The 101,192-nt window shown below is 64.9% G+C and carries 85 protein-coding genes, 1 tRNA gene, 1 pseudogene and 1 riboswitch (1 of these 88 cut by a window edge); of the genes and pseudogenes, 54 read left to right on the top strand and 33 right to left on the bottom strand.

Annotated features, from left to right (window positions below; all coding sequences use genetic code 11):
* The 6 genes and pseudogenes from BBA01S_RS47850 to BBA01S_RS40225 form a co-directional block, all read left to right on the top strand.
* A pseudogene (locus BBA01S_RS47850) lies at positions 1–389 on the top strand (SH3 domain-containing protein); the annotation flags it as partial.
* Positions 390–1,069: 680 nt separating this feature from the next.
* Positions 1,070–1,489 carry a hypothetical protein gene (locus BBA01S_RS40235; protein WP_042296078.1) on the top strand — a complete coding sequence of 140 codons (420 nt, stop codon included), beginning with the start codon at positions 1,070–1,072 and terminating at the stop codon, positions 1,487–1,489.
* A gap of 288 nt (positions 1,490–1,777) precedes the next feature.
* Positions 1,778–2,476: a response regulator transcription factor gene (locus tag BBA01S_RS05970; RefSeq protein WP_027815632.1), complete on the top strand. Its 699-nt coding sequence runs from the start codon at positions 1,778–1,780 to the stop codon at positions 2,474–2,476.
* Positions 2,477–2,481: 5 nt separating this feature from the next.
* Positions 2,482–3,870 (top strand): FecR domain-containing protein, encoded by a 1,389-nt coding sequence (locus BBA01S_RS40230; protein WP_245641431.1) that lies wholly within the window; start codon positions 2,482–2,484, stop codon positions 3,868–3,870.
* A 9-nt stretch (positions 3,871–3,879) separates the two neighbouring features.
* Entirely contained in the window at positions 3,880–6,336 is a 2,457-nt protein-coding gene (locus BBA01S_RS05960; RefSeq protein WP_052391685.1) for a CHASE2 domain-containing protein, read from the top strand.
* A 73-nt stretch (positions 6,337–6,409) separates the two neighbouring features.
* Positions 6,410–7,033: a DUF4136 domain-containing protein gene (locus BBA01S_RS40225; RefSeq protein WP_052391684.1), complete on the top strand. Its 624-nt coding sequence runs from the start codon at positions 6,410–6,412 to the stop codon at positions 7,031–7,033.
* 5 nt (positions 7,034–7,038) lie between these two features.
* On the opposite strand, the gene bluB is transcribed toward BBA01S_RS40225, so the two are convergent.
* Genes bluB through BBA01S_RS48010 form a run of 4 tightly spaced genes read right to left on the bottom strand, consistent with a single transcriptional unit; the run spans position 7,039 to position 10,061 of the window.
* Positions 7,039–7,716 (bottom strand): 5,6-dimethylbenzimidazole synthase, encoded by a 678-nt coding sequence (gene bluB, locus BBA01S_RS05950; RefSeq protein WP_027815630.1) that lies wholly within the window; start codon positions 7,714–7,716, stop codon positions 7,039–7,041.
* Positions 7,700–9,019 (bottom strand): cobyrinate a,c-diamide synthase, encoded by a 1,320-nt coding sequence (locus BBA01S_RS05945; RefSeq protein WP_027815629.1) that lies wholly within the window; start codon positions 9,017–9,019, stop codon positions 7,700–7,702. Before BBA01S_RS05945 ends, bluB begins: the two co-directional genes overlap by 17 nt.
* Before the next feature lie 4 nt (positions 9,020–9,023).
* Positions 9,024–9,626 (bottom strand): cob(I)yrinic acid a,c-diamide adenosyltransferase, encoded by a 603-nt coding sequence (cobO, locus tag BBA01S_RS05940; protein WP_027815628.1) that lies wholly within the window; start codon positions 9,624–9,626, stop codon positions 9,024–9,026.
* Between the two features lie 27 nt (positions 9,627–9,653).
* Positions 9,654–10,061: a cobalamin biosynthesis protein gene (locus tag BBA01S_RS48010; RefSeq protein WP_027815627.1), complete on the bottom strand. Its 408-nt coding sequence runs from the start codon at positions 10,059–10,061 to the stop codon at positions 9,654–9,656.
* A 260-nt stretch (positions 10,062–10,321) separates the two neighbouring features.
* Positions 10,322–10,592, top strand: a riboswitch (cobalamin riboswitch).
* Positions 10,593–10,819: 227 nt separating this feature from the next.
* Here BBA01S_RS48010 and cobW point away from each other — a divergent pair.
* The 4 genes from cobW (at position 10,820) to BBA01S_RS05915 (ending at position 17,502) form a co-directional block, all read left to right on the top strand.
* Complete coding sequence (gene cobW, locus BBA01S_RS05930) at positions 10,820–11,902, top strand: cobalamin biosynthesis protein CobW (protein WP_281176942.1); 1,083 nt, start codon at positions 10,820–10,822, stop codon at positions 11,900–11,902.
* A gap of 48 nt (positions 11,903–11,950) precedes the next feature.
* Positions 11,951–15,742: a cobaltochelatase subunit CobN gene (cobN, locus tag BBA01S_RS05925; protein ID WP_027815625.1), complete on the top strand. Its 3,792-nt coding sequence runs from the start codon at positions 11,951–11,953 to the stop codon at positions 15,740–15,742.
* Between the two features lie 30 nt (positions 15,743–15,772).
* A complete protein-coding gene (locus BBA01S_RS05920; RefSeq protein WP_027815624.1) occupies positions 15,773–16,819 on the top strand; it encodes an ATP-binding protein in 1,047 nt (348 codons plus the stop codon).
* A 77-nt stretch (positions 16,820–16,896) separates the two neighbouring features.
* Positions 16,897–17,502 (top strand): vWA domain-containing protein, encoded by a 606-nt coding sequence (locus BBA01S_RS05915; RefSeq protein ID WP_027815623.1) that lies wholly within the window; start codon positions 16,897–16,899, stop codon positions 17,500–17,502.
* Between the two features lie 14 nt (positions 17,503–17,516).
* On the opposite strand, the gene BBA01S_RS05910 is transcribed toward BBA01S_RS05915, so the two are convergent.
* The 8 genes from BBA01S_RS05910 to cobG all read right to left on the bottom strand — a co-directional run bounded on the left by BBA01S_RS05910 (position 17,517) and on the right by cobG (position 25,524).
* Positions 17,517–18,473 carry a flagellar brake protein gene (locus BBA01S_RS05910; RefSeq protein ID WP_027815622.1) on the bottom strand — a complete coding sequence of 319 codons (957 nt, stop codon included), beginning with the start codon at positions 18,471–18,473 and terminating at the stop codon, positions 17,517–17,519.
* A gap of 498 nt (positions 18,474–18,971) precedes the next feature.
* Positions 18,972–19,358, bottom strand: a complete 387-nt coding sequence (locus BBA01S_RS05905) for a DUF1493 family protein (protein WP_027815621.1) — start codon at positions 19,356–19,358, stop codon at positions 18,972–18,974.
* Positions 19,330–19,836 (bottom strand): STM2901 family protein, encoded by a 507-nt coding sequence (locus BBA01S_RS46705; RefSeq protein ID WP_156965874.1) that lies wholly within the window; start codon positions 19,834–19,836, stop codon positions 19,330–19,332. Before BBA01S_RS46705 ends, BBA01S_RS05905 begins: the two co-directional genes overlap by 29 nt.
* Positions 19,837–19,847: 11 nt before the next feature.
* A complete protein-coding gene (locus BBA01S_RS05900; protein WP_027815620.1) occupies positions 19,848–20,321 on the bottom strand; it encodes an Hcp family type VI secretion system effector in 474 nt (157 codons plus the stop codon).
* Between the two features lie 742 nt (positions 20,322–21,063).
* Positions 21,064–22,785 (bottom strand): precorrin-3B C(17)-methyltransferase, encoded by a 1,722-nt coding sequence (gene cobJ, locus BBA01S_RS05890; RefSeq protein WP_042296072.1) that lies wholly within the window; start codon positions 22,783–22,785, stop codon positions 21,064–21,066.
* Positions 22,773–23,504, bottom strand: coding sequence for a precorrin-2 C(20)-methyltransferase (locus BBA01S_RS05885; protein ID WP_027815618.1), 732 nt, complete (start codon positions 23,502–23,504; stop codon positions 22,773–22,775). Before BBA01S_RS05885 ends, cobJ begins: the two co-directional genes overlap by 13 nt.
* Positions 23,505–24,131, bottom strand: a complete 627-nt coding sequence (locus BBA01S_RS05880) for a precorrin-8X methylmutase (protein WP_027815617.1) — start codon at positions 24,129–24,131, stop codon at positions 23,505–23,507. It abuts the gene before it with no gap.
* A complete protein-coding gene (gene cobG / locus BBA01S_RS05875) occupies positions 24,124–25,524 on the bottom strand; it encodes a precorrin-3B synthase (protein WP_027815616.1) in 1,401 nt (466 codons plus the stop codon). The genes BBA01S_RS05880 and cobG overlap by 8 nt, the downstream gene beginning before the upstream one ends.
* A 244-nt stretch (positions 25,525–25,768) precedes the next feature.
* Here cobG and BBA01S_RS05870 point away from each other — a divergent pair, with 244 nt between their 5' ends.
* The 5 genes from BBA01S_RS05870 to BBA01S_RS40215 all read left to right on the top strand — a co-directional run bounded on the left by BBA01S_RS05870 (position 25,769) and on the right by BBA01S_RS40215 (position 31,002).
* Positions 25,769–27,004, top strand: coding sequence for a bifunctional cobalt-precorrin-7 (C(5))-methyltransferase/cobalt-precorrin-6B (C(15))-methyltransferase (locus BBA01S_RS05870; RefSeq protein WP_027815615.1), 1,236 nt, complete (start codon positions 25,769–25,771; stop codon positions 27,002–27,004).
* Complete coding sequence (locus BBA01S_RS05865; protein WP_027815614.1) at positions 27,001–27,735, top strand: cobalt-precorrin-6A reductase; 735 nt, start codon at positions 27,001–27,003, stop codon at positions 27,733–27,735. Before BBA01S_RS05870 ends, BBA01S_RS05865 begins: the two co-directional genes overlap by 4 nt.
* 14 nt (positions 27,736–27,749) lie before the next feature.
* On the top strand, positions 27,750–28,481 hold the full coding sequence (cobM, locus tag BBA01S_RS05860) for a precorrin-4 C(11)-methyltransferase (RefSeq protein ID WP_027815613.1): 732 nt from the start codon (positions 27,750–27,752) through the stop codon (positions 28,479–28,481).
* 12 nt (positions 28,482–28,493) lie between these two features.
* Positions 28,494–29,333: a DUF5672 family protein gene (locus tag BBA01S_RS40220; protein ID WP_052391683.1), complete on the top strand. Its 840-nt coding sequence runs from the start codon at positions 28,494–28,496 to the stop codon at positions 29,331–29,333.
* A gap of 202 nt (positions 29,334–29,535) precedes the next feature.
* Positions 29,536–31,002 carry a class I SAM-dependent methyltransferase gene (locus BBA01S_RS40215; protein WP_042296069.1) on the top strand — a complete coding sequence of 489 codons (1,467 nt, stop codon included), beginning with the start codon at positions 29,536–29,538 and terminating at the stop codon, positions 31,000–31,002.
* A 57-nt stretch (positions 31,003–31,059) separates the two neighbouring features.
* Here the strand turns inward: BBA01S_RS40215 and BBA01S_RS05845 are convergent, their stop codons facing one another.
* Positions 31,060–32,535, bottom strand: a complete 1,476-nt coding sequence (locus BBA01S_RS05845) for a sodium:solute symporter family protein (protein WP_027815612.1) — start codon at positions 32,533–32,535, stop codon at positions 31,060–31,062.
* On the bottom strand, positions 32,532–32,747 hold the full coding sequence (locus BBA01S_RS05840; protein WP_027815611.1) for a DUF3311 domain-containing protein: 216 nt from the start codon (positions 32,745–32,747) through the stop codon (positions 32,532–32,534). Before BBA01S_RS05840 ends, BBA01S_RS05845 begins: the two co-directional genes overlap by 4 nt.
* A 295-nt stretch (positions 32,748–33,042) precedes the next feature.
* Between BBA01S_RS05840 and BBA01S_RS05835 the strand changes: the two genes are divergently transcribed.
* Entirely contained in the window at positions 33,043–33,723 is a 681-nt protein-coding gene (locus BBA01S_RS05835) for a MarC family protein (RefSeq protein ID WP_027815610.1), read from the top strand.
* 55 nt (positions 33,724–33,778) lie between these two features.
* Entirely contained in the window at positions 33,779–34,612 is an 834-nt protein-coding gene (locus BBA01S_RS05830; RefSeq protein WP_027815609.1) for a class II glutamine amidotransferase, read from the top strand.
* A 46-nt stretch (positions 34,613–34,658) separates the two neighbouring features.
* Here the strand turns inward: BBA01S_RS05830 and BBA01S_RS40210 are convergent, their stop codons facing one another.
* The 3 genes from BBA01S_RS40210 to treF form a co-directional block, all read right to left on the bottom strand.
* The gene (locus BBA01S_RS40210; RefSeq protein ID WP_084161880.1) at positions 34,659–36,635 is read right to left on the bottom strand and encodes a hybrid sensor histidine kinase/response regulator; all 1,977 of its coding nucleotides are present in this window, start codon (positions 36,633–36,635) and stop codon (positions 34,659–34,661) included.
* Positions 36,636–36,723: 88 nt separating this feature from the next.
* Positions 36,724–37,710, bottom strand: a complete 987-nt coding sequence (locus BBA01S_RS40205; protein ID WP_042296064.1) for a glycosyltransferase family 2 protein — start codon at positions 37,708–37,710, stop codon at positions 36,724–36,726.
* A gap of 315 nt (positions 37,711–38,025) precedes the next feature.
* A complete protein-coding gene (gene treF / locus BBA01S_RS40200) occupies positions 38,026–39,774 on the bottom strand; it encodes an alpha,alpha-trehalase TreF (protein WP_084161877.1) in 1,749 nt (582 codons plus the stop codon).
* A 309-nt stretch (positions 39,775–40,083) separates the two neighbouring features.
* Between treF and BBA01S_RS05810 the strand changes: the two genes are divergently transcribed.
* Positions 40,084–41,256: a 4-hydroxybenzoate 3-monooxygenase gene (locus tag BBA01S_RS05810; protein WP_027815608.1), complete on the top strand. Its 1,173-nt coding sequence runs from the start codon at positions 40,084–40,086 to the stop codon at positions 41,254–41,256.
* 97 nt (positions 41,257–41,353) lie between these two features.
* Here the strand turns inward: BBA01S_RS05810 and BBA01S_RS05805 are convergent, their stop codons facing one another.
* The 4 genes from BBA01S_RS05805 to BBA01S_RS46700 all read right to left on the bottom strand — a co-directional run bounded on the left by BBA01S_RS05805 (position 41,354) and on the right by BBA01S_RS46700 (position 44,594).
* Complete coding sequence (locus BBA01S_RS05805) at positions 41,354–42,850, bottom strand: DASS family sodium-coupled anion symporter (protein WP_027815607.1); 1,497 nt, start codon at positions 42,848–42,850, stop codon at positions 41,354–41,356.
* 280 nt (positions 42,851–43,130) lie between these two features.
* Complete coding sequence (locus BBA01S_RS05800) at positions 43,131–43,472, bottom strand: hypothetical protein (RefSeq protein WP_027815606.1); 342 nt, start codon at positions 43,470–43,472, stop codon at positions 43,131–43,133.
* A 210-nt stretch (positions 43,473–43,682) separates the two neighbouring features.
* The gene (locus BBA01S_RS05795) at positions 43,683–44,360 is read right to left on the bottom strand and encodes a DJ-1/PfpI family protein (RefSeq protein ID WP_027815605.1); all 678 of its coding nucleotides are present in this window, start codon (positions 44,358–44,360) and stop codon (positions 43,683–43,685) included.
* A 69-nt stretch (positions 44,361–44,429) separates the two neighbouring features.
* Positions 44,430–44,594, bottom strand: a complete 165-nt coding sequence (locus BBA01S_RS46700) for a hypothetical protein (RefSeq protein ID WP_156965873.1) — start codon at positions 44,592–44,594, stop codon at positions 44,430–44,432.
* Here BBA01S_RS46700 and pdxR point away from each other — a divergent pair.
* The 3 genes from pdxR to BBA01S_RS05780 all read left to right on the top strand — a co-directional run bounded on the left by pdxR (position 44,583) and on the right by BBA01S_RS05780 (position 47,987).
* Positions 44,583–46,091 (top strand): MocR-like pyridoxine biosynthesis transcription factor PdxR, encoded by a 1,509-nt coding sequence (gene pdxR, locus BBA01S_RS05790; RefSeq protein ID WP_027815604.1) that lies wholly within the window; start codon positions 44,583–44,585, stop codon positions 46,089–46,091. The two genes, BBA01S_RS46700 and pdxR, sit on opposite strands and share 12 nt — an antisense overlap.
* 280 nt (positions 46,092–46,371) lie before the next feature.
* Positions 46,372–46,836 carry an HU family DNA-binding protein gene (locus BBA01S_RS05785; RefSeq protein ID WP_027815603.1) on the top strand — a complete coding sequence of 155 codons (465 nt, stop codon included), beginning with the start codon at positions 46,372–46,374 and terminating at the stop codon, positions 46,834–46,836.
* A 251-nt stretch (positions 46,837–47,087) separates the two neighbouring features.
* On the top strand, positions 47,088–47,987 hold the full coding sequence (locus tag BBA01S_RS05780) for a LysR substrate-binding domain-containing protein (protein WP_027815602.1): 900 nt from the start codon (positions 47,088–47,090) through the stop codon (positions 47,985–47,987).
* A 153-nt stretch (positions 47,988–48,140) separates the two neighbouring features.
* Here BBA01S_RS05780 and BBA01S_RS05775 read toward each other — a convergent pair whose 3' ends face one another.
* A complete protein-coding gene (locus BBA01S_RS05775; protein ID WP_027815601.1) occupies positions 48,141–49,328 on the bottom strand; it encodes a porin in 1,188 nt (395 codons plus the stop codon).
* 352 nt (positions 49,329–49,680) lie between these two features.
* Entirely contained in the window at positions 49,681–51,141 is a 1,461-nt protein-coding gene (locus tag BBA01S_RS05770; protein ID WP_027815600.1) for a YihY/virulence factor BrkB family protein, read from the bottom strand.
* Between the two features lie 198 nt (positions 51,142–51,339).
* Here BBA01S_RS05770 and fdnG point away from each other — a divergent pair, with 198 nt between their 5' ends.
* The 10 genes from fdnG to BBA01S_RS40180 all read left to right on the top strand — a co-directional run bounded on the left by fdnG (position 51,340) and on the right by BBA01S_RS40180 (position 64,450).
* Positions 51,340–54,411, top strand: a complete 3,072-nt coding sequence (gene fdnG / locus BBA01S_RS05760) for a formate dehydrogenase-N subunit alpha (protein ID WP_084161863.1) — start codon at positions 51,340–51,342, stop codon at positions 54,409–54,411.
* An 8-nt stretch (positions 54,412–54,419) separates the two neighbouring features.
* Entirely contained in the window at positions 54,420–55,415 is a 996-nt protein-coding gene (gene fdxH / locus BBA01S_RS40195; protein ID WP_084161860.1) for a formate dehydrogenase subunit beta, read from the top strand.
* Positions 55,402–56,028 (top strand): formate dehydrogenase subunit gamma, encoded by a 627-nt coding sequence (locus BBA01S_RS05750; protein ID WP_027815597.1) that lies wholly within the window; start codon positions 55,402–55,404, stop codon positions 56,026–56,028. Before fdxH ends, BBA01S_RS05750 begins: the two co-directional genes overlap by 14 nt.
* 88 nt (positions 56,029–56,116) lie before the next feature.
* The gene (gene fdhE / locus BBA01S_RS05745; protein ID WP_042296187.1) at positions 56,117–57,052 is read left to right on the top strand and encodes a formate dehydrogenase accessory protein FdhE; all 936 of its coding nucleotides are present in this window, start codon (positions 56,117–56,119) and stop codon (positions 57,050–57,052) included.
* Between the two features lie 10 nt (positions 57,053–57,062).
* The gene (gene selA / locus BBA01S_RS05740; protein WP_042296061.1) at positions 57,063–58,517 is read left to right on the top strand and encodes an L-seryl-tRNA(Sec) selenium transferase; all 1,455 of its coding nucleotides are present in this window, start codon (positions 57,063–57,065) and stop codon (positions 58,515–58,517) included.
* The gene (gene selB / locus BBA01S_RS05735) at positions 58,514–60,433 is read left to right on the top strand and encodes a selenocysteine-specific translation elongation factor (RefSeq protein WP_027815594.1); all 1,920 of its coding nucleotides are present in this window, start codon (positions 58,514–58,516) and stop codon (positions 60,431–60,433) included. Before selA ends, selB begins: the two co-directional genes overlap by 4 nt.
* 76 nt (positions 60,434–60,509) lie before the next feature.
* Positions 60,510–60,605: transfer RNA gene (locus tag BBA01S_RS46695), tRNA-Sec, on the top strand.
* 111 nt (positions 60,606–60,716) lie between these two features.
* The gene (locus BBA01S_RS40190; protein WP_052391681.1) at positions 60,717–61,412 is read left to right on the top strand and encodes a DUF3304 domain-containing protein; all 696 of its coding nucleotides are present in this window, start codon (positions 60,717–60,719) and stop codon (positions 61,410–61,412) included.
* A gap of 258 nt (positions 61,413–61,670) precedes the next feature.
* Entirely contained in the window at positions 61,671–62,513 is an 843-nt protein-coding gene (locus BBA01S_RS45110; protein ID WP_167336002.1) for a pentapeptide repeat-containing protein, read from the top strand.
* Between the two features lie 194 nt (positions 62,514–62,707).
* Positions 62,708–64,450, top strand: a complete 1,743-nt coding sequence (locus BBA01S_RS40180; RefSeq protein WP_042296058.1) for a Na/Pi cotransporter family protein — start codon at positions 62,708–62,710, stop codon at positions 64,448–64,450.
* 87 nt (positions 64,451–64,537) lie between these two features.
* Here BBA01S_RS40180 and BBA01S_RS40175 read toward each other — a convergent pair whose 3' ends face one another.
* A complete protein-coding gene (locus BBA01S_RS40175) occupies positions 64,538–65,188 on the bottom strand; it encodes a TetR/AcrR family transcriptional regulator (RefSeq protein ID WP_042296055.1) in 651 nt (216 codons plus the stop codon).
* Positions 65,189–65,388: 200 nt separating this feature from the next.
* Between BBA01S_RS40175 and BBA01S_RS05710 the strand changes: the two genes are divergently transcribed.
* The 13 genes from BBA01S_RS05710 (at position 65,389) to BBA01S_RS05650 (ending at position 81,721) form a co-directional block, all read left to right on the top strand.
* Positions 65,389–66,780 (top strand): aspartate aminotransferase family protein, encoded by a 1,392-nt coding sequence (locus BBA01S_RS05710; protein ID WP_027815593.1) that lies wholly within the window; start codon positions 65,389–65,391, stop codon positions 66,778–66,780.
* A 78-nt stretch (positions 66,781–66,858) separates the two neighbouring features.
* Complete coding sequence (locus tag BBA01S_RS05705; protein ID WP_027815592.1) at positions 66,859–68,442, top strand: amidohydrolase; 1,584 nt, start codon at positions 66,859–66,861, stop codon at positions 68,440–68,442.
* A gap of 42 nt (positions 68,443–68,484) precedes the next feature.
* Positions 68,485–69,495 (top strand): CobW family GTP-binding protein, encoded by a 1,011-nt coding sequence (locus BBA01S_RS05700; protein ID WP_027815591.1) that lies wholly within the window; start codon positions 68,485–68,487, stop codon positions 69,493–69,495.
* A 322-nt stretch (positions 69,496–69,817) separates the two neighbouring features.
* Entirely contained in the window at positions 69,818–70,762 is a 945-nt protein-coding gene (locus tag BBA01S_RS05695) for a dihydrodipicolinate synthase family protein (RefSeq protein ID WP_027815590.1), read from the top strand.
* A 335-nt stretch (positions 70,763–71,097) separates the two neighbouring features.
* The gene (locus BBA01S_RS05690) at positions 71,098–72,249 is read left to right on the top strand and encodes a branched-chain amino acid ABC transporter substrate-binding protein (RefSeq protein ID WP_027815589.1); all 1,152 of its coding nucleotides are present in this window, start codon (positions 71,098–71,100) and stop codon (positions 72,247–72,249) included.
* Positions 72,250–72,338: 89 nt separating this feature from the next.
* Complete coding sequence (locus tag BBA01S_RS05685) at positions 72,339–73,343, top strand: 4-hydroxyproline epimerase (protein ID WP_027815588.1); 1,005 nt, start codon at positions 72,339–72,341, stop codon at positions 73,341–73,343.
* Complete coding sequence (locus BBA01S_RS05680; protein WP_042296052.1) at positions 73,325–74,506, top strand: NAD(P)/FAD-dependent oxidoreductase; 1,182 nt, start codon at positions 73,325–73,327, stop codon at positions 74,504–74,506. Before BBA01S_RS05685 ends, BBA01S_RS05680 begins: the two co-directional genes overlap by 19 nt.
* The gene (locus BBA01S_RS05675; protein ID WP_027815586.1) at positions 74,499–74,765 is read left to right on the top strand and encodes a (2Fe-2S)-binding protein; all 267 of its coding nucleotides are present in this window, start codon (positions 74,499–74,501) and stop codon (positions 74,763–74,765) included. The genes BBA01S_RS05680 and BBA01S_RS05675 overlap by 8 nt, the downstream gene beginning before the upstream one ends.
* Complete coding sequence (locus BBA01S_RS05670; RefSeq protein ID WP_027815585.1) at positions 74,762–76,030, top strand: FAD-dependent oxidoreductase; 1,269 nt, start codon at positions 74,762–74,764, stop codon at positions 76,028–76,030. The genes BBA01S_RS05675 and BBA01S_RS05670 overlap by 4 nt, the downstream gene beginning before the upstream one ends.
* A gap of 108 nt (positions 76,031–76,138) precedes the next feature.
* Positions 76,139–76,915 (top strand): AraC family transcriptional regulator, encoded by a 777-nt coding sequence (locus BBA01S_RS05665; RefSeq protein WP_027815584.1) that lies wholly within the window; start codon positions 76,139–76,141, stop codon positions 76,913–76,915.
* A 479-nt stretch (positions 76,916–77,394) separates the two neighbouring features.
* A complete protein-coding gene (locus BBA01S_RS05660; RefSeq protein ID WP_027815583.1) occupies positions 77,395–79,032 on the top strand; it encodes an APC family permease in 1,638 nt (545 codons plus the stop codon).
* Between the two features lie 81 nt (positions 79,033–79,113).
* The gene (locus tag BBA01S_RS05655) at positions 79,114–80,706 is read left to right on the top strand and encodes an aldehyde dehydrogenase (NADP(+)) (protein ID WP_027815582.1); all 1,593 of its coding nucleotides are present in this window, start codon (positions 79,114–79,116) and stop codon (positions 80,704–80,706) included.
* Complete coding sequence (locus tag BBA01S_RS05650) at positions 80,699–81,721, top strand: Ldh family oxidoreductase (protein ID WP_027815581.1); 1,023 nt, start codon at positions 80,699–80,701, stop codon at positions 81,719–81,721. Before BBA01S_RS05655 ends, BBA01S_RS05650 begins: the two co-directional genes overlap by 8 nt.
* Before the next feature lie 340 nt (positions 81,722–82,061).
* On the opposite strand, the gene BBA01S_RS05645 is transcribed toward BBA01S_RS05650, so the two are convergent.
* Positions 82,062–83,084 (bottom strand): hypothetical protein, encoded by a 1,023-nt coding sequence (locus BBA01S_RS05645; RefSeq protein ID WP_027815580.1) that lies wholly within the window; start codon positions 83,082–83,084, stop codon positions 82,062–82,064.
* Positions 83,085–83,218: 134 nt separating this feature from the next.
* A complete protein-coding gene (locus tag BBA01S_RS05640; RefSeq protein ID WP_027815579.1) occupies positions 83,219–84,262 on the bottom strand; it encodes a LacI family DNA-binding transcriptional regulator in 1,044 nt (347 codons plus the stop codon).
* Between the two features lie 447 nt (positions 84,263–84,709).
* On the opposite strand from BBA01S_RS05640, the gene BBA01S_RS05635 reads away from it, so the two are divergent.
* Positions 84,710–87,220, top strand: coding sequence for a response regulator (locus tag BBA01S_RS05635; RefSeq protein WP_245641430.1), 2,511 nt, complete (start codon positions 84,710–84,712; stop codon positions 87,218–87,220).
* A gap of 93 nt (positions 87,221–87,313) precedes the next feature.
* Here BBA01S_RS05635 and BBA01S_RS40170 read toward each other — a convergent pair whose 3' ends face one another.
* The 3 genes from BBA01S_RS40170 to BBA01S_RS05620 all read right to left on the bottom strand — a co-directional run bounded on the left by BBA01S_RS40170 (position 87,314) and on the right by BBA01S_RS05620 (position 90,166).
* Positions 87,314–87,847 carry a hypothetical protein gene (locus tag BBA01S_RS40170; RefSeq protein WP_042296047.1) on the bottom strand — a complete coding sequence of 178 codons (534 nt, stop codon included), beginning with the start codon at positions 87,845–87,847 and terminating at the stop codon, positions 87,314–87,316.
* A 42-nt stretch (positions 87,848–87,889) separates the two neighbouring features.
* Entirely contained in the window at positions 87,890–88,951 is a 1,062-nt protein-coding gene (locus tag BBA01S_RS05625) for an extracellular catalytic domain type 2 short-chain-length polyhydroxyalkanoate depolymerase (RefSeq protein ID WP_027815577.1), read from the bottom strand.
* A gap of 294 nt (positions 88,952–89,245) precedes the next feature.
* Entirely contained in the window at positions 89,246–90,166 is a 921-nt protein-coding gene (locus tag BBA01S_RS05620) for a LysR substrate-binding domain-containing protein (protein ID WP_027815576.1), read from the bottom strand.
* 157 nt (positions 90,167–90,323) lie between these two features.
* Between BBA01S_RS05620 and BBA01S_RS05615 the strand changes: the two genes are divergently transcribed.
* The 5 genes from BBA01S_RS05615 to BBA01S_RS40165 all read left to right on the top strand — a co-directional run bounded on the left by BBA01S_RS05615 (position 90,324) and on the right by BBA01S_RS40165 (position 93,110).
* Positions 90,324–90,971: a LysE family translocator gene (locus BBA01S_RS05615; protein ID WP_027815575.1), complete on the top strand. Its 648-nt coding sequence runs from the start codon at positions 90,324–90,326 to the stop codon at positions 90,969–90,971.
* A 122-nt stretch (positions 90,972–91,093) separates the two neighbouring features.
* Positions 91,094–91,687, top strand: coding sequence for an RNA polymerase sigma factor (locus BBA01S_RS05610; protein ID WP_027815574.1), 594 nt, complete (start codon positions 91,094–91,096; stop codon positions 91,685–91,687).
* Between the two features lie 12 nt (positions 91,688–91,699).
* The gene (locus BBA01S_RS05605) at positions 91,700–92,014 is read left to right on the top strand and encodes a hypothetical protein (protein WP_027815573.1); all 315 of its coding nucleotides are present in this window, start codon (positions 91,700–91,702) and stop codon (positions 92,012–92,014) included.
* Positions 92,011–92,307 (top strand): 4Fe-4S dicluster domain-containing protein, encoded by a 297-nt coding sequence (locus tag BBA01S_RS05600; protein WP_027815572.1) that lies wholly within the window; start codon positions 92,011–92,013, stop codon positions 92,305–92,307. Before BBA01S_RS05605 ends, BBA01S_RS05600 begins: the two co-directional genes overlap by 4 nt.
* 122 nt (positions 92,308–92,429) lie before the next feature.
* The gene (locus tag BBA01S_RS40165) at positions 92,430–93,110 is read left to right on the top strand and encodes a DUF2325 domain-containing protein (protein ID WP_042296043.1); all 681 of its coding nucleotides are present in this window, start codon (positions 92,430–92,432) and stop codon (positions 93,108–93,110) included.
* A 4-nt stretch (positions 93,111–93,114) separates the two neighbouring features.
* On the opposite strand, the gene BBA01S_RS05590 is transcribed toward BBA01S_RS40165, so the two are convergent.
* The 4 genes from BBA01S_RS05590 to BBA01S_RS05575 all read right to left on the bottom strand — a co-directional run bounded on the left by BBA01S_RS05590 (position 93,115) and on the right by BBA01S_RS05575 (position 96,660).
* Complete coding sequence (locus BBA01S_RS05590) at positions 93,115–94,425, bottom strand: Nramp family divalent metal transporter (protein ID WP_027815571.1); 1,311 nt, start codon at positions 94,423–94,425, stop codon at positions 93,115–93,117.
* Positions 94,426–94,521: 96 nt separating this feature from the next.
* A complete protein-coding gene (locus BBA01S_RS05585) occupies positions 94,522–95,145 on the bottom strand; it encodes a superoxide dismutase (protein WP_027815570.1) in 624 nt (207 codons plus the stop codon).
* A gap of 57 nt (positions 95,146–95,202) precedes the next feature.
* Complete coding sequence (locus tag BBA01S_RS05580) at positions 95,203–95,691, bottom strand: DUF2753 family protein (protein WP_156965872.1); 489 nt, start codon at positions 95,689–95,691, stop codon at positions 95,203–95,205.
* 207 nt (positions 95,692–95,898) lie between these two features.
* Entirely contained in the window at positions 95,899–96,660 is a 762-nt protein-coding gene (locus BBA01S_RS05575; protein ID WP_027815568.1) for a cation transporter, read from the bottom strand.
* Between the two features lie 384 nt (positions 96,661–97,044).
* Here BBA01S_RS05575 and BBA01S_RS40160 point away from each other — a divergent pair, with 384 nt between their 5' ends.
* The 4 genes from BBA01S_RS40160 to BBA01S_RS05555 form a co-directional block, all read left to right on the top strand.
* Positions 97,045–97,503 (top strand): DUF3331 domain-containing protein, encoded by a 459-nt coding sequence (locus BBA01S_RS40160; RefSeq protein ID WP_245641429.1) that lies wholly within the window; start codon positions 97,045–97,047, stop codon positions 97,501–97,503.
* A gap of 246 nt (positions 97,504–97,749) precedes the next feature.
* Complete coding sequence (locus BBA01S_RS05565; protein ID WP_027815567.1) at positions 97,750–98,418, top strand: response regulator transcription factor; 669 nt, start codon at positions 97,750–97,752, stop codon at positions 98,416–98,418.
* 217 nt (positions 98,419–98,635) lie between these two features.
* On the top strand, positions 98,636–100,870 hold the full coding sequence (locus tag BBA01S_RS05560) for a PAS domain-containing protein (protein ID WP_245641428.1): 2,235 nt from the start codon (positions 98,636–98,638) through the stop codon (positions 100,868–100,870).
* Between the two features lie 180 nt (positions 100,871–101,050).
* Positions 101,051–101,192: the 5' portion of a response regulator transcription factor gene (locus tag BBA01S_RS05555; RefSeq protein WP_027815565.1), read on the top strand. It continues 218 nt past the right edge of the window; only the first 142 of its 360 coding nucleotides appear in the window; its start codon is at positions 101,051–101,053; its stop codon lies off the right edge, out of view.

Here is a 101,192-nt window from a genome sequence, read left to right as displayed (position 1 = left end):
TGCCGGGCCGTCCGCCCGCGCCGCAGGCCGGTGGGGCGCGTGGGCCGGGGGCGCCGGTCAACAATGGCGCACCGCCGCCCGGAGCGGGCCGTCCGCCCGCGCCGGGCAACGGTGAGCCGCCACAGGGCCGTGCGCCGATGAACGGCGGCGAGCGCGTGGATGCGCCACGCCCACCCGCCATGAATGCGCCGCGGCCACCGATGCCGCAGCAAAACAACGCGCCGCGCCCTGCGGCGGCGCCTCCCCAGATGCAGGGTGGTGGCCGACCGGCAGGGCCGGGCGGGCCGCCAATGGAACATGGCCGCGAAGGGCCGCCGCAAGGCGGAGGGGGACATGCGCCCAGCCAGGGCGGAGGCGGAAATCACGACGACCGGCGACAGCCGAACTGATTTCCCGCTGTTTCAGCCGTTCACGACGGGCGCTCTGACAGAGCGCCCGTTTTTATCTTGTTTACGATAAACCACGAGCCACTGCCTCTCCGTTCCGCTTTCTTCCTAATTAGTAAGGATTCCGATGATGTTCGCCTGCCTGCGTCATCGCGCCGCTTCTCGTCTGAAGGATTTAACAATCCCTGACAGTAGATTCGGACGCAATTGGCGACAATAGTCCATCGCGGCTCCAGAAACACCTGGGCCGCAGCATGCAGCGCGCATCTCGCGCACGCCGCATAACGTATATGGGCTACGGGGGCTGGCGCGGTCGGGACACGGCGGCGCGCCGGTGGCGAGGCAGCCAGAGCGGGTTCGAACCCGCCGTATAACGCTGGACAACAGCGCCTGGCAGTAGGAGTGGCGATGGCGTCGGGAACGCCAGTTTGAGATCGGTTGCAGTCCGCAGACGAGGCGTCGGGCGGTGATGCCAGTCTGCACGCGACGCGCCGTGAAGGCGGCGACTGCGCCGGTGGCCCGAGTCCGGGGGAAGGGCCGCCGGAGACCACGCAGCGCAGCCCGTGCTGTCGCCACTCGTTTTTCATTCACAAGTCCGACCAGCCAGATCCGCGCGCCAGGCTTCGCTCACGAAGCGGCGCGGCGATCCTGTGGCCGGGCCTGGCGGCAACACGAGGTGGGTCATGTTTTTCCGTTCCGGCAGCATCCGTTTTCCTCCCGGCTCGCGCGTGAGCGACACGAGCCGCAGCCACAACCTCGATCGAATCGAACTGGATCTGGTGCGCGACCGTCACGCGCGCGCGGCCATGGAGGCCTATGCGGACTCCTGCGAGGCAGAACTGCCGTGGCTCAGCGAAGTCTTGCGCCAGTCGCGCTTCGGGCGTTCGGAGAAGTTGACGCAGTGCTCGTCGACGGTGCTGCGCGCGTTCGTGCTCGCGCAGTCGCGTGCCGCTGTGCAAGCCGATTACGCCCATGCCGCCTGGGAGCACGTGCGCGTGCAGCTGGTCGCGGTGCTCGCGGGGTTGCCGCAGGCGGGCGCGCAGGGGGCTGGGACAGGCGGTAGTGCGGATCCCGCTGACGGGACGCCGACAAGGCAACGGTAAGGGCCGGCCACCAGCAGGCCACCAGCAGGCGAGCGGCCACCAGGCCCCGGCGGCTCGGCATGGGAGCGATTTCGACTACCATGAGCGAAATCCGGGTTCCGATCTCGATGGATGGGTGGCTGGGCGGCCGGTGTTTCGCTGGTTCTCCCATTTGTTTCAAGACGCGGCGAGAGTAGCGGATTGGGCGCGCGGCAGGGGCTGCGCGGCAAGAGATTGGGTAGGGAGTCCGGGCGGCAGCACTGCCGGCCTGGCCCGAGAAGATGAATAACGAACTGGGTGCAGGGCACTATGAGAATCGCAGTACTCGATGACGATGCGGCGCAAACCGATTTCGTCTGTCAAACGCTGGCCGCCGCGGGCCATGTCTGTCACGCGTTCGCCAAGGGCGGCGATCTCGTCAAGCAGCTCAGGCGGCAGACGTTCGACCTGCTCGTGCTCGACTGGAACGTCCCCGACATGGCTGGCGACGAAGTCCTGCACTGGGTGCGCCAGAGCCTCTCCACGCGCCTGCCGGTGCTGTTCATGACGAGCCGCAGCCGCGAAGTCGATATCGCACTGATGCTCAACAGCGGCGCCGACGATTACGTGGTCAAGCCGGTGTCCGCGCCTGTGCTGCTCGCGCGCGTCGGCTCGCTGCTGCGCCGCGCCTATCAGCTCCATGCGCCGGCGCAGAAGGAAGTGTTCGGCGACTACGAATTCGACCTGAAGTCGCGCCAGGCGTCGGTGGGCGGCAAGGCGGTCGCGCTCACGCAGAAGGAGTTCGAACTTGCGCTGCTGCTGTTCCAGCACCTGAGCCGCCCGCTCTCGCGTGCGCACATCCTCGACGTCATCTGGAAGCAGTCGGACGACATTCCGTCGCGCACCATGGACACGCACGTGTCGATGCTGCGATCGAAGCTCGGGCTGCGTCCCGAAAACGGCTATCGCCTCACGCCGATCTATGGCTACGGCTACCGGCTCGAACGTATCGAAGGGGACGCGGCTTGAGCGGCGTGCGTTCGACATTCGTATGTGCGCTGGCGCTCGGCCTGCTGTCCACCGCGCACGCTCATCAGCTCGCCCACCAGCCCACCCACGCAGCCAGCAAGTCGCCGGAAACCACGATCTACGTCACGCGTTCCGGCGATTCGCTCTACGACATCGCGCAGCGCTATTTGCGCGATCCCGCCGACTGGACTCAGCTTGCGCGCCTGAACCGCGTGAGCGCGCCGCGCCGCCTGAAGCCGGGCACGGCGCTGCGCGTGCCCGTCGCGCTGCTGCGCCAGGACGGTTTGAGCGCGCGCGTGATCGCGACGTCGGGGCCCGCGAGCCACACCTTCGGCAGCGGCCCGCAGTTGCCGTTGATCGTCGGCGCGAACCTGGTCGAAGGCGAGCATGTCCAGACCGGCGACAACGGCTTCGCCACGCTTGAAATGTCCGACGGCTCGCATCTGGTGATTCCGCCGGGCACCGCGCTCGATCTCGCCACGCTGCGCCAGACGGCGCTCACAGGCTCGACCGATCGCATCGTCAACCTCCAGCACGGCGAGGTGAACACCGAGGTCACGCACGCCACGAAGAAGGACGATCGCTTCCAGATCCGCTCGCCATCGGTGGTCGCGGGCGTGCGCGGCACGAGCTTTCGCGTGAATTACGACGGCGACAAAGGCTCGACGGCGGTCGAAGTGCTAGAAGGCGCGGTGGGCGTCGATGCCGCGCCGCCAGGGCAGACGGCGTCCGTCGCGCCTGCGCCCGGCATGCCGCTGGCGGCTTCGACGCAACTCGTCGCGGCCCGGCACGGCAGCCTCACGCTCGCGGGCCGCGCGGTCGGCACGCCGGTGCCGCTGCTCGACGCGCCGGAGCTGCGCAATCCCGCGAAGATCCAGGACGACGCCGTGGTTGCCTTCGATCTCGCGCCCATCACGCTTGCCCATGGCTACCGTGTGCAGGTCGGCCGCGACGCGGGCCTGCTCGATCTGATCCGCGATTTGCGCACCGATAACGCGCATGTCGACGTCGGCTCGCTCGACGACGGGACTTACTTCGTGCGCCTGACGGCCATCGACGAAAACGGCCTCGAAGGCATGCCGTCCACCTATGCGTTCGAACGCCGCCGCGTGTCTCTGGACGCCACGGCGGGCCGCGTCGAAAACTCGCGCGACTACGCGTTCCGCTGGTTCGTCAACCGCGGCGCGGGCGACACGCGTTTTCGCTTCGTGCTGGCGGCATCGCCGGACCTGGGCACGCCGCTCGTCGATCGCACCGACATCAAGGACGGCCAGGTGGTCGTGCGCGACCTGCCCAAGGGCGTGTACTACTGGAGCGTGATCGCCGAGCAGTTCGAAGGCGGGCGCTACTACCAGAAGGCCAGCCCGGTTCAGTCGTTCCGGCTTGACTGGTAAGGCGCGCGCATGAGCGTCGGCGCGCGCACGAGCCTGCGACCGGGTCGTCCAGGGCGGTCGGGCAGCCCCGTACGCCGGCGCTTCCTGTTCGAGTGGCTGGGCGTGGCGTGTGCGGGCGTCGCCATCGTCCTGCTGAGCGTGCTCACGCACTGGACGCTCAGCGCCGACTCGCTGGTCTACGACCGCTTCCTGGCCGCGCGCGAGCGGCCCGTGTCGCCCGACATCGTGGTCGTGGAAATCGACAACGCGAGCGTCGCGGCGCTGGGCCGCTGGCCGTGGCCGCGCAGCGTCCACGCGCAGCTTGTCGACCAACTGGTGAAGGCGGGCGCGTCGGCCGTCGTCTACGACGTGCTCTTCACCGAACCCTCGCCCGACGACGCGCGCTTTGGCGCCGCGTTGCGCGAGCGTCCCGCGTTCCTGCCCGTGCTCCTGTCTCCCGCCGATGAAGCCGCCGATGGCCGCCGCCAGGTCGTGAAGCCGGTCGCGCCGCTTGCCGACGCCGCCGCGAGCCTCGGCCACATCAATCTCGAAGTCGATGGCGACGGCATCGTGCGCAGCGTCGCGCTGTTCGAAGGCGATGCGCAGCAGCGCTGGCCGCAACTGATGGAGCCGCTCTGGCGCGCCGCGCGGGACGGCCGGATCACGCTGGCGAGCACGCCTTATCCGCCCACCGCTGCACTCAGGCGCGCCGACGCAAAGGTGCTGCGCGCGGACGAATCCGGCAGCGAAGCGCGCTTTCTGCTGCCGTTCAGCCGTACGACGCAGTCGTACAAGAAGGTTTCGTTCGCGCAGGTGCTCGAAGGCCGGGCGCCGCGCGATCTGTTGCGTGGCCGCGTGGCGCTGGTCGGCGTGACGGCTTCCGGACTTTACGACCGCTTCGCCACGCCGCTTTCGGGCACGCTCGGGCCGATGCCGGGCGTCGATATCCACGCGCTCGTGCTCGACACGCTGCTTTCCGGCTCGGCGATCGAACCGGCTTCGCGCCTCGTCGTCGTGCTGGCATCGATGCTGCCGCTAGCCTTGCTGCTGGCCGGCTTCCTGGTGCTTTCGCCGCTGCGCTCGCTGTTGCTGCTGCCGTTTCTCGCGCTCGTCACGCTGGTGGCCAGCGCCGCGCTGCTGTACTTTGCGCGCCTCTGGCTTGCGCCCGTGCCCGCGCTGCTCGCGCTTGCGCTGGTGTATCCGCTGTGGGGCTGGCGGCGTCTCGAAATGACGATGGCGTATCTGCGCAAGGAGCTCAAACAGCTCGCCGACGAACCCTATCTGTTGCCCGAAGCGCCCGCGCCCGCGCGCGAATTCGGCGGCGATGTGCTGGCCCAGCAGATGGCGCTGATGGCGCAGGCCGCGCAGCGCCTGCAGGACATGCGGCGCTTTGTGTGGGACAGCCTCGATTCCGTTCCCGAGCCCTTGCTCGTGACCGACCTGCAAGGCGTCGTGCTGATTGCCAACCACGCGGCGCGCGCGTACTTCACGAGCATGAACATCGGCATGGCGGAGGGGCGACGCATGAAGGACGTGTTCGGCGACCTCGCGCTCGTCAAGCCGATCGACCCGAATCCGGACACGTTTGCGTTCGCGCATGCGCACTGGCCCGCGCCGCTCGATCCGGCGCTGGGCGACTATGCGCAACTGATGGAGCGCGGCGTCGAAGTGCGCGCACGCGACGGCAGCGACTACCTGCTGCGTTACGCGAACTGCACCAATGCGCAGGGGCAGGGCGTGGGCTGGATCGCGGGTCTTGTTGACGTGACGGCGCTGCATGACGCCGAGCGCCAGCGCGAGGACGCGCTGCGCCTGCTTTCGCACGACATGCGCTCGCCGCAGGCGTCGATCGTCGCGCTGGTCGAGACCGAGCGCGAGCGCGGCACGCTGGCGGCCGGGCCCGTGCGCGAGGTGATGGATCGCATCGAGCGCTATGCGCGCCGCTCGCTCACGCTTGCCGACGACTTCGTGCAACTCGCGCGCGCCGAATCGCAGGCCTATGCGCTGGAACCGACCAGCCTCACGGAACTCGCCATCGACGCAAGCGATGAAGTCTGGCCGCAGGCCAGCGCCAAGCACATCCAGGTCGAGACCGCCTTCGATGGCGAGGAGATGGGCTGGATCAACGCCGACCGTTCGCTGATGACCCGCGCGCTCGTCAACCTTCTTAACAATGCGGTGAAATACAGCCCACCCAATACCAGAATTATCTGTAGTATCGCTGTCGTGGAGGGTTCGGCCCCGCGCGTGATCTGCTCGATCCGCGATCAGGGCTACGGCATTCCGCTTGAGGATCAGGCCAAGCTGTTCGAGCCGTTCCGCCGGTTTCACGCAGGGCAGCGGCCCGAGGTGAGCGGCGCGGGGCTCGGCATGGCGTTCGTGAAGACGGTGGTGACGCGCCATGGCGGCGACGTCCACGTCGAGAGCATGCCCGACGAGGGCACGACGGTGACCATGTCGCTGCCCGCGCTGGAAGCGCCCGATTGAGGGCTGCGGGCGTTGCCTGACTCTGCCTGAGCGTTGCCGGAACCCGCTGGCGAAGATTCTGATGGAGTAAGCAGTGAAGTTCCTGTTGACGATCTGCACCGTGTCGATGGTGGCCGTGCTGGCTGGCTGTGCCAGTGCGAGCACCGATGTGCAGGCGAGTGGCGACCTCCCTCCGGCGGGCCTGAAGGGCACGGTATCGACCTACCGTTTTGCCCGCACGCCCGCGCAGGCCGATGCGGGCGACAACCTGCCTTACGAAGCCATGCTGCGCGAAGGCCTCGCGCAACGCGGTTTCCAGCAAGGCGCGGCCGACGCCGCCCGCTATCTCGTCTCGGCGGCATGGGCTTCACGTCCCGCCGATATCACCGTCGCCACGGGCGATTGCAAGGGGGGCTGCGTGCCTGCCGAAGGGCCGTCGCTGCCGTGGTTCGGCCGTCGATATGTGCATACGCTCACGCTGCGCTTTTTCGCGCTGCCCGACGGTCACGAAGCCTACAAGGTGAGCGCGGAAAAACGCGACCGCAACGCCGACGCGCAGCAGGCGCTGCCCTATCTGGTCGCGGGCGCGCTGGCGAAGATGCCTTACGCGGGCGCGCCGCAATGGCGCGTGAAGATGAAAGACGCGGCGCCCGCGAGCGCCCAGGGCGGCACGCCGGCGATGCCCGAAGTCACCTCGGTCACGCCGCTCGCGCAATAGCGGTGTCAGCCTTGCGGCTCTGACTCGTCTTTCGAGCCGCACGATTGCGGCCAGCGGTTCTCATAAACGCATTCGCCCAGATCCTTGCGTTCGGCCCAATGCTCCATTTCGAGCATCGGCTTCGGATAAAACTCCGCCACGTGGCCGACGCACAGGATCGCCACCGGCTTGGCGCCCGGCGGCATGCCCAGCAGCGCGTGCACTTCGTCGACATCGAAGATCGACACCCAGCCCATGCCCAGGCCTTCGGCGCGCGCCGCGAGCCACATGTTCTGGATCGCGCATGCCACCGAGGCGAGATCCATTTCCGGCAGCGTGCGGCGGCCGAAAATATGCGCCTCGCGACGATCCATCAGCGCGACGACCAGCAGTTCGCCGCATTCGCGCATGCCTTCCACCTTGAGCTTCATGAACTCGTCGCGACGCTGGCCTAGCGCGTCGGCGGTCGCGAGGCGTTCGCGCTCGACGGCTTGCTGAAGCTGCTCGCGCACGGCGGCGTCGGTGATGCGCACGATGCGCCACGGCTGCATGAAGCCCACGCTCGGCGCGTGATGGGCCGCGTCGAGCAGCCGCGCGAGCACCGCCGGATCGACGGGGCCGGGTGCGAAGTGACGCATGTCGCGTCGCTCGTAGATCGCGCGGTAAACCGCCGCGCGTTCGGCTTCGTCAAAGGGTTGTGCCATGGAAGAGGGCGGCCGCGAAGGCCGGATTGGAAGGCCAGTAGGCGTGCATATAGGTCGCGGTGATCGCGCCGTGGCGATAGAGCGCTTCGCCGTCCGCTGCGGTCTGGGCGTGGCGCGAGCGCAATGTGGGCGCAAGCGGTGTGCTCACGCGCGAGTAGTGGAACGTGTGGCCGGTGAGCGTGCCGTGCGCGCCGTCGAGCCGCTGCATGCCGAGCGCCGCGAAGCGCTTTTGCATGACGGCCTCGCCGGGCAGCAGGCCGAGCATGGGCGTGCGTGTGCCGTCCACGGTCGTGAGCGCGTCCAGCAGATAGAGCATGCCGCCGCATTCGGCGACGAGGGGCTTGCCGGCTTCGGCATGTGCACGCAGCGAGCTTGCGCTGCGCGCGTTCGCGGCGAGCGTTGCCGCGTGCAGTTCGGGATAGCCGCCGGGCAGATAGACGGCGTGTGCGTCGGCGGGCGCGGCTTCGTCGGCGAGCGGGGAAAAGAAGCTCACCCGCGCACCGAGCGCTTCGAGCAGCGCGAGGTTGGCCGGATAGACAAACGAGAACGCGGCGTCGCGCGCGACAGCGATGTGCTGGCCGTCGAGCAAACGCGGCTGCACGGTTTCGCCTTCCGGCGCATCGAACGTCACCGCAGGCGGCAGTTCGGCCAGCGCGGTCTGCGCGAGCGCATCGGCGGCGCGTTCGATGCGTGCGTCGAGATCGGCGATTTCACTGGCCTGGTGCAGGCCCAGATGCCGGTCGGGCAGCGAAAACTGCGCATCGCTCGCCACATGGCCGAGCCAGCGGATATCGGCGGGCAAGCCTTCCTGCAGCATCTGTGCGTGGCGCGGCGAGCCCACGCGATTGGCGAGCACGCCATGAAACGGCACGTCGGCGCGATAGCGCGCGAGGCCGAACGCCAGCGCGCCGAAGGTCTGCGCCATCGAATTCGCGCCGATCACGGCGGCCACCGGCACGCCGAATGTCGTGGCCAGGTCGGCGCTGCTCGGCGTGCCGTCGAACAGACCCATCACGCCTTCGATCAGGATCAAGTCCGCTTCGGCCGCCGCCTGCGCGAGCAGCGCGCGGCAGCCCGCTTCTCCCACCATCCAGAGATCGAGCGACATGACCGGCGCACCGCTCGCGCGCGCGAGGATCATCGGATCGAGAAAATCCGGGCCGGTCTTGAACACGCGCACGCGTCGCCCCTCGCGCCGATGCAGGCGCGCAAGCCCGGCCGTGAGCGTGGTCTTGCCCTGGCCCGAGGCGGGCGCGCTGATGAACAGCGCCGGGCACGCGAGCTTCGCGCTCATCGTGTTCATCGCGTCAAAACTCCACGCCCTTTTGCGCTTTCACGCCTTGCTCGCGGTACGGATGCTTCACGAGGCGCATTTCGGTGACGAGATCGGCGGCTTCGATCAGCGCGTCGGGCGCGTGACGGCCCGTCACCACGACGTGCTGCATCGGCCCGCGCGCGGTGAGCACGGCCAGCACTTCATCGAGCGGCAGGTATTCGTACTTGAGCACGGTGTTCAGCTCGTCGAGGATCACCATGCCGTACTCGCCGCTCTCGATCATGCGCTTCGCCTCGTCCCAGCCCTTGCGCGCGGTGGCGACGTCGGCGTCGCGGTTCTGCGTGTTCCAGGTGTAGCCGTCGCCCATCGTCACGAAGTCGCAATGCGCGACGCTCGCGAGGAAGTCGCGCTCGGACGTGTGCAGCGCGCCCTTGATGAACTGCACCACGCCGAGCTTCATGCCGTGGCCGAGCACGCGCACGGCCATGCCGAACGCCGCCGTGCTCTTGCCCTTGCCGTTGCCGGTGTTGACGATCAGGAGGCCCTTTTCGTGGGTCGCGGCGGCCTGCTTTTTCTCGTGGCCTTCGCGGCGGCGTTGGGTCATGCGCTGGTGCGATTCGAGGTCGGTTTTCATCGTCGCGGATCAGTCCTGGGTACTGGGTTAGTTGTCGGTGAGAGGCGCCGTGAACGCGGCGAATGCTGCGAGCGCCACGGTCACGCCGTCGAGCGCGAGCTTGGCGCGCACGAGCGGGCCGCCGTCGGCTGCGAGGCGCGCGCACGGTTCGCACACGCCCGCCACGCCAAAGCGTGCTTGCGCCGCTGCGCTGGGCGCGGAAAGCAGGGCATCGGCATCGGATTCGATTGCGGCGACCTGCTCGCGCGTGAAGGTGCGCAGCGGCAGCGCATGCGCGGCGCAGAACGCGAGCAGCGCGGGTTCGGCGGCTTTGGCGTCGAGCGTGGCGAGCACTTTCACCATGGCAAGCGGCCATGCGCCGAGCCGCGCCTGCACCGCCGCCTCGATCTGCGCGAGCGTCACGCTGCTGCGGCAGCCTATGCCGAGTGCGAGCACGAGCGCCGCAGCGTGCGGGAGCGCATTGTCCGCCGGGGCGGGGGCATCGGGCAAGGGCGCGGCGGCTTGGGATCGATTCACGTGGATACGGCCTGTGACGGGTGACGAGCGATTGCCGGCGCGCGGTTGAAGCTGCGCCGTTGGCTGCCATTGACCGCCGGGAATGCGCGCTACGATAGCACACGCTTGCGCGCCCCTATCGTCGCTCCAGCGCCAGTCCCGGGCCGCTTCGTCCGGTTGACGCATGGGTGGGCCGCGCCTACACTCGCACGCACTCTGGTGCTCGCGTGCGCGATCGTTCTGCACGCGGTTAAACGGGAATCAGGGAGCTATCGCATCGGCCATCGGCATCGGCCATCGACGCGACAGCCTGCCTGAACTGCACCCGCAACGGTACACGAACGCACCGGCCGCAAGCCGATGCACGCCGCTTCAAGCAACGCCACTGCGCAGGTGGGCCGCGAGGCCCCGCGTGGGAAGGCGAAGCGGCGCTTCGTCAGTCCGGATACCGGCCAGATACGCGGGACGCGCGCTGCGGGGATGCGGCGCACCGTCCATGAATTCCCTGTGTCCGCCGGGCGAGCCCGCGACGCGTCATTACCAGGTTTCGCCCGCTGCCACGCTGTACCGTGTCAGGTCTGCCGACCGGCAGACTGCGCTGTGCACTGCACGGGCAGCGGAACCACGACGACGCGCGCGAGCCGACTGGCGCGACGCATTCCACCTGCGGCCACCGCGCCGAAGGAGCACCCATGCAAATGCGCAAGATCCCCGTCACCATCGTCACCGGCTTTCTGGGCAGCGGTAAAACCACGTTGCTGCGCCATATCCTCCAGCACGCGGGCGGCCTGCGCGTCGCGGTCATCGTCAATGAGTTCGGCGAACTCGGCATCGATGGCGAAATCCTGCGTGGTTGCGGCATCGGCTGCGACGAGAACGGCAACGAAACGGCGGGCCAGCTTTATGAGCTGGCCAACGGCTGCCTGTGCTGCACGGTGCAGGAGGAGTTCTTCCCGGTGATGGAGCAACTGCTCGAACGCCGCGGCGACATCGACCACGTGCTGATCGAGACTTCGGGTCTCGCGCTGCCCAAGCCGCTCGTGCAGGCCTTCAACTGGCCGTCGATCCGCAATGCGTTCACGGTCGATGCGGTCGTGACCGTGGTCGACGGCCCCGCCGCCGCGAGCGGCCAGTTCGCGGCCAATCCGCAGGCCGTGGACGCGCAGCGCAAGGCCGATCCGAACCTCGACCACGAATCGCCGCTGCATGAGCTGTTCGAAGACCAGTTGAGCGCGGCCGATCTCGTGATCCTCAACAAGACCGACCTGATCGACGAAGCAGGCCAGGACGCGCTGATCGCCGAACTGCGCGAAGAACTGCCGCCGCAAGTGAAGATCGTGCGCGCGCAGCACGGCCAGCTCGACCTGCATACGCTGCTGGGCCTCGAAGCGGCGTCGGAGGAAAGCATCCATCTGCGCCACGACCACCACGGTTCCGCCGACGACGCCGACCACCATCACGACGAGTTCGATTCGGTCGTGGTCGAAGGCCGCGTGGCGTCGCGCGAAGCGGCGATCGAGGTGCTTCAGGGTCTCGTCGACAAGCACACGATCTACCGCGCGAAAGGCTTCGCCGCGCTACCGGGCGCGCCGATGCGCCTCGTGATCCAGGGCGTGGGCCGCCGCTTCGACAGCTATTTCGACCGCCGCTGGAACGCGCAGGAAAGCGCGGCGCTGGCGGACGGCACGCTTGCGAGCCGCTTCGTGCTGATCGGCGAAGACCTCGACGCGGCGGTGCTGCAAGCCGCGTTCGACGCGGCGCTCGCGGCCGTTGCGCAATAAGCGCGCGCTCGTTCTTTACTTCTTCAAGCTTGCACTGACGGAACCGCCATGCATCTTTTGCGCACCACACCGGGCGGTTTCGTCGACGATACGCAGGGCGTCATCCGCATCGACCAGCAGCCCGCCGACATCGTCGTGCTGAGTTCCGCCGATACGACGCTCGCCCTGCTCGCGAGCATCGTGCCGCGCCTGCCCGCCGGTTTCCCGAGCGTGCGGCTCGCCAACGTGACGTACCTGCGCCAGCCTGCTTCGGTGGACTTTTACGTCGACGACGTGCTGCAGCACGCGAAGGTCGTCGTGGTCGATCACCTGGGCGGCGAAGCCTACTGGCCGTACGGCATCGAACAGGTCACGACGCTGGCGCAACAGCGCGGCCAGTTGCTCGCGATGTTTTCCGGCGACCTGCAGGAAGATCCCAATCTGATCGCGAGGAGCCGCGCGGAACCGGAATTCTGCCGGTTGCTCTGGCGTTATCTGCGCGAAGGCGGCGCGGCCAATGCCGAAGGTTTCCTGCGCGCGCTCGCGTGGCAGGCGTTCGGCTTTGGCGCGGAACCGGCGCCGCCGGTCGTGCTGCCCGCCGCGTCGCTCTACCATCCGGCGCGCGACGTCGCGACCGTCGAGGACTGGCGCGCGCGCTGGCAACCGGGCGCGCCCGTTGTCGCGATCCTGTTTTACAAGGCGCATTTGCAGGCTGCCAACACGGCCGCCTTCGACGCGCTGATCGACGCGCTGCTGGCGCGCGGGCTGAACCCGCTGCCGCTCGCGATCACCTCGCTCAAGGACGCGATCAGCCGCGACGTGCTCGACCGTATGGCCGCCGAACACGACATCGCGCTCGTGCTCAACACCACGGCGTTCGCGGCGTCGTCGCTCGACGATCCGGAGCCGCTCGCGCTCGCGGGCGACGCGCCCGTGCTCCAGGTCATCCTGAGCGGCGGCAACCGCGACGACTGGGTCAAGGACAACCACGGCCTGAATTCGCGCGACATCGCCATGCATATCGCGCTGCCCGAAGTCGATGGCCGCGTCATCACGCGTGCGATCAGCTTCAAGGGCCTTGCGTACCACTGCAAGGACACCCAGGTCGATGTCGTGCGCTATCAACCCGACGCTGAACGCGTGGCCTTCGTGGCCGAACTCGCGCGGCGCTGGTGCCGCCTGCGCACGCTGCCGAACGCGGAGAAAAAACTCGCACTCGTGTTGGCCAACTATCCGATGAGCGAAGGGCGCATCGGCAACGGCGTGGGGCTGGATACGCCCGCGTCGGTGGTCAACATCCTGCGCATGCTGGGCGACGAGGGCTATCGCGTGGGCGATTTGCCCGAGGACGGCGAAGCGCTCATGCACACGCTTACGCAGGGCGTGACCAACGATCCGGACACGCGTGCACTGCGGCCTGCGTGGCAGAGTCTTTCGCTCGACGATTACCGCGCGCGTTTCGCGCAACTGCCGGTTGAAGCGCAGAACGCGCTGATCGCGCGCTGGGGCGCGCCGGAGCAGGATCCGACCGTGCGCCGCGGCCGCTTCATGATCGCGGGCTGGCGCTGCGGGCAGATTTTCGTCGGCATTCAGCCGTCGCGCTCGCGCGGCGACGACAGCTACGCGAACTATCACGACGCCGATCTCGTGCCGCCGCACGCCTATCTGGCGTTCTATTTCTGGCTGCGCGAGCACTTCGGCATCGATGCGATTGCGCACGTCGGCAAGCACGGCAACCTGGAATGGCTGCCGGGCAAGAGCGTGGCGCTTGCCGATACCTGCTGGCCCGACATGGCGCTCGGCCCGCTGCCGCATCTGTATCCGTTCATCGTCAACGATCCGGGCGAGGGCAGCCAGGCCAAGCGCCGCGCCCAGGCCGTGATCGTCGATCACCTCATGCCTCCGCTCACGCGCGCCGAAAACTACGGGCCGTTGCAGGATCTTGAGCGTCAGGTCGATGAGTATTACGAAGCATTGATGGTCGACCCGCGCCGCGCGAAGCTGCTGCGCAAGACGATTCTCGCGACCATCATCGAGCACAAGCTGCACGAGGAACTGAGCGTCGCCGCGCCGCAGGACCAGGAGGGCGAAGACGAACTGCTCACGCGCGCCGATGCTTACTTGTGCGAACTGAAAGAGGCGCAGATCCGCGACGGCCTGCATACCTTCGGCGAATCGCCGCAAGGCACGCAGCGGCGCGATACGCTGCTCGCGCTCGGGCGTTATGCGTGCGGCGACGGGCAGGGCGCGAACGCGGGCCTGATCGACGCGCTGGCGCGCGACTTCGACATCGATCATCTGCTCGATGCGGCGAGCGTCGACTGGGCTGCGCCGTGGACTGGCGCGCGTCCCGCGTTGCTCGTGGAAGCCATCGATGGGCCGTGGCGGCATGCGGGCGACACGCGCGAGCGCCTGGAAGCACTGGCGGCGACGCTGCTCGCGCGTGCGTGCGAAGCGGCGCAAGCGTTCGATGAAATTGCTGCGACGCTGCCGCACGCGGCGCGCGTCATCGCGCGTTTGCGCGACGACGTGCTGCCGCGACTCGACGCTTGCGGGCATGAAGAACTGCGCCAGTTGCGGCGCGGTTTCGAAGGCCGCTTCGTGCCGCCTGGCCCGAGCGGTTCGCCCTCGCGCGGCCGTCCCGATGTACTGCCCACGGGCCGCAATTTCTACTCGGTCGATACGCGCGCCGTGCCGACGCAGGCCGCGTGGTCGCTTGGCCTGAAATCGGCGCAACAGCTGATCGAGCGGCATTTGCAGGAGCATGGCGACTATCCGCGCGCCATTGGGCTATCGGTGTGGGGCACGGCGACCATGCGCACCGGCGGCGACGATATCGCCCAGGCGCTCGCGCTGATCGGCGCGCGTCCCAAGTGGGCGGCGGGCAGCCAGCGCGTGATCGACTTCGAGATCATGCCGGTGGAGGCGCTCGATCGTCCGCGTATCGACGTCACGCTGCGCGTGTCGGGCTTCTTCCGCGACGCGTTCCCGAACGTGATGCACCTGTTCGACGCCGCGGTGCAGGCCGTCGCCGAACTCGACGAGCCCGAGCATCTGAACCCGCTGCGCGCGCGCATCCAGCGCGAACGCGACGCCCTGGTCGCGGACGGCATGGAAGCGGGCGAAGCGCGCCGCCGCGCGGGCTGGCGCGTCTTCAGCGCGAAGCCGGGCGCGTATGGCGCGGGCCTGCAGTCGATGATCGATCACCGGCAATGGCAGACCGACGCCGATCTCGCGCTCGCGTACCAGGCGTGGGGCGGCTATGCGTATGCACAGAAGAGCGGCGGCGACGAGGCGCGCGACGCGTTCCGCAAGCGCCTCGCGTCCATCGACGTGATCCTGCAGAACCAGGACAACCGCGAACACGACCTGCTCGACTCGAACGACTACTACCAGTTCCAGGGCGGCATGGCGGCGGCGGCGCGGCACTTCTCGCAGGCGCAGCCCACGCTCTATCACGCCGATCACAGCAACCCCGCTGCGCCGCGCATCCGGCCGCTGCACGAGGAGATCGCGCGCGTGATCCGCTCGCGCGTGGTGAACCCGAAGTGGATCGACGGCGTGAAGCGCCACGGCTACAAGGGCGCGGCCGAAATGGCGGCGACGGTCGATTACCTGTTCGGCTATGACGCGACGGCGCGCGTGGTGGGCGATCATCAATACGCGCTGGTCGCCGATGCCTACGTGCACGACGACGACACGCGCGCCTTCATGGAGCGCCACAATCCGCACGCCCTGCACGCGATCTGCGAACGCTTGATCGAAGCGATGCAGCGCGGCCTCTGGCAGGAACCCGGCGAGCATCGCGCGCAGATCGAACAGCGCCTGCTCGAAGCGGGCGAACGCGTTGAAGGCCGATGAAAGAAGGCCAATGAACCAAGGATCATGAACATGAACGTCGCGGCGACGCGTCCGGCTTTTCCCTTTACCGCGCTGGTCGGCCAGGCGCTGTTGCAGCGCGCGCTGCTGCTCGCGGCCATCGACCCGGCCATTGGCGGCGTGCTCGTGAGCGGGCCGCGCGGCACCGCGAAATCGACGGCGGCGCGCGCGCTGGCCGCGCTGCTGCCCGATGGCGCATTCGTCACGCTGCCGCTCGGCGCGAGCGAGGAGAAGCTGATCGGCACGCTCGATCTCGAAGCCGCGCTGCGCGAGAGCGCGGTGCGTTTCGCACCGGGCCTGCTCGCGCGCGCGCACGATGGCGTGCTGTACGTCGATGAAGTGAACCTGCTGCCCGATGCGCTCGTCGATGCGTTGCTCGACACGGCGGCGAGCGGCGTCAACACGGTCGAGCGCGATGGCGTCTCGCATACGCATGACGCGCGTTTCGTGCTGGTCGGCACGATGAACCCGGAAGAAGGGGAGTTGCGCCCGCAACTATTGGATCGTTTCGGGCTGATGGTCGAACTCGACAATCGCTACGACACGGCCGAGCGCCAGCGCATCGTCAAGGCAAGGCTGGCGTTCGACGCCAATCCGCAGGCGTTCTGCGCGGCGCACGAAGCGGCGCAGCGCGAACTGGCGGCGCGGATTGCGGCGGCGCGCGTGGCGCTGGGATCGCTGGCGTGGAGCGACGCCGTGCATGAACGCGCGGCGCAGTTGTGCGTGGAAGCGGCCGTGGACGGCATGCGCGCCGATCTCGTGATGCTGCGTGCGGCGCGTGCCCTGGCGGCGTTCGACGGCGCGGCGCAGGTCGCGCCGGAGCACGTCGATCAGGTCGCCGATGCCGTGCTCGTGCATCGCCGTCGCGCGTTGCCGGATCAGCCGCCCGCTGGCGGTTCCGAGTCTCAGTCGCCGCAACAGCCGCAAAAACCGCAACGTCAGCAACAAAGCGAAAACCAGCAGTCCGAATCAAATGCCGATTGGGGCGAAATGCCGCCCGAGCCGGTTGCCGCGAAGGCGGTCAAGAGCGTCATTCCGCTGCCCGCAAAAAAACGCTGAGCCGTCGCGCAGGGGCCGCCGCCCAGGCGCAGGGCGGCGCACGACGGCTTGAAGGCCCGGGGCCGACGCGCGCACGCATCGCGCGCGACCCGGCGTCGGGCGCTCGCCTTGCGTGGCCCGCCACGCTCGCCGCCAAACGCGGCACGGCGCTGCGCGCCGACCATCTGCGCTACGCACAGCGCAAAACCGGCACGGGCGCACTGCATTGCTTCGTGCTCGACTGCTCGGCGTCGATGCTGGCGCATGGGCAGCTCGCGCTGGCCAAAGGCCTGCTGATTGCGCTATTCGATCGCGCGCGCGCCGAACGCGTGCAAGTGGCGTTGATCTGCTTTGGCGGCGCGCGCGCCGAATTGCGCTTTGGCCCCGCGGTGCCGCGCTGGTGGAACGAACGCTGGCTCGAACCGATTGGCGGGGGCGGCGGCACGCCGCTCGAAGCGGGTATAACGCGCGCCTCGCAACTGCTCGACGCCGCGACGCGCCGCGACCCGGCGCGCGAGCGCCATCTCTGGCTTTTCAGCGACGGCCGCACGACGCAATGGCCTGCGCGTCCGCGCCACGCGGATCACGTCACCGTGGTCGATTGCGAGGCCGCGAACGTGCGCCTTGGGCGCTGTCACTTGCTGGCGCAGGCGTGGCAAGGCGAGTGCCTCGACGCGCACGCACTGCTCGCCCCGGCGCAGTAGTTGTTCTTGCTGGTTTAACGCGCCGCGCCTGTCCAGTACATCACGTCGTCCTGGCGGTCGAACACATAGACCTTCATCGCCATCTGATCGGCGGGCGAGAGGCTGTCGAGTTCGAGGCCGAGCGTGCTCAGCGGCTCCGGGCCGTCTTCCTGATGCACGTTGCGCACGATGGCGCTGGTTTCGATGCTGGAGTCCAGCTCGCCGGACTTCAGCCGGAACGCCACGCGCAGCCTTTCGCCGACCTTGGCGAGGGCCCACGGCGCGGCAATCGACAGCCCCAGTGCGCTGACGCCGCGTGCGAGCGCGACGCCCTGGTAACCTTCGGTTTCCTCGCCGATGCCATAGCGCACCGGGAACTGCGCGCGCACGCGGATCGACTTGCGCTCGCGCAGCATGCGGATATTGGCGGGCTTCGAGAGCACGAGGTAGCTCAGCGGAGACTGGTACATCGCGTGGATCGTGCAGACGAAGCGATAGACGGCGTGGCTCGCGATGGCGACGATTTCGACGTTTTCGCCGGGGGTGATGTCGATGGGGCGGCGGTCGACGTAAGGGAGCGTGACGAAGATCGCTTCGTTGGGCGCGACGCCGATCAGCTTGCACGGATGCATTGGCGCGCCGCTTGCGCCCTGTTGCGGGCGTAGGCCCATGAGGGCGCCGATCGTGAGGTGCAGGTCGCGGACGGTTAGCGCGGGGTCGGGTTCTGGCTGTTTGTTGGGCGCGCTGGCAGGGGGCTCGCGGTCGCCGCGCTGCGGGGCGAAGTGGCGGAACAGGAAGTCGCGTTCCATTTCGCCGACTAGCGTGGCGCCGGTGTCCAGTAGCAGGGTGCCGTCGGCGTCGACGAGCGGCCAGGCAAGGGGCTGGCCGAGGGCGATGTCGGTAGGGGTCAGGGACGTGGGGGCTGCTTGAGTTGCCTGGTCGGCCTGTTCTGCCTGATCTGCTGCCTGAGGGGCTTCGGTGCTGTCGGTCATCGGCGCGCGTCCTGCGAGTGATCGGTTCACTGTGTTTACGGCGTCGCCTTTTGAAGGTTTAGGGTTTGGGTGTGTGGTTATGCTTGGCGCATGGATGTTGGCGTTTCCTTGATTTCGTGTCGGTCTGCAAGCGTTGCCCCGCACAGGGGAAATTACGAAAAACGATGCTGTATCGCTGGAAGCCTTCTCAGGGAAGGGTTTGCGCGAAGCGAACGTGTGTGAGAACAACATTTTTATTCGCGTTCAGGACAATCGGCGGACAAATCAGGCGGGATTCTGGCAAGGTGGGCAAATGTATCGCAGCGGTACATTTCGGCACTTCGGCAAACTAGAAGCGACTTATAGCTTAGAGCGCGACCGGGAAACTACGCTCCAAACGTAATTTCCGGCCCTGCGATGGCATCGTGATCCTTCCACTCTTCCACGGGCACCACCCGACCCGCGCGAACGGCACAGCGGGCCAGATTTCAAGCGGGCGGACAGAAAAGCCGGTCTCGGTCACTCTTGCGCGGGAGGGTCTTCCATTTCCCTCAATCGTTGGCTGTCCCATATGCCCAAGTCGATTGCGTGCTGAAGCATTCTCACTGTTAATTGCTCGCGCACATATTCAGGGACTTTTAGAATTTTCCGCATATACCACTTCCCGAAGAAGGGAATCGGAAAGCCGGAACCTTCCATTTCAAAGTATCTATGAAAATCATAGTCACCCCTGGAAATTGAAAAGTGATTAAAAAAATTATTCATAAATTTATCGGCGTCATCGCCAGTCGAACCGTAATTGTCTTCAATTACATCGGTCGCGAGGATTTTCTTATTCTCAGATAAGCCAATTTCATTTTTTATGAATTTCCCCAAATCATCCGAAGCTTCCCGTTGTTGCGTCATTAACTCTATCCTTTTCGTCGACAATCTGATTGTACCGATGCAGCGTCATGAAAGTAATTTTTATAACGTCGTACATTGTGAGTGTGGCACCAATCCACGGTATCCAGCGCCCAATAAAAGCACCGAGATTTCGTGTCCAACGAAAAAATTTTGCGCCTTTATTAAAGGATGAATTAGTTATCGTAGGAAAGATGGCTTTCTTGAAATTAATATCAAGAACTACACGCAAAACAAGGGATGCTATCGAAGTGCCCTTCGTCGCACCACCTGGCTTACCTCTTGTGGGAATGAACGGACGTCCTGCCACAATCAAGACAATAGCAACAATACCATCGTAATCATTGATTCCGTAGTGTTTGCAAATCTCTTCAATAAATATGCAAAATAATAATTTATCCGCGTCGAATAGTTCTCCTTGATAATTATAGGTTTCCTCTTCTGGTGGATCATTACTTATGAGGCGTTCGTAGTCGTTCATCGCGTAGCGCCTCACTGGGCGGAGTTTTGCTTTACGTCGATAAGAGTCGTTATCGTGCCTTGGCTACCGCCTATCGCGTTTTGCACAAGGTACTCTTGCTTCATCCGTGCGAACGACAGTCGCACATGTTCCAGCGCCAAACCACTTCCCGCCGCTGGTTCAACATGCGTGATTACCACGTCATACAGCGTAATTCGGAAATATTCGAGCGGTAAGCCTCCGGCCTTACGCATGGTCAGCACTGCTTGAGCTATGTGTTGGCCTCGGAATGCATAACCGGCCAGATTAGGACTTGCACGGTCAATTTGATGGGTGAAGCTTAAGTCCTCCACGCTTGCTTTTGCCGCTCCGCCACCTGACCCACTATGGATGCTGGACTTTTGTGTGACAGCCCATCCCCAGTGAAGAACTTCGATTTCGTCAGGATGGGTAGCGTCCAGCGACTCGCCAGCAATGCCGTCAATCTTGATAAAAATATCCGCCATTCCGATTCCCATTGGAGAAATTGAAGATTTCGAGCGTACCTCCGATTTTTTTGAAATTACAGGAATTGACCGGATTTCTGATTGATGTCATACGTCCTATTGGCGCGGCGCAATGCGTTGATGACGCGGTAACAGGTCGCGGGCCTTGCGCCCGCCTTCAGGAGTTCCGAACGCCACTTTTTTCAGTGCCTCATGCTGTGATGACGGCAAGGTCACGGTCGAGACGATGCGCGAAGCCGGACTTCGCCCGATTCGTTTCGGCGTTCCGTGTGCCCGACTGGCCGCGCGTCGAGGATGGATATCGCAGCGATCGGTGAGGAAGGCGCCGAGCGTCGTCGCGCTGACTTTCTTCTCTGCGGCGGTGCGGGCTTCGGACTCCGCAAGTCGCGCCGCCAGCGCGTCGCCTTACTTGTCGGTCAGCGCGGTGTGCGCTTTCGCGGTGTCGCGTGCCGCGCCGGTTTCTCCATTGGGCCAGCTACCGGCCATGACGCGTTTGGCTTGCCGGTCGGGCCAGGATAGCGGTAGGTGTAAATGATGCGCATCCTGCCGACACACGGACGGTGAAATGGAGCGCGAGCGAACAGAACGACGCACCATAACAATAGGCTATTGATTTTTAATAATTGCTCTATTTCTATGCTACGTCGTTACACGCCATGAACAAGAATAATTACCCGCACAGGGGCAACGCTAGCAGACCGACACGATCCCAAGGAAATGCACAAAAGCCCCAGGCAAACGGTCAGCCACGCTCCCCATACCACCGCGGCGTATAGACCCACTCCAGAAGCCCAGCAGCACCACCATCACCAATTTCCCGCCCAAACCCTCTAGTAGCCGACGACCCCACAATAACCATCGTGCGCATATCGACATCAGAAGACTGCAAAGCCCCAAGCGTAGTGGCCCGCAGCGTCTCCCCAGGCCGCCCCACATCGCGCCCGAGCACGACACGCGTTTCCGGCGCCCGCACGGCCCGCACGATCTCCAGCGCACGATCGAGCTGCCACGGCCTTGCCCGCGAAATCGGGTTATAGAAAGCCATCACAAGATCAGCCAGCGCAGCATGATGCAGTCGCTTCTCGATGACAGCCCAAGGCTTGAGATTGTCCGAAAGCGACAGCATGCAAAAATCGTGACCCAGCGGCGCCCCAGCCTGTGCAGCGGTAGCCAATGCCGCCGACACCCCCGGCACGATCTGCAGATCGACCCGCCGCCAAAGCGGATCTTGCGCCCCTTCGAGCGCTTCGAGCACCGCCGCCGCCATTGCAAACACGCCCGGATCGCCCGACGACACCACAGCAACCCGCCGCCCCTCGCTAGCCAGCTCGAACGCATGACGGGCGCGCTGCAGCTCCTCGCGATTATCGGTGGCATGGCGCACCTGACCCGGACGCAGCGGCCCAGCCATCTCCACATAGGTCGCGTAACCGACGATATCGGTGGCGTCGTCGAGCGCGGCGCGCGCCATCGGCGTGAGCAGATCGGCGCGGCCAGGGCCGAGTCCCAGCACCGTGAGACGACCGCGCGCGCGTCCCAGCGCGCCAACGTCCAGCGGTTCGAGCGCAACGCCCAGCGTAATGCCATGTTCGGCATCGATACGCCGATGCGGTTCCGGCAGCTTCAGCGCATCGAACAGATCGCCGTCGACAAAACGCAACGGCACGCCCAGCGCCTCAGCCGCCTGCTCGAACGCTGCATCGCCCATGCGCGCAACGGGCGCCACCAGGGCAGCAAGCGCCTGCTCAGCGACGCCGTTCGCCTTCAACGCATCACGCACGTACTCGGCAAGCAACGCCGGTGAATCAGTTGCGCACGCAACAACCGAACGAGGATGAATCACCAGATGCGCGGGATTGCCGTCCCACGCCTGCGGACTCACGCGAATCGCGTGGCTGGCCGCCGCGTCGCGCGGCAGGTCGACGTTGTCGAGCCAGGGCGCATCGCCATCAATACGCGTCGTGTCGCCCGCAAGCAGATCCGACACGAAGCGCTTGCCCTGCGCGAGACTCGACAGCGCATAGCCTTCTGGCGGATTCAACAGGCAAGTGCCAAACCGCAATTCGCCGCTCGTGGTGATCGCTGGCGCAATGCCAAGCGCCGCGCCAATCTCGCGCGCCATCACATTGACGCCCGTGAGGCCGCCGAGCAGCGGCACGACCGCGCTGCCATCCTCAGCGAGCGCGAGCACGGGCGGCTCGATGCCTTTGTTGGCCAGCAGCGGCGCGAGGCAGCGGATCACGATGCCCGCTGCGCACAGCGCGATCAGCGGCGTGCCACGCCGATAGAGTTCGCGCAGATGGTCGCCGAGTTCGCTGAACGCCACATCGCCTTGCGCGCGTTCCTGCAAGGCATGAATCTGCGCACCCGCATAGAGCGCTTTCACGCGCTGCGCGGTGGCAAGCGCACCAGGCCCCAGCACGATGAGGGCGGGCGGCTGCAGCGCGGGGTTCAGCGTTGCCATTTTTCCCCCGGCACGACCAGCAGCGAAAAATACGGCGAGGCCATCGGGTCGACGTCGTCGAGCGGCACGATGCGCTGGTTCGACATCGTTGCGCGCTCAACATACAGCGCGCGATCGGCGAGTCCCAGGTCGGTCAGCACGCGGCGCACTTTTTCGAAGTTGCGGCCCAGTTTCATGATGACGGCGGCGTCCGCGTCGGCCAGGCGGCGGCGCAGTTCGTCCTCGGGCAGCACGCCCGAAAGCACCGCGAGGCTCTGGTTGCGATAGACGAGCGGCACGCCCAGCACCGCGACGCCGCCCAGCATCGAGCACACGCCCGGCACGACTTCGGCTTCGTAGCGCGCGGCCAGGCGGTCGTGCAGGTACATGTACGAGCCGTAAAAGAACGGGTCGCCTTCGCAGATCACGGCCACGTCGCGGCCCGCGTCCAGGTGCGCAGCAACGGTCTCGGCCGCGCCGTCGTAGAAGTCCGCGATGATCGCTTCGTACGAGAGCGGCGGCTCCAGCGCCTCGGTGGTCACCGGGTAGACGAGCGGCAGTTGTTCCTGCTGCGCTTCCAGATGGTCTTCGATGATGCCGAACGCGTTGCCTTTCTTGCCCTTGGCGACGAAGTACGCGACCACGGGCGCGGCCTTGATGAGGCGCAGCGCCTTGAGCGTGAGCAGTTCAGGGTCGCCGGGGCCGACGCCGATGCCGTGCAGTCGTCCTTTGATGGACATTTATTCGATCTCCGAAGCAAGTGCGTTGACGGCGGCGGCGGCCATCGCGCTGCCGCCGCGGCGGCCCTGCACGACGACGAAGGGCACGCCCAGCGCGGCGCTCGCGAGCAGCGCCTTCGATTCGGCGGCGCCCACGAAGCCAACCGGCATGCCGAGGATCAGCGCGGGACGCGGCGCGCCGGCCGCGATCATGTCGATGAGGTGAAAGAGGGCGGTCGGCGCGTTGCCGATGGCGACGACGCTGCCTTCAAGGTGCTCGCGCCACAGTTCGAGCGCAGCCGCCGAGCGCGTATTGCCGAGTTCGCGCGCCAATGCCGGCACGGCGGGATCGTCGAGCGTGCAGATGACCGCGTTGTCGGCGGGCAGGCGCGCGCGCGTCACGCCGAAGGCGACCATCTTCGCGTCGCAGAGAATCGGCGCGCCACTGGCAAGCGCCGCACGGCCCGCCGCGCCCGCGCCTGGCGAAAAGGCCAGGTCGGCTGCGACGTCGACCATGCCGCAGGCGTGGATCACGCGCACGGCGAGTTTTTCGAGGTCGGCGGGAATGTGCGAGAGATCGGCTTCGGCGCGGATCGTCGCGAAGGATTCGCGATAGATCGCCTGGCCGTCGCGGATGTAGTCAGACATCAGAAGTGCTCCGGGGCCGCTGCGCGGGCAATTGCTTGAGCAGTTGAGCAGCGGCTTCGATCGTCAGGTGGCGCGCGACGCAGTGGCCGAATGGGGCCGTGTCCGCATCGCGCACAAGGTTGTTTTCAGTGCCGTGTCCGTACAGGTCGTACGCGCCGGGCGCGACCGCAAGCAGCGTGAACGGCGCGCGATGGGCAGCGGCGCAGGAGCGCTCGCAGCCGCTCAGGTGAACGTGTACGTGCGGCGGCAGGTTGGCGGCCAGACGCAGGGCGTCGGCCTTGGTATCGGCACGGCTCTTTGCGCAGCCCGCCGACCCCGTGCACGCGATCGTGCGCGCGAGCGGGTGAGCGGCATCGGCGATCAGGCCGAGCGTTTGCAGGCTTTCTAGCACGTCCTGCGCGACGCCGTTATCGATATTCGGCAGGATCGCGCCTTGCCACGGCGTGATGCGCAGCGTGCCGTCGCCGTGCGTTTGCGCGAGCGTGGCGAGCGCGTGCAGCGTGGCGGCATCGAGGCGCGCAAGCGGCGGCTGGCAGCCGATGTAGCTCGTATTGCTGTTCAGTGCGTGCACGCCGAGCCTGAGCGCGAGATCGACGTGAGGACGATGCCAGTCGTGCGTGCGGGCGATGGGCGGCAACGCGTGCTCTTGCGCTTTTTCAAGCACGGCTTGTGCGCCGTGCGTGGCGACGACGTCGCGCATGCGCGTTTGGCCGGGCTGCGCGAGATCGAGGAAGGCGTGCAGCAGCGCCTGAATCAGCGTCAGCGCATCCGTCGCTGCGATCGAACCGATCGCGCCGTCGGCGGGGCAGCCCGCGAGGCCGAACATGAAGCACTCGCCGCTGTCTGAAGACGCCGCGGCCAGCCAGATATCGTGAGGATGATCGAGCGCCGCGAGCCGCTCGCCGCCATCGATCAGCAGCGCGAACTTGGGCGAAAGCGCCGCGAAACGCGGCTCGTCCTGCAGCATCGCGACGATGGGCGCGGCAAGCGCCGTGGTGTCGACGAGCGCCGCGCCATCGTGGCCCGCGAGCGGACTGAGCATGAGATTGCGCAGTTCATCGGCGGCGCACAGATCGGCGCTTGCGTTTGCGGAAATCGACGGGCCAAGGCCCGCTTCGACGAGCGCCGCCGTCAGCGCCGCTTCGCTGCCCGCGCGAATGCCGCGGACTTGCAGGTTCGCGCGGTTCGTCAGCTCCAGCGTGCCGCTGGCATGGTCGAGCGCGGCGGCGGCAATGGCGTGCGCCTGGGTGGCGAGCAGCAGGCCGCCGGGCAGTCGCACGCGGCACAGGCCGCCGTCACGCGCCGCGACGACGCGTACGAGCCCCGGGCACGCCGAACGGCGGGCCGCGGCCCATGCAGCAGGGGACGAAGCGTGCTTCGAGTCGTGATTCAAGGGGCACTCGTGTAGGGAGTCGCGCGGTCGCTGGGCCCGGCCGGCGCGGCGGCTGGGTCGCGTCGCTCATGCGCGAGCGCTGGCGGCTTCGGCAAACGGCATGAAAGGTACGAATAAGTGACGAATGTGCAGGAAATTCGCGGTTTTCAGGCCCGTCCGGCGCCGGCGGAAGCGGTATTATGCCCGTTTTCCAGCGCGATCCGCGAATCCAGACGGGCCGCGCGCAACGCATGACGGAGCACGGATGCAGGGCAGGCGAGCGTGGCTGACGGTGATCGGCATAGGCGAGGACGGAGTGGCGGGACTGGGGCGCGAGGCGCGCCGCGCGCTGTTCGACGCGGCGGTCGTGACGGGCGGCGCGCGCCATCTGGCGATGCTGCCCGCGCGCGTGCAGGCGCGCCGTGAGCCGTGGCCGCAGCCGTTCAGCGTCGATCCCTTGCTCGCGTTGCGCGATACGCAGGCCCGTGTCTGCGTGCTCGCGAGCGGCGACCCGATGTTTTTCGGCGTCGGCGTGACGCTCGCGCGCCAGCTTGCGCCCGAGGAACTGCGCGTGCTGCCCGCGCCATCGTCGCTGTCGCTCGCGGCGGCGCGGCTGGGCTGGGCCTTGCAGGATGCGGCGGCGGTATCGCTGGTGGGCCGCCCGCTCGATGCGCTGCGGCGGCATCTGTTCGCGCGTTCGCGCGTGCTGGCATTGAGCGCCGATGGACGTACGCCCCAGGCCATCGCGGCCTTGCTCGCCGAACAGGGCTTTGGCGCGACGCGTCTGACCGTGTTCGAGCATCTGGGCGGCGCGCAGGAGCGGCGCATCGACGGCCGCGCCGATGCGTGGCATCAGGGCGAGATCGTCGACGAAGTCGCGGCGCTCAATCTGGTGGCGTTCGAATGTGCGGTCGCCGCTGAAGCGCCCGCGCGCCCCTGGACGCTCACGCCGGGGCTGCCCGACGACGCGTACCGGCACGACGGCCAGCTCACCAAGCGCGACGTGCGTGCGCTCACGCTCGCGCGCCTCGCACCGACGCCGGGCGCGTTGCTCTGGGACGTGGGCGCGGGCAGCGGCTCGATCGGCATCGAATGGATGCGTGCGCATGCGGCTTGCCGCGCGATCGCGATTGAGTCGAACGGCGAGCGCCAGCGCTTCATCGAGCACAACCGCGACGCATTGGGCGTGCCCGCGCTGCAACTCGTGGCGGGGCGCGCGCCGGACGCGCTCGCAGGGCTCGCCGCGCCCGACGCGGTGTTCATCGGCGGCGGCGTGACGGTGCCGGGTGTGCTCGAAACCTGCTGGGAACGGCTCAAGCCGGGCGGAAGGCTGGTGGCGAATGCGGTGACGGTACAAAGCGAAGCCGCGCTCGTGACGTGGCGCGCGCAGCATGGCGGCACGCTCACGCGCATCGGCATCGGCGAGGCCGAACCGCTCGGTCGCTTCGATACGTGGCGTCAGGCGCTGCCCGTTACGATCTATGAAGCGATCAAGCCATGAGCGCGCGCGTCTTGCTGCTGGGCGGCACGGGCGACGCGTTGCGAATCGCACGTGCGCTCGGCCCTGAACACGTTTATAGCCTTGCGGGCCTCGGGCGCGTGCCCGCCGACCTGCACTGCGCGGTGCGCGTAGGGGGCTTCGGCGGCGCTGAGGGGCTGGCGCGCTATCTTGCCGATGAGCGTATCGCGCTGGTGCTCGACGCCACGCATCCCTACGCGGCGCAGATCAGCGCGAACGCGGCGAGCGCGTGCGAGCAGACGAAGCGGCCTTACTGGGCGCTGCGCCGCGCGCCCTGGCAGCCGCAGCCCGGCGACGACTGGCGCAAGGTGGACGAATGGGCGGGCGTGATCGCCGCAATCAAGCCCTTTTCACGCGTGCTTTTCACGCTGGGCCGCGAACCCCTCGCGCATCTGGGCGAAGTGCCCGGGCATCAGCACTGGACGGTGCGCTGTCTCGATGCACACCCCGGGCACGCCCGCGCGCAGGTGATCGACGCGCGCGGCCCTTTCACACCCGAGGGCGAGCGCGCGCTGTTCGAAGCCGGGCGTTACGACGTGATCGTCAGCAAGAACAGCGGCGGCGCGGCCACCGAAGCGAAGCTGCTGGTCGCGCGCGAAATGGGCCTGCCCGTGGTCGTGATGCAGCGGCCATCGCTGCCGCCCGCGCAACGCGAGTTTGCTTCGGTGCAGGACGTGCTGGATGCGCTCGCCGCGCTTGCCGCACACAATTAACGGAATATCGACGCATGACTGTTTTCTTTATCGGCGCGGGGCCAGGCGACCCCGAACTGATCACCGTGAAAGGCCAGCGGCTAGTGCGGACTTGCCCCGTCATCCTCTATGCCGGCTCGCTCGTGCCGCCCGCCGTGCTCGAAGGCCATCGCGCGCAACAGGTCGTGGACACCGCGCCGCTCACGCTCGACGAGATCGTCGCATTGCTGGAAAACGCGCATCGGCATGGCCATGACGTCGCACGCGTGCATTCGGGCGACCCTTCGCTTTATGGCGCGATTGGCGAGCAGATCCGCCGTTTGCGTGAGCTTGGGATTCCTTATGAAGTCGTGCCGGGCGTGACGGCGACGGCTGCGTGCGCTGCGGCGCTGGGCAATGAGCTGACGTTGCCGGGCATTTCGCAGACGCTGATTCTGACGCGCTTTGCGACCAAAACGTCGATGCCCGAAGGCGAGGCGTTGGGCGACCTCGCCCGCCATCGCGCCACGATGGCGATTCACCTGGGCGTGCGGCATATTGCGCGCATCGTCGAGGAATTGCGCCCACACTATGGCGACGATTGTCCCGTGGCGGTGATCTATCGGGCGAGCTGGCCCGACGAGGAACGCGTCACGGGGACGCTCGCCGATATCGCGCAAAAGGTGCAGGCAACCGATATCGAGCGCACGGCGTTGATCCTGGTTGGGCGTGTGCTGGGCGCGGACGGGTTCGCGGATTCGACGTTGTATGGGGTAGGGAAGCGCTAGGGGGATTGGGCGATGTCGCAACTCGATCTGCACGACGTCACGCTCTGTGCCGTCGATACCGTCAATCCCGCTCTCGCGGCGCGCGCGCTCGATCTATCGCTGTCGCAGTGTCACTTCGGCGCTGCGATGCTGCTTACGCACGTAGACGTGCCTACGCGGGCTCGCCTCGAAAAAATCGCGCCATTGCGCTCGCTGGCCGAGTATTCCCACTTCATGCTCAAGCGCCTGGCCGATCATATCGCCACGCCCTGGGTACTGGTCGTTCAGTGGGACGGCTACCTACTGGACGTGTCCAGATGGAGCGAGCGCTTCTATCAGTACGACTATATTGGCGCGCGCTGGCCGGGCGCGAGCAGCGGGCAAGACGTGGGAAACGGCGGTTTTTCGCTGCGCTCCGCGAAATTGCTCAAGGCGCTCGCGAGCGAGCAGTTCGTCATTGACTCCGACGTTGGCGAAGACGTCCTGATCGGCGACACCTGGCGTGCGGCGCTTGAAACCGGTCACGGTATCCGCTTTGCCCCTGCGGACGTCGCGGATGAATTCGCATACGAATACGCGGTGCCGCGCCAGCCGACGTTCGGCTTTCACGGCTTCTTCAATATGTGGCGGCACGTCGAAGACAGCACGATGCTGGAGATTTTCGACGGGCTGGACATTCAGACGCTGGCCTCGCCCAGAGGCGTGGCCTTGTTGAAGATTTACTGCGACCTGCGCAAGTTCGGCTGCATTCGCGCGATGTATCGACGCTACCGGGCGCATATGAGCGTGGCGGACGTCGCGCACGCATTTACGCGAAATGGCTTGAGCGACGAGGCGGCGCGAGAGTATGTGAACATCTGCGAGCGCAGCTAGCGCCGGGCGCTTTCAATGACGCATCACAACGGCATGCGCAATTCTGTGCTGCCGAGCGAGATTCGAACTTATCCGAATTTTTTGAGACCTGTGGATGACTATCATCACTCACGTAATGAGTCCTGGCTCAAGGCTGTACGACGTGAGTGCGTGATTAGCTGCGGAGGACAGCCTTGGGGCCTTTCGATCAAACGGTCAGAACATGTCCCAATCGTCCCAATCGTCCATCCATCTTTGCATCATCCAGCCAGGCGGCAGCACCGCGGCTTTAGGCTTTCTCGATCAGGCGCGTTTCTTTCGCTATCAGTTCAGGCGTCTGGGCGCTGAAGTGACAATTGGCAAGAACCGCTTGCGCCACGATGCGATTAATTTCGTCTTTGGCGCGCACACCGGGTTCGATCCCAGCCTGACGCGCCGATACCGTTGTGTCCTGGTGAACCTGGAACAACTGGGCGAACACGGCGCTCAGGTTTCGCCCGATTATTTGCGCTTGCTGGCTGCCATGCCGGTGGTCGATTACGACGAGCGCAATGCCAGCGCCTACGGCGCGAGTGGCCGGGTTCCCATCGTTTCGTTCGCGCACGCCCCTTATCTGGCCACCGACGATCTTCAGCCCATCGAGAAGCGGCCCACCGATATTCTGTTTTTCGGCAGCATGAACGAGCGGCGACTGCATCTTCTGCAACAAATCGAAGCCGCTGGCTGCACGGTCAGCCTGCTGCCATTCGGCATCTTCGGCCCGGAGCGCGATGAGGAAATACGCCGCGCCAAAGCGGTTTTCAACTGTCATTTCTACGACAGCGCCCGTTTCGAGCAGGCGCGGGTATTCCACTGCCTCTCACTCGGCACGCCCGTCATCAGCGAACGCACGGCTGGCACAATGGCTGCGCCGCAGTTCGAAGACAGTGTGTTCTGGGTGAACACCGACACCATTCGCGCCTTTTTCCAGAGCGAATTTCGCGCCCCGTCATTTGCCGACGCCGCTCGTGCGCGCCTCGATGCGTTTTCCACACACGACGTCATCGATCAATACGCCGCGGCGCTCGACTACGCGCAACGTCAATTCGTATCCCGAAGCGTCGAAGCCGCGCCGTGGCGACCGGAACGCATTCATATCGGCTCGGGCAAGGACTACATGCCGGGTTGGCTCAATCTGGACATTCTTCCGCGCGCCGAACCCGATGTACTACTGGATCTGGCCGCGCCGCTTACGCTGCCAAAGCGGCTCGATAGCGCGCTGGCCGGCCCGGTTGAACTGCGCGCGGATTCGGTCGATTTCATCTACGCGAACAATGTGCTGGAGCACATCGGCGATCTGACGCAGCTTATGACCAACTGCCTGCGTCTGCTGAAAACGGACGGCCAGATGTTGATCGAGGTGCCTTACGAAAAGGCGCCCAGCGCCTGGCAAGATCCCACGCACGTACGTGCATTCAATGAGAATTCGTGGATCTACTACGCGCAGTGGTTCTGGTATCTCGGGTGGTTCGAAGCGCGCTTCAATATCGTCGAACAGCATTATCTCGACGCCAGTCTCGCGGCGACCAGCGTCGATCGCGCGCACTTCATGCGCGTGCGTTTGCAGAAAGTGGCCACGACGGCCCAGGAGCGCACGACGGCACGTGCGGTGCGTCCGGACTTTGGCGGCATTCCGGAAGACGCGCTCTAAACGAAACGGGGCCGACATCGTCGGCCCCGCCAGTTCAAGTCAGCAACCTTACGTCACTCAATGGGCGCCCGCATGTTCATGATCGGCGTGCGTATGCGGCTGCGTCAGCACGCTCACCGTCGCCAGCACAACGATATTCACGCCCAGCGCAAGAAAGCCGATATTGATGTCCTTGAGCGCATCGGGCGCGAAAGGAATCAATTGCGCGACGCTGACATGCATGACCGTGGTCAGCACGACCACCAGCACGCCGGACAGAATCCCGCAGAACGCGCCTTGTTTTGTCACGCGATTGCGTGCCGATAGACTGCAAACCAGCGCCGGGAACAACTGCGTGACGAAGTTATAACCCATCAGCAACAGCGCCACGATGGTCTCGCCGCCGTTGAGCGTGAAGCCCACCGCCACCAGCGCGATGACTGGCACGAACCAGCGTGCGAGCCTCGCCACGCGTGCATCGTCGGCCTGTTTCACCATCGCGCCGCGATACACGTCATTGGCGATCAGCGTCGATGCCGTGGTCAGGATCATCGATCCCGGCACGAGTGCGGTCAGCACGCCCGCCGCGCCAATCACGCCCACGAACCACGGGTCGAACGTCTGCAAGGAAAGGCGGAACAGCGACAAATCGATATTGCCGCCCTTGAGTCCCGGCACCTTCAGCACCGCCGCAAATCCGCAGAAAAACACGAACAGCAGGATCAACTGATAGAGCGGCAAGATCGCGGCATTGCGGCGGAAAATGCGCTCGTCCTTCGCGGTATAGACCGAGCCGAACGTATGCGGCCACATGAAAAAGCCCAGCGCCGTGAGCAGCACGGTGGACTGGAACCAGGTCACGCTCTGGCCTTTGGCGGGGAAGGTCAGGAAGCCGGGCTTCGCGGCGTCGATGGCGCGGAACATTTCCGCGAGGCTGCCGTAGTGATGAACCGGCAGATAAATGCCCAGAAACACGGCGATGGCAAGAATCATCGTGTCCTTCACCACCGAGTTCCACGCGCAGCCGCGCACGCCCGAAAAGATCACGTAAGCCGTCACCACGGCCGCGCCAATCCAGATCGCCGCCGTCGACGAGATCGCGCCATAGGAGGCCGTCGTCACGATGATGCCGAGGCCCTTCAGTTGCAGCACCAGGTACGGCACGAGCGCGAGCACGCCCACGCATGCAACCAGCACGCCCAGCGCGGGACTGTTGTACTTGCGCGCGAAAAAATGCGGCTGCGACATCAGCCGGTGCTGCTTGGCGTAGCGCCAGACCGGCGGCAGCATCCAGTACGAGAGGACGTACGCAAGCGTGCCGTAACAGAGGATGTAGTAGACCGGCGCGCCCTTGCCATACGCAAAACCGCTGCCGCCGAGGAACGTAAAGGTCGTATAGATCTCGCCCGCCATCAGCAGGAACACGAACGCGGTGCCGAAGCTGCGCCCGCCCACCGACCATTGTTCGAGACTCATGTCGTGCCCGCGTCGCGCACGTATGCCCAGATAGAGCGCGACGACCGTGATCGCCGCAATGATGACGAGTGCGCTCATGGTCGCACCTCGGCTGGCGCATCGGCGCCGGTGCGGTTGACGGGATCGAGTCGATAGACGATGGCCATGATCGCCGACGTCAGCACGACCCACATGACGATCCACGCCAGCACGAGCGGCATGCCGAGTATCAGCGGTTCGGTGCGGTTGACGAACGGCACGCCCAGCAGAATGCCGATAAAGGGTAGCGCTGCGAGCAACCTCAGTGACATGGCAACTCCTTTTTGTAAAAGGGGAACGTCGCGACCGGGTTCGAACGATTCACTCTATGCCCGTGAACGCACCCCGTAAAGCTGCCAAAAATCCCGAGTGAAGCCGGTTTTTGATGGTGCGCTGCGTCACGCGCAAGCAGGTTCCATGCGCGCGCAGCGCATTCACAGGGCACGCCGCGGGCCGATCCAGTTACACTTCACGCACCCTGGCCGCGCGGGTCAATGCGCCCCTCGCGACACCGCAGCATGCGATAACAAACCTGGTTAGTACCGTCCCGTTTTTCGGATCGAATTCATGATCGAAAGCCTGATTTCAGACATCCTGTTCGGTTTCACCGGACTTATCAGCATCATCAATCCCATCGGCATTGCGTTTGTCTTTCTCGACCGCACGGCGACGCTCACCGACGAGGAGCGCCGCCTGCTCGCCAAGCGCGTCGCCACCAACGCGGGCCTGGTGCTGCTCGTGGCGTTCTTCGTGGGCACGCCGATCCTGCATTTCTTCGGCATTTCGATGGAAGCGCTGCGTATCGGCGGCGGCCTCGCGGTGGCCGTGAGCGGCTGGCAGATGCTCAACGCGCCGGAACCGGAACCGCCCGCAGCCAGCGATCCGGCCGTCAAGCCCGTGAGTGCCTGGTCGGCGAGCGGCAAGGCTTTCTTTCCGCTGACGGTGCCGCTCACGACCGGCCCCGGCTCGATCGCCACGGCCATCGCGCTGAACGCCAATCGCACGCACAAGCTTTCGGCGTGGTTGCTGTCGAGCATCGCGTCGGTGGCGATTTCGCTGCTGGTCATGCTGGTGATCTATTACGTCTACAGCCGCGCCGCGCGTCTTGCGCACTATCTGGGCGTGGAGGGCACGCGCGTCGCCATGCGCGTGTCGTCGTTCCTGTTGTTGTGTATCGGTGTGCAGATTATCCTGACCGGCCTGACCGGTTTCCTCACGCCGATTGCCGGGCTGCATGCGGCAAATTGAGTGAGGCCTGGCGCGGCAGCGAGGGCGGCCGCCGATTCGATCGATGGAGGCAACGATGTGCCGCTGGCTTGCTTACACGGGTAATCCGATTTCGCTCGAAACCGTGCTGTTTCGCGCGCGCCATTCGCTGATCGACCAGAGCCTGCATTCGAAGCTCGGTGCGACCACGACCAACGGCGATGGCTTTGGCCTTGGCTGGTATCAGCACCCGCACGATATTCCGTATCGCTATCGCAGCGTGCATCCCGCGTGGAACGACCGCAACCTGCGCGAACTGGCGCGCGCGGTGCACGCGCCAATGTTCGTCGCGCACGTGCGCGCGGCCACGCATACGCCGGTGCAGGAGACGAACTGCCATCCGTTCCGGCACCGGCGCTGGATGTTCGCGCACAACGGGCTGATCCAGAACTTTCCACTCGTGCGGCGCGAACTGCTGCTCGCGATCGAGCCGGGGCGTTTCAATGCGCTCGAAGGGTCGACCGATTCGGAGGCGATGTTCTATCTGGCGATGACCTTCGGGCTCGAAGTCGATCCGGTGCCCGCGCTCGAACGCATGGCCGGTTTTATCGAGGCCACCGCGCAAAAGCACGGCATCGAACCGGCGCTCAACATGACGATCTTCGCGAGCGACGGCGAGCAGATCGTGGCCGTGCGCTATTCGAGCGAGCACAACTCGCGCTCGCTCTTTCACAGCACGTCGTTCAAGCACCTGCGGGAGCTTTATCCCGACGATCCGCGCATCGCGGCCGTTGGGGAGGACGCCTATTTGCTGGTGTCGGAACCCATCGTCGATCTGCCCGAAGCCTGGGCCGAAGTGCCTGAATCCACCGCGATCGTGGTGCGTGGCGCGCAGATCGAATATCGCGATTTCAAGCCGGTCGCGCCTTGATGACGCAGATGCCGAATTGGCCGCATTAGCCGCATTAGCCGCGCAATCAGCGTTGCGAGCCTGGCCACGCCACGCGTGCTGCGCGCCGGGCGGCGGCGCGCGCGAGCACTTCGTCGAAGAGCCGCACATCCACCGGCTTGACGAGGTGCATTTCAAAGCCCGCCGCACGCGTGAGTTCGATATCGGCGGCCTGGCCGAAACCCGTCATCGCGGCAAACACCGTATGCGCGAGCGCTTCCAGCGTGCGCAAATCGCGCAGCGCCGCGTAACCGTCGATTTCCGGCATGGCGATGTCGATGAGCGCCGCGTCGGGCGGGAAGCGCTCGGCCCACTCGCGCGCCTGGGCGGCGCTGTACGCCACGCGCACGTCGTGGCCCTTCAGTTCGAGCAGCATGGCGAGGCTGTCGGCGGAATCGCGGTTGTCGTCCACCACGAGCACCCGCAGCGGCAGCGATTCGTCGTGCGTGAGCACGGGCTGGCCGACCGTGCTGATGAGCCCTTCCACCGCCAGGTCCACGTGCGCCGCGTTGCCGGTGCGTTCGAGCGGCAGGCGGATCGTGAAGGTGCTGCCCGCGCCCAGCCCGTCGCTGGTCGCCGAAATCGTGCCGCCGTGCAGCTCCACCAGTGAGCGGCACAGCATCAGGCCGATACCGAGGCCGTTTTCGCTCGGGCCGGGCATCGAACGATCCTGGCTGAAGAGGCCGAAAATCGATTCGAAGGTTTCGGGCCGCAGGCCGCGTCCCTGGTCGCGCACCTGGATCTGCACGCCGCGCCCGGCCACCTGAACTTCGACGGCGATACAGGTCTGGTCTGGCGAAAACTTCGAGGCGTTGTGCAGCAGGTTCTGCAACACCTGCATGAGGCGCGTGTGGTCGCCCGTCATCGGCAACGGCGCCGCGGGCAGGATCGTTTCCACGCGCTGGCCGCGCGCGGCGGTAAACGGCTGCGCGGCCTCAAGCGCGTCCTGCACCACTTCGCGCAGATCGAGCGGCGCCTCGCGCAACTCGATCTTGCCGGAGGTGATGCGGCCCACGTCGAGCAGGTCGTCGACGAGACGCGTGAGATGGACGATCTGGCGGTCGATCAGGTCGCGCGCGCGCTCGACTTCGGGGCTTTGCGCGGTCATCAGGCGCATCGTGGCGACGGCGTTGCGCACCGGCGCGAGCGGATTGCGCAGTTCGTGCGCGAGCATGGCGAGGAACTGCTTCATCTGCTCGCTCGAATGCTCAAGTTCGTCGGTGCGGCGGCTTTCCGTCATGTCGCGCGTGACCTTGGCGAAACCGGTCAGGCGGCCGTGCGCGTCGTGGATCGCCGTGAGCGTGACGTTGGCCCAGAACATCGAGCCGTCCTTTCGCACGCGCCAGCCTTCGTTGACGCAGCGGCCCAGGTCGGCGGCGCGTTTCAGTTCGCGCTCGGGCGCGCCGGCCGCGATGTCGTCGGGCGGATAGAACACCGAGAAATGCTGGCCGATGATTTCGGCGGGCCGGTAACCCTTGAGGTTGGTCGCGCCGCTGTTCCAGCTCACCACGCGGCCTTGTGCGTCCAGCATGAAGATCGCGTAATCGCTCACGCTTTCCACCAGCAGGCGGAAGCGCTCCTCGGACAGACGCAGCGCCTCGACCTGGCGGCGCTCCGCCGTGAGGTCGCGCGTGATCTTGGCGAATCCCGCGAGCGAACCGTCGCGCTCGCGCAGCGCGGTGATGACGACATTGGCCCAGAACATCGAGCCGTCCTTGCGCAGACGCCAGCCTTCGTCCATGAAGCGGCCGTGCAGCGCGGCCTGCTCCAGTTCGTGTTCGGGCCAGCGCCGGGCGTTGGCTTCGTCGGTATAGAAGCGGGAAAAATGCTGGCCGATGATCTCGTGCGCTTCGTAGCCCTTGATGCGCGCGGCGCCCCGGTTCCAGCTCACCACATGGCCGCGTGGGTCGAGCAGGAAAATCGCGTAGTCCTCGATGGGCTGCACGAGCGCTTCGAAGCGACGCCCGCTATGGCCGTCGGAGGACAGTCCGGCATCGGGTTGCATCGCGGAGTCGGACGTGGTCATAGTCCTTTCTAATCGGTAATGAAGAGCCGGCCGGGCGCTCGCGCTGCGCCGCGTACCGCGCGGCAGCTTACCACGCGCTCTGGCCGGCGCGGTCGTACTTTTCGGCCATGGCGGGGATGCCGGCGCGCACCTGGCGCTCGGCGCGGCGCACCTGGCGCGTGAGCAGCACGACGTGTGCCGGGGCGACGCGGCGATGGCGCAGCGTCCAGAACGCGCCGCGCAGCAGCGCAAAACCGGCCGGGCCGAGCGAGCGCTGGCGCGCAAACACGGCGAGCGCGTGTCCCGTGACGGCTAGCGCGTCGCGCACCGGCAGACGCATCCACGCGACCCACGCCGAATTGCGCGCGTGCGTGCAGTGCTGCGCGCGCGTGAGGAAGCGGTAGAGCGGTTCGCGGTGCGCGAGCGTCGATTCGCAATAGACGATCGAATGCCCGGCGGCGAGCACGTCGAGCGCCGCGAGTTCCTCCGCGCCGCCGTGCGACAGGCGTTCCTCGTAGCCGCCCAGCGCGCGGAACACGGCCGTGCGCAACACGCAGGCGCCCGCCATGTAGCTCGCCAGCGCGGGGCCGGGCAGGTCGTCCTCGCCGGGGGAGGTGGCGTTGAGCATCAGGCAGGCGGGATGGATCTCGCGCTCGTCGTGGCCGACTACGCGCGCGTTGAGCACGGCCACCTGCGGATTGTCGTCGAGCCATTGCATCGCGTGGGTCAGCGCCCCGGGCGCGAACCAGGTGCTGTCGTCGCAGCAGGCCACGTATTCGGTGGGCGCGAGGGCGACGGCGCGGTTAAAGCCCGTCATGCCGCGGTCGCCCAGGCCCTGGACGATGCGCACCTGCGGAAACAGCGAGGCGAGCAGGCTGATGGTGGAATCGGTCGAGCCGTTGTCGGCGACGATCACATAAGGGTGTTCGGGTAGCGCCGTGAGTCGCGCAACGGTGTCGACGATCTGGCGCACGTGATTGCGCGTGAGCACCACGACGGTGATGCGGGAGCCCGATGGGGGAGTCGGGGCACTGGGGGCGCCGGAGGCGCCAGGAGCGGGAGCGGAGGCGTTCATCGCGGTTCCATCTTCCATCGCGTTGCGGGCGGCGCTAGCCGGCGGCCAGCAGACAGATCGCTCTGCGGGGCAGGTTTTCAGGATACGCCGATGCGGGTCGGCTTGCACCCCGCCAGAACGGCGCTTGAGGCGTGTTGGTGGCGTGCTTGTCGCGAATTCGTCTTGCATCGGCACGATCGATGCTGCGTTGCGCAAACCCCGCGCGAACGCAGCGCGAGGCGTGGCGGACGCGCTTCGGATTGCTTCACGTTCCCCGGTTTCGCGCATCGCCCATGCCCGCGCAGTCAACTTTGCTAACGTGCCCGCAGTGCGCAATCAGTGCGCGGGCACCGCCGGTTTCGGCACATTCGACGCCCGCGCCGCCGACGTGTTTTCCGAATGCGGATACATCGTGAGCAGCACGCGCAGCACGCCATTCGTCCAGCCGAAGCCATCCTGCAACGGATACTCGCCGCCGCCCGCCGACGAAGCCTTTGCCGCCGCCGCGCTCACGTCGTATTTCTCGACGAGCTTGTGCGTGCGCTGGTAATAGACGAGATTCGTCGCGATCCAGCGCGTGGCGATGGTCTGCGCGAGCGCGTTTTCGCCATAGCGGCGCAGGCCCGTCACGGCGAGATATTGCAGCGGCGCCCAGCCGTTCGGCTCATCCCATTGCTGGCCGCTTTCCACCTGGGTGGTCGCGAGCCCCCCCGGTCGAAGCAGTCCGGCGCGCACCGCGCCCGCGACCTGATGCGCCTGCGCGCGCGTGGCGACACCCGTGTAGAGCGGATAAACCGTCGCCGCCGTGAGCCGGTGCGTGAGCGTGCGGTGCACGAAGTCGTAGTCGCTGAAGGCGTGAATCTGCGGATCCCACAGCACGCGGCCGATGGCGGCGGCGCGTTGCTGGGCGCGCTCGTTCATCTGCTGCGCCTCGCTCGCGTCGCCCTGCAGGCCATAGCCTTTCGCCAGCGCGCGTTCTAGATCGACGAGCAGCGCATTCAGGTCGACGGGCGCGAGCGAGGTGATATCGATGGTCGCAAGCGTGCGGTTGTCGGCCAGCCAGCGCGAGCTGAAATCCCAGCCCGTTTCGCCGCCCGCGCGCAGGTTGCGCCACAGTTCGGGCGCGCCGCGTTGCGGGGCGGCTTGCGCGGTCAGCACGTCCTCGCGATAGGACTCGTCGCGCGGCGTGTCGCGCGCGTCCCAGTAGCGGTTGAGCAGCGTGCCGTCGTCGAGGCGCACGACGTGGCGCGTGGCCTCGCCGGGTTTGAGCGTATCGGCGCCCGCCATCCAGTAGTCGTATTCCTTGCGCAACTCGGGCAGATAGCGCACGTAGGTCGCGTCACCGTCGCGGCGCGCGACGAGCGCCACCATCTGCGCGAAAAACGGCGGCTGCGAACGGCTCAGGTAATAGCTGCGATTGCCGTTCGGGATGTGGCCGTAGCGATCGATCAGGGCAGCGAAATTATCGAGTTCGTCGCGCGTGAGATCGTGACGCCCGCTCGCTTCGAGGCCGAGCATGATGAAGTACGAATCCCAGTAGTAAATCTCGTTGAAACGGCCGCCCGGCACGACGTAGGGCTTAGGCAGCGGCAGCAGCGACGAGTAGGGCTGCTGCGCGCTGTCCGGATTGCGGCGCAGCACGTCCCAGAGCGTGTCGATGTGGCTCACGACGTCCTGATTCGGATCGGAAACGTAGTGATCTTCGCTCTGTTTCTGATCGGAAAAATGCTGCGCGACGAACTCGCGCAGCGCCGCCTTGCGCGCGTCCGGATCGGTGATGCCCGCGTTGCGCGAGCTCCAGATTTCGTATTCGGCGACGATTTTCGTAGGGGCTTCGTTGGGCACCATGTCGGCGAACGTTTTGCTGTCGGGGAAGACCTGGCCAAGTTCGACGTCGCGATAGAGCTGGCCGAATAGTTCCGAAGGCGGCCGGGGTGCGTTTTGTAAATCCTGCTGGGGAGCGGTGATTTCGGCGGCTTGGGCGGCCTGGGCGGCAGGCGCGGACGCGCCGGTCTGGGCGAACGTCGCAGGCGCCGCGCAGGCGAGCGGCAGCGCGGCGATCAGGGTGGCGGTACAGCGGCGCATGCGCGACAGCGCAGGGAACGGGCGGAAATGAGGCAAATCGGGCGGCGTGGATGACGGCATCGGCGTGGCTCGCGGTGATTGTTGGGTGGAAGGGCGCTTGCCGGCGCGCGACCGTGTCGCCGGCAAAAAACGCTGTGGCGCAGCAATTTTTGTTCCGCCCCTGAGCGTGTCGATTACTCCAAAGCGATCGGGTGGCCGCGTCATCACTATCCATAATTGGGATAGTACCTATTCTCCATATCGCGTTGCGCGATACCGCAGGCCGCAGCGAAACTTGCGCAAAATCAACACGCAAATGGAGACACCATCATGCGCACCCAGGTTGGCATCATCGGCGCGGGGCCTGCGGGCCTGCTTCTTTCCCATCTTCTGCATCTGCGCGGCATCGATTCGGTCGTGCTCGAAATGCGCAGCCGCGAGCAGATCGAATCGACGATCCGCGCGGGCGTGCTCGAACAGGGCACCATGGATACGCTCACTGAAGCCGGCGTCGGCGCGCGCATGAAGGCCGAAGGCGCGCTGCATCACGGCTTCGAGCTGGCGTTCGAAGGCAAGCGCCGCCGCATCGATCTCACCGAACTCACGGGCAAGGCCATCACGGTCTACGCCCAGCACGAAGTGCTCAAGGATCTCGTCGCGGCGCGCGTGGCCGCCGACGGCAAGCTGTTCTTCAGCGTCAAGAACACCTCGATTCACGGCATCGACACCGATGCGCCCTCGATCCGCTTCGAGCACGAAGGCGAGCAGCACACGCTGCATTGCGACTATGTGATCGGCTGTGACGGCTCGCAGGGCGTCTCGCGCGCCGCCATCCCGGCCGCGCTGCGCCAGGACTACGAGCGCGTGTTCCCGTTCGGCTGGTTCGGCATCCTGGTGGAAGCGCCGCCTTCCTCGGACGAACTGATCTACGCGCGCCACGATCGCGGCTTCGCGCTGGTGAGCACGCGCTCGCCCAATGTGCAGCGCATGTATTTCCAGTGCGATCCGAAGGACACCGTCGATAACTGGTCGGACGACCGCATCTGGGCCGAGATGCACGCCCGCGTCGATTCGGAAGAAGGCCACAAGGTGGTCGAAGGCAAGATCTTCCAGAAGAACATCGTCGGCATGCGCAGCTTTGTGTCGACGACGATGCAGCACGGGCGTCTGTTCCTCGCGGGCGATGCGGCGCATATCGTGCCGCCGACGGGCGCGAAGGGCCTCAACCTGGCCGTCGCCGACGTCCGCGTGCTGACCGCCGCGCTGGTGGCGTTCTACAAGGAGAGCCGCACCGACCTGCTCGACAGCTACAGCGAAACCGCGCTGCGCCGCATCTGGCGCGCCGAGCACTTCTCGTACTGGATGACGCGCATGATGCACCGCCTGGACGACGCGACGCCGTTCGAGCAGCGCCTGCAGGTCGCCGAGCTGGAGCACGTGACGACTTCGCGCGCGGCGGCGATGGCGATGGCCGAGAACTACGTGGGCGCGGTGGCGGTGTAAGCCGGGCTGACATGCACAAGTAGTACGCAGCAGCGGTACATACAGAAGGGGCGCAAAAAAGCGCCCCTTTTTTCATGGCCTGCGAGCGCCTGCGCGTTCAGACCCAGCCGAGCCAGCGCCACCACGTCGCGGCAAACAGCAGCAGCAACAGGTAGCCGATCACGCTCAACACCAGCCCCACGCGCGCGAACTGCTTCGCGGTGAAGGTGTCGGTGGCGAGGCACACCATGTTCTGCGGCGCGTTGATCGGCAGGATGAAGCCGAAGCTCATCGTAAAGCCGAGCAGCATGGCGATGCCCAGGCGATTGAAGTCGCCCGACATCGACTGCAGCACCGCGATCAGGATGGGCAGCATGGCCGAAGTAAGCGCCGTGGCGCTCGCGAAGCCCAGGTGGATCACGACCAGAAACGCCGCCAGAATCGCGAACGCCATGAACGGGCCGGCCGTATCCAGCCCGGTGTGATGCGCGACCAGGTCGCCGAGCCACTGGCCCGCCTTCGTCGTCAGCAGCGCAGTACCGAGGCTGATGCCCACGCCGAACACGATCACCGTGCCCCAGGGAATGCGGCTTTGCACCGTCTTCCAGTCCATCACGCCAAAGCGCGGCAACAGCAGCAGCACGAGGCCCACGTAGGTGACCGAGGTGGTGTCGAAGGGATGCAGCTTGCCTTCGGTGGCCCAGAAGCACAGCAGGCCGATCGAGACGCCCAGCAGGCGTTTTTGCGGCCCCGTCATGGGCCCAAGGTCACGCAGCGATTTTTCGACGGCTTCCTTGCCGCCCGCGATGGCGTCGGTTTCGGGCGGCAGCATCTTGAGCACCAGCACGAGCAGGATCGCCGACATCACGAGCGCCCACGGCGCGCCAGCGATCAGCCAGTCGAGCCACGTCACGCGCGCGCCCAGCATCTTGTCCATGAAGCCCACGGTCAGCAGGTTCTGCGCGGCGGCGGTCTGGATGCCGACGTTCCAGATGCTGGTCGCCTCCGCCACCACGATCATGATGCCGGCGGCGATATTCGAGCGCTTGTCCACGCCGAACGCCGAGATCACGCCGACCATGATCGGCACCACGCAGGCGCTGCGCGCGGTGGCGCTGGGCACCACGAGCGAGAGCACGATGGTCACCGCGACCGCGCCGATCAGGATGCGCCGCGTGGTCGTGCCGATCAGCGAAAGCGTGACGAGCGCGATGCGTTTGTCGAGGCCGGTCACGGTCATCGCCGCCGAGATGAACAGCGCGCCCGCCACCAGCGCCAGCGCGGAATTCGAAAAGCCCGCGAGCGCCATGCTGATCGCTTTCGAGGTGCCGTAGAGCTGCGAGGGGTCGTCGATGGTGGGCGCGGTGCCCACGAGAAACGCCATCAGCGACGTGATGATGATGGCGCTTGCTTCGTAGGAGACGGCTTCGGTGAGCCACACGACCACGGCGAAGGCGAGGATCGCCAGCATGCGCTGTCCGGCCACGGGCAGGCTGGCGGGCAGCGGCAGCAGCAACACGACGATGAGCGCGATCGCGCCTGCGATCAGGCCAAGCGGAAGGCCCGGCTTTTTCTGCGCCTGTGCGGCGCTTGCCTGCGGTTTCGCTGCATTCATGCGTTGCGCTCCCTGTAGACCGGCACGTTGCGCATCGTCCCATAACGAATCGGGGCGTGCGTTGCAGGTGCCCTGTAATGAAGCGGCAATGCAGCGACGATGACGCGACGCGCGGGAACGGCTGGCGGCGGGAGTGTGCGAAGAGTGTGCGAGGGGCGAGAGGTGTGCTGCGGGGATCGTGACAGGGCCGGCAACGCCGGCCCTCATGCTGCGCTACTGCGTGTGCGGCTCAGTGCATGACTCGACGCATGACTTCGGCACATCTGGAACGACTGCGAACTTACTGGCTGGCGCCCTTGGCAGCAGCTTTCTTTTCTGCGTCCTGGAGGTTCTGCGGGTAGTTCGGATCGTTGTTCGCGGGCTTGTAGCCTGCGTCTTCGAGCTTCTTCAGTTCGGCGTTGTTCTTGGCGCGCGCGGCCTTACGTTCGGCCTTGCGCTGGGCGCGGGCCTGCTTCTTCGCGGCGGCCTTCTGCTCCTTAGCGGTCGGTGCCGATGCCATAGCCATCGCCGGTGCCGTGGCGGCCGGTGCGCTGGCATCCTGGGCAAAGGCGGGCGCGGCGGTGCCGAGCAGGAATGCGGCAGTAGCCGCGGCGAGAGTCAGCTTGCTGGTAATGGAACGCATTGATACCCCTCTTGGTTGGTGTGTGCTGCTGGATTCAGGGTTTGTGCTGCAGGCAAGGCGAGAAGCACTCCAAACGCGGCGCGGCCTGAAACCATGAGTGCAATGAATACCGCGCCCGGCGCTCAATGTATACGATCCTTGAAAAACCCGGTAGCAAGAGCCGACCCTAACAACTGGCAACCAACGGCGAACCAACCGCGTCGCGCATTCTCAGCGCTTTTGCGTCACGCGCTCGACGATCTGCGTGCGTCTGGCCAGCGCCGCCGCGTTCAGTTGACGCACGCGTTCCACCACGGCGGGCGGCGCGCTGTCCGGACTGCCCGCGTCGAAAGGCGGTGCAGGCGCGTATTCGAGTTCGAGCTGCAGCGCCTGCGCAGCCTCGTCGCCGATCAGTTCGGCTGCGAGCGTGAGCGCGAAATCGATACCCGCCGTAATGCCGCCGCCCGTGATCAGCGAGCCGTCGCGCACGACGCGCTCCTTGACCGCGATGGCGCCGAACGGTTCGAGCAACGCGTGGAACGCCCAGTGCGTCGTCGCACGCCGTCCTTGCAGCAGGCCCGCCGCACCCAGCACGAGCGCGCCGGTGCAGACCGAACTCACATAGCGCGCGCTCGGCGCCTGGCGCCGCACGAACGCGAGCGTGGCCTCGTCTTCGAGCAGCGGGCCGACGCCGCTGCCGCCCGGCACGCAGAGCACGTCGAGTTGCGGGCAATCGTCGAACACGGTATCGGGCGTGAGCAGCATGCCGGTCGCCGACATGAGCGGCTCGCGTGTCTTCCAGACGAGCCGCACGTTCGTATCCGGCATGGAGGCGAACACGTCGTACGGGCCGCAAAGGTCGAGTGGCTGCACCTGGGGGAAAAGCAGAAAGCCGATCTGGAGCGTCATGGAAGCGCCTTGAGGTGACGGTGATGTGAAGAGGAGCGAGGGGGCGAGCCGCTGGCGGCCCGTTCATCGTCACTCTACGTGCGGGCCTGCACGCGCGAGCGCCAAAAAACGCGCAAAAACTGCCAGCGCCGCGCGCGTTTGTGCCAGCATCCGGCAAGGCGCCGTGACGGGCTCATTGGCGCGTTCACTGGCACGCTCATCAACACGCTTTGTCATTTCCACATGGATCTTCATGTCACCGTATCCGGCCAGCGCGACCTCGCCGGACAGATCTATCGCCAGTTGCGCGAACGCATCGTCGACGGGCGGCTGGCGGGCGGTACGCGTTTGCCGTCCACGCGCGAGCTTGCACAACAGCTCAGTGTGTCGCGCAAGACCACCCTCGACGTGTTCGAGCGGCTGCTCGCCGAAGGCTATCTGATCGCGCGGCGCGGCTCGGGCACCTTCGTCGCCGACACGCTGGAGCGTCTGCCCGCGCGTGCGCCGGGGCATCCGAATGCGCAGATCCGCGCGGCGCAGGAAGGCAGCCGCGCCCTGCCGGACGGAGTCGACCGATATGATCCACACGATCAGCGCGACGGCAACGCGCCGCCGTGGTGGCAAACGCAACCCGAGGCGCTCGCGCTGCCGCGTCCCGATCCGCGCCTTGCCTGCGATTTCGCGGGCGGCGTCACGGACAAATCGCGCTTTCCCTTCGACGTCTGGCGGCGCTGCATCACCGACGCGCTGCGTGTGCAGGCGCGCGGCACCGGCGCCTATCGCGATCCCGCGGGCGAAGAGAAGCTGCGGCTGGCGGTCTCGCGCTACCTCGCCTTCAACCGCGCCGTGGCCAGCAACTGGGACGACGTGATCGTCACGCAGGGCGCGCAGCAGGCGCTTGCGCTGCTCGCGCGCGTGCTGTTGCGGCCCGGCGACATCATCGCCGTCGAAGATCCGGGTTATCCGCCTGCGCGCGAAGCGTTCGCGTCGTGCGGCGCGCACGTCGTGCCGGTGCCCGTCGACGACGACGGCCTCATCGTCGACAAGCTGCCGAAGCGCGCTCGCGTGATCTACGTGACGCCTTCGCATCAGTTTCCGCTGGGCATGCCGATGAGTCTCGCACGTCGCGTGGCGCTGCTCGAATGGGCCCAGACGCACGGCGCACTCGTGATCGAAGACGACTACGACTGCGAGTTCCGCTTCGAAGGGCGTTCGCTCGAACCGCTCAAGAGTCTCGATAACGCCGGTCTCGTGGCCTACGTCGGCACGTTTTCGAAGACCATGTTTCCCGAGTTAAGAGTTGGCTACATGGTGCCGCCCGCCGCGCTCAAGGGCGCGCTTATGCGCTCGCGCCAGACGGCGGACTGTCATGGCTGCGTGCTCACGCAGACCGCGCTCGCCGATTTCATGCTCAACGGCCACTTCGCACGGCACCTGCGACGCATGCACCAGACCTACGCCGCACGCCGCGAAACGCTGCTCAAGCATCTGCGCGGGCCGCTTGCTGCATGGCTCGAACCCGTGATGCCGAACACCGCGGGCCTGCACCTGGCCGCGCGACTTGCCGCAAGCGCGGACGAAACCGCGCTGCTTGCCGCGGCGCGTGCGGCGTCGGTCGGCCTGCATGCGCTCGCGCCGTTTCATCTGGAAACACCTTTGCAACAAGGCTTTCTGTTTGGCTACGGCGCAGTCGAAGTCGAGCAGATCGACGCCGCGTTGACCTCGCTCGCCGCGCATCTCCTGCGTGCGTGACGCGCGCCCGAACGCGAAAAACGCCATACGTGTGGCGTTTTCGCAGCATCGCGGACGCGTCGCGCTGGCGCTGTGTGCATGCCCGCGTGTCTGGCGGGAGCACGTTTACCCCTGTAAACAGGCGTCATAATGCGTTCGGGAGGCGGCTTGAAACAAAAAATTTGCATCGGCGATGCAAAAGAATGACGCAAAACGCTTGCACGCTTGTAGAATCCGCCGATGAAGCATTTGCATCCCGCTGTGCTTCGTCGATTCACTGACCAACACTGGTAGGAGAAACATGCCGACTTCCGCAAAGAAAGTGGCCAAAAAGGCAGCTGCCCCGGCCAAGAAGGTTGTTGCTAAAAAGGCCGCAGCGCCCGCCAAGACGGCAGCCGCAAAGACGCCCGCAGCTAAGAAGGTCGCCGTGAAGGCGTCCGGCGCACCGTCGCCGATCAAGGACACCTTCACGAAGGCCTCGCTGGCTGCTCACGTCGCTGAGCGCGCTGGTGTCGAGCCGAAGGCAACGAAGGCTGTGCTCGCCGCACTGGAAGACACGATCCTGGGTTCGGTTCACAAGAAGGGCGCTGGCGAATTCACGCTGTCGGGCCTTCTGAAGATCGTCGTTCAGGCTGTGCCGGCGAAGAAGAAGCGCTTCGGCAAAGACCCGTTCACGGGTGCAGAGCGCTGGTTCCCGGCCAAGCCGGCTAGCGTTCGCGTCAAGGCACGCGCGCTGAAGAAGCTGAAGGACGCAGCAGCAGGCTAAGCGCCTCGCGCCGTGGCCCCGGTGGCCGCGGCTTGCGTCAGTACCCAGGAAATCCCCGTTGGCTATGCGCCCACGGGGATTTTTATTTGTCCGCGAAAAGCGAGCGGGTGCAGAGCTTTGCCATGTCCATGCGCAGATGTTATGGGACAAAGTCCTGTAGTATCAGGCAGAAAATAACGATTATTTGACAGATTGAATCTTCACTTGAAGTTGGTGCGACGGAGATTCATAAAAATCCATGTCTAAATGTTATGACTGCTTCTGAACTCAGTATCCGCCAGGTCGAAGCATTTCGCGCCTTGATGCAGGCGCGCACGGTCACGCTTGCCGCGCACGCGCTTGGCGTGTCGCAACCTGCGGTGAGCCGTTTGCTGGCCGATTTCGAGTCGAGTGTGGGGCTCGCGCTGTTCGAACGCAGGCAAGGTCGCTTATGGCCGACGTCGCAGGCGCACGCGCTGCATGCCGAAGTCGAGCGCGCGTTCAGTGGCTTCGATCGCGTCGTACAGGCCGCCGCGCAGATCCGCGAGCAACGTCGCGGCGCGATTTGCGTCGCGGCAGCGGCCGGGTTCGCTGCGGATTTCCTGCCGCGCGTGGCAGCGGCATTCGCGCATGAACATGCGGGCGTGGACGTCACGTTGCTCACGCTCGAACCGGCGCTGGCGCTCGAACGCGTCGCCGCGCAGCGCTGCGACCTGGCGATCGTGAACGAGGTCGCGCCGCCGCCGGGCGTGCGGCTCGAACGCCTGGGCCAATGGCCGATGCGCGCTATCTTGCCGCGTGGTCATGCTCTCGCGCGTAAGCGTGTCCTGCACGCGACGGACTGCGAAGGCGAGGCGTTCGTCTCGTTCGAGTCGGGCACGCCTGCGCGTCTGCGCATCGATCGCCTGTTTGCCGAATGCGCGGTGACGCGCGCGACCGGCGTCGAGGCGGATCTCGCGCAGGCGGTCGTGACGCTGGTGGAGGCGGGCATGGGGATCGCGCTGGTCGATCCGGTGACGGCGGCGGCGTTGGGCACCCGCGTCGCCGTGAAGCGTTTCGAGCCGTCGCTTGAGGTGCCGGTGAACATTGCGCGCAGCGTGCAGCAGGACGGCGCGCCATTGGCCGATGCTTTCGTCCGGCATGCGGCGGCGGCGCTTGCCCGGCTCAAGTGAGCCGTCCGGGTCAAACACCACTCAATCGATAAAACGCACGGCCAATAAAAAACCAGCCCTGGCTCGCACCGAAGGCTGGTTTGGGGCAGCGTGTGATTTCTAGCTGCGAGGTCTCGTCGCGTGGCCGGGCTTGCGCCCGGCTCATGCCGTCGATCAGAACTTGTGGCGGATGCCCAGGCTGACGATCTCTTGCGAGCTCGATGCCGAGTTGTAGCCGTACGAACCGATCGAAGCCGTTGCGTTCACGCCCGGCGTGCCCGGCTGCGTGCCGTTGGCGTGCTGGTAAGCCGCCACAGCGTAGAAGTCCGTGCGCTTCGACAGGTTGTAGTCCGCACCCAGCGAAACCTGGTGGTACGAGCTCGACGTGTCGCCTGCAGCGTGCGTGTAGATGTAGCCCAGGCCCAGCAGCAGTGCCGGGTTCAGCTGGTAGCCCAGGAACGCGCCGCCGACGTTGTAACGCTCGGTCGTCTGGAACGTCGAGTAGCCGTCCGGCTTGACTTGCACGTTGCTGTAACGCAGGCCCAGCGTGAACGGGCCAGCGACGTATTGGCCAGCAACCGAAGCGATGCCAACCGACTTCGCCGAAGCGAATGCGTTGGTGATGACGCTGCCGTCCTGGAACACGTTGTCCGACGTTGCCGTCGATGCCCAGCCGCCGTTCGTCGTCGCGCGGTTAGCCGGGTTCGACGAGTTGTCCATGCGGAAGTAGCCAGCTGCGGCGTTGAACGAGCCGATGCCGTACGTTGCCGCTGCGCCCCAGCTTTGACCCGAACCGGTCGAGCCAGCGACGCCGCCCAGTGCGTACATGCCTTCGAACTGGAAGCCGTCCAGAACCGGCGACGTGTACTTGATGGCGCTGTTGGTACGCGAGCTGTTGTCGTTATTGTCGATGTCGCCCGGCGTTGCGAACTGGCTACCGAAGTAGTTGTCGCCCGTCAGCGGCTGAACCAGGTCGACCAGCGGGTCGTACTGGCGGCCGAGCGTGACCGTACCGAATTGATCATGCGTCAGGCCAACGAATGCCTGGCGGCCGAACAGGGCGCTGTTGCCGTTGTAGCTGCCCATCTTGCCGTTGTTGATGTTGAAGCCGTTTTCCAACTGGAAAATCGCCTTCAGGCCGCCGCCCAGATCTTCCGTGCCCTTGAGGCCGAAGCGGTTACCCGACAGGTTGCCGCCGGCGAGCTGGTACAGATTCTTGTTTGCGCCTGCGACTTCGGTGTTGTGAACCCACTGGATCGATTCATCGATCACGCCGTACAGGGTGACGCTGCTCTGGGCATGTGCCACGCCGGTGACGGCCAGCAGGGCCAGCGAGAGGGTCGAGAGTGCGACTCGTTTCATCCAGAATTCTCCACGCAGATGTTTGATTTAGTTGTTGCTGTTGCGCAAAGGAGAATAACGCAGGGGTGCAAATGTCTATAACTGAAAAAAATTCAGTGTCGCGAAAAGCTGACACACACGTGTAAGGCCTTGAAATACGGGCGATTCCGCGATTCTTCCGAATCCTGAAATATCGGATTGCTGACTCTGCATTATTGTCGTTTTCGCTACAAGTCGCGAAAAGTGCAACTTCGATTTGTAAGGTGCACGGGTAAACGTGGAGCAACCAGGGGTGTGCCCTGGTTGCGCCTCGAAACCGTAGCAGTGCTCTGTATATAGAGGGCGCGCAGGAGGGGGCGCGCCGTGGCCGCGCTCAGGATTTATTGCGCGAGCTGGCGTGACGGCGGCTGGTGGTGGCGGTCACGGCGATGGCGGCGCTTGCGACGAGCAGAACCGAACTCCATGGGTGGCGCTTGAGGTAGCGGTCGGCGGCCGCCACGGTGCGACCCGCCGACACGAGCGTGAGCGCGGCGGCATAGGTGGCGCTGTCCTCGATGCGCACGACCGAGCGGCGGATCTGCAAGCCGCCGTTGCCGCTGCGGGCGAACTCGCCGCCCGTCGCACGCGCCTGGCCGATGGCGCGCAGGGGGGCGTGGGCGTCGTCTGCCGCGAGATCGGCGGCGAGGTTGGCAGCGCGGTTGCCAGCCAGGTCTGGCTCAGTGCCCGCGCCCGTGGCTTTCAGGGCCGCCGCTTCGGCGGCGACCGCGGCCGCGTAGGGCGGCAGCGTGCCGTTACCCAGCACGCCGTCCGCTTCAGTGGCGTTGTTGATCGGAACAGCGTCGGCTTTCGGCGCTCTGGCGGCGGCTTCGCGCAGCGGCGCAATCGTCGAGGCGGCCAGCACCGAGGCCAGCTTGGCGCGGCTGCCGGGCGGCGGCTCGTCGAGCCAGCCCCACGCGCCGCGCGGATCGTGCAGGCGTCCGCGCGCGGCGGAGAACTCCGCGCCCAGCAGCAGCACCGCCGCCGAGAAGTACAGCCACATCAGCAGCACCGCGAGCGAGCCCGCCGCGCCGAACGCCGTCGCCATGCCCGCATGCGCCAGATAAAGCGCGAACAGCTTCTTGCCCACCGAGAACAGCACGGCGGCGACGATCCCGCCCACCATCGCGTCGCGCCATTGCACCAGCGCATCGGGCAAAAAGCGCAGCAGCGCGGCGAACGCGACCGCGAGCACCATCAGCCCGACGATGAACTGCACAATGTTGCCGATGAACAGATAGGTGGACGCGCCCAGCAGCCACTGCCCGACGAAGGTAATGACGGCGTCCAGCACGAGCGAAACGATCAGCAGAAAGGCGACGCCCAGCACGAGGCCGAACGAGATCAGCCGCACCCGCACGAGCGCGATCACCGATGACGCGCGCGGGCCGTCCGGCGGCCACACCATATTGAGCGCGGAATTGAGCGACGAGAACGTTGCGGACGCCCCGACCACCAGCAGCACGAGCGAGATCACGGCGGCCAGGCCGCCCGCGCCGCCCGCGCGGTGGGCGTTCTGCACGATGGTGGTGATGCCCGCGGCGGCGTCGTTGCCCAGTACGTTATGCACCTGACGAAACAGTTCGCCGCGCGCGGCATCGGCGCCGAAGAACCAGCCGGCCACGGCGATCACCATGACCAGCGTGGGCGCGAGCGAAAACGCCGAATAAAAAGCGATGCTGGCGGCCAGCGACGGGCAGCGGTCGGCGATGAACTGCCGGCACGCGTCGACCACCCAGGAGGCCTCCTTGCGCGCGGCCGATTCGATCTGTCTGGAGGAAATCGTCGTCATGGTTATGCGTCCCGCGTCGGAGCGTGTTCGAGCGATGATGCAGCCAAGCCCGCAACCGATCTTGCACTGCACCTTTCGTTCGACTATAGCAATCCGGATACCCGGTTGCGCGGCGCGCGCCGGGGCGGCGCAACTCATGCGATCCGGTTCCCAAAACGTCTTATACTGAAATCACCCACAACCAGAAAGCCGAGGACGCACATCATGCTGCAGATGTCCCGGCGTCAGTTCCTCAAGGTCACGGCAACGTCGCTGGCGGGATCCAGCCTCGCGTTGATGGGCTTCGCGCCCGACAACGCGCTTGCCGAAGTCCGACAATACAAACTGGCGCGCACCACTGAAACCCGCAATACCTGTCCGTACTGCTCGGTCGGTTGCGGGATCCTCATGTACGGTCTCGGCGATGGTGCGAAGAATGCCACCGCGAGCATCATCCACATCGAAGGCGACCCCGATCACCCCGTCAATCGGGGCACGCTCTGTCCCAAGGGCGCGAGCCTGATCGATTTCATTCATAGTCCGAATCGCCTGAAGTATCCGGAATACCGGGCGGCGGGATCGAACGAGTGGAAACGCATTTCGTGGGACGAGGCGCTCGACCGCATCGCGAAGCTGCTCAAGGAAGATCGCGACGCGAATTTCGTCGATAAAACCGCCGACGGCAAAACGGTCAATCGCTGGCTGACCACCGGCATGCTGGCCGCTTCGGCGGGCAGCAACGAAGTCGGTTATCTCACGCATAAAGTGGCCCGTTCGTGGGGCATGCTCGCATTCGATAACCAGGCGCGTGTCTGACACGGCCCGACGGTGGCAGGTCTTGCCCCGACGTTTGGCCGTGGTGCGATGACGAACCATTGGGTCGACATTCGCAATGCGGACGTGATTCTGGTGATGGGCGGCAATGCGGCCGAGGCGCATCCGTGCGGCTTCAAGTGGGTCACGGAGGCGAAGGCGCACCGCAAGGCGCGGCTCATCGTGGTGGATCCGCGCTTCACGCGCACGGCATCGGTGGCGGACTTCTACGCACCGATCCGCACCGGCACGGACATCGCGTTCCTGGGCGCCGTCATCAACTGGCTGCTCACGAACGACAAGATCCAGCACGAGTACGTGAAGAACTACACGGACTTCTCGTTCATCGTGCGCGACGACTACGCGTTCAACGACGGCATCTATTCGGGCTATAACGCCGAAAAACACGCGTATCCGGACAAGTCGTCGTGGAACTACGAGCTGGGCGACGATGGCTTCGTGAAGACCGACGACACGCTGCAGAATCCGCGCTGCGTGTATCAGTTGCTCAAGCAACATTACTCGCGCTATACGCCCGAGATGGTGGAGAAAGTGTGCGGCACGCCAAAGGACAAATTCCTCAAGGTGTGCGAAATGATGGCGAGCACGGCGGTGCCGGGCCGCGCGGGCACGATCCTCTATGCGCTTGGCTGGACGCATCACTCGATCGGCGCGCAGATGATCCGCACGGGCGCGATGGTGCAATTGCTGCTCGGCAATATCGGCATTGCGGGCGGCGGCATGAACGCATTGCGCGGCCACTCCAACATTCAGGGGCTCACCGACCTTGGCCTGATGTCGAACCTGCTGCCCGGCTACATGACGCTGCCGGTCGAGGCCGAACAGGACTACGGCGAGTACATCAAGAAGCGCGCGCAACAGCCGCTGCGGCCCAACCAGCTCAGTTACTGGCAGCATTACGGCGCGTTCTTCGTGAGCTTCATGAAGTCGTGGTGGGGCGAGAACGCCACCCAGGAGAACAACTGGGGCTACGACTGGCTGCCCAAGCTCGACAAGCCCTACGACCTGCTGCAGACCATCGAGCTGATGAACCAGGGCAAGATGACGGGCTATATCTGCCAGGGCTTCAACGTGATCGCTTCCGCACCGGACAAGGCGAAAACGCTTTCGGCGCTCAGCAAGCTCAAGTGGCTTGCGATCATGGATCCGCTCGCCACCGAAACATCGGAGTTCTGGAAGAAGTACGGCGACTATAACGACGTCGATACGGCCTCGATCCAGACCGAGGTGTTCCGCTTGCCGACCACCTGCTTCGCGGAAGAAAACGGCTCGCTCGTGAGTTCCAGCCGTGTGCTGCAGTGGCACTGGCAGGGCGCGCAGCCGCCGTTCGAGGCGCGCAGCGACCTGGAAATCATGTCGGGGCTGTTCCTGCGCATTCGCGCCGCCTACCAGAAAGACGGCGGCAAGGTGCCCGATCCGATCCTCAAGCTGGACTGGCCGTATTCGGATCCGGAAAGCCCGACGCCCGAGGAAATCGCCAGGGAATACAACGGAAAGGCGCTCGCCGATCAGACCGATCCCAAGGACGCCACCAAGGTGCTCGTGAAGAAGGGCGAGCAACTGGCGGGGTTCGCGCAACTGAAGGACGACGGCACGACGTCGAGCGGCTGCTGGATCTTTTGCGGCGCGTGGACGCAGGCGGGCAACCAGATGGGCCGGCGCGACAACTCCGACCCGACCGGCATCGGCCAGACGCTGAACTGGGCCTGGGCATGGCCGGTGAACCGGCGCGTGCTTTACAACCGTGCGTCGTGTGACACCGCGGGCAAGCCGTTCGATCCCACGCGCAAGCTGATCGGCTGGAACGGCGCGGCGTGGACGGGCGCGGACGTGCCGGACTACAAGGTCGACGAAGCCCCCGATCTCGGCATGGGGCCGTTCATCATGAACCCCGAAGGCGTGGCGCGTTTCTTCGCCCGCGACGGCATGAACGAAGGGCCGTTTCCTGAGCATTACGAACCATTTGAAAACCCGCTCGGCTATAACCCGTTCCATCCCAACAATCCGCAGGCCACGTCCAACCCGGCGGCGCGCGTGTTCCCGGACGACCGCAAGACCTTTGGCACCGCGCAGAATTTCCCGCACGTGGCCACCACGTATCGCCTCACGGAGCATTTCCACTTCTGGACAAAGCACGCACGCCTGAACTCGATCATCCAGCCGCAGCAGTTCGTCGAAATCGGCGAAGAGTTGGCGCAGGAGGTCGGCGTGGTCGATGGCGGGCGCGTGAAGGTGTCGAGCAATCGCGGCTACCTGATCGCCGTCGCCGTCGTCACGAAACGCATCAAGGCGCTCACGATCGAGGGCAAGAAGGTGCATACCGTGGGCGTGCCGCTGCACTGGGGCTTCACAGGTCTGACGAAACCCGGCTACCTGACGAATTCGCTGACGCCGCCTGTTGGTGACGGCAATTCGCAGACACCCGAGTTCAAGTCGTTCCTCGTGAAAGTGGAAAAGGCATAGGGGGGAACATGGCATTTCAGTCGCTGGACATCAAACGCCTGTCCGCCACCACGACGCCGCCGCCAGGCGTGCGCGAGCCGGTGACGGGCACGGTCGCGAAGCTTATCGACGTCACCAAGTGCATCGGGTGCAAGGCGTGCCAGACCGCGTGCATGGAGTGGAACGACCTGCGCGACGAGGTGGGCATCAATACGGGCGTGTACGACAACCCGCGCGATCTCACCGAGCACTCGTGGACGGTGATGCGTTACACGGAGTACGAGAACCCGGATGGCAACCTCGAATGGCTGATCCGCAAGGACGGCTGCATGCATTGCGAGGATCCGGGCTGCCTCAAGGCGTGCCCGTCGCCGGGTGCGATCGTGCAGTACACCAACGGCATCGTGGATTTTCACGAGGAAAACTGCATCGGCTGTGGGTATTGCATCACGGGCTGTCCGTTCAATATTCCGCGCCTGTCGAAGACGGAACATCGCGTTTATAAATGCACGCTTTGTTCCGACCGCGTGGGTGTGGGGCAGGAGCCGGCGTGCGTGAAGACGTGTCCGACGGGGGCGATCGTATTCGGCACCAAGGAAGACATGAAAGTGCACGCGGCGGAGCGCATCGTCGACCTCAAGGAGCGCGGCTTCGAGAACGCCGGGCTATACGATCCGCCGGGCGTGGGCGGCACGCATGTGATGTACGTGCTGCACCACGCGGACAAGCCGTCGCTCTATCACGGCCTGCCCGATAACCCGCGCATCAGCCCGCTCGTGCGCCTGTGGAAGGGCGTCGCCAAGCCGCTCGCGCTTGCGGGCATTGCGCTCGCGGCGGTGGCGGGCTTCTTCCACTACACGCGCATCGGCCCCAACGAAACGCATGCCGAGGACGAAGAAGCCGCAATCGACGAAGCGCGGCGCATCCGTTCGCAGCGCGACGGCATTGGCGGAATTGGCGGCATTGGTGGTACTGGTGGTACAGGCGGCATCCCTCCCGAGGAGCGCAACGATGAGCGACCATGAACCGCACCTGATCCAGCGTTATACGGCCAACGAACGCAGCAATCACTGGATCACGGCCATTACCTTCGTGCTGCTCGCACTGTCCGGGCTGGCGATGTTCCACCCGGCCATGTTCTGGCTGTCCGCGTTGTTTGGCGGCGGGCAGTGGACGCGTATCCTGCATCCGTTCATCGGCATCGTGATGTTCGTCTCGTTCATGATCCTCGCGCTGCGTTTCTGGCATCACAACTATCTGGACAAAGCCGACGTGCAATGGCTCAAGCAGATGGACGACGTGCTCAATAATCGCGAGGACAAACTGCCGGAAATCGGCAAATACAATGCGGGACAGAAGCTGTTATTCTTCACGCTGGTGGTTTGCCTCGTGCTGCTGCTGGTGAGCGGCATCGTGATCTGGCGGCGTTACTTTTCGTTCTACTTCCCGATCACGGTCATCCGTCTTGCCGCCGTCGTGCATGCAGCCGCGGCCTTCGTGCTGATCGCAAGCATCGTCGTGCATATCTACGCGGCGATCTGGGTGAAGGGATCGATTGGCGCCATGACGCGCGGCTACGTCACCTGGGGCTGGGCGCGCAAGCATCATCCGCGCTGGTTCCGCGAGAGCATCAAGTAGCAACGTTCCTTAAGCGACACGTTGCAGGCAGGCCGCCTCGCCCGCAAGGGCGCGGCGGCTTTTTGCTGGCTGGACGGAGACTTTGGCCGTGACGCAACAACGCATACTCGACCCCGAACAGATTCAGACGCAGGATCCCTCTGCCATTCCGCGCATCCGCTTGCCCGAGCGCCTGACGCTCTTCAAGGAGCGCGCCGCGCGCCTGCGCAAGCTCGCAGACCGCAATCCGATTGGCGGCTATATGCGCCTCATGGCCGCGCTCGTGGACGCGCAGCAACAGGCGCTCGAACATCTCGACGCGCAAATGCCGTCGGCCGAGGCCATCGCGCACGCACAGCGTCATTCCATGCCGATCCTGCCCGCGCTGGGCGCCGGTCGCGATGAGCAATGGCGCACGGTGCTGCGCCGCCTGGCCGACCGTGTGGAAGCCGCTGGCGCCGTGACGCCCGCGCTTGCAAGCGTGCTCGACGATTTGCGCGCGATGAGCGATGCGCAACTCGACGCCCAGGCCGATGCGTTGCTCGCGCAACGATATGCCGAAGTCGCGCCTGCCACCGCGCCGTTCGTCATGGCCGCGCTGCAGACGGTGTGGACGGATCTCGCCAGCCGGCTCGACGTGAAGGACGTGCCCTATGTCGATGCGCCCGGCGTGTGCCCCGTTTGCGGTGTGCCGCCGGTGGCCAGCATCGTGCGCGTGGGCGGCGCGTTCCAGGGCTACCGCTACACGCAATGCAGCCTGTGCGCGACCGAACATCACGTGGTGCGCGTCAAGTGCACGAATTGCGATTCGACCAAAGGCATCGCGTATCACGGCATCGAGGGCAGCGACGGCGCATTGAAAGCTGAATCGTGCGACGAATGCCATACGTATCGCAAGATCGGCTACCAGGACAAGGATCTCGAATTCGAGCCGCTTGCGGACGACCTCGCGAGCCTCACGCTCGATCTGTTGATGAGCGAAGCGGGCTACCGGCGCGCGAGCGCCAATCCGCTGCTGTATCCCGAAGCCCCGGCCGACCAGTGAGGCGAGCCTGATGAGCGAAACCGTGGAGCAGGGCGCGCAGCCCGCGCTGAATGTGCTGCTGTCGCATATGCCCGCCGTGGAGCGCGTGATCGCGTCCGTCGAGGCACAACCGCTGGTCGCGCAATATGGACGCACGCAAGTGCTCGCGGCGATTCGTGCAACGCTCGACGGATGGCGGCGCGATGTGCAGGCGGGCGCGACTGCTTTCGGCGCCGATGGGGATGCGTTTTCAATCGGGCGCGTGATTGCCGATGTCAACGACGCGTTGAGCGCGCGGGCGCAAGGCAGGTTGCGTGCGGTGTTCAACCTGACCGGCACGGTGCTGCATACGAACCTGGGCCGCGCACTGTTGCCCGACGAAGCGGTGCGCGCCGTCGTGCAGGCGCTGACACAGCCCGCCAACCTCGAATTCGATCTGGCCTCCGGCAAGCGCGGCGACCGCGACGACCTGATCGACGAACTCATCTGCGAGCTGACCGGCGCGCAAGCCGCGACCGTCGTGAACAACAACGCGGCGGCGGTGCTGCTCACGCTTTCCGCGCTCGCGGCGCGCAAGGACGTGATCGTCTCGCGCGGCGAACTGGTGGAAATCGGCGGCGCGTTCCGCATTCCCGACATCATGAGCCGAGCAGGCGCGCGCCTGCGCGAGATCGGCACGACCAACCGGACACATCTTAAGGATTACGAAGCGGCGATCAGCGCGCGCACGGCGCTGCTGATGAAGGTGCATTGCAGCAACTACGCGATTAGCGGCTTTACGAAGAGCGTCGAACTCGACGAACTCGCACCGCTTGCACGCAGCCATGGCTTGCCAGTGGCGGTCGACCTGGGCAGTGGCACGCTGACCGACCTCACGCAGTGGGGCCTGCCCGCCGAACCCACCGTGCGCGCCACCGTGGAAGCGGGCGCGGATATCGTCACTTTCAGCGGCGACAAATTGCTGGGCGGCCCGCAAGCCGGGCTGATTGTCGGTAGCAAGGAATTGATCGCGAAGATCAAGAAGCACCCGCTCAAGCGCGCGCTGCGCGTGGGCAAGCTCACGCTCGCGGCGCTGGAGCCGGTGCTCAGGCTCTATCAGGCGCCGGAATTCCTGCGCGAGCGGCTGACCACGCTGCGTCTGCTCACGCGTCCCGCCGCGGAAATGCACGAAGCCGCGACGCGCGCGCTGCCCGCATGGCAACGTGCGCTGGGCGAAAGCTACGACGTGAGCATCGAGCCGATGTTCAGCCAGATCGGCAGCGGCGCATTGCCGGTGGACGTGCTGCCGAGCAGCGGCCTGGTGGTGCGCCATCGTGGCAAAGGCGGCAGCGGCCGCGCACTGCTCAAGCTCGAACGCGCCTTGCGGGCGCTGCCGCGCCCCGTGATCGGCCGTATCGCCGACGATGCCTTGCGCCTCGATCTGCGTTGCCTCGAAGCGGCGGACGAAGCGGCCTTCATCGCGCAACTCGCGGAGCTGCGCCTGTGATCGTAGGCACCGCGGGGCATATCGACCACGGCAAGACCACGCTCGTGCGCGCGCTCACCGGCGTGGACACCGATCGCCTCAAGGAAGAGAAGGCGCGCGGCATATCGATCGAACTGGGCTACGCCTACGCGCCGCTTGAGAACGGCGACGTGCTGGGATTCATCGACGTGCCGGGCCACGAAAAGCTCGTGCATACGATGGCGGCGGGCGCGTGCGGCATCGACTTCGCGCTGCTCGTGATTGCCGCCGACGATGGCGTGATGCCGCAAACGCGCGAGCACCTCGCGATCCTGCAATTGCTGGGCGTGCAGCACGGGGCGATCGCGCTGACCAAGGTGGATCGCGTGGATGCCGCGAGGCTCGCGCAGGTTCGAGCGGAAATCGCTGCATGGCTCGCGCCGACCTCGCTTGCCGATGCGCCAGTCTTCGAAACGAATGCCAGCGTGCAGGGCGATCGAGGCGTCGCGCAGCTCGATGCGTATCTGCGCGAGCGCGCGACGCACGCGCAGTCGCGCCGCGACGACGGCCTGTTTCGCCTCGCCGTGGATCGCGTATTCACGTTGACGGGGCAAGGCACCATCGTGACCGGTACCGTGTTTGCGGGCCGCGTGCACACAGGTGACGCGCTGCTGCTTGCGCCCGCTGGCGAAGCGGTTCGCGTGCGCAGCATTCATGCGCAGAATCGCGCAGCCGAAACAGGGTACGCGGGGCAACGTTGCGCGCTCAACCTTTCGGGTGTCGACAGGGATCGCATCGCACGCGGCGACTGGATTGTCGATGAGCGGCTGGCGCAGCCAGCGACGCGTCTCGATGTCGAACTGCAACTGCTTGCCGATGCGGATATTACCTTGCAGCACTGGTCGCCCTTGCACGTGCATCTGGGCACGACGCATCGCGTCGCGAACGTCGCGCTGCTTGAAGGCGACACGCTAGGGGCGGGCGCGCAGGCACGCGTGCAGCTTGTGTTCGACGCGCCTTTGCACGCGCTGCCGGGCGACCGTTTCATTGTGCGCAACGCACAGGCGAGCCGGACTGTGGGCGGCGGTCGCGTGCTGGATCCGTTTGGGCCGGCGCGCAGGCGGCGCACGCCGGAACGACGGGCGTGGCTCGATGCGCTACGGGCGTGGCTCGACGAAGGGCGTTACGATGCGCTGATCGCCGAGGCGCCGCGTGGGCTTGAGCGCAGCACGCTGATGCAGTTGACTGGCTACGACTTCACGACGCTCGCGCTGCCTGCCGATGCCGTCGTTATCGCGCCGCAAGGTCGTGCCGAAGACATGACGCTGCTCGCGCGCGAACATTGGGAGCGTCTTGCCACGCGTATCGCCGACGTGCTGGGCGACTTCCACGCGCGCACGCCCGACGAACAGGGCCCGGACGCGGCGCGCTTGCGGCGCATGGCGGCGCCGCTCGCAAGCGACACGGTCTGGCGCGCGGCTGTTGACGCGCTGGTCGAAGAAGGCCGCATCGCGCGCAGCGGGCCGTGGCTGCATCTGCCATCGCATGCGGTATCGCTCGATGCTGCGGAGGAGGCGCTGGCGGCGCGGCTGATGCCGCTGATCGCGCAGGGGCGCTACGATCCGCCCTGGGTGCGCGACCTCGCACGCGAGACGCAGCAGCCGGAAGAGAAGGTGCGCGCGTTGCTGCGCAAGCTGGCGCGTCTGGGGCGTCTGTATCAGGTCGTGCGCGATCTGTTCTATGACTGCGAGATCGTGTATGAACTCGCGCGCCTGGTTGCGCGGATCGCCGGGAGTGAGGCGGCGGGTGTGGGGGCTGCGGCGTTTCGCGATGCGTCGGGCCTGGGCCGCAAGCGAGCAATCCAGATTCTGGAGTTCTTTGATCGCGTTGGATATACTCGGTTTCACCGCGACCTTCATCTGTTGAGAGCCGACAGCCGCATGCGCGACTGGCTGTGAAGGGATGATGACAATCTATGCGTGCGCATCGAAGTCATGCGTCATGCAGCGGTTTTTAAGGCGTTTTCTGCCCAGAGGAAGGCAATCGCATCCGGTGGTGCGGCTGGACTTCAAATCCAGTTGGGGACGTCAGCCGTTCCCGGGACAGTTCGACTCTGTCTGCTTTCCGCCAGTTTCTTCAAATGCGGGCTACAGGCGCGCACGCCTTTGTGGTTGATGCGTCAGATCACACCGACTCAATACCGGTAAGAAAATAGTCCGGGGAAGCAAGCTGATTCATTTCATGAAGAATGTTCTGGTGCGCTACGGTGCGCGGGAAGCAAGCGTGTCAGTGCGATTACTGGCCATGCTCGCGTTGGGGCTGCTGCTGGCGGCCTGTCATCAGGATATGGCGCAGACGGATGCTGCGAACTCATCGGTGCCCGTCGCTAATGCCGTCGAAAATCCGGCGTCAGTGAGCGGATTGAATTACGCGTCGTATGGCGTTGCGTCTTTCTCCATAACGGACGCCGAAGGACGAAGCGGGGGCGGCCCGAATCTCGCACCGGTCAGCAAGACCGGCGAACCGAGCGGAGGCGGTTCCGATATGTGCTGCGTTTATGTCCCGCAGAAGTGGCACGACGGCATGACGGTGCATGTTAGTTGGAGGCGAGACACCCATCCCTACGATGACGACCGCAGCGGCGACCAATGGCTCGAAGCAACAGCAAAAATCCCGCCCTATGGGCCGAAACAATATAACTTCATCGTGCAGTTTCTCGATGACGACCGCGTTCGCGTCCGCGTTGACGACGGCAGCCCTTTGGAGAAGCCGGCCCCGAATGACCCGTATATCGCTTCCGGCGTGCTCGACGCGCAGGCGAATGCGCAAATGCAGGCATTGCGCGAACGTGATAAAGCTGCCGCTGCCCATGATCGACAGTTGCAGGAAAATGTCGATAAGGCAGAAAAGATGTCCGGGAAGGAGACAGATAAATGAGCGTAATTCAATGGCCAAAGCGGATGCCGGAAGCGAGTCGTCTTGGGGGAAGCGAAGGACGCTTGGGGGAGGGGCTTCCGGAAATCTGCCTCCCAAAATGGATTGCCCAAAGATGCTTCATATCAGTCTCTTTTCGACGGCACGAATAATCCCGCAGAGACCGGCAATTGAGCTGTCGCAGGCATTGGCGTTCGGATCACGAGCTCGCTACGATGCTCCTCTGGAAAGCTAATCGGGAAAGGCGGATTGGGAATGGGCATGCTGATCAACGACGTCGAGCTGGAGGTATTGCGAGAGCGCTGGTTTGAAGGCAAGTACCGAACCGTACAGGAAGCGCTCGAACACATCGTGCCACAGGCCGAATGGATGGATCTATGCAACGTCATCGACCATCCGGCCAGCAAACGGCTGGCAAACGACCTGCGGGGCGTGCAACTGCGCGCAAAGAATTTGAAGAACCTGGATCTTGGCGACAGCTTTCTCGATTTTGCGGTGTTCGATCGCAGCAGGTTCGACGGCGCGCAGTTCCAGTGGTCGATCATGAATGGTGCGTCGTTTCGCGAATGCACGTTGCGCCTGACGCAGATGATCGTCGTTTTCGGCGAGGCCATCGACTTTCGTGGTGCGACGTTCGAGCGAGCCTATATCGACCATGCGCAGATTGAAAAATCGAACTTCTCGACGGCCGTGATGCAGGGGGGCACCCTGAGCAATTCGAACGTGAAGGACTGCGATTTCTCTGGCATGCAGTTCGCGAATGGGAAGTTCGAATCGAACGACGCGCGTCGCGGAAATTTTTCGGCAGCCCGTTTCGTCGACTGCAATCTTTCGCAATCGCTGCTCAACGAGGCGCGCCTCGTCGGGACGTCGTTCGACAATTGCGATCTGAGTGGCGTCGACTTCCGGGGCGCGAATCTGGAAGGCGTGGAATTTCGCGCCAGCACGTTCTGGAGCGTGCCTGCCGATACTCTAATGGACAGAACCCGGTTCGACGATACTCCAGCGGCACGTCGCGCGATCGAACGCAGCACGGCGGCGGGCAAGGAGGGCATCGAATGGTGCGCCGTCGCGGACGAACACGGGGCCGACATGGTGAACTGACTTCGCCTGAGTTGCGGCGTTCAAGCAGAGGCAGCAGCCGGTCGGCGTGCTCGCGGTGGAGATGCAGAGGTTCGTCATTCGCCCGATTCTCTCGCGGATAAAGATGCGTGAGCCCGCAACGGCGCGACGCGCGCAGGAAACGGTACCATGCGCGTAGAATCGTTCCGTCCCACTCGAAAGCGAGGGTTATCGCCATGCCGCCTGATGCGCATCTGAGCCTGGTCGAGGTGACGGGTTTGCTGGTTGGCGGCCTCGCCCTGTTCCTGTTCGGGTTGGATCTCATGACGGGGGCGCTCAAGACGATTGCCGGCGCGCGCCTGCAATCGCTGCTCGGTTCGCTCACCGCCAACCGCTTTCGGGGCCTGCTTGCGGGCGCGGGCATCACGGCACTGCTCAATTCGTCGACCATTACAACGGTGCTGCTGGTGGGTTTCGTTTCCGCGCGGCTCATGACGTTGCGGCAGTCCGTTCCGATGATCATGGGCGCCAATATCGGCTCGACGCTCACCGCACAGATCATCGCGTTCAATATCTCCGCACTCGTGCCGTTCATGCTCGGCGGCGGCTTCCTGCTCTACGGTTTTGCCAGGCGCGAAACGCTGCGCGAGCTGGGCGGCGCGCTGCTCGGCCTCGGCCTCCTGTTCCTCGGTATCGAGATGATGGGCGACGCTACGCGGCCCCTGCGCGACTACCAGCCGTTCATCGACGCGATGCAGGACATGCGCAATCCGCTCCTTGGTATTGCGATCGGCGCGGTGTTCACGGCCATCGTGCAAAGCTCGGCGGCCACGCTGGCAATCGTGATCGCGCTTGGCAGCCAGGGCCTGATTCCGCTCGAATCGGGCATAGCGCTGATACTCGGGGCCAACGTGGGCACTTGTGGCACGGCGCTGCTCGCCTCGATTGGCAAATCGGCGGAGGCGGCTCAGGTCGGCATCGTTCACTTGCTCTTTAATGTGTTCGGGGTGCTGTTCTTCGCCTTCGTGATTCCCCAGTTCGCCGATTTCGTACGCATGATTTCGCCTTCCGCGCCCGAGCTGAGCGGTGCTGCGCGCCTCGCGGCGGAAACGCCGCGCCAGGCCGCTAACGCGCACACGGTGTTCAGCGTGTTCAGCACCTTCGTATTGATAGGGTTCGCCGGGCCCATTGCCAAGCTTGCCGAACGCCTGGCCCCGGCGCGCCGCGACGCGTGGCAGGACGCGGGCGTGCCGCGGTACCTCGATGAAACGCTGGTCGAAATGCCTGCGCTCGCCATTGCCCGCGTGCAGCTCGAACTGGCTTCGCTCGGCAAGCTCGTTCAGCTTCTGGTCGAGCATAGTGCTGCGCTGCTGGCCGAAAGCTCTACGCAGGCGCTTTCCACGGTGACGAACGAGGACAAGGCGGCGGACTCGCTTGCCACCGCCATACTCACCTATATCGGCAAGCTCTCCGATGCGGTGCACAGCGACGACGAAGGTCGGCAACTGGTGGATCTCGCGCGTATCGCGACGTGCCTCGACGCTATCCGCGACGTCGCCACGACGAGCATGCTCGCGCTGAGCCAGAGGCGTGCCGCGCAAAGCGCGGACGTGAGCGTGTTGATGAACAACGCCGAACTGTTGCAATTCGGCCGGTCGGTGATCGAGTACTTTGCGCTTGCCATGCAGACGATCACGCAGCCCCAGGCGGACGTCGTGACGCGTATCGTCAACGCCAAGCCGATAATCGAAGCGCAGTCTGACGCAGCCCGGCAGCGCATCATGTCTGTGCTGCAATTGCGCAACGAGGGCGCGGCGTTCGTTTTCCGCTTCGCGAACGACGTGATCGAACAGCTCAACGAAGTGGCGCGACTGTCGCGCGCCATCGCCAAGGCCACGCGGTGGCTGCATGATGTGAAGATGCTTCAGCATGAAGCTGCTGAGGCCGAGGTCGGGCATGAGGCGGAAACTCGGGCGTGAAGACCGCGCGCGCAACTGCGCGCGTCGATGCCCGCCTGGTTGTTGAAAGTCGAGTCACCGCTAGAGAACGTCTATCCCCACGCGAACCTACCGCGCACGCACCGCCTTCCTCGCACGCGTGCCGCCCACCTTTGCAGGCTCGGCAATGCCCTCGCACAGGAGCGTGAACGCCTGGCGCATGTACTCGCCATGCGCCTCCATGTCCGGCTCGTCCTGCGCTGCCAGTCGCACGAACGCGATGTTGGCCCAGTCGTTGACGACGCGCGCGACGAACACCAGATCCAGATCCTTACGCAACAAGCCGCGCTCGCGGAAGTGCACGAGCAAGCTTTGCGACCCCTCGACGACCGCGTCGTTCCACGCGCGGAAGACCTCGTCGGCGTCGCCGTTCAGCCAGAGCGGGATGATCTCGCGCCAGAGCGAGGCGGGGATCGCCTTGATCTGGTTGCCCGTGATCGTCATTTCCAGGTCGCAGAGCGCATCGACGGGATCCGTGTAGTCGCGCACGCGTTCGCTGGTTTCCTGGATCGCGCGATAGTCCGGCTCCTGGAGCAGGGCGAGCAGCACGCCTTGCTTGCTGCCGAAATAATTCACCACCGTCGGAGGCGACACGCCCGCCGCGTTGGCAATGCTTTCGACCGTCGTGGCGGCGAAGCCGTTCGACTTGAATACCGACAGGGCCGCCTCGGCGATCAATGCCCGGCGTTCCTGCTTTTGTCTTTCTCGTAGACCGCTCATCGGTCCCTCTGCGAAGTTTCCCGAAACGTAAGGATAAGGGAGCCAATTGACCCGAACAAATATTTATTTGACAAAAATATTTTGCCAGGAAAAACTTGTCGGCAACCAAAGGAGACAAACGTGCGGCCCGCGGCCGGCACTGCGATCTGCACGCACCTTGCGCCCTTCGCGCCCTCAACCACGATTCATCAGGATGACCTATGAACGCTCCCCAGCCTGGCCTTCGTACGACCCTTGAATTCCAGCGCGCCGATGCGGCGCATCACATCCATGCATTCGTCGACCAGAAGGCGCTCAACGCCGAAGGCCCGCGCGTGATGGTGCGCGGCGAAGGCAGTCATCTTTGGGATTCCGAAGGAAATCGCTATCTCGACGGCATGTCCGGCCTGTGGTGCACGAACGTGGGCTATGGCCGCCCCGAACTGATCGACGCCGCCACGCGCCAGATGAAAGAACTGTCGTACTACAACATGTTCTTCCACACGACGCATCCGTCGGTGATCGAGTTGTCAGAGCGGCTGTTCGAACTGATCGGCGAGCCGTTCAGCCACGTCGTCTACACGAACTCGGGCTCGGAATCGAACGAGGTGCTGATCCGCACCGTGCGCCGCTTCTGGGACGTGGTCGGCAAGCCGACGAAGAAGGTGCTGATTGGCCGCGTGAACGGCTATCACGGCTCGACCGTGGGCAGTGCGTCGCTGGGCGGCATGGCCTTCATGCACGAGATGGGCGACCTGCCGATCCCGAATATCACCCACGTCGACGAGCCGTACTGGTTCGCCAACGGCGGCGAGCTGACACCGGAAGCGTTTGGCCTGCAGGCGGCGCAGTCGCTCGAACGCAAGATCCTGGAGCTGGGCGCGGACAACGTCGGCGCATTCGTGGCCGAGCCGTTCCAGGGCGCGGGCGGCATGATCTTCCCGCCGCCGGGCTACTGGCAGGAAATCGAGCGCATCTGCCGCAAGTACGACGTGCTGCTGTGCGCCGATGAAGTCATCGGCGGCTTTGGCCGCACCGGCGAATGGTTCGCGCATCGCTACTTCGGCTTCACGCCTGACCTCGTGTGTGTCGCGAAGGGGCTGACGTCGGGCTATGTGCCGATGGGCGGCCTCATCATGAGCCGCCGCATCGGCGAGGCGCTGGTCGAAAAGGGCGGCGTGTTCGCGCACGGGCTGACCTATTCGGGCCACCCGGTCGCGGCGGCCGTGGCGCTGGCGAACCTCGATGTGCTGCAGAACGAGCACCTGGTCGAGCGCACGAAAACCGATACGGGCCCGTACCTGCAGAAGCTGCTGCACGAAACGTTCGCAGACCATCCGTTGATCGGCGAAATCCAGGGCGGCGGCGCGGTGGCGGCGATCCAGTTCGTCAAGGACAAAAGCACGCGCGAGCGCTACGCCAACGAAGCCGATCTCACCTGGCACAGCCGGTCGGTGGCGTTCGAGCTGGGCGCCATCGTGCGCTCGACGAACGGCCGGTTGATCGTTGCGCCGCCGCTGGTGATGTCGCACGCAGAGATCGACGAGCTTGTGGGCAAGATGCGCAAGGCGGTCGATGCCACGGCGCAATGGATCGCCCAGGAAGGCTTCTAAGAGGCCACCAGGCAGCACCGATGAAGACAGCCGCATGGCCCGCGCGCCATGCCCAGAAACCTTGCAGTTGGGCGTCAAATGTCAGACACGATCTATCACAACGCCAGGGTGTACACGGTCAACGAAGACCAGCCGTGGGCCGAAGCGATTCACGTTCGGGACGGCAAGATCCTCGCGATCGGCAGCAGCGAGGCGCTGCTCAACGCTGGTGGCGCGGCGCAAACGGTCGACCTCGCGGGGCGCATGGTCATGCCCGGCATTCACGACGCCCACACGCACCTGATCTGGGCCGCGCAACGCCAGCTGGAGCAGTCGTGCCAGCTCGACGATCCCCAGACGCTGGACGAGCTGGCGGCGCAATTGCGCGCTTACTGGCAAAAGCGCACCGCGCATGGGCGCGGCGGCTGGCTGTTCGGCAGCGTCTACAACCCGCTCGTGCTCACCGCCGAGGTGCTGACGCGGCAGTGGCTGGACGAGGTCATCCCCGGCGTTCCCATCGTCATTCACGACTTCTCGTACCACAACGTCATGGCGAATAGCCTGGCGATGGCGGCAGCGGGCATCGACCGCGATACGCCCAGCACGCCGCGCGGCACGGTCGTCAAGGACCCAGTGAGCGGCGAGCCGACGGGTTTGCTGCGCGAGCAGGCGTGGGCGCCGCTCTACATGGTCGCGCCAGCCGCCACCGCAGAGGAGAACGCGCTCGCGCTGCGCAAGGCCGCGAGCATCTGCAACGAATACGGCATTACGTCGGCGCAGGAAGCGTCCGCCAACCGGCCGTTTCTGGCGGCGGCGAAATACCTCGACGATTCTGGCGGCCTGCACCTGAACCTGACATGCCATATTCCCTGGGGCTCGCTGTTTCTCGCGCAATGCGAGCGCGACGAACAGGAGCGCGTGATCGCGGAGCGCGCCCGCTACGCGGGCCAGCGCGTCGACGTCGATGCGATCAAGGTCGCGCTGGACGGCACGTCGATGGCGCCGACCTTCAGCCACGTCCCGCTCGATCCGCAGACCGATGTGCCGATCACGTACAACCTGCTATTGGACTCCGACGAACTGACCACGAAGATCGGGGAATGGACGGCGCAAGGCATGATCGTCAAGTCGCACTGCACGGGCTTCGGGTCGGTGCGAATTGGTTTGGACAACTATGAACGTGCGGGAAGCGTCGCGCGCAAACCCGGGCAGATGCACGACATCGCCCATGCCCATTACGTGTCGGAGGCCGACCGTGGGCGCTTCGCGAAGCTCGGCGTGATCGCCGAGATGTCCCCGGCGATCTGGCACATTCCGGAGTACCAGCAGGCGCTTGGCAAGGCCTACGATTTTCGCACCCTGCACGAATGCGGCGCGACAATGACGGTCGGGTCGGACTGGCTGCTGCCGCCCACGCCGAATCTCTTTCCCGCGCTGGCAGGCATGCTGGAACACGGCGATGAAAGCGTGCCGTTGTCGGTGGGCGTGCGCATGCTCACGCTCAACAGCGCAGTGGCGGTTGGCCGCGATGCACAGCGGGGCAGTCTCGAAGCCGGCAAGGACGCGACGTTCATCGTGCTCGACCGGAATATCTTCGAGTCGTCGCCGCAGCAGATCGCAGGCACACAAGTGCTGACCACAGTGCTTCAGGGACAGCACGTTTTCGAACGCGCGCAGGCCTGATCCTCGCTCGCTGTACAACGGGCCCGTTCAGGAGTCGATGACATGTTTGCCAATCGCGTTCCCGTCACGCTGCTGACGGGCTTTCTGGGCAGCGGCAAGACCACCTTGCTCAGCCGCCTGCTGGCCGACCCGCGCATGCAGCGCACCGCCGTCATCATCAACGAGATCGGCGAGATCGGGCTCGATCATCTGCTGGTCGGGCGGCCGGACGACGACACGTTTTTGCTCAAGAGCGGCTGCGTGTGTTGCAGCATGAAAACCGACCTGTCCGAAACGCTCAAGTCGTTGCGACGGCGTGCCGCGAGCGGTGAATTGCCGGCATTCGAGCGTGTCGTCGTCGAAACCACCGGACTCGCCGATCCCGTGCCCATGCTGCGTCATCTGCTGGCGGACGAGTCGCTGAATGCGGCGTTCCGGTTGCAGACGGTGATTTCCACGGTCGATAGCGTGATGCCGCTCGATGCAACGCGCGACCGGCCCGAGCGCCATCGCCAGATCAGCGTCGCCGACAAGCTCATCGTCACCAAGACCGACCTGTCCGGCCGCTTCGAAGAAGTGAGGCAGACGCTGGCCGATGCGAATCCGGGCGCACAGATTCTCGATTCGCAAGACCTGGATGCGGTCATGGCGGCGCTGTTCGATCACGAGCGCTACGCAGTGGTGCGTCATCTGCCCGATGTTTCCTGGGAACGGCCGGCGAAAGGATTCGGGCGCGAGCGTCATGTGCAGCACGACTGCGTTGCAACGCTCGCATTGCGCGTCGAGCAGCCCGTTTCATGGCCCGATGTGACGTCGTTCCTTCAGCAGCTTGCACGCAGACATGGCGAAAAGCTGCTGCGCACGAAGGGCATTCTCAACGTGAAGGAATCGCACAAGCCCATCGTGATTCACGGTGTCCAGCATTATCTATATCCCGAGACCTTCCTCGACGCCATGCCCGGAGACGATAGCGCGTCGCGCATTGTCTTTATCTACGAAGGGGCGATCGAGGCGGAAATCCGCGACCTGTTCGAGCGCATCGTCGTGCGATCCGCCGTCTCGATGCCCGTATAGCCGCGGATAGTTCAATAAGCAATAAACCTGTCCGCAGCATCGCTGGTCATCGAAAAACCAGGGAAGATGCTGTTGCTTTTTTATTTTGTCGGGTGCAGGGCGCCACGCACCCCAACGTTCCAATCCTGAACGTAAAAAAACGCTATGCGGAAATCGTCATCGCAGCCGGGCTACGGGAACAAGACGGCTGCGCGCGTGTTGCCTACGATTGTCGCCATGAACACAGTCACTGCAATCGACCGCCCTGCGGGCGGACGAAGTGTTCTGCGCGAAACCATCCAATAAGCGGCTTCCAAATCATTCAGGATCCAAAGGAAACATCATGAGCAACAACATCTTCACGGGTACGATTCCGGCCCTCATGACGCCGTGTACGGCAGACCGTACGCCGGACTACGATGCACTCGTGCGCAAGGGGCGCGAGCTGATCGACCTCGGCATGTCGGCGGTGGTGTATTGCGGCTCGATGGGCGACTGGCCGCTGCTGACCGAAGCGCAGCGCCAGGAAGGCGTGGCGCGCCTCGTGGCCGCCGGCATCCCGACCATCGTCGGCACCGGCGCGGTCAATTCGAAGGAGGCGGTTTCCCATGCTGCGCACGCGGCGAAAGTCGGCGCACACGGCCTGATGGTGATTCCGCGCGTGCTGTCGCGCGGCGCGTCGCCGGCTGCGCAAAAGGCGCACTTTTCAGCGATCCTGGAAGCGGCTCCGGCACTGCCCGCCGTGATTTACAACAGCCCGTACTACGGCTTCGCCACGCGCGCCGATCTGTTCTTCGAACTGCGCGCCAAATACCCGAACCTGATCGGCTTCAAGGAGTTCGGCGGCGCGGCGGATATGCGTTACGCGGCCGAGCACATCACCAGCCAGGACGAGAGCGTCACGCTGATGGCGGGCGTCGATACGCAGGTCTTCCACGGCTTCGTGAATTGCGGCGCAACGGGCGCGATCACCGGCATCGGCAATGCGCTGCCGCGCGAAGTGCTGCAACTGGTCGACCTCTGCCGCAAGGCCGCGAAGGGCGACGTCACGGCGCGTCGCCAGGCACGCGAGCTGGAAGCGGCGCTGGCCGTGCTGTCGTCGTTCGACGAAGGCACCGACCTGGTGCTGTACTACAAGTACCTGATGGTGCTGAACGGCGACAAGGAATACACGCTGCATTTCAACGAAACCGACGTGCTGAGCGAAGCACAACGCCGTTACGCGCAAACGCAATATGAATTGTTCCGCAACTGGTACGCAGGCTGGTCGAAAGAAGTGAATGCCTGAGTTGCAAACATCGATGTAAGCAGCTTCGGCATTGCAGTACGAGAAAGCGCCCCACGTGGGCGCTTTTTGTTTGCCGGGAATATTAAGGAACTGCTGATCGCGCGGAAACGCGATTTCCTACGTGTATTCCCGAATATCGCGCGAACCCGCCGCCGCGACTATGCCGATTTCTGCATTGCCGCTGTCGATTTCCCGCAAGACTGGGCCATTTTTGGAATCTTATATTGCTCCAGCCAGTTACCGGTTACGCCGGAATGCGAGAGGCGATCAAGTGTCCGCAATGGCGCAAAGCGGGCGGGCACCGGGGTCATTCATTATTGAGGAGCACGAGAAAAATGCAATTTCAGAGGACGGCCATCTCCAGCGCGTTAGTCATGGGCCTCGCCCTGGCTGGCGCAACCTGCTCCTATGCTGCGTCGCCGGTCGACATCAAGATCGGCTTCGCTGCGCCCCTGACCGGCGGTCAGGCGCATTACGGCGCGGACTTCCGCAGCGGCGTGCAGCTTGCCATCGAGGATATGAACGCGACGAATCCGACGATCGGCGGCAAGCCCGTGCATTTCGTGCTCGACGCCCAGGACGACCAGGCCGATCCGCGTACCGGCACGACCGTCGCGCAAAAGCTCGTGGACGATGGCGTGGTCGCCGTGATCGGCCACTACAACTCGGGCACCAGCATCCCGGCCGCGCCGATCTACGCGAAAGCGGGCACGCCCGAAATCGCCATGGCGACGTCGCCGACCTACACGCGCCTGGGGCTGCCGACGACGTTCCGCCTGCTGACTTCGGATACGCAGCTTGGCAGCGTGCTGGGCGACTATGCCGTGAAGGGCCTTAAATTCAAGCGTATTGCCGTGGTGGACGACCGCACGGCCTACGGCCAGGGCGTGGCGGAAGAGTTCACCAAGGCCGCCAAAGCGGCGGGCGCCACCATCGTCGACGAGGAATACACGAGCGACAAGGCGGTGGACTTCCGCGCGATTCTCACGAAGATCAAGGCCGCGAATCCCGATGCGGTCTTCTACGGCGGCGCCGACACGCAGGCTGCGCCGATGCTCAAGCAGATGCGCTCGCTGGCGATCAAGTCGGTGCTGATCGGCCCCGACATGCTGCAGTCCGATAACCTCATCAAGGTCGCGGGCGAGTCGTCCGAGGGCACGCTGGCGGCGTCGGAAGGCAGCCCGCTTGCGCAGATGCCGGGCGGCAAGGCCTTTGGCGAACGTTACGCCAAGCGCTTCAACCAGCCGGTCGAACTGTACGCGCCATACGCCTACGACGGCACGATGGCGGTCTTCAACGCCATGAAGAAAGCCGATTCCACCGACCCGCATGTCTTCCTCACCGCGCTGAAGGCGACCAACATGAAGGGCGTCACCACCAGCGAGCTGGCCTACGATCAGTATGGAGACCTGAAGTATGGCGGCGTGACCGTGTACAAGGTCGTCAACGGCGCCTGGAAGCCGCTGCAAACGGTGGGTACGAAATAAGGCGGGAGCGACGCCTCTCGCGCCCTATGCAGAAATCGTCATCGCCGCGGGGCTGTTCGAGCAAGACGGCCACGCGGGCGATGCCTACGATTGTCGACATGAATACCATTACCGTCATCGACTCCCATACCGGCGGCGAGCCCACGCGGCTCGTCGTCGAAGGCGGCCCCGATCTGGGCCGCGGCCCGCTCGCCGAGCGGCTCGAAATCTTCCGCCGCGACTTCGATCACGTGCGTGCCGGCGTGGTCAACGAACCGCGCGGCTCGGACGTGATGGTCGGTGCGCTGCTCTGCGAGCCGCACGATCCGACCTGTTCGGCGGGCGTAATCTTCTTCAATAACGTGGGTTTTCTCGGCATGTGCGGACATGGCACGATCGGCTTGATCGTGTCGCTCGCGCATATGGGCCGCATCGCGCCGGGTGTGCATCGCATCGAAACGCCCGTGGGCGTGGTCGCCGCCGAACTGCACGACGACGGCAGCGTGAGCGTGCATAACGTGCCCGCGTATCGCTATCGCACGGAAGTGCCGCTCGATGTGCCGGGCCTTGGCCGCGTGCATGGCGATATCGCCTGGGGCGGTAACTGGTTCTTCCTCGTGGCGGATCACGGCCAGAGGCTCGAATTCGCCAATGTCGAAGCGCTCACGGACGCGTCGTGGCAGATTCGCGCCGCGCTCGAAGCCAATGACATCACGGGCGAAGGCGGCGCGCAGATCGATCACATCGAACTGTTCGCGGATTCCACCACGCCTGGGCTCGACAGCCGCAATTTCGTGCTGTGCCCCGGCAAGGCCTACGACCGTTCGCCGTGCGGCACCGGTACGAGCGCGAAGATCGCCTGTCTCGCAGCAGACGGTCATCTCGCGCCGTCCGCGACGTGGCGCCAGGAAAGCATCATCGGCAGCGTGTTCGAAGCGAGTTACGAGCCGCACAACGAGCCGCATAACGAGCCGCACAACGAGCCGCACGAAGACGCGAGCGGATCGGGCCGCCACTACGTGCGCCCGAGCATTCGCGGCCGTGCGCACGTGAGCGCGGAATCGAAGCTGATCTTCGCCGCCGACGATCCGTTCGCATGGGGCATTCGCGCGTGAGCAAGCCGTTGCATTCGAGTCCCGATGTGATCGTGGTGGGCGCGGGGATCGTCGGCGCCGCCTGCGCGCACGAACTGGCGAAGCTGGGCGCGGACGTGCTCGTGCTCGACCGCGCGGGCGTGGGCGGCGGCGTGACGGCAGCGGGCATGGGCCATCTCGTGCTGATGGACGATACGCCCGCCGAGTTCGCGCTGTCGTCGTGGTCGCGCGATCTGTGGCTCGATCTTGCGCCGCGTTTAAGCGCGCGCGAAGCGTTTGTACGCTGCGGCACGCTCTGGGTGGCCGTGGACGACGAGGAATACGATCTTGCGCGCACGCGCCAGCAGGCGCTGGCGAGCGTGGGCGTGGCGTGCACGCTGCTCGACGAGCGGCAGGTGCGCGAAGCCGAACCCGCGCTGCGCGAGGGCCTGCGCGGCGGCATGATGCTCCCCGACGACGCAGTGGTCTATGCGCCTGCCGCAGCGGCGTGGCTGCTCGCGCAGCCGGTCAAGGGGCGCGTGACGTGCAGGCTCGACACGCAGGTTGCGCGCGTGGATCGCCAGGGCGTGGTGCTGGCCGACGGCGAAGCGCTTGCGGCGGGTGCGGTGCTGCTGGCGAACGGCCTGCAAGCCGCCGATTTCCTGCCCAGCCTGCCGATGCAGGCAAAAAAAGGACACCTGATCATTACCGACCGCTATCCGGGCACGATCAGGCATCAGATTCTGGAACTCGGTTATATCAAGAGCGCGCACAACGCGAGCGGGACGTCGGTGGCGTTCAACGTCCAGCCGCGCCCGACGGGGCAGATCCTGATCGGCTCGTCGCGTCAGTTCGACAGTCTCGATGCTGCGATTGAACCGGAGATTCTCGCGCGCATGCTGCGCCGCGCCGCCGAATATCTGCCGGAACTGCCGACGCTCAACGCGATCCGCGCCTGGACGGGATTCCGCCCCGCGACGAGCGATGGCCTGCCGCTGATTGGCTCTGCAGCGCCATTCGCGGACGATCGTTTCCACCCTTCGACATGGCTCGCGACCGGGCATGAAGGCCTGGGCGTGACGACGGCGCTCGCCACCGGCAAGCTGATCGCCGCGCAGATGCTCGACGCCGGCGTTGTGTTGCCGATCGACCCGGCGCCGTACCAGCCGGCGCGCTTCGAAAAGATGGAGGCACGCCATGCCTGAGATGTTGACCCTCGACGTGGACGGCCGCAGCGTGCAGGTTGCGCCCGGCAGTTCGGTCGTCGCCGCCATTGCGCGGGCGACGGGCACGGCGGGCGTGGTGACGCGCGAATCCGTGAGCGGCGCGCAACGCGGGCCGCTGTGCGGCATGGGCGTGTGCCAGGAGTGCCGCGTGACGATCGACGGCGTGCGCCATCGGCTCGCTTGCCAGACGCTTTGCACGCAAGGCATGAACATCAGGACAGCAGGGAAAGCAGCATGAATTTCGATATCCTGATTATTGGCGCGGGGCCGGCAGGTTTGCGTGCTGCGGGTGTGGCCGCACAGGCGGGTGCGATGGTCGGCATTGTCGACGACAACGCCTTGCCAGGCGGGCAGATCTGGCGGCAAGGGCCGCAGCATCGTGCCAGGGGCCGCGCGCAGGAAGCCATCGACGCGATGCGGCGCGCCGCGAACGTCACGTACCTGAGCGGCACGCGCGTGGTGCAGGCGCTGGGTGCCGGGCAGTTGCTTGTGGAAGACGCCACGCGCGGCTTTACCATCGGCTATGGCAAGCTCATTGTCGCGACCGGCGCGCGTGAACGCTTCCTGCCGTATCCGGGATGGACGTTGCCAGGCGTGACCGGAGCGGGTGGTTTGCAGGCGCTCGTGAAGGGCGGCATGCCGGTGCGCGGCGAGCGCATTGTGATCGCCGGTTCGGGGCCGCTCTTGTGGGCGGCGGCCGTGACGGCGCGCGAGCAGGGCGCGCACGTGGCGGCGATTGTCGAGCAGGCGCCTGCCCATGCAGTACGCCAGTTCGCGGCGTCGCTCGTGCATACGCCTGCGAAGCTGATGCAGGCCGTACGCATGCGCTTCGACCTGCGTGCGACGCCTTATCTCTGCGGCGCCCATGTGAGCGCCGCAGAAGGCGACGCGAAGCTGTCACACGTGATGGTGCGTCAAGGCGATAAACACACGCGCATCGACTGCGATCGTCTGGCCTGCGCGTTCGGCCTCGTGCCGAATACGTCGGTGGGCGCGGCGCTGGGATGCCGTGTCGACGAATCGAATGGCGTGAATGCCATCGTCGTCGACGAGTGGCAGGCAAGCTCGCAAACCGATATCTATGCCGCGGGCGAATGCACCGGAGTCGGCGGCATGGAACTGTCCGCCGTGGAAGGGCGCATCGCCGCCTGGGCGGCGTTGGGCGACCGGGCGCAGGCACAGGCGCTCTTCGCGGAGCGCGAGCGTTATCGGCGCTTTGCTGCGCGCCTGCATGCGGCGTTCGCGCTTGCGCCGCAATTGCGTGGCCTGGCGACTCCCGAAACGATTCTGTGCCGCTGCGAGGACGTGCGTTTCGAGCAGGCCGCGCAGCATCGCACGTGGCGCGACGCGAAGCTCCACACGCGCTGCGGCATGGGGCCATGCCAGGGCAAGATCTGCGGCGAGGCGGCGGCATTTTGCCTGGGCTGGGCGCGTAACGGGCAGCGCCCGCCGTTCTCGCCTGCACGTATCGGCACGCTGATGGAGGCGCAGACGCCAGTTTGAAAGGCGTGAGACGGGCGGCGCGCCAGCGCCGCCCGCATTTCTTTGCAGGTGTGCAAGCGGCGGCGGCAAAGGCATAATTGTGGCGATCCTGACTTGCCACGCATTGCGATGCCCGACCTGCTCCTGCCCGCCGCCATCGAAAACACGACGCTGCCGCAGATGGTGGCGCACTTCTCGCTGCTCGAACCGCTGTTCGACGCCATGCCGGATGTGGTCTTCTTCGTGAAAGACCATGAGGCGCGCTATGTGATCGTCAACACGACGCTGGCCGCGCGCTGCGGCTACAAGGATCGCCGCGCACTGCTGGGCAAGACGGCGGCAGAAGCGTTTCCCTCGCGTTTTGGCCGCATTTATACCGAGCAGGACGAAGCGGTGGTGCGCGACAACAGCCGCTTGATCGACCAGCTCGAACTGCATCTTTATCCGGGGCGCCAGCCCGGCTGGTGCCTCACCTCCAAGGTGCCGCTGCACGACGCACAAGGGCGCGTGCTGGGCGTGGCGGGCATTTCGCGCGACCTCCAGGCCGCGGAGGGCACCCATCCCGCGTACCAGCGTCTTGCCATCGCCGCGAAATATATCCAGGACAACTACGCGCAGCCGCTGAAGCTGTCGAACCTGGCCACGCTCATCGACATGTCGGTGGCGCAGATCGAGCGTTATTTCCATAAGGTATTTCACCTCACGCCGCGCCAGATGCTGCTGAAAACGCGGCTTGACGCTGCGTCGGAACTGCTTGCAAGCGATTCGAGCATCACCGAGATCGCGACACGTTGCGGATACAACGATCACAGTGCATTCACGCGGCAATTCAAGGCGACTGTGGGCCTCACGCCGAGTCAATATCGTGCGCTGCTGCATCCTCAAGCGACGTCGTCCGAGCAATAAAATATAAAAAAGCAGACGACGGCTCTGCGAATCACGCGCGCTCAATTTCTAAGTGTTGTCCCCGATAGCGCTTATGCAAGTGATCGGTTCGCGCGTGCCCGTGACGATAATTGTGCCGATTTCGTCACGCTGGGGCACGAAAGCCCTCAAGCCTCAAACAATCTGGATAGCGATACTTCTTCACATCGACGCCGACACGGCGCGATGCATTTAACGAAGGAGATTGGCACTGTGAGCCGTAACGCTATCCGCTCGGGCGGGACGCTTCCCGCTATCCGCACGACGCAGATGTAGCGCCCCCACACGTGAAGATCCCAGGGCAAGCTGCGCTTGCCGCTTGTCCGCAATGGCCGGGCACGGGTATTCAATGCGCTGCTTGCGCAGCCACACGTCAGCTACCACACGCCCACATTCACGTTTTCGCTCCTGCATGGCAATGCAAACGCGAAACGCTCATTACTGGATCAGGAGACTCGACGATGTCCAGTCAAGGCAATTTACATCGCCCGCTGCCGGTTGGCGGCAGCACGTCTGGCGTAACCAGCGAACAAGCGGGCGAAGGCCGCTTTAAAAAACAACTGTCGCTTACCGATCTCACGTTCATCGGCCTTGGCGCGATTTTCGGCTCGGGCTGGCTGTTTGCCGCAAGCCATGTTTCCGCCATCGCCGGCCCCGCGGGCATTGTTTCCTGGTTGATTGGCGGCTTCGCGGTCTTGCTGCTCGGCATCGTCTATTGTGAACTGGGCGCGGCCTTGCCGCGTGCGGGCGGCGTGGTGCGTTATCCCGTGTTTTCGCATGGGCCGTTGCTGGGCTACTTGATGGGCTTTGTCACGCTGATTGCGTTTTCAAGCCTGATTGCCATTGAAGTGGTCGCCGCACGCCAATATGCGGCCGCGTGGTTCCCGATGCTGAGCCAACCGGGTTCGGGCAATCCCACGACTATCGGCTGGTTCGTTCAACTCGCGCTTTTGGGCCTGTTTTTCCGGCTCAACTATTCGAGCGTGAAGACCTTCGCGCGCGCGAACAACCTCATCAGCATCTTCAAGTTCATCGTGCCGCTTTCGGTGATTGGTGTGCTGTTCACGTTTTTCAAGCCCGCCAATCTGAGCGTGCATGGTTTTGCGCCCTATGGCATGTCGGGTATCGAAATGGCGGTGTCGGCGGGCGGCATTATCTTCGCGTACCTGGGCCTCACGCCGATTATCTCGGTGGCCAGCGAGGTGCGTAATCCGCAACGCACGATTCCCATTGCGCTGATTCTTTCGGTGCTGCTGTCCACGCTGATTTATGTGCTGCTGCAACTGGCGTTTATCGGCAGCATTCCGACCGATGTGCTCAAGAGCGGCTGGGACAGCGTGAGCAAGGCGTTTTCCCTGCCGTACCGCGACATCGCGCTGGCGCTCGGCGTGGGCTGGCTGGCCTACATGGTCGTGGCTGACGCCGCGATTTCGCCGAGCGGTTGCGGCAACATCTATATGAACGCGACGCCGCGCGTGGTCTATGCGTGGGCGAAAACGGGCACGTTCTTTAGCGTGTTTACGCGTGTCGATGCCGCTTCGGGCATTCCGCGTCCGGCCTTGTGGCTCACGTTCGCGCTGTCGGTGTTCTGGACGATGCCGTTTCCTTCGTGGGAAGCGCTCATCAACGTGGTGTCGGCGGCGCTGGTGCTGAGCTACGCGGTCGCGCCGATTTCGGTCGCCGCATTGCGTCGCAATGCGCCGGATATGCCGCGCCCGTTCCGCGTGGGTCGCTTTAGCATCGTCGGGCCGGTGTCGTTCGTAATCGCTGCACTGATCGTTTACTGGTCGGGCTGGAGCACGGTGTCGTGGCTGCTGGGCCTGCAGATCGTCATGTTCGTGGTCTACCTGGCAGCGGGCCGTTTCGTGCCCACGCGCGACTTGAGCCTGGCCGAACAGGTGCGTTCGTCGCTCTGGCTGATCGCGTTTTATGCCTTGATGATCGTGCTGTCGTGGCAAGGCAGCTTCGGCGGCGTGGGCAACCTCGTGCATCCGTACGACACCGTCGTGGTGGCGCTCGCGAGTCTCGGTATCTATTACTGGGGCGCCAATACGGGCGTGCCGGCCAGCAAGCTGCGCCTCGATGAGGACGACCAGTAACGCTGTGCGTCACCGCGTTGCACTTCAATCATTGATCGAACCGGGCCACGCCGGCCCGGTTGTTTTTCTGCAGGAAACACTATGACCCTGACCGGCCAGTCCTTGATCGGCGCAGCAAGCGTGAACGGCGCCAACGGCGCATTCCATGGCGTGAATGCGCGCACGGGCGAGGCGCTCGAACCCGCATTTGGCGGCGCAAGCGCCGATGACCTGGAGCGCGCATGCGCGCTCGCCGAAGCGGCGTTCGACATCTTTCGCGAAACCTCGCTCGAAGCCCGCGCCGTATTCCTGGAAACGATAGGACAACAGATCGAATCGATCGGCGACGAACTGATCGAGCGTTGCATGACCGAAACCGGCTTGCCGCGCGCGCGTCTCGAAGGCGAGCGCGGCCGCACGATCGGCCAGCTCAAGCTGTTCGCGGCGGTGCTGCGCCAGGGCGATTACGTCGATGCGCGCATCGATCCGGCGCAGCCGGAGCGCAAGCCCATGCCGCGCGTGGATCTGCGCCTGCGCAATATCGCACTGGGCCCGGTGGCGGTGTTTGGCGCGTCCAATTTTCCGCTGGCATTTTCGGTGGCGGGCGGCGATACGGCTTCGGCGCTTGCGGCGGGCTGCCCCGTCGTCGTGAAGGCGCATAGCGCCCATCCGGGCACGTCCGAACTCGTCGGGCGTGCGATTCAACGCGCCGTTGCGCAATGTGGCCTGCCTGAAGGCGTATTCTCGCTGCTGTTCGATAGCGGCATCGAGATTGGCCGCGCGCTGGTTGCCGATGGGCGCATCAAGGCGGTGGGCTTTACGGGCTCGCGTGCGGCGGGCGTCGCGCTCATGAAGATTGCGAACGCGCGTGAGGAGCCGATTCCCGTCTATGCGGAAATGAGCGCGATTAATCCGGTCGTGTTGTTGCCGCACGCATTGGCTGCGCGCGGCGAGCAGATCGCGCGGCAATTCGCGGCTGCGCTGACGCTGGGCGCGGGCCAGTTCTGCACTAATCCTGGCCTCGTGCTGGCCGTGGACGGCGAGCACCTGCGTGCATTCGAGAGCGCGGCAAGCGCTGCGCTGAGCGACGCGGCCGCGCAGACCATGCTCACGCCGGGCATTCACTCAAACTTCTGCGCAGGCGTGGAGCGTCTCGCTCACGCGCCGCAGGTCGAACGGATCGGGAGCGGTGCGCAGGGCGGTGCATACGACGCGCAAGCCGCGCTCTTTGCGACGGGCGCGCAAACCTTCCTGGCCAATCCTGCATTGCGCGATGAAGTGTTCGGGCCTGCTTCGCTGATCGTGCGCTGCGCTGACCTGAACGAACTGCATGAAGTCCTGAAGTCGATCGAAGGCCAGTTGACCGTCTCCGTGCATCTGGAAGCCGCCGATCACGACGCTTCGCGCACACTGCTGCCGACGCTCGAACGCAAGGCCGGCCGTGTGCTGGCCAATGGCTTCGGCACGGGCGTGGAAGTCGGTCATGCCATGGTGCACGGCGGCCCGTTCCCGGCGACGTCCGACGCGCGCACGACGTCGGTGGGCAGCCGCGCAATCGAGCGCTTCCTGCGGCCTGTTTCGTATCAGGACTGGCCGGACGCTCTGCTGCCGCTCGCGTTGCGTCACGACAATCCCGCGCAACTTGCGCGACGCGTGGACGGTGTGATCCGTCACGAGGACAAGCAGCATGGCTGAGCGGGACGATGACGTCGCGCTGTCGCTGGCCGAACTCTTCGCGCTGGCCCGCAAGGTGCTCGTGCATCACGGCGTGTCGGCGGCGCACGCCGATGCCATTGCGCGCGTCATCACCCAGGGGCAGCGCGACGAGTGCCACTCGCATGGCCTGTATCGGCTGCCCGGCTGTGTGCGCTCGGTTCGGTCGGGCAAGGTCGATCCGCATGCGCAGCCGATGCTGCGCGACGTCGCGCCGGGCGTGCTCGCCGTGGATGCGCATTACGGCTTCTCATTGCTGGCATTCGAGACCGGGCTCCCCGTGCTGGCCGAAAAAGCCCGCGCACAAGGGATCGCTGCCATGGCGATCAATCGCTGTTTCCATTTCTCGGCGCTCTGGCCCGAGGTCGAAGCGATTGCCGCGCTTGGCCTGGTTGGCCTCGCGATGAATCCCAGTCATAGCTGGGTCGCGCCCGCTGGCGGCACGCGCGGCGTGTTCGGCACCAATCCGATTGCGTTCGCGTGGCCGCGTGCGAAAGGGCATCCCTTCGTTTTCGACTTCGCGACCAGCGCCATCGCGCGCGGCGATATTGAACTGCACGCGCGCGACGGCAAGCCCATTCCCCCGCACTGGGCCATCGACCGCGACGGCCAGCCGACCACCGACGCGCGCGCCGCGCTCGAAGGCGCGATGCAGACGTTCGGCGGCCACAAGGGATCCGCACTCGCGGCGATGGTGGAATTGCTGGCAGGCGCGTTGATCGGCGACCTCACCAGTATGGAGTCGCAGGCCTTCGACGATGGCGCAGGGGCGAGTCCATGCCATGGCGAACTCGTGATCGCGATAGATCCCACGCGGTTTTCAGGCGCGGAAGAAGAAGTGGGGCAGGCGCGTGCCGAGCGGCTTTTCGAAGCGATTGTCGATCAAGGCGCGAGGCTGCCATCGCAACGCCGTTTCGAAGCGCGCGAGCGCAGCGAACGCGATGGCGTGCGCGTGCCTCGAAAGCTTTATAACGACGTCATGAAACTCTTTGACTAAGGCAGCAATAGCGGGGGGGTAAATCATCTGATGATTTATGCGGATTAAAGCAAGCGCACGCTTGTTCGACGTATAAAACAACAGAAATATAGGGCGATATAGATTTCCATAATGCTTGCGCTTACACTTCGCCCATATTTGTACCGATCAGTTAATTTGGTATTCTGATTTCCCCGCCGCGTTTGCTTCCCCGGCAACGAACGGCTTGTGTCAGCTTCGGCTGGCACCTTTTATTGTGCGGTCTGATCCCTGGCAGACTGGCTGGCTGCGGCAGGATCAAGACGATCATCGCCCAGATGCATTGCATTTCGCTTTCGCTTTCGGTATCGAGGCAACACGCTCAGCGTCTTGCGCCGCCGAAACTACCGAAGCCGCCCTGGCCGCCTGACGCGTTACCGCCTGTCGCCCACGCGCTGCCGGTTGTGACGTCATTGCCGGTAGCGCCGAAATCGCTCTGTGAGTTGCCCGCGAGAGCCGTATTGCGCGTTCGCGATACACCCGGACGAGCGTTAATCACCGCGCCAAAATCCGCCGAAGCCGAGGCCGCCGCGCTACGCGGCTTCGCGGCGGGCACATCGACATTCAGCGCGCGATGCGCGCCATATACATAACCCTGTTCGACGCCAAGCGCGACGCTGACCCCCGCATTGCCGCAGCCTGTGCCGATCACGACGGCTTCCTGCGAGAACGCCCCCATCGTGCCGATCCCCGTCGATACCTCGCCGCTCACGTTGACCGGCGCGCATTGGGCCGTGGCGACCACAATGCCGTCCGCTGGCACGCCGATATCGACGAGCGTCGTGCCGCCGACCATCACGTCCGCGATTTTTCCCGGTGCCAGCTCGCCATCTGTGACGGGGCCGGTCTTGACGAACTGCACGTCAATCGCGAATCCCGTCAGCCGATCCGCGTGCGGCGGCAACGGGACGCGATAGGCGGCATTGCGCGGGCCATCGTCGATACCGGCGAAACTGCCGCCGCGCGTGACGATGCGCATGCCCAATCCCGCAACGCCGGTCGCATAGACGTCGTGCAGACGCGCGCCCGATGCATCGACGGCAGGCGGCGCATCCACGCGCAGTTCACGCGTATTGCCCGGCCCCGAGCAGGTAAAAGGAATGTCCTGTACCCATCCCGCATGGGTGTTGCCGAGCACGCTACCGTCGGCGGCATTCTTCGGCACGACGATATGCGCTGGCGCGAGCGACAGTTGAACGGCGCCAGGCGCGCCGGTCGGGCGGCAGTCCGCGCGTGCGGACGACATTGCGCAGCACATCAGCGCGGTCGCGAGTAACAACATGCCGCCGTGCAGCGAGTCACGCGTGTGCGAGCGCAGAAAGCGCTGAAAGAATAGGGCGGTCATTGGATAGAGAGGAGCCTGACACGACCCCAGCGATTCTACGTCGCGAGGTTTTCAGCGGCCTCTCAGTTCCCGTGTGCGTGTCTTACCGAATCTTGCGCAACGCCATGGCGCGCAGCTTTACACAGCGCGTCGGCTTATTGCCGGAATCGCGTCGCCACGTGATCCGGAATATTCTCCGGCGTGACCACGACAACCGACGATGACGGCGAGATGGCCGACTCCGGCAGCATCCTGTGGAAGTGCATGATGTGCTGGCAAGCGGCGCGCATGTCCTGCCGAAGGTCGTGATACAGGACTGCATGGATCTTGCCCGCGCGCAGCAACTCGAAATTGTCGCGATCCAGGTCGTGCCCGATATAGACCCTGGGCATCTTTCCCTGCGCTTCGAGTGCGCGCAGGATGGCGAGGTTGCCGCCGCCCATCGAATACACCGCGAGGACTTCGGCGTGCGCGTCGAGCGCGCGCTTCACGAGCTTTTCCGTGGCCGTATCGAGGCCATGGCCGCCACTCGCATCGATTAATTCGAGCTGCGGATAGCGCGATCGCAGCGCCCGTCGAAAGCTGATTTCGCGCTCCTCCTCGCCGCGAAACCGTTCGTCGCTCATGGTGATCAGCGCATGGCCTGGCTGGCCGCCGAGCCAATGCGTGAGCAGGTAGGCCGCCGTTGCACCGGCGACGCGGTTGTCCAGCCCCGCATACGCGATTCTTCCTGAGAGCGGGATGTCGGTAAAGATCGTCACGACGGGAATGCCGCTGCGTTTGAGTTCGCCGATGGCATCGACAATCTCGGGGACGTCGCGCGCCTTGAGCAAGACGCCGTGACTGCCGCGTTGGGCAATCGCGCGCAGCGTGGCGACGACGTCCTGCGTGGTCATGGTTTCCTGCAGCAGGAAGCGCGGGCGGAACAGGGCGGGTGCAAGCGTGGGCAATTCGGCTTCGAGCGCCGCGCGGATTTCATCGGCAAAGCGACGGGGCGCTTCCACGACGACGTCGACGATGAGCTTGCGGCCCGTCGTGCCCGAATAGCGCTCCTGCTGTTCGAGTTCTTTGATGGCCTGCTCGACGCGCATGCGCGTTTGCACGCGCACGTTGCCCCGATCGTTGATGACGCGATCGACGGTCGCGATGCCCACGCCTGCCTGGAGGGCGATCTCCTTGATCAGAAAGCGGTGGGCCACGGCCTGTCCTGAACGGATGTTTTATTGATCGCACGATGATAGCCCGGCGCGCTCAAGCGCATCGATCCATGACTGTCCGTGCAGCGCGTCTTATTTCATAGCGTGAAAAAAGTGCAACCCGGCGGGCTTGAAGCGGCGTGGGAATACCCGCGTCCGGGTGCAACCCTTCAACCTAGTCACGCCACTGCCACAGTTCGATGGTGCCATTCCCTTGAACCGTGCGGCAGAACTCGCTTAGAGAGCCCAGACGCTATATATTGAGGGTTTCGCCCGAGCCCGGGCTGGTCTTGACCGTGGGTTAGCGTCCAGGCCGCGCCCGCCGTGCGATGGCTGCCGCCGCAAGGGCGGCGCGCCGACCCGGCCGGTGGCGGCGCACGACCGTAATCCTGAACTGATAGAACCGTACAAAAGAGCCTTGGAGGGCTGAGTGTGATGTCGCGCGAGCGCATGGGGGAAATACTGGAGCGTAGCCGTCTGGCGATCCGGTGGGGAGGGCTTCTCGGCCTCCTGTGCCACCCCATCTATTTTGTCGTGTGGACTTATGTGCTGCCCCAGCCTTACGACAATCTGTTCCTGCGCCTGAGCGCAGCGCTCGTTTGCATCCCATTGATTTTTCAGGCGCGCTGGCCGCAACGCTTCAATCGCTACCTGCTGATTTACTGGCACGCGTGCCTGATCTACGTCTTGCCGTTCGTCTGCACCTTCATCACGATCAGAAACGGCTTCTCCACGATGTGGATGATGACCGAAGTGATGATGATCTTCATCCTCGCGCTGTGCATCGACAGCCCGCTGCTGCTGCTCGCCTGCCTGGGCATTGGCGTGGCCACGGCCTCGGCGGCGGCGGTGCTGTCCGCGCCGTCGCCGGTCGTGCTCTCCGCCGCCTCGCAAGCCGACCTGGCGCTGCTGCCCGTGGTCGTGCTGTGCAGCATGGCCTTCAGCTACGCGGTCAGCAAGGGGCACATCTTCGTCGAGAAGAACCGCGCCTTGCAGGCGCTCGCGAGTTCGATCGTCCACGAGATGCGCAACCCGCTGAGCCAGTTGAAGCAGGTATTCGAAGGCATCGAGGCCGCGTTGCCTTCCACCAGCGCCGCGCACCGTTCGACGATGCTGTCGGCTGAAGACGCGGCGTCGCTCCATCGCCATCTCGCGCAGGGCAAGCTGTCGATCGAACGCGGTCTGCGCGTGATCGCCATGACGCTCGACGAAGTGGGCTCCAAGGCGATCCGTCCCGAACGCCTCGCGTATCTGGGTGCAGCCGCCACCACGCGCAAGGCGCTGGACGAGTACGGTTTCGCCGACGACACCGAGCGCAGCAAGGCTCGCCTGATCGTGCGCGAGGACTTCACGTTCCGCGTCGATGAAACCGTTTATCTCTTCACGCTGTTCAATCTCATCAAGAACGCGTTGCATCACATGGCCGCGTATCCGTCGGCCACGCTCACGCTGACGATCGAGCGCCACGCGGTGAGCGTGCGCGATACCGGCGCGGGCGTGCCGCCCGAAGTGCTGCCGCATCTGTTCAACCCGTTTCGCACGGCAGGCAGCACGGGGGCGACGGGGCTTGGCCTCGCGTATTGCCAGCGCGCGATGGAGGCGTTCGGCGGCAGCATCGAATGCCGTTCGGAGCCGGGCCAGTTCACCGAATTCACGCTGCGCTTTCCGGCCGTGCCCGAGCGCGAAGTCGCCGAATACGAGCGCGAGATTCTCGACCGTGCAATGCCGGTGTTCGCGGGCAAGCGCATCCTGATCGTCGACGACGACGAGCATCACCGCACCCGCACGCGGCGCGTGCTCGCGGGCCTGGGCGCAGTGGTGAGCGAGGCTGGCAACGGCCAGACCGCGCTCGCGATGCTGGGCGACAGCGAGGCCGAGCCTTCGGATCTCGTGCTGCTCGACGTGAACATGCCGGTGCTCGACGGCTACGCAGTCGCCGAAAAGATCCGCGCGAATCACGCGCATCCGAACCAGGGCGTGCCCATCGCGGGCTATACGGTGGAAGAAGGCAACGTCGCCCAGGTGCGCGCGCGGCGTGCGGGCATGGACATCGTGATCGGCAAGTCGGGCGGGGCGATGGGGCTCATCGTCGCGCTGGAAACGCTGTTCGCGAGCGGCAAGCGCCGCCGCGCCTACGGCGGCTTCGACGGGCTGCTGGGCAAGGCCATCCTCGTCGCCGACGACGACGTCTTCAGCCGCCAGGTCGCGAAGGCGGTGCTCGAACGCGGCGGCGCGCGCGTGATGGAAGCGGGCCACGGCCATGCGGTGCTGGCCTGCGTGCAATCGGACATGGCGATCGACGCCATCGTGATCGACATGAACATGCCGGGCATGGGCGGCGTCGAAGCGACGGCGTCGATCCGCGCGCGCGGCGACCGCTATGCGCTGACGCCGATCATCGCGCTCACCTCGCAATCGGACATGGAAGCGGTGCGCGAATGCATCGCGGTGGGCATGAACGACGTGCTCGTGAAGCCGGTACAGGCCGCCACGCTCTACGCCTCGTTGATGACGCACCTCGCGCGCGTGCACACGCCCACGCATCGCACGGCGAACGCCGACGATGCAGCCACTGGCGACGGCCAGCCAGCCGACGAAAACGCGCTGCTCGACGAGCGCCATCTGGACGAACTGGTTGGGCTCGATATGCTCGACCAGACCTTCCTGGACGGCATTGCGCAACTGCGCGCACTCATGGGCGAAATCGCGAACGGCGCGCGCTTGCAGGACATCGAGGCCACGCACGAGGCGCTGCACCGGCTGCTGGGCGTGAGCGGCAATATTGGTGCGAAGGCGCTGCATACGTACGGGCGGCGCATCTATCCGCCGATGGTCGAGGGGCGCTGGCCGCTGGAGCCGGAGTGGGTCGAGCGCCTAGGCGCGCTCGGCGCGCGCTCTGCTGAGGCGCTTGAAGGGTACTTCGCCTCGGTCGCGGCGCTGCGGCCGCAGTTGATGCGCTGATTACCTGCTGATTACCTGCTGATCGCGCGGTGACCATGAAATGGTTGCGCGCGAAACGATCTCGCGCGCAAACCATCACTCAATCCGACAACCTCAGGCCGGGCTGCCCGTCACCTCGTGCGGATTGCCTGACCACGCCACGGCCGCGGCACGGCTCGTCGACGTGTCGCCCAGTTTCTGGCTCAGCCACCAGCCATAGGCCACTTCCACGTTCTCCTGCAAGGCCAGCAGGTTGGTGAGCTGATCGGTAAAGATCTGGCCGATGCGGCCCACCAGGTTCATTTCCTGTTCCACCAGCTTGGTCATGGTGTTGGCGCCGCGCAGTTGCGCGCGCTGGCGGCCCCATTCAACCCAGTTCTCCAGCGTCGCGCCCTGTTGCTTGAGAAAGCGCTCATAGGCGGCGCGCTGCATGTCCAGCAGCTCGCCTGCGTAGAGATAAAGCTGGCCCGACGCCCACAGCTTGGTCGTGTCCGCGCCATTGATGGCGGCGCGCTGCGCCCAGCCTTGCATCAGCACATGCGCGCGGGCGAAGTCGCTGATGGTGGCCGCGTGCGCGGCCGGCGCGGTCTGCGCCAGGTCGAGTGCCGCCGGCAGGAACGCGGCCGACTCGGTGATCATCTGGTTCATGGAAGGCTCACATCGAAAGAGGGGGAATGAACGACGCCGTGCTCAACCGCCAAGCTGGGTCAACATGCGATGGATCGCACGAATCTGGATCGCGTCGCGCGAGTAGTAATCGGGCGCCTGCGGATCGGGGCTCGTATAGCCCCACCAGTCCCAGCAGCCATCGGGGTTCTGCACTGAGCCGTCCGAGCCCGTGGCCTGCGGGTAGAGCACGATGATGTCGTTGCTGTCGGCGATTTCGTTGTAGCCCGTGGTAGTGATATAGCGATTGCCGTAACTCACCTGGTTGAGCACGTCTTCGCGGCCATTGACGAAATTCACGAAGCCATAGCCCTGCTTGCAGCCGTGCAGCACGATATGCACGCGCGCGGGTTTGCCGTCGAGTTCGACGGCGCGCGGCAGGTACGCATAGCCAAATTCGCTCATGCTCGCCCGCGCCTCGTTACCGAAGAACTCGCGCTGGTCGAAGCGCACGATGCGCCCGGTAGGGCGCTCGGACGGATCCGCGAGACCGTCGTAGAGATGGCGCAGGATCTTGTGCGAAAGCATGCCGTCGCCGCGATTGATATAGGGCGGCTGATTGAGCGCCAGCATCGAATCTTCGGGATTGTCGGTGACGATGCAATGGCCCGCCGCCACCGTGTCGTCGAACGTGAGCGTATTCACGCCCAACTGGCGATAGAACAATTCCGTGCACTTCACGACCGTTGAGTGCACAACCGAATCTTGCGTGCCAGAAAACAGAAACACGCGATCGTCCTTGAGGTTCGCAACCGGATCGATCTTGCCCGCTTGCGCGGTGCTGCGCGCGAGGTCGGCCAGACGGTTTGCGTCCGGGCCCGCGGCGGCCGTGAGCGGGCTCATGCAGATGTATTCGGCGCTCTGCACGTAGGCGTCTTCGGCGAGCGGCGCTGCGCCGCGAAACGATTCGGCGCAGCGGAACGGGCCGCCTGCGATCACGCCCACGCCGCTGAAACTCGCCGAATGGGCGAGGTGCAGTTGCACCGTCATGAACGCGCCCGACGACAATCCGGAAATAGAGCTTTGACCTTTCATAACCGCATAACGGCCCAATTTTTCGACCTTGGGCGAAATACTGAATTGCATGATGCTGACTCCCCCGTATCAATGGCATTCCGGCTCGATGGCCGGTGTGCCGGCTGGCTGCGAAGAGGCTTGTGCGCGTGCGCCGCTGCCTCGCGAATGCCCTAGTGGTATAGGCGAGCTTGTGCAACGCAGCAAGGGGAAAATGCGAGAGCCGCGTGGCAGCGTCATCGCGCCAGTCAGCATGCATATCGGGTCTATGAAAGCGTGATGTCTTTTATGCAGTGCGGCATAAATCGTGCGAAAAATCATTTCGCATCGCTATGCATTGATATTCAATTGCGATTAATTCATGCACTAGCGCAGTGCCTTGAACTCGATATCCGGCCAACGGAGCCTGGGCAGGTGGCTTTGCAAAAACGCTTGCAGCATCTCGACCTGCGCCGCTTTGTCGGAGTCTTCGGGCCTGATGAGGTAATAGGCGTCGCCGCTGGCCACGGCGGTCTTGAACGGCAGGACGAGCTGGCGCGCTGCAATCGCGCCGGCGCTGAGCGCGAGGTCGCCGATTGAAACACCGTGTCCGGCGGCGGCCGCAGCCATGCCCTGTTCGAGCATGTCGAACACCTGGCCGCGGGTGATATCGACGTTCGCGTCGTGGCCGCTTGCTTTAAGCCAGCGTCGCCAGTCGCGGCGATCCGGCGAAGGATGAATCAGCTCGCATGCGCCGAGATTGGCCCGCGCCGCTGGTGCGAGCGCGCGCGAGCAAATCGGCACCAGCCATTCGTCGAAAAGCTTCACGTTATGCGTCTGTTCGCCGAACCGGCCGCCGCCCAGCAGGATCGCGCAATCGTAGGGCTCGCTGACGAAATCGACGGTATCGACATCCATCCAGACGCTCGCGATCTGCACCTCGAATGCGGGTTGCGTCTTGCGAAACGCCGCGAGTGCATCGAGCAACCAGCGCATCGTGAGCGTCGAGGGCGCCTTGAGACGCAGGACGTCGTCACGCGTACGAAAGAGCGTGCAGGCTTCCTCGATCTGGCGAAAGCCGCGTCTTAGCCCCGCGGCGAATATCTGCCCCTGCGCCGTGACCGTCAGCTTCGGGCCCTGGCGGACAAACAGCTTGCGGCCGAAATACGCTTCGAGCGTTTTCACATGCTTGCTCACGGCACTTTGCGTGAGGCTCAGTTCCTCTGCGGCGAGCGTGAACGAGCCGGTTCGCGCAGCGCTCTCGAACGCGCGCAGGGCATAAACGGGGGGTAGGGTCTGGGTCTTCAAGGCGGCCATCCACATGAGTAAAAGTCATGCATTCGCACAGTATTTTCCGTTTTTATCGGCGATGCCGTGCGGCAATACTATAGCTTCAAGCGCCGTATTCCCTGGCAAGACCCGCAGGGCCAATGGATCAGGCCTGCATTCATCTCAACTTTTTCTCATGAACCTCCATTCCACGCTGCTGCTCGCCTATTTCGCGGCGATCGTCCTGCTTATCGCCACGCCTGGGCCGGTTGTGATGCTCGTCGTCGGCACCGCGGCGCGGCGAGGCGTCTCGCAGGGCGTCCTGACCGCTGCGGGCGCGAATGCCGCAAGCCTGCTGTTGATCAGCCTGGCCACGCTCATGGTGTTCGGCGTGGTGCTGGTCAGCGAGCGCCTGCTCGCATGGCTCCAGCTTTTGGGTTGCGTCTTTGTTTCCGTGCTGGCGATCCGCACGCTGCATGGCGAATGGCGTGCTGGCGGTGCGTCCGGCTCCGCGCAAGCGCACGCTGGAACTTCGGCGTCGCCACGTTTGCCTGCTGTTTTTCAGGGCTTTTTCGTCGGCATTGCCAATCCCAAGGACATTCTGTTCTTCGTCGCGTTCTTTCCGCAGTTCATCGGCATTACGTCGGATTCGCGCGCGAGCCTGGCCATCCTGGCGGCGCTCTGGATCGTCGTCGATTTCTCGATCCTGAGCGCCTACATCCTGGCGTCGAGACATCCGGTGATTCATCGTCAGCAACGCTGGATTGCGGTGCTGTCAGCAGGATTTCTGCTCGCGCTGGCCATGGCAGGATTCGCCGCCGCCTTGCGCGGCAGCCTGTCCTGATCGTCGCCGATTCAACTGCCCCCAAAAGCTGCCCCTATATTCAGTTTCGTCGCGGTCGATCGCCGCAAAAAAATTTCTCGCGTCAGCCACAATATCCGTGCTGCTGAAACGTCTTCAGACGCATGGAACCGCCACCCACCTCGCACCCGATGACCGACCGAGACAGCGAAATCACCGCGACCGTGGTGCGTGAGCGCACGAGGCTCGTCAATTTCATCCGGCGTCGCATCCGCGACCAGGACGATGCCGAGGACATCCTTCAGGACGTGTTCCACGAATTCGTGCAGGCCTACCGCCTTCCCGCGCCCATCGAGCAGGCGAGCGCGTGGCTGTTCCGTGCCGCGCGCAATCGCATCGTCGATCGCTTTCGCAAGAAAAAGGAGCAGCCGCTCGCGGAGCTGGCCGGAGGCGATGACGAGGACGACGAGGAAGCGCACCGCGACCTGCGGCTCGATCTCGCGCTGCCGGCCCACGACGCCGGCCCTGAGGCGCTCTACGCGCGCAGCCTGTTGCTCAAGGCCCTGCAGGAAGCGCTCGACGAATTGCCGTCGAATCAACGCGAAGTTTTTATCGCACACGAACTGGAAGGGCGCTCGTTCAAGGATCTGGCCGAGCAAAGCGGTGTGCCGCTCAATACGCTGTTGGCGCGCAAACGCTATGCGGTGCTGCATCTGCGTGCGCGGCTACAGCCCATTTATGACGAACTGGATATTTAAAGGAGTCGGCGAATGAAGTTTCGAATCAGATGTGCGGGCAAGGCGCTGCTTGTGATCGTCGCGATCGGCGTATTGGGTTGGGTGGTCATGATGCTGTGGAACTGGGTGATTCCGGCGTTGTTCGTGGGCGCTCGCGCAATCGACTTCGCGCACGCACTGGGTTTGCTGGTGTTGAGCCGGATTCTCTTCGGTGGATTTCGCGGCCATGGCGGCGGGCGCTACCGGCGCCACTGGCGCAAGTGGGAAGCGATGACGCCTGAGGAAAGGGAGCAATTCCAGGCCGCATGGCGGGCGGGCCGCGCACGGCGCAACGGAGACGAAGCATGAGCGCGCCATCGCCTGTCGAGTGCAAGCAGCAGCCGGGCGTGATCGTGCCCGTCGTCGACCTGAAACGCTGCGAAGGCAAGGGCGACTGCCTGGAGGTCTGCCCGGAGAACGTGTTCGAGATCCGCCGTATCGACGAAGCGGATTACCGTGGCCTGGGTTGGGGGCATCGCATGAAGCTGCGCGTGCACGGGATGAAGGTTGCGTACACACCGAATTCGCAAGCCTGCCGCTCGTGCGGCCTTTGCGTGACGGCGTGCCCTGAACGGGCGATCAAGCTCGCCAGAACGGCGTAGAGCATGACGGGTTGTTCGCGGCGTCAGGGCCTTCTCGCTGTATGGTCTGGCTTCTGGTAAATGAGAATCATTGCTAATATGACGGCATTGTGCGGCGCGGATGTCCGCGAGGATGGCTCGAAATGACGGCAACGGATTGGAACGGGTTGAACCTGGGCGATGAGCACGGCACGGTGGTTCGCGAACTGGGGCGGGCGCAGCGGCGCGCGTCGGCGGTGATCGCGGCCCAGGCGAAGAAGGTCGCCGCACTGGAGGCTCAGGCGATGCGGTTGCGTGCGGCGGTGATGATCCGCGAGACCGCGCTTGCGTGGGCAAAGGAAGAACTGGCCGAGGTCAAGACGTCGATCGAAGGGCTGCCCAAGCGGCTCGCGCTCGCGCAGCAGGTACGGGCGCTGGAGGCCAGGGTTCGGGTCTTGATGCGCGGCGAGCCCAAGGTCGCGGCAGGCGCGCAACGTCAGGCGACCATGGCGCGGGACGTCGCAACGCCTTCCACCGCGCGCGGCAAGGTCGTCATGTGGATCAGCCCGGATCGCCAGCAGAACGGCGCGAGCGAGCGTGCGCTTGCGGCCAGCGGCGTGCGGCTGGTGCGCTCGAACGCCGCCGATGCCGGGCAGCTCCAGGCAGGGCTGGCGGACGCCGATCTCGTGATCTGCCAGGCGGGCTGCGTGAGCCACGGCGACTGGTGGCGCGTGCAGGACTACTGCTCGCGAACTGGCAAGCAATGCGTGCTGGTCGAGCAACCCGACGCGCTCGATCGCGTGATCGCGTCGCGCGCCAGGGTGTCGGTCGACGCCGAAGAATAGCCTGTTACCAGGCCCCGAAACCCGGCAACGCGACGCCAAGGGTTTCGATCAGCAGCACGGCGTTCAAGACCAGAATGAGGACGGTCGCGGCGATCGCGGCCACATCGGTGAGCGGCCCGTTTGCGAATTCGCCCATGATGTCGCGGCGTCGCGTGAAGCGCACGAGGGCCACCATCGGCACCGGCAGCGCGAACGACAGCACCACCTGGCTGACGACCAGCGCCTGAGTGGCATTGACGCCTGCGGCGACGACGACGAACGCAGGCGCCATCGTGACGAGCCTGCGCAGCCAGACCGGCATGCGCAAGCCCACGAAGCCCTGCATGATCATCTGCCCGGCCATCGTGCCGACGACCGAACTGGACACGCCGGAGCAGAGCAGCGAAACCAGAAAGAGCGATGCCGCGCCCGCGCCGAGCAGCGGCGTGAGCGTTTGATACGCAGTGCTGATTTCAGCGACCTCCCGGTGGTCGGCGTGAAAGGCGGCGCTGGCCATGATGACCATCGCCATGTTCACCATCCCGGCGATGGACAGCGCAACGATCACTTCCAGGTTGGAAAAACGGATCAGCATGCGCCGCTCGCGGGCCGTGCTGCTGGCGACGCGGCTTTGCGCGAGCCCAGAGTGCAGGTAGATCGCGTGCGGCATCACGGTCGCGCCGACGATGCCGGCCGCAAGCATCAATGCGCCGCCGCCTGGCAGCGACGGCACGATTGCATGCCGGGCCACCTGGCTCCACGCGACCGGCGCGATGAACATTTCCGCGAGATAACACAGGCCGATCATGGCAACGAGCGCGCCGATCACGATTTCCATGGGCCGGAAGCCTTTGTTCTCGAAGAGCAGGATGGCATAGGTGACGGCCGCCGTGATCCCCATGCCCGCGAGCAAGGGCAGCTTGCAGAGCAGCGCGAGCGCAATCGCGCCGCCCAGGAACTCGGCGAGATCGGTCGCCATGGCCGCGACTTCGCTCACGGCCCACATCGCATAGACGGCGGGCCGCGAGTAGTGCTCACGGCACAGTTCGGCGAGGTTGCGCCCGGTGACGATACCAAGCCTGGCGGACAGCGCCTGGAGCAGCATCGCGACGCCGTTGGCCGCGAGCACGACCCACAGCAGCGAGTAGCCGAACCCCGCGCCCGCCTGGATGTTGGTCGCAAAGTTGCCGGGATCCATGTACGCAATCGACGCGATCACGGCAGGGCCCACGAACAGCAGCAGCGAACGCGGCCCGCGCGGGCCGCCGGCCAGCACTTCGCGGATCGCCGTGGTTGCGCGGCCGGAGAGCGTGGCCGTGTCTGTCACCGAGTTCATCGAACCTCCCGCGCAACGCGACGCGTCAGGCGCGCAGTATTTGTTTCGTCATCCTGATCGTAGTTCGTGACCGGATGGCTCATGGCGCGTGCAACGTTATGCGCGTGCGGCGGCGTAGCGGCGCGCGACTTCCTGCCAGTTGACGACGTTATAGAAGGCGCCGATATAGTCGGGCCGCCGGTTCTGGTACTTCAGGTAATAGGCGTGCTCCCAGACATCGAGGCCAAGAACCGGCGTGTTGCCCGACATCAGCCCGGCCATCAGCGGGCTGTCCTGGTTGCCGCTGCTTTCCACCACGAGCTTGCCTTCGCGATCCACGCTCAGCCATGCCCAGCCGCTGCCGAAGCGCGTCAGCGCCGCCTTGGTGAAGGCCTCCTTGAAGGCTTCGAAGCCGCCAAGATCCGCGTCGATTGCGGCCCTGAGCGCGCCATCCGGCTCGCCGCCGCCGTGCGGCGACATCACGGCCCAGAACAGGCTGTGATTGGCGTGGCCGCCGCCGTTGTTGCGCACGGCAAGGCGCAGCCCCTCGGGCAGCGATTCGATGCGGGCGATCAGGGTTTCGACCGGCAGATCCTGAAACTCAGTGCCTTCCAGCGCGGCATTGAGGTTGTTGACGTAGGTTTGATGGTGTTTCGAGTGATGAATTTCCATCGTGCGGGTATCGATGTGCGGTTCGAGCGCATCGACCGCATAGGGCAAATCGGGCAAAACGTAGGGCATGAAAGGCTCCTTGCAGGCTGGATGATGGTTTGCAGTGCAGATCGTTTGGCGGGTGGGTCAGTGCCGTGTCGGGCCGTCGACGTTGAGCGCCAGGCAGCCCATGCGCAGGACACGGGTGACGAGGGGATGCGGCCCGTGGTGGGCCACATGCGCGATCAGGGCGAGATGCGTTTCGCGGCTATGGCGCAGCGCGGCCTCGCGCTGCGAGGCGGTGCGGCCGGCGTCGAGGATCAGCGCGATGAGCGATTCGTGCGCGCGGCACAGGTAGGTGGCGGCCGTATCCGTATCGCCGTGCTCGACGTGCAGATCGGCGAGGTTGTGGCACGAGACGACCAGAGCGGCCACGCAATCGTCGGCGCGGCCCGGCGGCGGCGCGACGAACAACTGGCGCGCGATCGACAAGGCCTGCTCGTAGCCGGCGAGCGCCGCATCGGGGCCGGTATCGCGCGCGGTGCTCAGCGCCTGGCGCGTGATGGCTTCCCACTGGGACAAACTCAAGTCTCTGGCGGGCGTGACGCCGGCTGCAGGCGTGGCAGGGTGGTGCATGATCGAGCCTCCTGTTTGCGCCCTTTACGCGGACAAGGTGTCCACGTCATCTGGCTTTGTAAATGATAACCATTATCATTTGATGTGGCCAGAATACCCGGGATGGCAGTTGGGGCAAATGTCGGCGTGCGCTGTGGGCGCGCAGTGAGCACGCAGTGAGCACTTCGGGAGCGAGCAGGGAGCGGCAGCGTGGCGCTGCCGTAGCGGTTATTGGCCGCCGGCAGACTGGCCAGCAGGCTCCGCGGTGGCCGCGTCGGCCTCGGGCGTCACGCGCAAGGTGCGCATCGATGACGCCAGCGCCTTGAGACGGCCGAAGCCTTTGCGCAGGGGACTGTCTTTCGGCAGGATCGCCGTGGCGAGCATGATGGCGCCGATCAACACCGTGGCGATGTGATCCAGGTGGCCGAAGCCCGCCAGAATCCCGCCTGCGCCGATGGCCGCCGCACAGGCCGAAAGCGCGTCGATTCTGGCGTGCCACGCACCGGCGCTCAGCACGCTGGCGGCGTGCGAGTCGGTGTCCGCGACCTTCTCGGCGGTTGCATTGAGGCGACGTGCGGTGTACTCGCGGATCGCGATGACGGGCAGCGCCGCAAGCAGCACCCAGCTTGGCGTCGCGCCGCCCGTGGTGGCGCTCGCGCTCGCATCCTGATCGGAGATGGCGCCAAACCCCTGCATCAGCAGCGCAACGCCCGCGAGCGCCGAGAGCGTCATGCACAGCGTCGCCGGGGCCCATGCGCTGACGGCGCGTGGCGTGCCGCGCAGACGCCTTGCGCCGATAAAGAGCGAAGCGAAGAGCAGCGCGTCGACGAGCAGATCCACGAACGTATGGACGCCGTCGGCGATAAGAGCCTGCGAGTCCGCACACCATCCGATCGTGAGTTGCAGTGCGAGCAGCGACGCGCTCGCGAGCGCGCTGAGACGGGCGGCGCGCACAGACGCCTGGTCACACTCCGGGCTGACGGATTGCATGCGAAGCTTTGGGCCGTGAATTTTTGAGCTCACAGCCTACAAGGCGTGGATTGCGGGTTTATGACGGCGCAACGCAAACATCAGTGAAAAATTCGCGTTGCCAAGGCGTGGGCGCAACCGTTCGCGACTTTCCCTGGACTTTCCTTATACTCGCTGCCGTGCGGGCGACAATATTCAAGTCGCCGCCGCCCATCGATTTATACCCAGGTATGAGTGCGATATACAAAAGCATCAAATTGCCCACGCACTCGTAGAATGCCGTGCAACGGCGCTTCCGTTTAAGCTTTTATCCAATTGAAATAAGAACCGCAGGATAAAAGCCGTTCCGTTTTAAAAATGGGACTCACGTGAAATTCACGTTCATTCGGAACAGGGGAGTTAGCCGTGGTGAGGTCGGATTCGCGCAGGTCGTCGTACGCGGGAGCCACGCTCGACAAGGGCGCGCCCGGCACGTGTGAAAACCCGTGGGCGCATATGGTGCGCGGCCTGCTTGCGTCGCCGGCGTCCCGGATGAGCGCGCCCCATTGTCCGCCGCGCGACCCCCGCGCGCGCGACGACGACGCCTTCAGGCGATGCACCGTCAAAGTGGAGGAGCGTTTGCCCAACGCGGCCTTTGCCTTGTCGTGGAGCGACCCTACGTGTTGCAGCTATCGCGAACAGGTCTGGAAACGTGCGACCGCGCGGCGCGCAGGCGTGTGCATGCTATCGGGCGAACCCATTAAACGCGGCGACGCGGTGTTCCGGCCGCAGGCCCGCCGCTTCAAGGTGCCTTTGAATTCCGGCGCGATGATTCTTGCCGTGTCGCTCGAAACGTGGGGCGGCAGCGTGGCCGATTGCGAATAGCAATCCACGGGTGAAACGCGGGTGATGCGTGAGTGATGCGTGAGTGATGCGCCCGAGCCAGATCCGCCGTGACAAGCCATTCGCGCGGCGCGTGTGAAACTCATTATTTGGGATTTCCGGCATTCGGTGATAATGTCGTGCAATTCGGCGCGACAAGCCGTGTCAATTCGCCTATGCTCCAGCAGAGCAGTGGTATTCTCAACGGTTCTCATTCGCCCAGCGTTATCAGCGTAGAAATAATTGTAGATGCTAAACACTGATACGGCCCGGTCAGCCCACTCTGGTGCCCATAGCATCGCGGGCGTCGTCTATGTCGTGGACGACGACGAGTCGGTGCGCAGCGCTCTCGTGAGCCTGCTGCACTCGATCGACCTGGAAGCCGAAGCTTTTCATTCAGCCGAAGATTTTCTCGCGGCGCCTAAAGGACAAGGGCCTGCGTGTCTCGTGCTGGACGTGCGCCTGCGCGGTCAAAGCGGGCTGGCGCTGCAAAAGTCGCTGTTGACGATGGATCGTGCACCCATGCCTGTGATCTTCATGACAGGCTATGGTGACATTGCAATGACAGTCGAAGCCATGAAGGCCGGTGCGATCGATTTCCTGACCAAGCCGTTTCGCGACCAGGACATGATCGATGCCGTGGTCGCCGCGTTGCAGCGCGACGCGCAGCGCCTTGAAGCGAACAGCTCGCTCATCGAAATGCGCGAGCGCTGGAATGCGCTGACGCCGCGCGAACGCGAGGTATTGTCCAACGTTGCCGCGGGCCTGATGAACAAGCAGATCGCCGCCCGCATGTGCATTGCGGAAGTCACGGTCAAGATTCACCGCGGGCAGGCCATGCGCAAGATGAACGTGCGCACCGTCGCTGACCTGGTGCGCAACATCGTTGCACTCGGCATCGACCACAGCGCGCGTTAGCGGCGCGCCATTGTTTTTCGGCCGCTATTTTTTGGGCTGAAAATTCGATGCGTATGCAACCAGATGGCGGCGGTTGACAAAATCTCGTGCTATTGCGACGGGTGTTTGTGCATGGGATAATTCCCGCATTCCACGGTTAAATCGACTCATTCACCTGAATGCGAAATTCAGCGAATGCCTTTAACTCCGTTTCCAGCTCTCAAATATCAGAACAATGATGGGATTGGCAATTGATCTCGGCGTCATGCTGGACGGGCTATTCAGCATTGCCTGGACTGCGCATCCCGACGGTCGTGTCGATTTTGTGAACCGGAAATGGTCGGAATATACGGGCCTCGACATCAAGGCGTCATCGGGCGCGCAGTGGCAGGGCGCAGTGAGCCGCGACGAACTGCCGGCGCTGCTCGACCAACTGGCCGCCATTCTGGCGTCAGGACAAGCGGGTGAAACAGCGGTGCGCCTGCGTCGCGCGGACGGCCAGTTGCGCTGGTTCGCCCTGAGAATCAGCCCCGTTCACGATACCGAAGGCAAGATCGTCCGCTGGTGCACCATCGGCGACGACATTGACGACTCGCGGCAGGCCCAGGACGCGCTGAAACGCCGCGAGATCGACCTGCAATTGATCGTGGAAAGCATTCCCGTTCCCGTCACCGTCACGTCGCCCACGGGCGAGGTCGAAGGGCTGAACCGGCTGACGCTCGACTATTTCGGCAAATCGTTCGACGAACTCAAGGCATGGCGCGGCGACGAAGTCGTGCACCCCGACGACCTCAAGGCCGCGGTAGACGGACTGGAATATTCGCTTGCCCACGGCACCACTTATAACGTGGAAAGCCGCCATCGGCGCGCCGACGGTGCTTATCGCTGGACTAACGTGCGCGGCTTTCCGCTGCGCGACATCGATGGCAGGATCCTGCGCTGGATCCTGCTTTCAATCGATATCGAAGATAGAAAGCGCGCGGAAATCACGCTGGCGGAAAGCGAGCGTCATCTCAACGAAACCATCAGCGCGTTGCCCGCTTTGATCTGGTCGGCGCGCCCGGACGGCACCGGCGAGTTTTATAACCGCTATTACCTCGAATATCTCGGGCGCACGCTGGAGCAGGTGCGCGACCACGAGTGGACAAAAGCCGTCCATCCCGACGATCTTCCCGGCCTGATGAGCGCGTGGGTCGCCATCATGGCCAGCCGCATGCCGGGCGCTGCCGAAGCGCGCATGCAGCGTTACGACGGCCAATATCGATGGTTCCTGTTTCGCACGAGTCCTTTGCGCGACCAGGACGGCAACGTCATCAAGTGGTTCGGCATCAATATCGATATCGACGACCGCAAGCGCGCGGAAGAAGAATTGCGCCGTAGCGAAGCGTTTCTCGCCGAAGGCCAGGCATTGGCGAGAATGGGCAATTTTTCGTGGCACGCCGATACGAACGAGATCGCGTGGTCGGAGCAGCTCCATCACATCTTCGGTATCGAGCCGGACGCGACAGTGACGTTGGAGCGGATCGCTGCGCACTGCCATCCCGAAGATGTGCGCATCATTGCCCAGTTCGTCGAACAGGGGCAGCGCGGCGACAGCGACATTGAATGCCAGCATCGCATTGTCATGCCCGACCAGTCGATCAAGCACCTGCACGTGATTGCGCATCGCGCGACCGATCAGCCGGGACGCCATGAATATATCGGCACGGCGCTCGATATCAGCCAGCGCCGCTCGTCGGAAGAGGCGCTCGACAAGGCGCGCTCGGAGCTTTTGCATGTGTCGAGAGTGATGAGCCTGGGCGCATTGACGGCATCGATTGCCCACGAGGTCAACCAGCCGCTCGCGGGCATTGTGACCAATGCGAGCACCTGCCTGCGTCTGCTGGCGGCCGCGCCGCCCAATATCGAAGGCGCGCAGGAAACCGCTCGCCGCACGATCCGCGACGGCCACCGCGCCGCCGACGTCATCGCGCGCCTGCGTGCGCTGTTCAGCAAGCGCAGCGCCATGATCGAAGCGGTCGACCTGGGCCATACCGCACGCGAAGTCATCGCCTTGATGCAGAACGACCTCGACCGCGCGCGCGTCATTGTGCGCACGGAATTCGCCGATCCTGTTCCGCTCGCGGGCTGTGACCGCGTGCAGGTGCAACAGGTCATCATGAACCTGCTGCGCAATGCGGCGGACGCCATGAGCGACGTGAACGAAGGCCCGCGCGTCATGTGGGTCAGAACCGAGGCCGAACCCCATGGCATGGTTCGGTTGACGGTGCGGGATTCGGGCATGGGCTTCGATCCCGGCGACACGGAACGCATGTTCGATGCGTTCTACACGACCAAGGAAGACGGCATGGGCGTGGGTCTCGCCATCAGCCGTTCCATCATTGAAAGTCAAAGCGGATGTCTATGGGCTGAGTTGCCCACGGATGGGCCCGGCGCAATCTTCGCATTTTCCATTCCCGTCTACGCGGTCTGATTCTCTCCGTTATTGCGGCGGCCAGATGCGCCTATGCGCCAGCGCGCGGGTGCGTATACATACCTCTGTATGGTGGACGCGCCCGATGGAATCGGGCATCGTAAGGCGTTTGATCCAGGGTCAAACGGCGCGCTCATGCTGATGGCGCCGCCTGTCTCAGGCAGTCTCCGCGGGGCAAAGATGCTGGTAACGTTGGTCGATGATGACGAGGCAGTGCGGGAGTCGCTTCCCGATCTGGTGAGCGTGTTCGGATATGCGGTGACCGTGTTCCCGTCTGCGGAGGCGTTCCTCGCGTCCGGCTCCCTGGAACCCACCGATTGCC

Source organism: Paraburkholderia bannensis NBRC 103871 (assembly GCF_000685015.1).
Lineage (GTDB): Bacteria > Pseudomonadota > Gammaproteobacteria > Burkholderiales > Burkholderiaceae > Paraburkholderia > Paraburkholderia bannensis.
This window is presented reverse-complemented; position numbering and strand designations above follow the sequence as displayed.

Coding starts and splice junctions, on each gene's coding strand:
- BBA01S_RS05795 (WP_027815605.1), bottom strand. CDS start 44,360: ATGACGCTCCAGATCGGCTTTCTGCTTTTCCCCCAGGTGCAGCCACTC.
- BBA01S_RS40215 (WP_042296069.1), top strand. CDS start 29,536: ATGTCCCAATCGTCCCAATCGTCCATCCATCTTTGCATCATCCAGCCA.
- BBA01S_RS05775 (WP_027815601.1), bottom strand. CDS start 49,328: ATGAAACGAGTCGCACTCTCGACCCTCTCGCTGGCCCTGCTGGCCGTC.
- BBA01S_RS05710 (WP_027815593.1), top strand. CDS start 65,389: ATGAACGCTCCCCAGCCTGGCCTTCGTACGACCCTTGAATTCCAGCGC.
- BBA01S_RS40175 (WP_042296055.1), bottom strand. CDS start 65,188: ATGAGCGGTCTACGAGAAAGACAAAAGCAGGAACGCCGGGCATTGATC.
- BBA01S_RS05905 (WP_027815621.1), bottom strand. CDS start 19,358: ATGACGCAACAACGGGAAGCTTCGGATGATTTGGGGAAATTCATAAAA.
- BBA01S_RS05655 (WP_027815582.1), top strand. CDS start 79,114: ATGACCCTGACCGGCCAGTCCTTGATCGGCGCAGCAAGCGTGAACGGC.
- BBA01S_RS05645 (WP_027815580.1), bottom strand. CDS start 83,084: ATGACCGCCCTATTCTTTCAGCGCTTTCTGCGCTCGCACACGCGTGAC.
- fdxH (WP_084161860.1), top strand. CDS start 54,420: ATGGCATTTCAGTCGCTGGACATCAAACGCCTGTCCGCCACCACGACG.
- cobO (WP_027815628.1), bottom strand. CDS start 9,626: ATGAAAACCGACCTCGAATCGCACCAGCGCATGACCCAACGCCGCCGC.
- BBA01S_RS05625 (WP_027815577.1), bottom strand. CDS start 88,951: ATGCAATTCAGTATTTCGCCCAAGGTCGAAAAATTGGGCCGTTATGCG.
- BBA01S_RS40220 (WP_052391683.1), top strand. CDS start 28,494: ATGTCGCAACTCGATCTGCACGACGTCACGCTCTGTGCCGTCGATACC.
- BBA01S_RS05605 (WP_027815573.1), top strand. CDS start 91,700: ATGAAGTTTCGAATCAGATGTGCGGGCAAGGCGCTGCTTGTGATCGTC.
- BBA01S_RS05690 (WP_027815589.1), top strand. CDS start 71,098: ATGCAATTTCAGAGGACGGCCATCTCCAGCGCGTTAGTCATGGGCCTC.
- BBA01S_RS05580 (WP_156965872.1), bottom strand. CDS start 95,691: ATGCACCACCCTGCCACGCCTGCAGCCGGCGTCACGCCCGCCAGAGAC.
- BBA01S_RS05680 (WP_042296052.1), top strand. CDS start 73,325: ATGGGGCATTCGCGCGTGAGCAAGCCGTTGCATTCGAGTCCCGATGTG.
- BBA01S_RS05780 (WP_027815602.1), top strand. CDS start 47,088: ATGACTGCTTCTGAACTCAGTATCCGCCAGGTCGAAGCATTTCGCGCC.
- BBA01S_RS05650 (WP_027815581.1), top strand. CDS start 80,699: ATGGCTGAGCGGGACGATGACGTCGCGCTGTCGCTGGCCGAACTCTTC.
- BBA01S_RS40190 (WP_052391681.1), top strand. CDS start 60,717: ATGAAGAATGTTCTGGTGCGCTACGGTGCGCGGGAAGCAAGCGTGTCA.
- BBA01S_RS40235 (WP_042296078.1), top strand. CDS start 1,070: ATGTTTTTCCGTTCCGGCAGCATCCGTTTTCCTCCCGGCTCGCGCGTG.
- BBA01S_RS46705 (WP_156965874.1), bottom strand. CDS start 19,836: ATGAACGACTACGAACGCCTCATAAGTAATGATCCACCAGAAGAGGAA.
- BBA01S_RS05590 (WP_027815571.1), bottom strand. CDS start 94,425: ATGAACTCGGTGACAGACACGGCCACGCTCTCCGGCCGCGCAACCACG.
- BBA01S_RS05920 (WP_027815624.1), top strand. CDS start 15,773: ATGAACGTCGCGGCGACGCGTCCGGCTTTTCCCTTTACCGCGCTGGTC.
- pdxR (WP_027815604.1), top strand. CDS start 44,583: ATGGATCTTCATGTCACCGTATCCGGCCAGCGCGACCTCGCCGGACAG.
- selA (WP_042296061.1), top strand. CDS start 57,063: ATGAGCGAAACCGTGGAGCAGGGCGCGCAGCCCGCGCTGAATGTGCTG.
- BBA01S_RS05945 (WP_027815629.1), bottom strand. CDS start 9,019: ATGAACACGATGAGCGCGAAGCTCGCGTGCCCGGCGCTGTTCATCAGC.
- BBA01S_RS05635 (WP_245641430.1), top strand. CDS start 84,710: ATGGGGGAAATACTGGAGCGTAGCCGTCTGGCGATCCGGTGGGGAGGG.
- BBA01S_RS05810 (WP_027815608.1), top strand. CDS start 40,084: ATGCGCACCCAGGTTGGCATCATCGGCGCGGGGCCTGCGGGCCTGCTT.
- BBA01S_RS05560 (WP_245641428.1), top strand. CDS start 98,636: ATGGGATTGGCAATTGATCTCGGCGTCATGCTGGACGGGCTATTCAGC.
- BBA01S_RS05750 (WP_027815597.1), top strand. CDS start 55,402: ATGAGCGACCATGAACCGCACCTGATCCAGCGTTATACGGCCAACGAA.
- BBA01S_RS05665 (WP_027815584.1), top strand. CDS start 76,139: ATGCCCGACCTGCTCCTGCCCGCCGCCATCGAAAACACGACGCTGCCG.
- cobM (WP_027815613.1), top strand. CDS start 27,750: ATGACTGTTTTCTTTATCGGCGCGGGGCCAGGCGACCCCGAACTGATC.
- BBA01S_RS05865 (WP_027815614.1), top strand. CDS start 27,001: ATGAGCGCGCGCGTCTTGCTGCTGGGCGGCACGGGCGACGCGTTGCGA.
- BBA01S_RS05695 (WP_027815590.1), top strand. CDS start 69,818: ATGAGCAACAACATCTTCACGGGTACGATTCCGGCCCTCATGACGCCG.
- bluB (WP_027815630.1), bottom strand. CDS start 7,716: ATGGCACAACCCTTTGACGAAGCCGAACGCGCGGCGGTTTACCGCGCG.
- BBA01S_RS05670 (WP_027815585.1), top strand. CDS start 74,762: ATGAATTTCGATATCCTGATTATTGGCGCGGGGCCGGCAGGTTTGCGT.
- BBA01S_RS05660 (WP_027815583.1), top strand. CDS start 77,395: ATGTCCAGTCAAGGCAATTTACATCGCCCGCTGCCGGTTGGCGGCAGC.
- BBA01S_RS46700 (WP_156965873.1), bottom strand. CDS start 44,594: ATGAAGATCCATGTGGAAATGACAAAGCGTGTTGATGAGCGTGCCAGT.
- BBA01S_RS05785 (WP_027815603.1), top strand. CDS start 46,372: ATGCCGACTTCCGCAAAGAAAGTGGCCAAAAAGGCAGCTGCCCCGGCC.
- BBA01S_RS05910 (WP_027815622.1), bottom strand. CDS start 18,473: ATGACCGACAGCACCGAAGCCCCTCAGGCAGCAGATCAGGCAGAACAG.
- BBA01S_RS40210 (WP_084161880.1), bottom strand. CDS start 36,635: ATGCAACCCGATGCCGGACTGTCCTCCGACGGCCATAGCGGGCGTCGC.
- treF (WP_084161877.1), bottom strand. CDS start 39,774: ATGCGCCGCTGTACCGCCACCCTGATCGCCGCGCTGCCGCTCGCCTGC.
- BBA01S_RS05615 (WP_027815575.1), top strand. CDS start 90,324: ATGAACCTCCATTCCACGCTGCTGCTCGCCTATTTCGCGGCGATCGTC.
- BBA01S_RS05800 (WP_027815606.1), bottom strand. CDS start 43,472: ATGCGTTCCATTACCAGCAAGCTGACTCTCGCCGCGGCTACTGCCGCA.
- BBA01S_RS05585 (WP_027815570.1), bottom strand. CDS start 95,145: ATGCCCTACGTTTTGCCCGATTTGCCCTATGCGGTCGATGCGCTCGAA.
- BBA01S_RS05870 (WP_027815615.1), top strand. CDS start 25,769: ATGCAGGGCAGGCGAGCGTGGCTGACGGTGATCGGCATAGGCGAGGAC.
- cobJ (WP_042296072.1), bottom strand. CDS start 22,785: ATGGCAACGCTGAACCCCGCGCTGCAGCCGCCCGCCCTCATCGTGCTG.
- BBA01S_RS05565 (WP_027815567.1), top strand. CDS start 97,750: ATGCTAAACACTGATACGGCCCGGTCAGCCCACTCTGGTGCCCATAGC.
- cobN (WP_027815625.1), top strand. CDS start 11,951: ATGCATCTTTTGCGCACCACACCGGGCGGTTTCGTCGACGATACGCAG.
- BBA01S_RS05700 (WP_027815591.1), top strand. CDS start 68,485: ATGTTTGCCAATCGCGTTCCCGTCACGCTGCTGACGGGCTTTCTGGGC.
- BBA01S_RS05840 (WP_027815611.1), bottom strand. CDS start 32,747: ATGTCACTGAGGTTGCTCGCAGCGCTACCCTTTATCGGCATTCTGCTG.
- BBA01S_RS40165 (WP_042296043.1), top strand. CDS start 92,430: ATGACGGCAACGGATTGGAACGGGTTGAACCTGGGCGATGAGCACGGC.
- BBA01S_RS05830 (WP_027815609.1), top strand. CDS start 33,779: ATGTGCCGCTGGCTTGCTTACACGGGTAATCCGATTTCGCTCGAAACC.
- BBA01S_RS05885 (WP_027815618.1), bottom strand. CDS start 23,504: ATGTCCATCAAAGGACGACTGCACGGCATCGGCGTCGGCCCCGGCGAC.
- BBA01S_RS05805 (WP_027815607.1), bottom strand. CDS start 42,850: ATGAATGCAGCGAAACCGCAGGCAAGCGCCGCACAGGCGCAGAAAAAG.
- BBA01S_RS05960 (WP_052391685.1), top strand. CDS start 3,880: ATGAGCGTCGGCGCGCGCACGAGCCTGCGACCGGGTCGTCCAGGGCGG.
- BBA01S_RS05675 (WP_027815586.1), top strand. CDS start 74,499: ATGCCTGAGATGTTGACCCTCGACGTGGACGGCCGCAGCGTGCAGGTT.
- BBA01S_RS45110 (WP_167336002.1), top strand. CDS start 61,671: ATGCTGATCAACGACGTCGAGCTGGAGGTATTGCGAGAGCGCTGGTTT.
- BBA01S_RS05835 (WP_027815610.1), top strand. CDS start 33,043: ATGATCGAAAGCCTGATTTCAGACATCCTGTTCGGTTTCACCGGACTT.
- BBA01S_RS05600 (WP_027815572.1), top strand. CDS start 92,011: ATGAGCGCGCCATCGCCTGTCGAGTGCAAGCAGCAGCCGGGCGTGATC.
- BBA01S_RS40205 (WP_042296064.1), bottom strand. CDS start 37,710: ATGAACGCCTCCGCTCCCGCTCCTGGCGCCTCCGGCGCCCCCAGTGCC.
- BBA01S_RS05610 (WP_027815574.1), top strand. CDS start 91,094: ATGGAACCGCCACCCACCTCGCACCCGATGACCGACCGAGACAGCGAA.
- BBA01S_RS05880 (WP_027815617.1), bottom strand. CDS start 24,131: ATGTCTGACTACATCCGCGACGGCCAGGCGATCTATCGCGAATCCTTC.
- BBA01S_RS40170 (WP_042296047.1), bottom strand. CDS start 87,847: ATGAACCAGATGATCACCGAGTCGGCCGCGTTCCTGCCGGCGGCACTC.
- BBA01S_RS05845 (WP_027815612.1), bottom strand. CDS start 32,535: ATGAGCGCACTCGTCATCATTGCGGCGATCACGGTCGTCGCGCTCTAT.
- BBA01S_RS05575 (WP_027815568.1), bottom strand. CDS start 96,660: ATGCAATCCGTCAGCCCGGAGTGTGACCAGGCGTCTGTGCGCGCCGCC.
- cobW (WP_281176942.1), top strand. CDS start 10,820: ATGCGCAAGATCCCCGTCACCATCGTCACCGGCTTTCTGGGCAGCGGT.
- BBA01S_RS05970 (WP_027815632.1), top strand. CDS start 1,778: ATGAGAATCGCAGTACTCGATGACGATGCGGCGCAAACCGATTTCGTC.
- BBA01S_RS05705 (WP_027815592.1), top strand. CDS start 66,859: ATGTCAGACACGATCTATCACAACGCCAGGGTGTACACGGTCAACGAA.
- BBA01S_RS05900 (WP_027815620.1), bottom strand. CDS start 20,321: ATGGCGGATATTTTTATCAAGATTGACGGCATTGCTGGCGAGTCGCTG.
- BBA01S_RS40180 (WP_042296058.1), top strand. CDS start 62,708: ATGCCGCCTGATGCGCATCTGAGCCTGGTCGAGGTGACGGGTTTGCTG.